This window comes from Dictyobacter alpinus, assembly GCF_003967575.1.
Classification (GTDB): domain Bacteria; phylum Chloroflexota; class Ktedonobacteria; order Ktedonobacterales; family Ktedonobacteraceae; genus Dictyobacter; species Dictyobacter alpinus.
The window spans coordinates 4,786,731-4,902,073 of record NZ_BIFT01000001.1 but is presented as its reverse complement, the minus strand read 5'-3'; the positions used below and the strand labels follow the sequence as shown (position 1 = coordinate 4,902,073).

49 protein-coding genes and 1 pseudogene (2 of these 50 cut by a window edge) are annotated in these 115,343 nt (G+C 55.8%); 33 read left to right on the top strand and 17 right to left on the bottom strand.

The features are described 5' to 3' along the window. The 8 genes and pseudogenes from EL633_RS19170 to EL633_RS19135 all read left to right on the top strand — a co-directional run. Positions 1 to 2,523 carry the 3' portion of a type I polyketide synthase gene (locus EL633_RS19170; RefSeq protein ID WP_126628726.1) on the top strand. 2,157 nt of this gene lie to the left of the window's left edge, so the window shows 2,523 of its 4,680 coding nt (coding positions 2,158-4,680); its start codon lies off the left edge, out of view; the stop codon is at positions 2,521 to 2,523. Between the two features lie 7 nt (positions 2,524 to 2,530). Beyond that, positions 2,531 to 18,259, top strand: a complete 15,729-nt coding sequence (locus EL633_RS19165; RefSeq protein WP_161982257.1) for a non-ribosomal peptide synthase/polyketide synthase — start codon at positions 2,531 to 2,533, stop codon at positions 18,257 to 18,259. A 71-nt stretch (positions 18,260 to 18,330) separates the two neighbouring features. Continuing rightward, positions 18,331 to 28,830, top strand: a complete 10,500-nt coding sequence (locus tag EL633_RS19160; protein WP_126628724.1) for a non-ribosomal peptide synthetase — start codon at positions 18,331 to 18,333, stop codon at positions 28,828 to 28,830. A gap of 23 nt (positions 28,831 to 28,853) precedes the next feature. Further along, positions 28,854 to 44,507: pseudogene (locus EL633_RS19155) on the top strand (non-ribosomal peptide synthase/polyketide synthase); the annotation flags it as partial. Further along, positions 44,481 to 62,306 carry a non-ribosomal peptide synthase/polyketide synthase gene (locus EL633_RS19150; protein WP_371865564.1) on the top strand — a complete coding sequence of 5,942 codons (17,826 nt, stop codon included), beginning with the start codon at positions 44,481 to 44,483 and terminating at the stop codon, positions 62,304 to 62,306. The pseudogene EL633_RS19155 and the gene EL633_RS19150, both read left to right, overlap by 27 nt. A 6-nt stretch (positions 62,307 to 62,312) precedes the next feature. Then, positions 62,313 to 66,395: a non-ribosomal peptide synthetase gene (locus EL633_RS19145; protein ID WP_126628721.1), complete on the top strand. Its 4,083-nt coding sequence runs from the start codon at positions 62,313 to 62,315 to the stop codon at positions 66,393 to 66,395. Positions 66,396 to 66,406: 11 nt separating this feature from the next. Then, a complete protein-coding gene (gene sbnA / locus EL633_RS19140; protein ID WP_161982255.1) occupies positions 66,407 to 67,486 on the top strand; it encodes a 2,3-diaminopropionate biosynthesis protein SbnA in 1,080 nt (359 codons plus the stop codon). An 18-nt stretch (positions 67,487 to 67,504) separates the two neighbouring features. Further along, complete coding sequence (locus EL633_RS19135) at positions 67,505 to 68,515, top strand: TauD/TfdA family dioxygenase (RefSeq protein WP_126628719.1); 1,011 nt, start codon at positions 67,505 to 67,507, stop codon at positions 68,513 to 68,515. A gap of 486 nt (positions 68,516 to 69,001) precedes the next feature. Here the strand turns inward: EL633_RS19135 and EL633_RS19130 are convergent, their stop codons facing one another. From EL633_RS19130 to EL633_RS19110, 5 genes are all read right to left on the bottom strand, one after another. After that, the gene (locus EL633_RS19130) at positions 69,002 to 69,181 is read right to left on the bottom strand and encodes an RtcB family protein (protein ID WP_246039173.1); all 180 of its coding nucleotides are present in this window, start codon (positions 69,179 to 69,181) and stop codon (positions 69,002 to 69,004) included. A gap of 150 nt (positions 69,182 to 69,331) precedes the next feature. Further along, positions 69,332 to 70,714: an RtcB family protein gene (locus EL633_RS19125; protein WP_161982339.1), complete on the bottom strand. Its 1,383-nt coding sequence runs from the start codon at positions 70,712 to 70,714 to the stop codon at positions 69,332 to 69,334. 182 nt (positions 70,715 to 70,896) lie between these two features. After that, the gene (locus tag EL633_RS19120) at positions 70,897 to 71,919 is read right to left on the bottom strand and encodes an RNA ligase (ATP) (protein WP_161982254.1); all 1,023 of its coding nucleotides are present in this window, start codon (positions 71,917 to 71,919) and stop codon (positions 70,897 to 70,899) included. Between the two features lie 141 nt (positions 71,920 to 72,060). After that, on the bottom strand, positions 72,061 to 72,480 hold the full coding sequence (locus EL633_RS19115; RefSeq protein ID WP_161982253.1) for an archease: 420 nt from the start codon (positions 72,478 to 72,480) through the stop codon (positions 72,061 to 72,063). A 584-nt stretch (positions 72,481 to 73,064) separates the two neighbouring features. Continuing rightward, positions 73,065 to 74,471: a pyridoxal-phosphate dependent enzyme gene (locus tag EL633_RS19110; protein WP_246039171.1), complete on the bottom strand. Its 1,407-nt coding sequence runs from the start codon at positions 74,469 to 74,471 to the stop codon at positions 73,065 to 73,067. Positions 74,472 to 74,851: 380 nt separating this feature from the next. On the opposite strand from EL633_RS19110, the gene EL633_RS19105 reads away from it, so the two are divergent. The 8 genes from EL633_RS19105 (at position 74,852) to EL633_RS19070 (ending at position 83,585) form a co-directional block, all read left to right on the top strand. After that, entirely contained in the window at positions 74,852 to 76,465 is a 1,614-nt protein-coding gene (locus EL633_RS19105) for an ABC transporter substrate-binding protein (protein ID WP_126628714.1), read from the top strand. Positions 76,466 to 76,598: 133 nt separating this feature from the next. Next, positions 76,599 to 77,585, top strand: a complete 987-nt coding sequence (locus EL633_RS19100; RefSeq protein ID WP_126628713.1) for an ABC transporter permease — start codon at positions 76,599 to 76,601, stop codon at positions 77,583 to 77,585. Between the two features lie 3 nt (positions 77,586 to 77,588). Further along, a complete protein-coding gene (locus EL633_RS19095; RefSeq protein ID WP_126628712.1) occupies positions 77,589 to 78,599 on the top strand; it encodes an ABC transporter permease in 1,011 nt (336 codons plus the stop codon). Positions 78,600 to 78,607: 8 nt separating this feature from the next. Continuing rightward, a complete protein-coding gene (locus EL633_RS37860) occupies positions 78,608 to 79,771 on the top strand; it encodes an ABC transporter ATP-binding protein (protein ID WP_126628711.1) in 1,164 nt (387 codons plus the stop codon). Then, the gene (locus tag EL633_RS19085) at positions 79,771 to 80,841 is read left to right on the top strand and encodes an ABC transporter ATP-binding protein (protein ID WP_126628710.1); all 1,071 of its coding nucleotides are present in this window, start codon (positions 79,771 to 79,773) and stop codon (positions 80,839 to 80,841) included. The genes EL633_RS37860 and EL633_RS19085 overlap by 1 nt, the downstream gene beginning before the upstream one ends. Before the next feature lie 291 nt (positions 80,842 to 81,132). Next, the gene (locus tag EL633_RS19080) at positions 81,133 to 81,801 is read left to right on the top strand and encodes a type 1 glutamine amidotransferase domain-containing protein (RefSeq protein ID WP_126628709.1); all 669 of its coding nucleotides are present in this window, start codon (positions 81,133 to 81,135) and stop codon (positions 81,799 to 81,801) included. Positions 81,802 to 81,930: 129 nt separating this feature from the next. Then, positions 81,931 to 82,863: a DMT family transporter gene (locus EL633_RS19075; protein ID WP_126628708.1), complete on the top strand. Its 933-nt coding sequence runs from the start codon at positions 81,931 to 81,933 to the stop codon at positions 82,861 to 82,863. 338 nt (positions 82,864 to 83,201) lie between these two features. After that, the gene (locus EL633_RS19070; protein WP_126628707.1) at positions 83,202 to 83,585 is read left to right on the top strand and encodes a hypothetical protein; all 384 of its coding nucleotides are present in this window, start codon (positions 83,202 to 83,204) and stop codon (positions 83,583 to 83,585) included. 266 nt (positions 83,586 to 83,851) lie between these two features. Here EL633_RS19070 and EL633_RS19065 read toward each other — a convergent pair whose 3' ends face one another. Both EL633_RS19065 and EL633_RS19060 read right to left on the bottom strand, forming a co-directional pair. Next, positions 83,852 to 84,400, bottom strand: a complete 549-nt coding sequence (locus EL633_RS19065; RefSeq protein WP_126628706.1) for a dihydrofolate reductase family protein — start codon at positions 84,398 to 84,400, stop codon at positions 83,852 to 83,854. Next, positions 84,393 to 84,572, bottom strand: a complete 180-nt coding sequence (locus tag EL633_RS19060; RefSeq protein ID WP_126628705.1) for a hypothetical protein — start codon at positions 84,570 to 84,572, stop codon at positions 84,393 to 84,395. Before EL633_RS19060 ends, EL633_RS19065 begins: the two co-directional genes overlap by 8 nt. A 46-nt stretch (positions 84,573 to 84,618) precedes the next feature. Here EL633_RS19060 and EL633_RS19055 point away from each other — a divergent pair, with 46 nt between their 5' ends. The 5 genes from EL633_RS19055 (at position 84,619) to EL633_RS19035 (ending at position 89,594) form a co-directional block, all read left to right on the top strand. Then, entirely contained in the window at positions 84,619 to 84,825 is a 207-nt protein-coding gene (locus EL633_RS19055) for a hypothetical protein (RefSeq protein WP_126628704.1), read from the top strand. A 616-nt stretch (positions 84,826 to 85,441) separates the two neighbouring features. Continuing rightward, positions 85,442 to 85,927, top strand: a complete 486-nt coding sequence (locus tag EL633_RS19050) for a DinB family protein (RefSeq protein ID WP_126628703.1) — start codon at positions 85,442 to 85,444, stop codon at positions 85,925 to 85,927. Between the two features lie 290 nt (positions 85,928 to 86,217). Beyond that, on the top strand, positions 86,218 to 87,786 hold the full coding sequence (locus tag EL633_RS19045) for a multicopper oxidase family protein (RefSeq protein ID WP_218027520.1): 1,569 nt from the start codon (positions 86,218 to 86,220) through the stop codon (positions 87,784 to 87,786). Continuing rightward, the gene (locus tag EL633_RS19040) at positions 87,786 to 88,280 is read left to right on the top strand and encodes a hypothetical protein (RefSeq protein ID WP_126628702.1); all 495 of its coding nucleotides are present in this window, start codon (positions 87,786 to 87,788) and stop codon (positions 88,278 to 88,280) included. The genes EL633_RS19045 and EL633_RS19040 overlap by 1 nt, the downstream gene beginning before the upstream one ends. Positions 88,281 to 88,745: 465 nt before the next feature. Then, positions 88,746 to 89,594, top strand: coding sequence for an alpha/beta hydrolase (locus EL633_RS19035; protein WP_218027519.1), 849 nt, complete (start codon positions 88,746 to 88,748; stop codon positions 89,592 to 89,594). 112 nt (positions 89,595 to 89,706) lie between these two features. Here the strand turns inward: EL633_RS19035 and EL633_RS19030 are convergent, their stop codons facing one another. Next, positions 89,707 to 90,714 (bottom strand): SIS domain-containing protein, encoded by a 1,008-nt coding sequence (locus EL633_RS19030; RefSeq protein WP_126628701.1) that lies wholly within the window; start codon positions 90,712 to 90,714, stop codon positions 89,707 to 89,709. A gap of 165 nt (positions 90,715 to 90,879) precedes the next feature. Here EL633_RS19030 and pdxR point away from each other — a divergent pair, with 165 nt between their 5' ends. Next, on the top strand, positions 90,880 to 92,382 hold the full coding sequence (gene pdxR / locus EL633_RS19025; RefSeq protein WP_126628700.1) for a MocR-like pyridoxine biosynthesis transcription factor PdxR: 1,503 nt from the start codon (positions 90,880 to 90,882) through the stop codon (positions 92,380 to 92,382). Between the two features lie 7 nt (positions 92,383 to 92,389). Here the strand turns inward: pdxR and EL633_RS19020 are convergent, their stop codons facing one another. Continuing rightward, on the bottom strand, positions 92,390 to 93,433 hold the full coding sequence (locus EL633_RS19020) for an ATP-binding protein (RefSeq protein ID WP_126628699.1): 1,044 nt from the start codon (positions 93,431 to 93,433) through the stop codon (positions 92,390 to 92,392). A 46-nt stretch (positions 93,434 to 93,479) separates the two neighbouring features. Continuing rightward, positions 93,480 to 94,139 carry a response regulator gene (locus EL633_RS19015; RefSeq protein ID WP_126628698.1) on the bottom strand — a complete coding sequence of 220 codons (660 nt, stop codon included), beginning with the start codon at positions 94,137 to 94,139 and terminating at the stop codon, positions 93,480 to 93,482. A gap of 340 nt (positions 94,140 to 94,479) precedes the next feature. Between EL633_RS19015 and EL633_RS19010 the strand changes: the two genes are divergently transcribed. Beyond that, positions 94,480 to 96,336: an APC family permease gene (locus EL633_RS19010; protein WP_126628697.1), complete on the top strand. Its 1,857-nt coding sequence runs from the start codon at positions 94,480 to 94,482 to the stop codon at positions 96,334 to 96,336. Between the two features lie 297 nt (positions 96,337 to 96,633). Beyond that, a complete protein-coding gene (locus tag EL633_RS19005; protein ID WP_126628696.1) occupies positions 96,634 to 96,939 on the top strand; it encodes a hypothetical protein in 306 nt (101 codons plus the stop codon). Between the two features lie 10 nt (positions 96,940 to 96,949). Here the strand turns inward: EL633_RS19005 and EL633_RS19000 are convergent, their stop codons facing one another. Continuing rightward, complete coding sequence (locus EL633_RS19000) at positions 96,950 to 97,225, bottom strand: hypothetical protein (RefSeq protein WP_126628695.1); 276 nt, start codon at positions 97,223 to 97,225, stop codon at positions 96,950 to 96,952. 291 nt (positions 97,226 to 97,516) lie between these two features. On the opposite strand from EL633_RS19000, the gene EL633_RS18995 reads away from it, so the two are divergent. From EL633_RS18995 to EL633_RS18955, 9 genes are all read left to right on the top strand, one after another. Beyond that, positions 97,517 to 98,197: an HAD family hydrolase gene (locus EL633_RS18995; RefSeq protein WP_126628694.1), complete on the top strand. Its 681-nt coding sequence runs from the start codon at positions 97,517 to 97,519 to the stop codon at positions 98,195 to 98,197. Between the two features lie 227 nt (positions 98,198 to 98,424). After that, positions 98,425 to 98,904: a M67 family metallopeptidase gene (locus tag EL633_RS18990; protein ID WP_126628693.1), complete on the top strand. Its 480-nt coding sequence runs from the start codon at positions 98,425 to 98,427 to the stop codon at positions 98,902 to 98,904. 229 nt (positions 98,905 to 99,133) lie between these two features. After that, positions 99,134 to 100,261, top strand: coding sequence for a zinc ribbon domain-containing protein (locus tag EL633_RS18985; RefSeq protein ID WP_126628692.1), 1,128 nt, complete (start codon positions 99,134 to 99,136; stop codon positions 100,259 to 100,261). Between the two features lie 9 nt (positions 100,262 to 100,270). Next, entirely contained in the window at positions 100,271 to 101,806 is a 1,536-nt protein-coding gene (locus EL633_RS18980) for a spermidine synthase (protein ID WP_126628691.1), read from the top strand. Positions 101,807 to 101,906: 100 nt separating this feature from the next. Next, positions 101,907 to 103,235: an adenylosuccinate synthase gene (locus EL633_RS18975; RefSeq protein ID WP_126628690.1), complete on the top strand. Its 1,329-nt coding sequence runs from the start codon at positions 101,907 to 101,909 to the stop codon at positions 103,233 to 103,235. Positions 103,236 to 103,365: 130 nt separating this feature from the next. Beyond that, positions 103,366 to 103,818 carry a hypothetical protein gene (locus EL633_RS18970; protein WP_126628689.1) on the top strand — a complete coding sequence of 151 codons (453 nt, stop codon included), beginning with the start codon at positions 103,366 to 103,368 and terminating at the stop codon, positions 103,816 to 103,818. 251 nt (positions 103,819 to 104,069) lie between these two features. Continuing rightward, a complete protein-coding gene (locus tag EL633_RS18965; RefSeq protein WP_126628688.1) occupies positions 104,070 to 105,053 on the top strand; it encodes an ABC transporter ATP-binding protein in 984 nt (327 codons plus the stop codon). Then, positions 105,050 to 105,820 carry an ABC-2 family transporter protein gene (locus EL633_RS18960; protein WP_126628687.1) on the top strand — a complete coding sequence of 257 codons (771 nt, stop codon included), beginning with the start codon at positions 105,050 to 105,052 and terminating at the stop codon, positions 105,818 to 105,820. The genes EL633_RS18965 and EL633_RS18960 overlap by 4 nt, the downstream gene beginning before the upstream one ends. A gap of 6 nt (positions 105,821 to 105,826) precedes the next feature. Beyond that, the gene (locus EL633_RS18955; protein WP_126628686.1) at positions 105,827 to 106,609 is read left to right on the top strand and encodes an ABC transporter permease; all 783 of its coding nucleotides are present in this window, start codon (positions 105,827 to 105,829) and stop codon (positions 106,607 to 106,609) included. A 173-nt stretch (positions 106,610 to 106,782) separates the two neighbouring features. Here the strand turns inward: EL633_RS18955 and rsmG are convergent, their stop codons facing one another. The 6 genes from rsmG to EL633_RS18925 form a co-directional block, all read right to left on the bottom strand. Beyond that, positions 106,783 to 107,502 (bottom strand): 16S rRNA (guanine(527)-N(7))-methyltransferase RsmG, encoded by a 720-nt coding sequence (gene rsmG, locus EL633_RS18950; RefSeq protein WP_126628685.1) that lies wholly within the window; start codon positions 107,500 to 107,502, stop codon positions 106,783 to 106,785. A 2-nt stretch (positions 107,503 to 107,504) separates the two neighbouring features. After that, a complete protein-coding gene (locus EL633_RS18945) occupies positions 107,505 to 109,709 on the bottom strand; it encodes a vWA domain-containing protein (protein ID WP_126628684.1) in 2,205 nt (734 codons plus the stop codon). A gap of 12 nt (positions 109,710 to 109,721) precedes the next feature. Continuing rightward, positions 109,722 to 111,125, bottom strand: coding sequence for a sigma 54-interacting transcriptional regulator (locus EL633_RS18940; protein WP_126628683.1), 1,404 nt, complete (start codon positions 111,123 to 111,125; stop codon positions 109,722 to 109,724). A 398-nt stretch (positions 111,126 to 111,523) separates the two neighbouring features. Next, positions 111,524 to 113,695, bottom strand: coding sequence for an APC family permease (locus tag EL633_RS18935; RefSeq protein ID WP_246039170.1), 2,172 nt, complete (start codon positions 113,693 to 113,695; stop codon positions 111,524 to 111,526). Between the two features lie 220 nt (positions 113,696 to 113,915). Further along, a complete protein-coding gene (locus EL633_RS18930) occupies positions 113,916 to 114,452 on the bottom strand; it encodes a putative universal stress family protein (RefSeq protein ID WP_126628682.1) in 537 nt (178 codons plus the stop codon). A 108-nt stretch (positions 114,453 to 114,560) separates the two neighbouring features. Then, positions 114,561 to 115,343: the 3' portion of a universal stress protein gene (locus EL633_RS18925; RefSeq protein WP_126628681.1), read on the bottom strand. Its footprint extends 504 nt past the window's final position; the window shows 783 of its 1,287 coding nt (coding positions 505-1,287); its start codon lies beyond the right edge, outside the window; it ends in the stop codon at positions 114,561 to 114,563.

Here is a 115,343-nt window from a genome sequence, read left to right as displayed (position 1 = left end):
CAGGGGTTAGTGGTGCAGCGCCTGCGGACCTCCCATGCCTTTCATTCGCAGATGATGGACCCGGTGCTGACTGCGTTCAGGACCGAGGTACAAAAGATTCAGCTGCACACACCCAAAATTCCGTTCATTTCTAATCTCACCGGCGCCTTGATGACAGAGGAGGCCGCGACCGATCCACAGTACTGGGTCAGTCATCTGCGGCAGTGTGTGCGCTTCGCTGCAGGCCTGCAGACCATCCTGCAGAGCCAGCAGTGCCTGCTGATTGAAGTGGGACCCGGTAGGAGCCTGGCCGGCCTGGCCAGGGCACAGCTCACACCAGACAGTCCTCACCTGGTCGTCTCCTCTCTGAGGCATGTCCGTGATCAGCAGCACGATCAGGCCGCGCTATTGCAAACATGCGGGAAACTCTGGTGTTCAGGTGTGCGGATAGATTGGGCACGCGTTCAGCATGAACAATATGTGCGCCGTATCTCCCTGCCAACATATCCCTTCGAAAGGAAGCGCTACTGGCACTTCCCACAGAGTGTGCAGGCGGCACAGTCCCCTGAGCTGGTAGGGAGTCGCAAGTCTTCACTCGACGACTGGTTCTATGCGCCTTCCTGGAAGCGTCTCACACTACCGGTTGATCAGCAATCTTCCCTTCCAGCCAATACCTGTCTGCTTGCCTTTCAGGATAGCCTGGGTCTCACGCAAAAGCTGAGCCAGGAGGCCACCGCCAGCGGGATGACTGTCATCATCGTCCAGGCGGGTACAGGCTTCCAGCAGAGCCACGAGAAGCTGTATACAATCGACCCGACACGTAAAGAGTACTACCAGCAGTTGCTACAGACGCTCAAGCAGCAAGGATATCTTCCTCACATCATTTTCCATTGCTGGACGATGACGCCGTTCCAAACGGACCCATCGCGCATGGAACAGGTAGAGCAGGCGCAATATAGTGGCTTTTACAGCCTGCTCTTTCTGAGCCAGGCGCTCGATTCACTGCAAGACCGGCAAATGATCAAATTGATGGTCGTTTCCAACAACCTGGAAGAGGTAATAGGTGGAGAAAGTTATGCCCCTGAGCGGGCAACCGTTCTGGGAACATGCCGCAGCATACCACTAGAGTATGCGCAAATCGAGTGCCAGCATATCGATATACAGCTACCGCAGCCGGGTCTGGGCTGGCAAAGTATTGCTCAATCGCTACTACAAGAGATCTACCATCCGGCAGATAAGCAGACCATCGCGTACAGAGGTGGCTACCGCTGGCTCTCGTGCTTCGAACCAGCGTCTATTCCTGCGGATAGCAATCGCCCTTCAGGGCTGCGCCCACATGGGGTGTATCTGATTACAGGAGGTTTCGGCGCCATCGGTCTGGCGCTGGCTCTCGAAATCGCCCGGCAGACCAGGGGGCACATTATCCTGCTGGGACGCACACCCTTTCCTGCCCGCTCCACCTGGGCGGAGTGGCTGGCGACCCACGATGGAGAGGAAAAGGTCAGCCGGCAGATTCGCCAGTTGCAGGCGCTGGAAGAACTGGGCGCGACCTTGACTGTGGAGAGCGCTGATGTGACCGACCACGCATCGATGCGCACCTTGCTTGCTCGCGTGCAACAACAATACGGCTTGCTTCATGGCGTCATCCACGCCGCCGGTACACTCGATATCGGGATCATGCAGTTCAAGACGGCCCGCGATGCCTCCCGCGTGCTGGCCCCTAAGCTGCAGGGAACGTTGATCCTGGCCGAGCTTCTGCGGGAACAGCGGCTTGATTTCCTGCTGCTCTGCTCTTCGCTCTACTCCCTGTTCGGTGGACTGGGACAGGCCGACTATAGCGCGGCGAACGCCTTTCTGGATCGCTTCGCGCTCTCCTATCAACGTCAGAGCGGCACCCCGACCTATGTCATCAACTGGGACGCATGGCAGGGAGCTGGTATGGCGGAAGAGAGTAGCCGCAGGAACCTGACTAATCAGCAATACAGCCAGTTCCTGATGGAGGGCGCCATCTCTCCTTCAGAGGGGCGCGAGATATTCAGTCGCGTACTGAGCCAGCGCATCATGTCACAAAGCATTATTTCAACGCGAGACTTGCGGCGGGTCTTTGAGCAGATACAGGCGGCTGCCCTGCAGTTCAAACATGGGTACAGCGCGTCATCTGTTCCAGGCACCATGCATAAACGGCCAGATAATCTGCATGTTGCCTATCTTGCCCCGAACAACGCCACCGAGGAGAGCATCGCCGCCATCTGGCACAACATCCTGGGTATCGAACAGATCGGGGTACAAGATAATTTCTTCGATCTCGGGGGCGATTCGATCATGGCCATCAAGATTTTAAAGGCCTGCCTGGATACGTTCAAGATTGAGCTGTCGATCCAGCAATTCTTTGCCTCGCCCACTATCGCCCACCAGGCCAGGCTCGTGCTCTCAAAACAGATGGAGTCACTTGACCATGAACAGCTGGCAGATTTCCTGCAAGAGCTTCAAGATATGTCAGAAGAGGATGTCATGGCCTTATTAGAAGCGTCGGAGGATGAGTAACATACCTATGCAAGACTTTTCTCAACTCTCAGCAGCCAAGCAGAAATTACTCCAGCAACATTTACGGTCGAAATTAGCGCAGCAACAATCAACGCGGCAACAAGAGATACCCCATCGTCGGCCGCAGGGTCCGGTCGCCCTGTCCTTCGCGCAGCAGCGGCTCTGGTTCCTTCAGCAACTAGATGCCAAAGCTACTTCTTATAATCTGCCTGGAGCCTACCAGCTCACCGGTCCGCTATACATAGCCGTCCTATGGCATAGTATACAGGAGATTGTACGTCGTCATGAAACGCTCCGTACACAATTCGTGGCACACGATGGCTCCCCGGAGCAGGTTATCTTGCCAGAGCGCACGCTCCCTCTGCCTCTGATTGATCTGAGCTTGCTGACGGGGAGCCAGCAGCAGCGAGAGGTACAGCGGCTCTCAACACAGGATGCGCAACGCCCCTTCCAACTGGACAAGGGACCCCTCTTCCGAATTCATCTGGTACGGATGCAATCTGATCGGCATGTCTTGCTGTTCCTTTTCCACCATATCATCTTTGATGCTTGGTCGATTGGCCTGTTTATACATGAACTCAATGTGCTGTACGCGGCCTTCATGCATCAACATAGCTCGCCATTAACGGAACTTCCTGTCAGCTATAGCGATTATGCTGTCTGGCAGCGGCAGTGGTTTCAGGGATCGGTACGGGAGCAGCAAACACAATACTGGCTCACACAACTCCAGGGTATGAGTCCCTTGAATCTGCCAACAGACCGGCCCCGACCTTCCATGCTCAGCATGAAAGGTGCGCATTATCGCGCTCGGTTCCCTTACTCCCTGCTGGCCCGGCTCAAAGCGCTCAGTCAGCAAGAAGGCGTCACGTTGTTTATGGCTCTGGTTTCGACATTCCAGATCCTTGCGCACCGCTACACCCATCAAGATGATATCGTCATTGGCACCTCGATCGCCAATCGCTTACGTCCTGGCACTGAACACATAATTGGTTTCCTGGTTAATACCTTGCTGCTGAGAACCGATCTCTCTGGCAATCCCTCGTTTCAAACGGTGCTTAAGCGGGTGCAGCGTGTGATACGCGATGCTCTGACGCATCAGGATATGCCGTTTGAAGAACTTGTGGCCGCCATACAGACGGATAGGTCGTGGAGCACACAGCCACCACTACAGGTCCTGTTCGTCTTTAATAATACGCCGGCGACACAGCTCCAGTTGGGTCAAACCACGGCTCAGCCACTCATGGTTGAAAGCGGGAGCGCCAAATTTGATATCATGGTGGAGATCCAGGAAGTCGCCGATGGCCTGGATATCAGCTTTGAATATAGCACCGATCTCTTCGAAGAGGATACCATCGCCCGCCTCATAGCCCACTGGCGCAACATCATAGCTAGCGCCACCAGCCAGCCCGCGCAACGGATTGGCTATCTCCCATTTTTAAATCCTGAGGAGGAACAGCGCTTGCTGGTGGGATGGAATGCTACAACTACTGACTATCCTCTCGCTACCAGTTTCCTGCATCTATTTGCCGCGCAGGTCGCGCGAACACCTGATAGAGTGGCGCTCGTGTACGGGAATCAGTCTTTGACCTATCAAGAAGTGGATTACCAAACCACTCTTCTAGCCAGACGGCTCCTGGGGGCAGGCGTAACGACAGAGACGCTGGTCGCCCTCTACCTGGAGCGCTCCGCGAACCTCTTAATCACCATCCTCGCTATCTGGAAATGTGGTGGGACCTATCTCCCATTAGATCCGGCCTATCCTCAGGAACGGCTCCTGGCTATTGTTGGGGATGCGCAACCGTGGCTGATTATCACCACTGTGAGCCTGCACGCGACACTTACCCCTGCTCCATCTGTAAAGGTGTACCGCCTTGATGATAGCCCGTACGATGGCGTTGGGGATAAGGAGAGGCCCTGCCTCCCGGTTATCCACCCTCGGCAGCTCGCTTATATTATCTATACCTCTGGCTCTACCGGCCGGCCAAAGGGCGTCATGGTCACCCAGCAAGGGATGCTGAACCATCTGCTCGCCAAGGTTGATGATCTACAGCTCAGCGCGGACGATAGTGTCGCGCAGACCGCCTCGCACTGCTTTGATATCTCGGTCTGGCAATTGCTGGCAGCGTTGCTCACCGGCGGGCAGACGCACATCTTCTCAGATGACTGTAGCCACGATCCAGAGGCGCTCCACCAGCAGACGCAGACATCTGGCATCACGATTCTGGAAGTGGTACCCTCGCTGCTCAGTGTTATCCTGCAAATAGAGACGGAACGCCATACAGCAGCCCTGTCCTCGCTACGCTGGCTAGTCGTGACTGGCGAGGCGCTCCCCGTTTCACTCTGCCAGCATTGGTTTGAACAGTATTCACAGTTACCCCTGGTCAATGCCTATGGACCCACCGAGTGCTCCGATGACGTCACCCATGCGTTTATCTATCGGGGCGAGGAGTCCACGTCCAGTCTGTCGATGCCCATTGGGCGACCGATCGCTAATACACAGATCTATATTCTTGATGAGCACCTGCTCCCCGTCCCGATTGGGCACAGCGGGCAGATCTATGTGGGGGGGGTAGGAGTTGGTCGCGGCTATCTGCATGACGTGGAGAAGACGGCCCGCGCCTTCATTCCCGATCCTTTCACTACTACTGCGGGTAGCTGCCTGTATCATACCGGAGACGTTGGTCGCTACCGTGCTGATGGGAGCATTGAGTTCCTTGGCCGCGTCGATCAACAGATTAAGCTTCGTGGCTATCGCATTGAACTGGGCGAGATTGAAGCTCTTATCGCCCGCGAAGACTCTGTGCGGGAGTGCGTTGTCAATCTCTGGGAGGGAACATCTGGTGATCAGCATTTGATCGCCTACGTGGTGCCTGAGGATGGGGAGGACTTTGAGGTGGAGCTGGTGCGGCAGACGCTGGCTCAGCAGCTGCCAGCCTATATGCTCCCATCGGCGATCCTCCCTCTGCCAGCCTTCCCCCTGACCCCTAATGGCAAGATCGATCGACGCTCCCTGCCCATTCCGTCCTTTACGTCCGCTCAATCGACCCTGCCTGCCCTTCCTCCCTCACCCACGGAAGAGTTGCTGGCCTCCATCTTCGCCGAGGTACTCCAGCTCCCCCATGTCTCGGTCACCGATCAGTTCTTCGCCCTTGGCGGTCATTCCCTGCTCGCCACCCAGGTCATCGCCCGCGTGCGCCAGCGCTTCCACCTCGACCTGCCGGTCCGCGCCCTCTTTGAGGCTCCTGGCGTGCGTGCCCTGGCTCGTCTCATCGAGCAGCAGCGCTCCAGCTCCAGCACCTCCGCGCTCTCACGCCCTCCCCTGCTGCCGGTCGACCGCAACCGCCCGCTCCCCCTCTCCTTTGCCCAGCAGCGGCTCTGGTTCCTGCATCAGTTCGATCCAACCACTCTCGCCTACCACCTGCCGGTCGCCCTGCAGCTCCAGGGGACCCTGCAACTCGCGGCCCTCACCCAGAGCTTCCAGCAACTCCTCGATCGGCATGAGATCCTGCGCACCACCCTGCACAGCCAGGATGGCGAGACCTTCCAGCAGATCGAGCCATCCTCGACGTTCCTGCTGCCGCTGGTGGATCTCACTGGCCTGCCGCTCGCCGAGCAATCCAGCGCTCCCTTGCTACAACAGTTGCTGCGCATCCCCTTTGATCTGCGCCACGGCCCCCTGCTGCGCGGCCTTCTGCTGAGGCTGGCTTCCCAGGAGCATGTGCTGTTGCTGAGCATGGATCACAGCATCTCCGATGGCTGGTCGATGGGCATCCTGCTACGCGAGATCCGTGCCCTCTATCAGGCGGCGTGTGATGGGCAGACACCTGCACTCCCGCCGCTGCCTGTGCAGTACGCCGATTTCGCCCTCTGGCAGCGCCAGTTGCTCAGCGCCGACTACCTGGCACCCCATCTACACTACTGGCAGCAGCAGTTGGGACAGCTGCCCACACTGCAGCTGCCTACTGACTTCCCGCGCCCGGCGCTGCAGACCTTTACGGGGGCCAGGCAGCGAGTGCGCCTCTCCGGCGCTCAACGCGCCCAGCTCGTCGCCCTTAGCCAGCGTAGCGGCAGCACCCTCTTTATGACCCTGCTCAGTCTCTTCGGCCTGCTGCTGGCGCGCTACAGCGGGCAACAGGATCTCCCGATCGGCACTCCGATCGCCAACCGCACGCAGCCAGAGTTGGAGGGCCTGATCGGCTTCTTCGTCAATACGCTGGTGTTGCGCCTCTCGCTGGTGGGCGATCCCAGCTTTGAGCAGCTGGTGGCTCGCGTGCGCGAGCTGACCCTGGATGCCTATGCCCATCAGGAGGTGCCTTTCGAGCAGGTGGTGGAGAGCCTGCAGCTGCCACGTGATCCGGCACGCTCCCCACTCTTCCAGGTGATGTTTGTGCTGCAGAATGCCACTCCGTTAACGCAGGTCTCCGAGTCTTTCGCTGGACTCCAGCCAACGCTGCTCGACGTGCAGCCGGTCGGAGCCAAGTTTGACCTGACCCTGACGGTAGATGAGGAGACCGAGGGCCTCAGCTGCACCTTTGAATATAATCGCGATCTGTTCGCCGCAGCGACGATCCAGCGCCTGGCCCGACACTGGCTGCTGCTGGTCGATGCCGCCCTGGCCCATCCCGAGCAGCCAGTCGGGACCCTGCCACTGCTTACACCGGAGGACAGGCATCTACTACTGGAGGTAGTCAATGCGACCGAGACACCTTATGCTTTCGAGCGCAGCATACAGCAGAGGCTGGCTGAGCAGTTCGCCAGCCGACCCGATCAGATCGCCGTGACCTTTGAGCAGCAGCAGCTCAGCTATGGGGAGCTGGAGCGTCGCTCCAATCAGCTCGCCCACTTCCTGCACGCCCAGGGCATCGGTCCCGATCGCCTCGTCGGCCTGTGTCTGCAGCGCTCCCTGGAACTCGTCATCGCCATCCTCGCCGTCCTCAAGGCCGGTGGCGCCTACGTCCCCCTCGATCCCGACTATCCCACCGAGCGCCTGCGCTTCTTGATCGAGGATACCCACCTCTCCCTCGTGCTGACCCAGTATCCTCTGCTCCCTCTGCTGCCTTCGTCCGACTGCCGACGCCTATGTCTGGATCGTGACTGGATCCTGATCGCCGGGGAGTCCGATGCTCCCCTACCCACCCTCGTCCATCCTGAGCAGCTGGCCTATATGATCTACACCTCCGGCTCCACCGGCCTGCCCAAGGGGGCCATGAATACCCAGCAGGCTCTGCTCAACCGCCTGCTCTGGATGCAGCAACGCTACCAGCTCGATGCCACCGATTGCGTCCTGCAGAAGACCCCCTTTAGCTTCGATGTCTCCGTCTGGGAGTTCTTCTGGCCCTTGCTCGCCGGCGCTCGTCTGCTGCTGGCCGCCCCCGAGGGCCAGCGCGATAGCGCCTATCTGGTCGCGCTGATCCGGCAGCAGGCGGTAAGTCTGTGCCACTTCGTCCCCTCGATGCTCTCGGTCTTCCTGCAGGAGCCTGAGGTCAGCCATTGTCAGAGTCTGCGCGATGTTATCTGTAGCGGGGAGGCCCTCTCCTTCGAGCTGCAGCAGCGCTTCTTCGCGCGTCTGGGAGCCGGGCTGCACAATCTGTACGGACCCACCGAGGCGGCCATCGATGTGACCGCCTGGACCTGTCAGCCTGAGAGCCTGCGGCGCGAGGTCCCCATCGGTCGGCCGATCGCCAACCTGCGCGTCTATGTACTTGACGAGCGACTGCGGCCGCTGCCCATCGGCGTACCGGGCGAGCTCTATCTGGGCGGCATCGGTCTGGCTCGCGGCTACGCCGAGCGTCCGGCCCTGACCGCCGAGCGCTTCGTGCCCGATCCGCTGAGCCAGCAGCCGGGGGCGCGCCTCTACCGGACCGGGGACCGTGTGCGCTGGCTGGAGGACGGCACGCTCAGCTACCTGGGCCGCCTCGATTTCCAGGTCAAGATCCGTGGCCAGCGTATCGAACTCGGCGAGATCGAGCAGCAGTTGGAACGCCATCCGGCGGTGCGCGAGGCCGTGGTCCTGGCACGCGAAGAGCAGCCTGGCCATCCCTATCTTGCCGCCTACCTTGTAATACAACAGGATAATGCCCCCACACAGGAAGAGCTCCTGAAATATTTGCAGGGAAAACTTCCTCACTATATGCTACCTGCCCATTTTCTGCTGCTTGATGAACTTCCCCTGACAACAAATGGGAAGGTCGATCGCAAAGCGCTACCAGCACCACAGAGATCTTTGCGACAGCGACAAACGGACTTTGTCGCACCGCGGACCCCTGAAGAAGAGTTACTGGCCGGCATCTGGAGCACGGTCCTTGACCTTCCTCGCGTAAGCATCTATGACAATTTCTTCTCGCTGGGCGGTGATTCTATCTTAAGTCTGCAAGCGGTTTCAAAAGCCAGAAAAGCTGGCTTGCAGCTACAGGTCAAAGATTTTTTCCAGTATCAAACCATTGCGGAACTCAGCCCGCTCCTGCATATACAGGAGGTCATCGTAGATGCTCCATCCGGGCCGCATACAGGACCAGTACCACTGACGCCTGTTCAACACTGGTTCTTCTCGCAACAGTTGCCCGCACCCGATTATTGGAATCAGGCTATCTTATTGAAGCTATCTCCCACTATATCCTTGACACTGCTTGAACAGGCTCTGTGCGCGGTATTGCAACAGCATGAGATTTTGCATACCCGGTTCCACTATGAGCAGGAAACATGGCAGGCTACTATCCCGGCACAGTTTGGCACCCCGGACATCACTCGCATCGATCTCTCCCATATCCCTGCCAGCGAGCAAGAGGCCATGATCGTACAATTAACGAATCACTATCATGCCAGCCTTAAACTGACCACCGGCCTTTTAAGTCGCATCGTCCTGTTTGAAACAGACCCTGGAAAAGACAGGCAATTATTGATCGTGATCCACCATCTCGTTATTGACGGCGTCTCCTGGCGTATCCTCCTGGAGGATGTGCACAATGCGCTGCAGGGACAGGACAGCAAGAGAGCGGGCACGCAAAATACGTATCAGCAATGGGCAGAGAAGCTCCGGGTCTACGCTCAGTCGGAACGCCTGCTAGCAGAGGTCGCCTACTGGCAAGCCGCACTCGATCATCCAGTGCGGCCGCTGCATCGTGACTTTCCAGATGGAGAAAATCTGGAGGCGTCCGCGCGAACGATCAGTTTTACGCTTTCGCACGCCGCGACAACAGCCCTATTGCAGCAGGTGCCCGCTGCTTATAACATGCGCATCAATGATACCCTACTGGCGGCCCTGGCGCTGGCATTTGATGATTGGCAGCACCTCCCCTTATTTGTCGATGTAGAGGGCCATGGTCGAGAAGAGCTGTTCGCTGACTTTGATCCTTCCCAGGCAATCGGCTGGTTCACCAGTATCTTCCCTCTCTACATAAGCATATCTCATGCGTGGGATCTCGATCGCAGCCTGGTGGATATCAAGGAACAGATACGTGCCATCCCTGATCACGGCATCGGCTATGGATTGCTGCGCTATCTCTGCCAGCAGAGCGGCGTGCGAGATACCCTGGCGCGCTATCCGCAAGCCGAAGTTTCCTTTAATTATCTCGGCCAGTTTGACCAGATAATGCATACTACCGGCTTCTCACTTGCCCAATCAACCATAGGTCTTACACATCAGCCAGCGGGTCCGCGCCCCTACCTCATAGAGATTGTTGGTAGTATCAATGAACAGCAGCTTACGCTCGGTTTCACCTATAGCGCTCACATACATCGTGCGGATACCATTCAAAGGCTGGTCGACACTTTCTATAAACGGCTCACCAACCTGATCGCCTATTGCCAGCAACCAGGAGTGGGAAGGTACACCCCCTCTGATTTCCCGCTCATCACGTTAACACAGGAACAGTTGGATACGCTAGTACAATCGGCCGCAAAAAACCATATCCAGCAGGGGCAGTCCGCACGAGAGTGCATCCAGGATATCTATCCGCTGACCCCAACACAGCATGGTCTCCTCTTTCATTCCCTATATGCACTACATGAAGGTGTCTATGTGCAGCAGACCACCTTCACCATTGATGGCGCCTTGGATATAGAACACCTCCTGGCGGCATGGCAGGAAGTGACACAGCGCCACACCGTCCTGCGCACCGCTTTACGGATCGAGCCTCCCGTTCAAATAGTCTATCGCGCGGCACAAGTGCCGCTGCGCACATTTGACTGGCAGGACCTCGCTGCGGCGGAACAGGATGCGCAATTACAGGCATACCTCAAACAGGATCGCGAGCAAGGCTTTCTGCTGGATCAGCCCCCGTTGCAGCGCCTGGCGATCTTCCACCTGGGGCAGGATAGCACGATGGTCTGCTGGAGCTATCACCACGCCATTTTAGATGGCTGGAGCATCCCGCTGGTCTTCAACGATATCCTGGTCAGCTATCAAGCCAGAGTGCGGAACCAGCCGTGCCAGTGGCAGTCGGTGCGTGCCTATCGCGACTATGTCGCCTGGCTACAGCAGCAATCATCCGAGGCAAGCGAGCACTTCTGGCGCAGTTCACTGCAGGGTATACAATATCCGACCCCCCTGCCCGACAAACAAACGGATCAGAAACGACCAGCAGCAGTCACCTATCTGGAACGAACAGCGCTGCTAACAGCAGATGATACGCAAAAGCTGCAGGCGTTTACTCGTCACTATCACATTACAATACATAGCCTGCTGCAGGGTATCTGGGCATTATTGCTGAGCCGCTATAGTGGGGAAAGCACGGTCCTTTTTGGAACCACGGTAGCGGGGAGACCGGCCGAATTGATCGGGGTCGAAATGATGGTTGGACTCTTTATCAATACACTTCCCCTCGCCATCAGGATACCAGCCCACGAAAACGTCGTCGCCTGGCTCCAGCAGTTGCAGCTTCATAATGCGGAACTGCAGCAGTATGAATATAGCTCGCTGGTACAGATTCAGGCATGGAACGAGGTCGCCCAGGGGCGGCCATTGTTTGAGAGCATACTTGTGGTTGAAAACTATCCCCTCGACAGCATTATCGAGGATACCAGGAACGTCCTCGATATCCACAGCATCCAGACGGACGAACAGACGAACTATCCTCTGGTGTTGATGGTTGTCCCCGGTGAACAGTTGCACATCAAGTTTGTCTATGACAGCACTTTTTTTACGCAGATGACCATTGAGCGGCTGTTGGAAACCATCCATACGCTCATTAAGCGCATCATGAACAAGCCAGAACAAGAGGTTGATACCCTCTTGCAGATCACGCAGAATGAGCAGCAGCAGTTACGGGCGTGGAATGCGACCGAGACGCCCTATGCGTTGGAGTGCAGCATACAGCAGAGGCTGGCCGAGCAGTTCGCCAGCCGACCCGATCAGATCGCCGTGATCTTTGAGCAGCAGCAGCTCAGCTATGGGGAGCTGGAGCGTCGCTCCAATCAGCTCGCCCACTTCCTGCACGCCCAGGGCATCGGTCCCGATCGCCTCGTCGGCCTGTGCCTGCAGCGTTCCCTGGAACTCGTCATCGCTATCCTCGCTATCCTCAAGGCCGGTGGTGCCTACGTTCCCCTCGATCCCGACTATCCCACCGAGCGCCTGCGCTTCTTGATCGAGGATACCCACCTCTCCCTCGTGCTGACCCAGTATCCTCTGCTCCCCATGCTGCCCTCGTCCGACTGCCGACGCCTGTGTCTGGATCGTGACTGGATCCTGATCGCCGGAGAGTCCGACGCTCCCCTGCCCACCCTCGTCCATCCTGAGCAGCTGGCCTATATGATCTACACCTCCGGCTCCACCGGCCTGCCCAAGGGGGCCATGAATACCCAGCGCGCTCTGCTCAACCGCCTGCTCTGGATGCAGCAGCGCTACCAGCTCGATGCCACCGATTGCGTCCTGCAGAAGACCCCTTTTAGCTTCGATGTCTCCGTCTGGGAGTTCTTCTGGCCCTTGCTCGCCGGCGCTCGTCTGCTGCTGGCCGCCCCCGAGGGCCAGCGCGATAGCGCCTATCTGGTCGCGCTGATCCGGCAGCAGGCAGTAAGTCTGTGCCACTTCGTCCCCTCGATGCTCTCGGTCTTCCTGCAGGAGCCTGAGGTCAGCCATTGTCAGAGTCTGCGCGATGTTATCTGTAGCGGGGAGGCCCTCTCCTTCGAGCTGCAGCAGCGCTTCTTCGCGCGTCTGGGGGCCGGGCTGCACAATCTGTACGGACCCACCGAGGCGGCCATCGATGTGACCGCCTGGACCTGTCAGCCTGAGAGCCTGCGGCGCGAGGTCCCCATCGGTCGGCCGATCGCCAACCTGCGCGTCTATGTACTTGACGAGCGACTGCGACCGCTGCCCGTCGGTGTGCCGGGCGAGCTCTATCTGGGCGGCATCGGTCTGGCTCGCGGCTACGCCGAGCGTCCGGCCCTGACTGCCGAGCGCTTCGTGCCCGATCCGCTGAGCCAGCAGCCGGGAGCGCGCCTCTACCGGACCGGGGACCGTGTACGCTGGCTGGAGGACGGCACGCTCAGCTACCTGGGCCGCCTCGATTTCCAGGTCAAGATCCGTGGCCAGCGCATCGAACTCGGCGAGATCGAGCAGCAGTTGGAACGCCATCCGGCGGTGCGCGAGGCCGTGGTCCTGGCACGCGAAGAGCAGCCTGGCCATGCCTATCTCGCCGCCTACGTGGTGCCTGAGGATGGGGAGGACTTTGAGGTGGAGCTGGTGCGGCAGACGCTGGCTCAGCAGCTGCCAGCCTATATGCTCCCATCGGCGATCCTCCCTCTGCCAGCCTTCCCCCTGACTCCCAATGGCAAGATCGATCGACGCTCCCTGCCCATTCCGTCCTTTACGTCCGCTCAATCGACCCTGCCTGCCCTTCCTCCCTCACCCACGGAAGAGTTACTGGCCTCCATCTTCGCCGAGGTACTCCAGCTCCCCCGTGTCTCGGTCACCGATCAGTTCTTCGCCCTTGGCGGTCATTCCCTGCTCGCCACCCAGGTCGTCGCCCGCGTGCGCCAGCGCTTCCACCTCGACCTGCCGGTCCGCGCCCTCTTTGAGGCTCCTGGCGTGCGTGCCCTGGCTCGTCTCATCGAGCAGCAGCACTCCAGCTCCAGCACCTCCGCGCTCTCACGCCCTCCCCTGCTGCCGGTCGACCGCAACCGCCCGCTCCCCCTCTCCTTTGCCCAGCAGCGGCTCTGGTTCCTGCATCAGTTCGATCCAACCACTCTCGCCTACCACCTGCCAGTCGCCCTGCAGCTCCAGGGGACCCTGCAACTCGCGGCCCTCACCCAGAGCTTCCAGCAACTCCTCGATCGGCATGAGATCCTGCGCACCACCCTGCACAGCCAGGATGGCGAGACCTTCCAGCAGATCGAGCCATCCTCGACGTTCCTGCTGCCGCTGGTGGATCTCACTGGCCTGCCGCCCGCCGAGCAATCCAGCGCTCCCTTGCTACAACAGTTGCTGCGCATCCCCTTTGATCTGCGCCACGGCCCCCTGCTGCGCGGCCTTCTGCTGAGGCTGGCTTCCCAGGAGCATGTGCTGTTGCTGAGCATGGATCACAGCATCTCCGATGGCTGGTCGATGGGCATCCTGCTACGCGAGATCCGTGCCCTCTATCAGGCGGCGTGTGATGGGCAGACACCTGCACTCCCGCCGCTGCCTGTGCAGTACGCCGATTTCGCCCTCTGGCAGCGCCAGTTGCTCAGCGCCGACTATCTGGCACCCCATCTGCACTACTGGCAGCAGCAGTTGGGACAGCTACCCACGCTGCAGCTGCCTACTGACTTCCCGCGCCCGGCGCTGCAGACCTTTACGGGCGCCAGGCAGCGAGTGCGCCTCTCCAGCGCTCAACGCGCTCAGCTCGTCGCCCTTAGCCAGCGTAGCGGCAGCACCCTCTTTATGACCCTGCTCAGTCTCTTCGGCCTGCTGCTGGCGCGCTACAGCGGGCAACAGGATCTCCCGATCGGCACTCCGATCGCCAACCGCACGCAGCCAGAGTTGGAGGGCCTGATCGGCTTCTTCGTCAATACGCTGGTGTTGCGCCTCTCGCTGGTGGGCGATCCCAGCTTTGAGCAGCTGGTGGCTCGCGTGCGTGAGCTGACCCTGGATGCCTATGCCCATCAGGAGGTGCCTTTCGAGCAGGTGGTGGAGAGCCTGCAGCTGCCACGTGATCCGGCACGCTCCCCACTCTTCCAGGTGATGTTTGTGCTGCAGAATGCCACTCCGTTAACGCAGGTCTCCGAGTCTTTCGCTGGACTCCAGCCAACGCTGCTCGACGTGCAGCCGGTCGGAGCCAAGTTTGACCTGACCCTGACGGTAGATGAGGAGACCGAGGGCCTCAGCTGCACCTTTGAATATAATCGCGATCTGTTCGCCGCAGCGACGATCCAGCGCCTGGCCCGACACTGGCTGCTGCTGGTCGATGCCGCCCTGGCCCATCCCGAGCAGCCAGTCGGGACCCTGCCACTGCTTACACCGGAGGAGAGACAACAGATCCTGGGGGCACAAACAGCGCATCAGATAAAAACCAATGCGGACAGACACGCCCTTCCTTATTATATTGAGCAGCAGGTGCTCCTCCAGCCCGATGCTATCGGGCTGGTCTTCCAGGACGAGCAGATCACGTATACGGAGCTTAATCAGCGGGCAAATCAGCTGGCACACTTCCTGCACAGCCAGGGGGCAAGGATCGGGATGCCGATCGGGGTCTACCTGGAACGCTCACTCGCACTCCCGCTAGCTATCCTGGCCATCTTGAAGGCCGGCGGCACTTACGTGCCGCTCGATCCCTCATTGCCACCAGAGAGGCTGGCTTTTATGCTCGCGGATACCGCGATGCCCCTCTTGCTCACACAGCAGGCATGGCGGGAACGCATCCCCTCGGAGCTCACACACGTGCTAGTTATAGATGCCTATCAGGAACAGCTAACGGCGCTACCCGAGCACAATCTGCCTACCATCTCCTCTGAGGTGCCCGCCTATATTATCTATACGTCAGGATCAACCGGCACCCCCAAAGGCGTCGTTGTGCAGCACAAACAGGCGGCCAGACTCTTCCAGACAACGGAGCAACAGTTCCACTTTCAGGCCAGCGATACCTGGACCTTATTCCACTCGTACGCCTTTGATTTCTCGGTCTGGGAGATATGGGGGCCGCTACTCTATGGCGGTAAGCTAGTGGTTGTCCCCTACCTGGTGACTCGCGATCCAGACATGTTCCACCACTTGCTGGAGGAGCAGGCCGTTACAATCCTGAATCAGACGCCCTCAGCCTTCCAGCAACTCGTACAATCGAATCAGCGCCTGGGCAGCCCCAGACAGCTCGCGCTGCGCTTTATCATCTTCGGTGGGGAGGCGCTAGATCCACAACGCCTACAACCCTGGATAGACGTGTATGGTCTGGAAAACCCACAGTTGATTAATATGTACGGCATCACTGAGACGACGGTCCACGTCACCTATCATCAGATTACGGCCCGCGACGTCGCCGGAGAGGCAGGCAGCACGATTGGATCGGCCCTAGTTGATCTACAGCTCTATGTACTCGATAGGTATCTACAATGCGTCCCGTTCGGGGTCGCGGGCGAACTTTACGTGGGAGGTGAGGGTGTCAGCGCGGGCTACTTGCAGCGTCCAGCGCTGACGGCCGAGCGCTTCATCCCACATCCATACAGTCAGATAGGTGGCGCCCGCCTCTATCGCACGGGCGATCTTGCCTGCCTGCATATCGATGGTACGTTCCAATACCTCGGCCGTATCGATGAGCAGGTCAAGATACGCGGATTCCGCATCGAGCTGGGAGAGATAGAAGCTCAGTTAGTTCGCCACCCGCACATTCAGGACGCCATCGTGCTGGCCCGAGGAGAGATGGGAGAGGAGCGCAACCTCATCGCTTATATCGTTCCTCAGCAGCAAGCCAGCCTCTCTATCCAGGTGCTGCGCGCATTCCTCCAGACAGCATTGCCAGACTACATGCTTCCATCCGCCTTCGTGCAGGTGGAGAGCTTCCCCTTAACAAGAAATGGCAAGGTCGATCGGCAGGCGCTCTTCCTCATTGAGGATCAATCTCACGTTGGCGAAAGAGAGGTGGAGGGCGAGCAGCTGCATAATCCCCTGGAGGCTCTGGTGGCTGATACCTGGCGCGAAATCTTAGGTGTGCCGGTCTCTTCGGCGCGGGATAACTTCTTTGCCATTGGAGGCCAATCGCTGCTGGCGACCCGCGTCATCGCACAGCTGCGCAAAGTGGTACAGAGCGACCTCCCTCTGCACCTCATCTTTGAATATCCTACCGTTGAAGGACTCGCCCAGCAGATCGAACAAAGAATTGCCGGCGCGCCAATCGCGCAGACACCCCCTCTGGTACCACTGGCCCAGGGTCAGACAGCGCCGCTCTCCTTTGCGCAGCAGCGGCTCTGGTTTCTGGATCAGCTTGAGTCCGGTAGCTCCGCCTACACCATTCCTATCGCGGTCGAGCTACAGGGAAGGCTTCATCTGCGCGCCCTCGAACAGAGTATCGCCACCATCATTGAGCGCCACGAGAGCCTGCGCACACACATCGTGGTGGAAAACGATCAGCCGATCCAGGTCATCCAGCAGCCCGGCACCTTCCAGCTACCGATCATTGACCTGAGCACGCTGGATAGAGAGGCGCAAACACGCATCACGCGGACGCTGCTCCGGCAGAACGCGGATCGCTCTTTCAATCTCACCACAGGTCCACTTTTCGCGACCACACTGATCAGGCTTGAGCCGACACGCTATCTATTCTTATGGAGCATGCACCATATCATCGCTGATGGCTGGTCCCTCGACGTGCTGGTACGAGAGCTAAGCGCGCTCTATAACCATGTAGCCACGCAGGTGCCTTTTTCCTTAGCCAGCCTGCCAATCCAATATCGTGATTACGCGATCTGGCAACGCCAATGGCTGCGGGGGACATTGCTAGCCCAACACCTGGACTACTGGCGCGAGCAGCTCAAAGGCGTGCGACCCCTGGAGATCACCACCGACTATCCACGACCACCACGCCCGACGCAGCATGGAGCGCACTACATCTTTACGCTACCCGCGCAACTCAAGGACGCCATACACAGGGCCGGTCAGCAAGAGGGCACCACGCTCTTTATGACCCTGCTGGCCGCCTTCCAGATCTTTTTGTATCGCTATACGGGACAGGCTGATGTGGTCGTGGGAACGGATATAGCGAACCGCACACATGTCGAAACCGAAGGTCTGATCGGCTTCTTCGTCAATCTATTGCCCTTGCGCACAAATCTCAGTGGAAATCCTTCGTTTCAGCATGTTCTGCAACGTGTGCGCGACGTAGTGCTAGGCGCATACAAACACTACGACACGCCATTTGAGATGCTCGTTGAGCACCTCAGGCCCGAGCATGAACCCAATCGCCTACCAATCGTGCAGATCTTGCTGGTGCTCCAGAACCAGCCACAAAGCGAGCCGCAGATGGTCGATTTGACGCTCCAGGTGCTACAACACGAGATTACTAGCGCGAAATTTGAAATCGCTCTCTTTTTACAGGAGGGGAAAGACGGGTTAGAGGGTATCGTTGTCTATAACACAGATCTCTTTAAAGAAGAGACCATAGCTACCATGATGCAGCAATTTGTCACCCTGCTCGACAGCGCCACTCAGCACAGCGATACGCCAATCAATCTTCTCACCAGGCATAATCAGCTGGAGCTTAGTCGTGAAGCGCAACAGCGCAAAGAACGCCTGAGCACAGGCCTGCGCAAATTAAAACGAGGAAAAGCAACCACCTAATGTTCAATGTATGTGCCGATCCCTCTCTGCATATCACTGCTTAACGATAGAAATCAGGAGTACAGGTATCCATGCAAAAGACAGATTTAAAGGGCTTTCAACTTTCCCTGCAACAGACACGCCTCTGGACGCATCAAGGCCAAGATCTGGTTTATTATACGCGTAGCGCTGTTAGCATCGATGGTCAGCTCAATACAGCCCTGTTCTTACAAGCCCTGCAGCAAATCGTCGCACAGCATGAAATACTGCGCACAACCTTCTATATATCACCAGGCATGGAAGTGCCGATGCAGGTCATCCAGCCTGATTACCAGGTGTGCTGCCCGATCATACAACTTGCACCACACGAGACGCTGCATAGAGACGCGCTCATACAACACTATGTCGCGGATATCCAGCAGCCGGGGATCGACCTGGCCAGGGGTCCCCTATTTCAAGCGCAACTCTTGCGTATCACTCCGCAGGAGCATATCCTCCTCCTCAGCATCCCGACGTTGTGCGGAGATACCTTCACGCATAAACAGATCGTGACAGATATACTGCGCATGTATGCGCATATACAGCATGGGGAGAAGCTGGAGGAAGAGCCACTCCAATACGTTGATGTCTCTAACTGGCAAAACGAGCTGCTTCAGGAGGACGATGCCACCGAACAACAAGCTTACTGGGACAGGTTCGACCTTGCGCAGATCGCCAGCGCGCCAGTACCATTCAGTCAGCATTACCAGGGGACAGACACGCAGGCTTTCTCCCCACAGAGCATCAGCATTCCCGTTGATACGACCGTTACCCGGCAGCTCCTAGCTCTGGCGGAGCGCTACGCGGTTACCGGTGAAGTCGTCCTCCTCACTTGCTGGCAGACGTTACTCTGGCGCTTGACAAACGCTTCCCCGTACCTGCACGGTATTGCGTGCAGTGGACGCGACTATGAAGAGCTACAAACAGCGGTGGGGGCATACGCGCGCCTGGTTCCGTTCGGTATCGAATTGAGTGGGCAGCACTCCGTAGATCAGAGTCTGATGCTCGTAAAGGCCGCACTGCAAGAGGCAAGGGATGCGCAATTCTATTTTAACGCGCCTACAGAGCAGACAGGCTTTCCAGTGCAATTTGAGTTCGATGACTGGTCCAGCGTCAATGCGTCCAGGGATCTCCAGGCCACCTTATTGCACCAGGCCAGCCTGAGCGAACCATTTCTATTAAAACTCAATAGTATCCAGACCGAAGCTGCGCTCTACCTGACTTTACACTTTGATGCCACCAGCATCTCGGCCGGGCATGCCAGCGAGATCGGCCATGTATTTAGCAGGCTGCTCGAACAGGTCAGCGCCGGAGCCTCCATTAAGTCTGGACAGCTCGCGCTTGTGACAGAGAACGAGGCCGCCAGACTCCAACAGCTCTTTACAGGCCCCCAGTCCCCCATGCAGACACATAACCTGATTCAGCACTTTGAGGCCTACGCGGCCCGACATCCAGACCAGACAGCGCTGGTCTGTGGACCCGAAAAGCTCAGTTACCGGCAATTAAATGAGCGCGCCAACCAGTTAGCGCACCGCCTCATCGCCAGCGGGATCACCGCCAATAGTCTGGTGGCGCTCTACCTGGAGCGTTCAATCTCTATGCTGGTGGGTATGTTAGCGACGCTAAAAGCGGGGGGAGCGTATGTACCATTGGATGCGGAGCAACCGGCCAGCCGTATCGCGTGGCAGCTACAGGATACAGCCGCGTCCGTCATTCTCACCCAATCAGGTGTGTTGCAGGAACGACTCACAGGCGCTCCGGGCGCCCTCATCATGCTTGACGACCCACGAGAAGGCCTGGAACAGGAGGCCACGACGAATCCCGGTATCGTGAATGATCTGCAGGACCTGGCTTACATCATCTATACTTCTGGTTCAACCGGCAGGCCGAAAGGTGTTATGCTGCGCCACGCAGGAGTAAACAACTATATTCAGAGTCTCAGTCAATTCATAGCCAGCGAGCCAGGACTGCACTTTGCCAGTGTCTCTACCCTGGCGGCCGACCTGGGCAATACCGTGATCTTCTGTTCCCTGGCCTCCGGTGGCTGTCTGCACCTCATCACCTATGAGACCTTTACCTCAAGCGCGGCGTTTGGCAACTATATGAGCCAGCAGCGCATCGATGTCTTGAAGATCGTGCCTTCTCATCTCTCATCGCTGCTGTCCACGGCTGAGAGCCGACAGATCTTACCACAGCGCCACCTGGTATTGGGTGGTGAGGTCTTTCCCCGCTCGCTGCTGCAACGTCTGCAGGCATTGGATTATAGCGGAACGATTACCAATCACTACGGGCCAACGGAGACCACCATTGGCGCCCTCACCTATCGCGTTGATAGCTCCGCGCTCGCCGGGCATAGCACAGTTCCAGTTGGTTGCCCCATCACCAATACTGAGGTATATCTCCTCGATCAATCCGCCCAGATCGTACCATTGGGCATTGCCGGCGAACTGTACATAGGTGGCGCCGGGGTGGCGGCCGGCTACCTGAACCAGCCAGCACTCACTGACGAACGTTTTATCCCCCATCCCTTTAAAGATGGCGCTCGCCTCTATCGCACAGGAGATCTGGTGCGCGCCGATGAGAATGGCATTATTGAGTACCTCGGTCGCATCGATAATCAGGTCAAGATCCGGGGGTACCGGGTCGAGATAGGAGAGATTGAAGCGGCCTTACGCCAACTGCCAGAGGTGCATGAATGCGTTGTGCTGGCTCAGGAGGATCAGAGACTGGTGGCCTACGTAGTCCCCAGGAAACAAACGCATACACCCTCGACGCAGCTGTTGCGTCAGGCCCTTGAGCAACAGCTGCCGGCCTACATGCTACCAGCGACTTTTGTCTACCTGCGCTCATTGCCGCTGACCGCCAATGGCAAGCTTGATCGCCACAAGCTAGCGGACCTGCAGATCGCGGAAGAACAAAAGACGGCCTATGTAGCGCCCTCCACTCTGGTAGAGGAACTGCTGGTAAGTATATGGGAGAGCCTGCTCAACGTTCAACACATCGGCGTCAACGATCATTTCGTCGATCTTGGCGGCCATTCGCTGCTGGCGACCCAGATCGTCTCGCGCATACGCACCATTCTGCAGGTTGAGATACCATTGCGGGTAATCTTCGAGCAGCCGACCATCGCGAGCATCGCACGCTACATCGCGCAGACAAGCCAGTCCTCACATCCACAAACTATCCAGTTGCGGGATCGGCAGCAGCCACCGGTGCTATCCTTTGGTCAGCAGCGCCTCTGGTTCCTCAATCAATTGCAGCCCAAGAGTACGGCCTATACCCTGTCTAAAGCGATTCGCCTGCAGGGAGACCTCAATATACAGGTCCTGGAGCAGAGCTTTGCCGCGCTGATCGCTCGTCACGAAACATTGCGGACCTGCTTCCAGGTCCAGGATACACAACCGGTACAGATCATCACCGAACCGGGTCAGCCCGCGATGAGCTACCTCGATATCAGCACCGAGGCATCGGAGCAGCGTGAGGTGAGCATTCAGGCCATACTTCAGCAAGAGCAGCAGCGGCCCTTCGATCTTGCGCAGGGTCCACTACTACGCATAATGCTCATTCGCGTTGCTGAACAGGAACATGTGCTATGTCTGAACATGCATCATAGCATCTCGGATGGCTGGTCAAATACGATTCTCGTACAAGAGATGGCGACGCTCTACAACGCCTTCCATCAACAGACGGTCGCTGAACTGGCGAAGCTGCCGATTCAATATGCCGATTTCGCCGTCTGGCAACGCCAGGTCCTCGCTCAGAGCGAGTTCTATCAGGAGCAGATGCGCTACTGGGTACAGCAATTGCAGCATCTAGAGCCACTACAGCTCCCAACCGATCGCCCACGCCCAGCGACCCAGACCTTCTGTGGGGATCAACGGCAGATAAAGATCTCCAGCCAGCTCCGTGAACGGCTCAACCAGTTGTGTCAGCAGGAAGGGGTGACACAGTTTATGGCCCTGCTGGCCGCCTTCCAGGTGTTGCTGGCCCACTATAGCGGGCAGAGCGATATCGCGGTCGGCACACCGATCGCTAATCGCACGCGTACGGAGATCGAAGGCCTGATCGGCTTCTTCGCCAATACACTGGTGATTCGCACGGACCTTAGCGGCGCGATGACATTCAAGCAATTGCTCAAACAGGTGAGCGAAAAAGCTCTGCAGGCTTATGCGCACCAGGATCTTCCCTTTGAGAAACTGGTGGAAGAACTCCATCCCGAGCGCGATCTCAGTCGCTTCCCGCTATTCCAGGTGGCCTTCTCACTGCAGAAAGCACTGGACGCCGAAAGCTATACACTGCAGCAGCTACAGATCAGCCCTGTTGAGATCGAGAATAGCACGATGGCGAAGTTTGATCTGACACTCGTCGTAACGGATACAGAACAGACCCTCGACTGCCTACTTGAATATAATACCGATCTTTTTGATACCACGACGATTGAGCGCATGCTCGACCATTGGTTACTCGTCCTGGAAGCATTGACCACCGATGTAGAGCAGCCAATCAAGGAGATAAGCCTGCTCAGTGTACAGGAAAAGAGTCTGGTACTTGAGCAGTGGAATACAACTGAGACAGATTACAGCGGCTATGGGGACTCTCTACAGCAGTTGATTGAGCAGCAGTGCACGCACGACCCGGACCGCATCGCCGTGACCTTTGAGCAACAGCAGCTCAGCTATGGGGAGCTGGAGCGTCGCTCCAATCAGCTCGCCCACTTCCTGCACGCCCAGGGCATCGGTCCCGATCGCCTCGTCGGCCTGTGTCTGCAGCGTTCCCTGGAACTCGTCATCGCCATCATCGCCATCCTCAAGGCCGGTGGCGCCTACGTCCCCCTCGATCCCGACTATCCCACCGAGCGCCTGCGCTTCTTGATCGAGGATACCCACCTCTCCTTCGTGCTGACCCAGCATCCTCTGCTCCCCCTGCTGCCTTCGTCCGACTGCCGACGCCTGTGTCTGGATCGTGATTGGATCCTGATCGCCGGGGAGTCCGACGCTCCCCTACCCACCCTCGTCCATCCTGAGCAGCTGGCCTATATGATCTACACCTCCGGCTCCACCGGCCTGCCCAAGGGGGCCATGAATACCCAGCAGGCTCTGCTCAACCGCCTGCTCTGGATGCAGCAGCGCTACCAACTCGATGCCACCGATTGCGTCCTGCAGAAGACCCCTTTTAGCTTCGATGTCTCCGTCTGGGAGTTCTTCTGGCCCTTGCTCGCCGGCGCTCGTCTGCTGCTGGCCGCCCCCGAGGGCCAGCGCGATAGCGCCTACCTGGTCGCGCTGATCCGGCAGCAGGCAGTAAGTCTGTGCCACTTTGTCCCCTCGATGCTCTCGGTCTTCCTGCAGGAGCCTGAGGTCAGCCATTGTCAGAGTCTGCGCGATGTTATCTGCAGCGGGGAGGCCCTCTCCTTCGAGCTGCAGCAGCGCTTCTTCGCGCGTCTGGGAGCCGGGCTGCACAATCTGTACGGACCCACCGAGGCGGCCATCGATGTGACCGCCTGGACCTGTCAGCCTGAGAGCCTGCGGCGCGAGGTCCCCATCGGTCGGCCGATCGCCAACCTGCGCGTCTATGTGCTTGACGAGCGACTGCGACCGCTGCCCATCGGCGTACCGGGCGAGCTCTATCTGGGCGGCATCGGTCTGGCTCGCGGCTACGCCGAGCGTCCGGCCCTGACCGCCGAGCGCTTCGTGCCTGATCCGCTGAGCCAGCAGCCGGGGGCGCGCCTCTACCGGACCGGGGACCGTGTGCGCTGGCTGGAGGATGGCACGCTCAGCTACCTGGGCCGCCTCGATTTCCAGGTCAAGATCCGTGGCCAGCGCATCGAACTCGGCGAGATCGAAACGATCCTCAGCCACCACTCCGCCATCCGCGATGCCGTCGTTACCACGCAACCCGACAGCCAGCACAATCCACAGCTGATCGCCTATCTGGTCCCTGATAGAGAGGCAGCTCATCCACTCTTCTATCTTTTACACCTGCAAAACGCGGGCCTGATTAGCGCCCGCCAACAATATGAACTCCCCAATGGGATGACTATTGTGAGCCAGAATAAAAACGAGACCGAGTTTCTGTATCGCGAAATCTTTGAGGACAATACCTACGCCAGCAATGGCATTCAGCTGCCAGCCAATAGCTGCGTCTTTGATATTGGCGCCAATATCGGTCTGTTCAGCCTCTTTATCGGCCAACAATGTCCCGACGCCAGGATCTACGCCTTTGAACCCATTCCCCCTTTACACCAGATCGCGCAGTTGAACGCGGATATCTATCGGCTCCAGGCGACCATCTTTGAACAGGGCCTGGCCGACGCAAAGATGTCGGTGCCGCTCACCTACTATCCCCATATCTCGATTATGTCGGGTCAGTACGCCGATGTGGACGAAGAGCGGGCCGTGGTGGCTTCATTCCTGCGGCAGTTACCCGAGACAGGCGGATTAACACCGCAGGAGCTAGACGAACTCATTAGCGAACGGCTCACCAGCGAAACCATTCAATGCACCATGACAACGCTCTCAGATGTCATCGCACAACAACAGATTGCACAGATCGATCTGCTCAAAATTGACGTTGAAAAGGGCGAATTGGCCGTATTGAAGGGTATCCAGAACGAAGATTGGCCGAAGATCCAGCAGATCGTGATGGAGGTCCATGATCTTGAAGGACGCCTGCAGGCATGCACCCAGCTCCTGCAAGCACAGGGCTATCAGCTCGCTATTGAAAAGGAGCGTTACCTGACCGCGACCGATCTCTATACCATCTATGCCCGCCGCTCACCCACAATAGCGGCACACCTGGAGGCGGAGCATGGACATACATGGGGCTGGAGCAGCGCGCAGGCATTGCAGCGCGAGATCCGCAGCTACCTGAATGGAAAATTGCCTGCGGCACTCCATCCCACACGATGGGTCTGGTTGGAAGAGTTGCCACTTACCCATAATGGGAAGCTGGATCGTAAGGCATTGCCAGCGCCGTCCACGATGGCACGGGAAAAAGGGAGCCAGACCGTGCCACGTACGCCGCTGGAAGAGACGCTTGTGCAGCTCTACAGCAAGCTGCTGAACGTCTCGCAGGTCGATATTCACGACCATTTCTTTGACCTTGGCGGCCATTCCCTACTGGCCACACAGCTCATATCCCGGCTACGTACACTCTTACAGATCGAGTTGCCGCTACATATCCTGTTTGAGCACCCGACGATTGTGGAACTGGCCCAGCACATTGAACTGGCGCAACTTCAGCAGAGAGGGACGCATCTACCTCCACTGGCTCCAACCAGCCGCGATCAGGTGCTGCCACTCTCGTTCGCGCAACAGAGACTCTGGTTCCTGCACCAGTTAGAACCCAATAACACCATTTATACGATCCCTATCGCCCTCCACTTGAAAGGCAAGCTGCAGGTCAAGGCACTGATCCAGAGCCTGAGCTACAGTATTGCGCGCCAGGAGAGCCTGCGCACGACCTTTCCAACGCATGATGGCGCGCCACAGCAATTGATCGGACCGGCGGTATCTGCCAACCTGCCGCTGATCGATCTTAGCGCCCTCACGCCACAAACGCGAGAAGAGACGCTCCACTCGCTCATTCAGCAGCAAGAGGCGCAACCATTCCAGCTACTGACGGGGCCGCTGTTCAGAAGCACCTTACTCTATCTGGGGCCGCAAGAACATGTCTTTGTGCTCACCATGCATCATATCATCACCGATGGTTGGTCGATGAATATCCTGGCCCACGAGATCAGCACGATCTACCAGGCACTCAGCGCGCAACGACCCGTTCCCCTGGCCAACCTGCCTGTTCAGTACGCTGATTTCGCGCTCTGGCAACAGCAATGGCTACAGGGGGACGAACTCAAACGGCAGCTGGCCTATTGGAGGCAGCAGCTTCAGGACAGCGAGACATTGGAATTGCCCACCGACCATCCTCGCCCACCTTACCAGACCTACAGAGGGGCGCGCGAGCGATTTAGCATAGATGCAGGGCTACGCGACGCGCTGCAATCGCTCGGACGGCAAGAGGAGGTCACACTCTTCATGGTCCTGCTAAGCACCTTCCAAATTCTGCTCGCCAGGTATAGCCGGCAGATCGATATAGTCGTCGGCATAGATACGGCCAATCGTGATCGGCAGGAGATCGAAAATATCATCGGCTGCTTTATCAACACCCTGGTGCTGCGTACCGATCTGAGCGGGAATCCCAACTTCAAAGAGATCCTCAGGCGCGTGCGCCGGGTTACACTGGATGCCTACTCCTATCAGGACCTGCCATTTGAAAAGCTTGTTGAGGAGTTGCAGCCCACACGCGACCTCAGCCGTTCGCCACTCTTTCAAGTCTTCTTCACCTACCAGGTGACCAACCAGATAGCAAGCCTCCAGACGGCAACTTCGCAGGAACTCCATTTCAGTCCCATTACCATAGATAGGATGGTGGCCAGATTCGATCTTTCGCTGGCCGTCACAGACGATGGACAGGAACTTGACTGCGAGATTGAGTATAACGTGGATCTTTTTGAAGCGGCCACTATTCGACGTCTCCTGCATCACTGGCAGACGCTGCTATACAATGTGGTTAAAACACCAGAGGCAAGGATGGCGGACCTTGAACTATTGTCAGAGGAAGAGGCGCAGGCGGTTCGCAGGCAGGCCACAGCAGGCCAGGCCCGCTATCAGACAGAGTTGCTGCTGCCAGAACTGATCGCGGCACAGGCCCGGCAGACGCCAGAGAGGATCACCTTTGTTTTTCAAGGGCACGCTATTACCTATGGTGTGCTGCATCAACGCGCGCATAGATTGGCCAACTACCTGGCCGCACAAGGCGTCGGGACCGAAACACTGGTGGGTATCTACCTTGAGCGATCACTGGACATGGCCATCTCCATGCTGGCCATATTCTATGCAGGTGGAGCATATATTCCGCTTGATACAAGCTATCCAGCGGCGCGCATCGCCACCATTCTCAACGATGCCTGTCCAGCCCTCATCCTCACCAACACTACGTTACAGCGTCAGCTACCTGAAGAGTGTACCACGCACATCATCAAACTGGATCAGCTTAGCACGCAGGAACTGACAGGCATGGCGGAACGTCGGGCGGTTCGCTATCATCCAGATCAACTGGCGTACGTCATTTTCACCTCGGGATCAACCGGGCGTCCCAAGGGAGCCATGATTACACACAGGGGAATGCTCAATCATCTCTATGCCAAGATCGAGACCCTGGGGATCGAACAGTCTGAGCGCATAGCGCAGACGGCATCGCATTGTTTTGATATCTCAGTCTGGCAATTCTGGGCGGCACTACTCACAGGCGGACAGACCCATATTCTGGGCAACGCAATCACCCATGAACCCATCCGGCTGCTTGAGCACGTCCACCATTTGGGCATCTCTCTGTTAGAGGTGGTACCATCGCTGCTGCGCATCTGGCTTGACGAGATCGATTACACCGGTGCCGTTTCCACCACGCAGCTCACCGCCTTGCGCTACCTCATTATTACAGGGGAGTCCGCGTCACCACAGCTCGGCCGGCGCTGGCTACAGCATTCACGGCACATCCCGTTGATCAATGCCTATGGCCCCACCGAATGCTCGGACGATGTCACGCACGCTATCATCACGCAGGCGAACACGTTAGAAAAGAGAAGCATTCCCATCGGCTATCCCATCGCCAACCTGGCCATTTACCTGCTCGATGACCACCTGAAACTCGTTCCACCAGGCGTCATCGGCCAGATATATGTCGGAGGTGTCGGTGTGGGGCGGGGATACCTGCAGCACCCTGAGCAGACGGCGGCCGCCTTCCTGCCAGATCCCTATGCCCAGCAACCAGGGAGCCGTCTCTATCGGACCGGCGATCTTGGACGCACCTTACCCGATGGGCAGATCGAGTTCCTCGGTCGCGTAGATCACCAGGTTAAATTGCGCGGCTTCCGCATTGAATTGGGCGAAATTGAAGAGGTCCTGCTCACCCATCCGGATGTGCGCGCTGCCCTGGTCACAATCTGGGAAGAGTCGTCCAGGAGCCAACAGCTTGTAGCCTATGTTGTCAGCGACAAAGCCGCCGAGGGCGAGGGCCTGGAAGAGTTACTACAAGCGTACCTGCGCGCCAGGCTGCCGGGCTATATGCTCCCAGGCGCCTTCCTGCTACTCGACGAACTACCATTGACTCCCAATGGCAAGATCGATCGCAAAGCGCTCCCCCATCCACAGGAGAAGAACAGCCAGCGGCAAAGGCGCATGCCACAGACTGCCGCGGAAACAGTGTTGGCGGCCATCTGGATGCACAGCCTGGGCGCCGAACAGGTCGCCGTCAACGATAACTTTTTTGAAGCCGGCGGCCACTCGCTGCTGGCGACACAGATTATCTCACGCATCCAGACCATTTTTCAGCTAGAGTTCCCCCTCAATCTTTTCTTTACCTGCACCACTATTGAGGAGCAGGTGCAGGCAATAGCCGAGATAGCTGGTGGACGCGAAACGATCGAGGAAATAGCCCAGATTTATCAAGAGATCGAAGCCCTCTCAGAAGAAGAGTTGGCACAGCTTCCCACTGAATAAGAACGAAGGATAGATGCATGGTGATGAAAAAATCTCAACAACAATCAGACTCATTGATAGCGAGAAAGCAGGCCCTGTTTGAGGCTCGCTTGAAAGAGCGGGGACTCAAAGGGGAGCGACAGAGCACCATCTCCCTGCGCCAAAAGGGAGATAGCATCCCACTTTCCTTCGCGCAACAGCGTCTCTGGTTTCTCCATCAGCTTGAACCCGATTCGTCCGTCTACAATATTCCGCAAATGATGCAATTGCAGGGAGAGCTGGACGTTCATCTGCTAGAAAAGAGCCTGACCACGGTCATCGGCAGGCATGAGAGCCTGCGCACAACCTTTCCCATGCAGGACAATCAGCCAGTACAGCAGATCGCGCCGGATCCCACCATTCAATTCCCCCTGGTCGATCTTACGCGCTTGCAGGCTCTCGATCACGAGGCGGAAGCCCTCAAGATAGCGCAACAGGAGTTCCAACAGCCGTTTGACCTCGCCGCCGGACCATTGCTCAGAGTGATGGTTGTGCGCTCTACACAGCGGGAACACTATTTATTCATAACCATGCACCATATTATCTCGGATGCCTGGTCCGGCGACCTGCTTATCCAGGAGCTAGTACAATTATATGTCGCATATAGAGAAGAGAGGCCCGCGCAACTTCCCGCCTTACCTGTCCAATACGCTGATTTCGCCATCTGGCAACGGGAGTGGCTACAGGGACCGCTTCTGGATCAACAACTCCAATATTGGAGGCGGAAGCTGCACAATGTGCAGCCGCTTGACCTCCCCTTTGATCATCCCCGCTCATCCATGCCAACTTTTGAAGGACGGCAGCACCATATCACGCTCTCGATTGCGCTACAAGACAGGCTTAAGGCGCTGGCACAGAGAGAAGATGTCACCTTGTTTATGTTGCTTTTGGCCGCGTTCCAGATGCTCCTAGCCTACTATAGCGGCCAGACCGATATCAGCGTGGGGACCCCGATCAGCCAGCGCAAGCAGGCTGAACTTGAGAGCTTGATCGGCTTTTTTGTCAATACTGTGGTGATTCGCAGCGACCTGGCGGATAATCCAACCTTTCTCGCACTGCTCAAACAGGTGCGAGAGGTCGCGCTGGAGGCGTATACTCACCAAGATGTCCCCTTCGAGAAGATGGTTGAGGCGATCCATCCGGAGCGCGGCTTGAGCAATTCTCCGCTCTTCCAGTGCATGTTTGTGCTACAACACGCGCAAGCGATACCTGAGCTAGACACGGGGATACAGATGCACCCGCTGCCGCTGGAGAGCACGACCGCCAAATTTGACCTCGTCTTGATCGTGACCGAGAGTGCTCAGGGACTGCGCTGCACTTTTGAGTATAGCACCAGCCTCTTTGAAGCCTCCACCATTCAACGCATGTTTGGTCATTGGCAGAATCTGCTAGAAACAATTCTGCACACGCCATACATACGCTTACAAGAACTCAATCTCTTGACCACTGGTGAGCTACAGCAGCAACTGGTGAGCTGGAATGCCACACAGAGCGAGTATCCAGTGGCGAACGGACTGCACCACCTCTTTGAAGCGCAGGCACGACGTATTCCTGACGCGGCTGCACTCACATTTGAAGATAGTATCCTGACATATGCCGCGCTAGATCAGCAGGCCAATCGGTTAGCACATATCCTGCGCGCGTACGGCGTGGGGCCAGATCAGGCGGTGGGGATCTGCCTGGAACGCACCCTGGCGATGCCCATGGCCCTGCTGGCCATCTTAAAAGCTGGTGGAGCCTATCTCCCTCTCGATCCAACCTATCCTCAGGAGCGGCTCCAAATCATGCTTGCCGACGCGCAGCCGCCCGTTGTGATTACCCAGCAATCCTTACGCGAGCATTGTCCCCAACATCCACACTGCCAGCTACTTGTGTTGGAGGAGATCTACACACAGCAGACACGTTTCCCGACCACACCACCGGAGGTAGCCTTCAACCCAGAACAGCTGCTCTATATCATCTACACCTCTGGCTCCACGGGCATCCCCAAGGGAATCTCAATGCCACACCGCCCGCTGGTGAACCTCATGCACTGGCAACAGGCGCACTCGTTCGCGCACCAGGGAAGCAGGACCCTCCAATTCACCACCTTGAGCTTTGATGCCGCCTGCCAGGAGATTTTTGCTACCTGGTCGACCGGAGGCATCCTTACCATCACTTCGCATGAGGTGCGTATCAACCCGCAGGTCCTGTTACAGACACTGCGCGAAGCCGCGATCGAACGCTTATTTGTCCCCTTTGTGGCGCTGCAACAGCTGGCGCAGGTCGCGCAAAGCGAACGGCAGCTCCCAGATCATCTACAAGAGGTAATTACCGCTGGCGAACAGCTCCAGGTTAGCGGGGCCGTGGAGCTGTTCTTCTCCGCGCTGGCGGACTGTACGCTGATCAATCAGTATGGACCCGCAGAATGCCATGTCGTCACTTCGTTCACTCTGGATCACGATGTGTCGTCCTGGTCAGCGCTACCCTCGATCGGCACGCCGGTCTCCAATACGCAAATGTATATTCTCAATCCAGCCCTGCAGCCAGTTCCGGTCGGAGTCGCCGGAGAAGTTTATATCGGCGGCAAACACGTGGCTCGTGGCTACCTGGCCCGACCCGGACAGAGCGCCGAACGCTTCATTCCCGATCCGTTCAGCCGCGAGCCGGGGGCACGGCTCTATAAGACGGGCGATCTCGCCCGCTATCAAAGCACCGGTCTGATCGATTTTATCGGGCGTGCCGATACACAGGTAAAGATACGTGGCTATCGCATTGAACTCTTTGAGATCGAGGAGGCTTTACGCAGCCATCCGTCTATCCACGAGGCCATCGTCAGCGTCCTCGAAGTGGATCCATCGGACAAACGCCTGGTCGCTTATGTCCTACCGGCAGCAGCAGAGCAGATGCCAGCGGCGCAGGAGCTGCGGCAATACCTCCAGGAACGCCTGCCTGATTATATGGTGCCCGCGTTCTTTAGCCAGCTGGATGCGCTACCATTAACACCCAGCGGCAAGATCGATCGGAGAAGCTTGCCCGAGCTAAATATCGCGCAATTGCTAGAGGAGCAGGAAGATGCCGGCACGCCACGCACGCCTATTGAGGAGTTGATCGCGACCGTCTGGTGCGAGGTATTGGGCCGTCAAACGATCGGGATCCACGAAAATTTCTTCGCCATCGGTGGACATTCCTTGCTGGCAACCCAGGTTATGTCGCGCCTGCAACGCCTGGTACGGCCCGCACTACCACTACGCCTCTTCTTTGAGACGGCGACCATTGAAAAACTGGCCCGGGCGATTGAGCAGCTGATGCGAGAGGAGCAGGAAAACGAACGGCCATCCCTGAGTCCCGCAGCGCGTCGGCCGCAGATTCCGCTCTCCTTTGCCCAACAACGACTCTGGTTCATCGAGCAGCTAGAGCCTGGCAGCGTCCACTATCACCTTCCCACCGCCTTACTCCTGGAAGGAATGCTAGAGATCGCCATGTTGGAGCGGGCATTGCGAACGGTTATCTCCCGACACGAAAGTCTACGTACTGTGTTCCATGCCAGCGCAGGACACGCATTCCAGTTTATTCAGGCCGCCGACCCAACGCTGATCATTCCAGTCATCGATCTCAGTAAACTGGGCGACGAAGCAAGCGGCAATATCGCGCATGGGCTGGCGAAGGAAGAGGCGCGGCAGCCATTCGATCTGGTACAGGGACCCTTGATGCGCGTCAAGTTGCTGCGACTAAGCATAGACAGGCACGTCCTGCTCCTCACCATCCACCATATCGTGGCGGATGGCTGGTCAATGCAGATCTTGATCCATGAGATAAGCCAGCTCTACAACGCGCTTAACAAAGATGAACCCTCACCATTAACCGAACTTCCCATACAATATGCCGACTTCGCAATCTGGCAGCAGAGTTGGTTGCAGGGAGATCTTCTGACCCGCGAACTTCACTATTGGCGGCAAAATCTGGCTGGCGTAAGCACACTGAACCTGCCCACGGATTATGCGAGGCCGGCTCTACAAACCTTCCATGGGGCGCGTCTCTACGCCTACCTTACGAGCGATCTCACCTCCAGCCTGAAAAAGCTGAGCCAGCGGGAAGGCGTGACGCTATTCATGCTGCTGCTAGCGGCCTTTCAGGTCTTGCTGGCCCGCTATAGCGGACAGGACGATATCGCGGTCGGCACACCGATCGCGGGGCGCACCCACACCGAGCTTGAACAGTTGATCGGCTTCTTTGTCAATACCCTGGTCATGAGGAGTGACCTTGCTGGAGCTTCCGATTTTCGTCAGCTGCTCGCGCGCGTGCGTGAGACGACGCTACAGGCATACGCCCATCAGGATGTGCCCTTTGAGAAACTGGTGGAAGCGCTACAGCCCGAGCGCGACCTGAGCCGCTCACCACTCTTCCAGGCCATGTTCGCACTCCACAATATACCAGCCGCCAATGCCACCATCGACGGCCTGGAAGTATCCTACTTTAAGCAGGAGGCGACGATCGCCAGGTATGACCTTACCCTGGAAATCATGGATACACCACCGGGACTTGTCTGCGCGTTTGAGTACAATAGCGATCTCTTCGCGGCCGAGACGATCGCGGGCATGCTGGAACACTGGCAGATCTTGCTGGAGGGCATCGTGGCCCGGCCCTCTTCTCCCCTGAGCGCACTCCCTCTGCTCACTCCACGCGAGCTGCAGCTGCTCCTGCACACCTGGAACGACTCCGCCGTTCCTTCCTCCTCCCAACTCTCGCTGCCCCAGGCCTTCTCGCTGCAGGCGGCTCACTACCCCGATCGCGTCGCGCTCTCCTTCCAGGATCAGTTGCTCACCTTCTCCGAACTCGATCACCGCGCTGACCTGCTCGCCTCCTTCCTACAGCGCCACGGCATCGGTCCCGAGCACTGCATCCCCCTCTGCCTGCAGCGCTCACCCGATCTCCTGCTAGCCCTGCTCGCCGTCCTCAAAACCGGCGCGGCTTACCTGCCCCTCGATCCTTCCTATCCCGCACAGCGTCTGCGCACCATCCTCGATGAGGTCCGGCCTCTGCTCCTGCTGACCCAGCAGGACCTGTTGCCCCTCGTCGGCGATCACGCCAGCCTGCCACTGTGCCTCGATCAGCTCTGGCCTCGCCTACTGGACCCGCAGGCCGACCTCTTGCCCCTCACGTCCACTGTGGCCTTCCATCCTGACCAGCTCGCCTATGTCATCTACACCTCCGGTTCCACCGGGCGACCCAAAGGCGTCATGGTCACACAGCACAACCTGCTCAATTTCCTGGCCGCGATGCTCCCTCGTCTGCAGTTGCAGGAGCAGGATCGCTGGCTGGCCATCACCAGCATCTCTTTTGATATCGCCGCCCTGGAGATCTTCCTGCCCCTGCTCTGCGGAACTCAGATCTCCCTGGCACCACGCCACTTCAGTTCCGATGGCGCCGCCCTGGCCCGGCACCTGGACGAAGAGGCCATCACCATCATGCAGGCTACCCCCACCACCTGGCAGCTCCTGCTCACCGCCGGCTGGCGGCCGCATGCAGACCTGCAGGTGCTCTGCGGCGGTGAAGCCTTTCCCCCGGCGCTGGCCTCCCAGCTACATCCGGCGCGCACCCTGTGGAACCTGTACGGACCAACCGAGACCACCATCTGGTCGGCCGCCGCCCGGCTGGCGGCACTGGAGCGGACCTCCCCAGTCCCGCTGGGTGCTCCACTCGACAACACCACCCTCTATGTGCTCGATCGCGTCGGTCAGCTCGTGCCACCGGGTGTCCCCGGCGAGCTGTTCATCGGTGGCCAGGGCGTGGCCCGTGGCTATTTCCGGCAGGCGGGACTGACCGCCGAGCGCTTCCTGCCCGATCCCTTCAGCGCGACACCGGGGGAGCGCCTCTACCGCACCGGCGATGTGGTACGCTACCGAGCCAACGGACGGCTAGAATACCTGGGGCGCGGCGATCAGCAGATCAAGCTGCGCGGCCTGCGCATCGAGATCGGCGAGATCGAGGCGGCACTGGTCCAGCATCCGACCGTGCGCGAGGCCGTCGTCTCCCTGTGGCGGGTCAGCGAGGCGGACCAGCGCCTGGTCGCCTACGTCATCGCTCAGCCCAACAGCACGATCGCGACGCAGCAGTTACGAGACCATCTGCGCCAGATGCTGCCCAACTACATGGTGCCAGCATATATTCTCGTCATGGAACAATTCCCGCTCACGCCTAATGGCAAGATCGATCGACTCGGCTTACCAACACCGGAGGAGCAACAGTCAGAGGTGCTATCCGGACGCGCACGACCACTCTCGCCTATTGAAGAGGTGATCGCGGGCTTCTATCATGAACTCCTGGCGCTCAAACAGCCGGAACCACAGAGCCACTTTTTCGCGGCGGGTGGACATTCGTTGCTCGCCACCCAGCTGCAGGCTCGTATCCGCGCCATCGCGGGCGTGGAGGTGCCGCTGCGTGCGATCTTTGAGCGGCCAACCATCGAGGGCATCGCCCGCGCTATTCAGGACAAGCTCCGTGAGCAACCGACACCATCACAACCCTCGCTGTGTGAAGTTGCTCGCACACAACCACTCCCCCTATCATTTGCTCAGCAGCGCCTCTGGTTTCTCGATCAGCTTGAACCGGCCAGCACAGCCTACACGATGCCAGCGACACTGCGTCTGAGCGGCCCGCTCCATGCACGGGCATTCGAACACAGCATCAAGCAGATCGTGCAGCGGCATGAGATCTTGCGGACAACGTTTCAAACGCGCGATACCATACCGGTACAGGTCATCGGGGATGCCGATGACTACCACCTGCCGATCGTGGATCTGCGCGGACTCCTAGAAGAAACGCGAGAAGCGGAGATCCACAGGCTGGCCATCCAGGAGACGGAAACAGGGTTTGATCTCTCCACGGGACCGCTCTTGCGCACCACCCTGCTGCGTGCTGGTGTGGATGAGCATATTTTCCTGCTCACAACCCATCATATCATCGCGGACGCCTGGTCCACGAACATCTTTATGCGCGAGCTGAGCTACTACTATCATGTCGACCTCACCCAGCAACCAACCACGCTGCCGGAGCTGCCCATTCAGTACGCAGACTACGCTGCCTGGCAGCACAACTGGTTCGGCAGCGAGCAGCTACAGACGCAGCTCGGCTACTGGAAAGAGCAGTTACGGAATATAGAGCCGCTTAATCTACCCACTGACCATTCCCGGCCCGCGATCCAGACGTTCCATGGATCCCATCAACATATCACCATCGCCCCTCCATTGCTGCAGGCACTCCAAACGTTGAGCCAGCAAGAAAACGCCACCCTATTCATGACGCTGGTCACAGCCTTCCAGATCCTGCTCGCACGCTACAGCGGCCAGAGCGATATCAGCGTTGGAACGGATATTGCCAATAGGACGCAGCTTGAACTTGAAGGTCTGATCGGCTTCTTCGCCAACACCCTGGTTCTGCGCACTAACCTTACTGACAACCCCACCTTTACGCAGGCACTGGTACGCGTGCGCCACAACGCCTTGCAAGCCTATGCGAACCAGGATATTCCGTTTGAGCGCATCGTCGAAGAGCTTCAGCCTGAGCGAGATCTCAGCCGGCCCCCGCTCTTCCAGGTACTGGTAAGCTCTCAACCAGCGACGCTGCCGACCGAGGAGACCACCACCCTTGAAGGTGTGCGCATACAGACGATTCCACTACTCCACCATAGCGCGAAGTTTGATCTCACGTTTTCCTGGGAAGAGACGGCCACGGGTCTCCACTGCGACCTTGAGTATAATACCGACCTGTTCGAGTTCGCGAGCATCGCACGCCTGCTGGAACACTGGCGAACCCTGCTGGAGCAGGTTGTCAGCCAGCCTGAAAGCAGGATTCAATCCCTGCCCCTGCTTAGCGAACGCGAGCGGAATAGTATGCTCAACGAATGGAATAGCACACAGGCGGACTATCCTCTGCAGGCGCCATTCCATCGACTGTTTGAACAGCAGGCCAGCCAGACACCCGATCGCATCGCTGTCGTCTATCAACAGGAATATGTGACGTACGCGGAATTAAACCGCCGGGCGCAGCAGCTGGCGCGCCAGCTGCTCCAGCGCGGCATACAGCCAGAGCAACTGGTCGGACTCTACCTGGAACGCTCGGTAGAGATGCTGATCGGCATGCTCGCGATCTTTAAAGCCGGAGCCGCCTATGTTCCACTCGATCCAGCCTATCCCCAACAGCGTATCGCGACAATTGTGGAGGATGCGGAACCGGCCATTATCCTGACCACCTCTACTCTGCGCCCAACCATGCCCGGCACGATCAATGCAATCTGCCTGGACGAGAATGATAGAGACGAGAGCGATGATCCTCCCATTAGCCAGCAGCAGAGTGCGCATCAACTGGCCTACACGATCTATACCTCCGGCTCCACTGGCCGTCCTAAGGGAGCGATGGTCACCCACCAGGGGATGCTCAATCACCTCTTCGCCAAGATTAAAGATCTGCGGCTGACCGAAAATGATTTCATCGCGCAGACCGCCTCCCATTGTTTCGATATCTCGGTCTGGCAATTCTGCGCGTCGCTCATGCTGGGAGGGCAGGTCGACATCATCCCTAACCAGGTGATGCTTGAGCCTCAACACCTGCTGCAAGAGATACGCGCCAGACAGATCAGTATTCTGGAAGTGGTACCATCATTTCTCTCGCTATTGCTTGATGAAGTAGAGCAACTGGAAGAGGATCGACTGGCGGGGAAGAGCCTGCGCTGGTTGATAGTTACAGGTGAAGCGGTTAGCCCCGCTCTGACGCGCCGATGGCTGCAGCGGTATCCAGACATCCCTTTGCTCAACGCCTATGGACCCACAGAATGTTCAGATGATGTCACCCATGCCCGTATTACAGAGCCGCCAGCCGCGCAAGAGGTGCGTGTGCCGCTCGGCTATCCGATAGTAAACACCCGGATCTATATTCTAGACAGCCGCTTCGCTCCGGTCCCGATCAGCGTTAGCGGGCGCATCTATGTCGGAGGCAAGGGGGTCGGTCGCGGGTATCTCCGGCGGCCCGAACAGACGGCGGCGGTCTTCCTCCCCGATCCATTTGGCCAGGAGGCGGGCGCGCGGTTATACGACACAGGCGATCTCGGCCGCTATCGAGCCGATGGCAGCATTGAATTTCTCGGTCGCGTTGACGAGCAGGTCAAAGTACGTGGCTACCGCATCGAATTAGGCGAGATCGAAGCCGTCCTGCAGCAGCATCCAGCTGTCCACAGCGCGCGCGTCATCGACAGGGAGGTCCGAGCAGGCGATAAAAGGCTAGTGGCGTATATCATTGCCGAAGAGGATATGAACGGGTCGCTCGACATAGCCGAGCTGAAGCGCCACCTGAGAAACAGGCTCCCCGAGTATATGGTGCCGCTGCATTTTGTCGCCTTAAGCAGCCTGCCACTGTTGCCAAATGGGAAAGTGGATCGTAGCGCGCTCCCCAGTCCCGAAGAAAACGCCACGGACGCCGAACAGGTACAGCGAGGGCTGACACCGATTGAGGAGATGGTCAGCGGGATCTACGCGCAGGTGCTGGGACTCGAAAGCGTTGGCGGCGACGATAACTTTTTCGCGCTCGGTGGTTATTCTCTGCTGGCAACGCAGATCATCTCCAGGATTCGACCGGCCATCCAAAGGGAGATCCCCTTGAGCGCCCTCTTCGAGCATCCCGGCGTCTCCGATCTGGCAGGCTACATTGAAAGAAGCCTGCAGCAGACAGCACGCAAAGACATGCCTGCGCTGGTCGCGGTCTCCAGAGAGGAGCCGCTGCCCCTGTCATTCGCGCAGAAGCGCCTCTGGTTTCTGGATCAGCTGGAACCGGACAGCACGGCATACATCCTGGCGCACGCTGTTCAGCTGCGAGGCCCGCTCAACGTTGAGGCGCTACAGTGGAGCCTGAATGAGCTGGTGCGCCGCCATGAAAGTTTGCGCACCAGCATTCAAGGTACCCCGGAAGAGCCGCTGCAGCATATCCAGCCCGCCAGTGGCTGTCCACTGCCCGTCTGCGATCTGAGCGGACTACCCCAGGAAGAGCGGCAGGAGACGATCGAGACCTTGCTACGCGCGGAGATACAGCAAAAGTTTGTGCTCAGCGCGGGTCCGCTGCTGCGCGTGCGCCTGCTACGCATAGGGAGAGAGACGCACATCCTCCTCATCAGCATGCATCACATTATCTCTGATGGCTGGTCAATGAGCATCTTCGTCAGTGAGTTTACCAGCATCTATAACAGCTATGTGCATGGGGAAGCACATGCACTGCCGGCGCTTCCACTGCAATACGCCGATTTCGCCACCTGGCAGCAAAAATGGCTACGGGACGGAACGCTGGACGAGCAGCTCGCTTACTGGCTGAAGCAGCTAGAAGCCATGGAGCCGCTCGACTTCCCTACAGATCATCCACGTCCCCTCGTCCAGACCTTCCGAGGTGCGCACCTGGAACAGCTACTGGAACCAGCGCTGCGCCAGCAGCTCCAGCAACTCAGCCAGAGGGAGGGTGTCACCCTGTTTATGACCCTGATCGCCGCCTTTCAGGTCCTGCTCGCCCGCTACAGTGGACAAGAGGATATCACTATCGGGACACCGATCGCCAATCGCACACAAACGCAGGTCGAGGGGATCATTGGCTTTTTCGTCAACAATCTCGTCCTGCGCACAAGTCTGGCTGGCAATCCAACCTTCCGCCAGCTCCTGCAGCGGACGAGGGAGGTCGCACTGGGAGCGTACACGCACCAGGATGTGCCTTTCGAGAAGCTGGTTGACGCCCTGCAGCTCCGACGTGATCTGAGCCGTTCGCCGATCTTTCAGGTGATGTTCGCGCTGCAAGACATGCCGACGCGGGCCGATAGCCTTGACGGGCTAGAGGCCGAGACAATCTCATTCGAATCGGCCATCTCGAAATTCGATTTTACGCTCTTCGTCACCAATACAGATCAGGGTCTGCATTGCGCGCTTGAATACAATATCGATCTCTTTGAACTAGAAACAATGCGGCGGCTGCTAAAACAATGGCACTATTTGCTTGAAGGCATCTGCCATTCAGCCGAGCAACATATTAACGACCTGTCGTTGCTCACGCCAGCCGAACGACTCCTGCTGCTGGAGACATGGCCCGCAGCGACCCGGAAGCCTCAGATTGAACAGGGCGTTCAGGCACTGGTCGCGGCAGTGGTAGCCCAATATCCCGAGCGCATCGCCCTGGTAGCGCATGATGAGCAGATCACCTATCGCGAGCTGGACCGCCGCGCAAGCCAGGTCGCATGGCGCCTGCAAAATCTGGGGGTAGGACCCGATAGCATCGTGGCGGTCTGCTCCAATCGCTCGCTAGAGATGGTGATCGGACTGCTGGGGATCATCAAAGCGAATGGAGCCTATCTGCCACTGGACCCTGAGTATCCGCCAGAACGCAAGATCTTTATGCTTGAGGATGCGCAACGACCGGTTCTGCTGGCCGATCAGCAGGAGAGGAAGCTATTGCAGGCTCACAGTCGCGCAACCCTGCTTTTGGATCATTCCTGGACAGAGTTCAGCACGCAACCGACGACCACGGTTCCCATTCAAACAACGATACGAAATCTGGCTTATGTCATCTATACCTCTGGCTCTACCGGTCGTCCAAAGGGCGTCGCCATTGAGCATAGGGGGCTAGCCAATCTGATTGCCTGGCATCGGCAGGCATTCGCGATCAGAGAGGAGGATCGCGCGACCCATCTGGCCGGATCAGGCTTTGACGCGGCCGTGTGGGAACTCTGGCCCTATCTGGCCAGTGGTTCCTGCATCTGCCTGGTAGATGATGAGACGCGCCCTTCACCGGCGCAGCTCCAACACTATCTCCAGCAGCAGAACATCACGATAAGCTTTATCCCAACGCCCCTCCTCGAACATATGCTTAACGAGGTCTGGCCCACGCACATGTCGCTGCGCACAATCCTGACCGGCGGAGATCGGCTACGCAGCTATCCTACGCCCGACATGCCCTTTAAGCTCATCAATAACTACGGGCCAACGGAGAATAGCGTGGTCACCACATCGGGCAGCGTCGCGGCAATCGGAACATCTGAACGTGTACCGGATCTGGGCCGGGCCATCACAAATTGCACCACCTATGTCCTCGATCAACATCTGCGCCCAGTGCCGCTGGGCGCCATCGGCGAGCTATACATTGGAGGGGCAAGCGTGGCGCGTGGCTACAGCGGGCAACCGGCGCTAACCGCTGAGCGCTTCCTCCCTGATCCATTCAGTACTGAAAGTGGGAGCCGGTTATATCGGAGTGGCGATCTGGTACGCTATCGTGCCGATGGCAGGCTGGACTTTATCGGGCGCGGCGACTTCCAGATCAAGATACGCGGCTTTCGCATTGAGATGGGCGAGGTCGAGGCCGTTCTTGCCCGAAATCCAGAGATACGCGCATGTGTCGTCGTACTGCACGAAAAGGAGCAGCGCAAATATCTGGTCGCGTACGTGGTTCCCGCCACACCCACACTGGATATAGCAGGCGTACGCGCGCACCTACAACAGTATCTGCCAGCCTATATGATTCCCACGCTCATCATGCCAATCGAGGCGATCCCAGTCACCACCGGTGGCAAAATTGATCGGAAGGCATTACCAGAGCCGATGTGGGAGATCGTCGATCAATTGGAGGCGGATGAAACGCCTGTGACGGATGTCGGGAAGACGCTCAGGAGCATCTGGTCCGACATCCTCCATGTTAAAGAGGTTGGTCTTCACGACAATTTCTTCCACCTGGGGGGCGACTCGATCCTGAGTATTCAGATCATCGCACGCGCCAGACAACAGGGCCTGCAGCTTACCTTGAAGCAGCTCTTTCAATATCAAACGATCGCGGAGTTGAGCCAGGTCGTTGAGAGCGCGCCAGTAGCCTCAGTGGACGAGGGACCTGCTCATGGACCGGTCGAACTCACACCAATTCAGCACTGGTTCTTCGCGCACCACTTCGAGCATCCCGCGCACTGGAATCAGGAGCGTCTCCTGGAGATACCGTCCGACATCACGGCCGAACTGTTGGAGCAGGCATGGGGCAGGCTATTAGAGCACCACGATGCCCTGCGGGCTAGCTATACCCATAGCGAACAGGGATGGCGACAGCACATCCCAGAGGGTTCACAGGATATCCACAGTTCCTTTGCACACATTCAACTGGCCGCGCTGACGCCCGCAGAAAGGGAGCTAGCCATCACAGAGCAGGCGACCCTGGCTCAGGCAAGCCTGGACCTTGAGCGAGGTCCCCTGCTACGCATCCTCTTCTTTGACTATCAGCAGATGCAGCACGACAACCACCTGCTCATCATCATTCATCACCTGGTCATCGACGGCGTCTCCTGGCGCATCCTGCTGGAGGATCTACAGACCATCTGCCAGCAGATCCAGAGCGGGCAAGCCATACAGCTGCCCGCGAAGTCCTCCTCGCTAAAAGCCTGGGCGGAGCGCCTGGTTAGTTATGCGCAAGCGCCACAGTTGCTGGCTGAATGCGCTTACTGGCTGCAGCACCGGCAGCCGATCCTCCCATTGCCAACGGATTTCGCGGTCGCCGTGGCCGCCAATGATTATGCGTCGCTACGTACCGTCACAGCGGCCCTCACCGCGCAGGAGACCAGGACCCTGCTTGAAGACGTACCACCGGTCTATCACACCCATATTCAGGAGATACTCCTGACCGCGCTGGCCCAGACGTTGCGGCACTGGACAGGAAGGTATAGACACCTGATTGAGACAGAGGGACATGGTCGCGAAGAGCTTTTCTCCGATATCGACATCTCCCGTACCGTGGGCTGGTTCACCTCCCTATTCCCGGTCACATTAGATCTCACCGGGACCACAGGAAACAAGGATGCGATCACGGCCATTAAAGAGGGCTATCGCTCCATCCCGCAGCACGGCATCGGCTATGGCATACTGCGCTACCTCAGCCAGGATGAGAACACACGACAGCTTCAGCAGCAGCCACAGGCGGAGTTGCTCTTTAACTATCTCGGCCAGTTTGGCACCAGAAACGCGGAAGCAGAGCAGCCATCCACCATGACCAGCCTGGCGACAGGCGCCTTGAACCATCCACAGGAGAGACGCACACATCTGCTAGAGATAAACGCCCAGATCAATGATGACACGTTTACGATTGCCTGGGAATATAGCGCCAATACCTATCAGAAGACAACGATAGAAGAACTCGCCAATACCTATATCGAGGCGTTGCGAGCATTGATCACGCACTGTCAATCTCCAGAGGCAGGCGGCTACACACCATCTGATTTTCAGGAGGTACAGCTCACATCAGAACAGCTCGAACAAATCTTTGAAGAAATTGACCTGGGTGAATAGTAAAAAGATAAAGAGGATAAGATCTTGAATAAAAAACAGATAGAAAACATTTTTTCACTCTCGCCGGCTCAGCAAGGGATGTTATATGAAACTATCTATGCCGCCCATTCGGGCATCCATATCGAACAATCGATCTATAGCATCACTGGTCAATTACATATTGCGGCCTTCGAGCAGGCATGGCAACGAGTCATAGATCGCCATACCATGCTGCGCACCAGTTTTGTGTGGAAAAATCAGGCGGAACCGCTACAGGTAACGCAACGCCAGGTCGCCTTTACGCTGGACCAGCACGATTGGCGCGACCGCACGCAGACGGAACAGGAGGCCGCCCTGCAGACCTACCTCCAAGAAGACCGTCAGAGGGGATTTGTGTTGTCCCAGGCTCCTTTGATGCGGATCGCGCTCTTTCGCACAGGGGAGGAGCAGTATCAGGTAGTCTGGACCTCGCATCATATCTTAATGGACGGCTGGTGCTATGCATTCATCCAGCAAGAAATCTTTACCTGCTACCAGGCCATATGCGCCGGTCAGCCCATTCAGCTCCCCCCGGTGCGCCAGTATAAAGACTATATCGCCTGGTTGAAACAACAGGATAATGCGTCCGCCGAGCGATACTGGCGTCAGACGCTCCAGGGCTTCACTGCCCCAACTCCGCTGGGAAAGAGCGGCGCTCACTCCGTGACGGAGATCCCGGAGGAACCATCCGGCACCGTCACCCTGAGGCTACCAACCGCCATCTCCAGCAGGATACAGCAACAGGCGCGGCAGCACCATATCACCATCAATACGCTGCTACAGGGGATGTGGGCGCTGCTACTCAACCGCTACAGTGGCAGCGAGGATATCGTCTTTGGCATCACCGTGGCTGGCCGTCCAAGCACGCTGGCAGGCGTCGAGTCGATGGTCGGACTGTGCATCAATACCTTGCCGCTACGCATAAAGATGGCGGAGACCAGCATGCTCTGGCCCTGGCTGGAACGCATCCAGCAGGAGAATCTGGAACTGCACAACTATGAGTATAGCCCGGCTGGCCAGGTCCATCTATGGAGCGAGCTGCCCGGCCAGCTCCCCCTCTACGAGAGCTTGCTGGTGGTGGAGAACTATCCAATGGAGATCGAGCAGGTAGCGCAAGCAGATGCGCAGCTGACGATCACCAACACACAAGCCAGGGGTGCACAGACCAGCTACGCGCTGACCTTCCTGGTCACAGTCGGCGAGACGATGGAGATCACCTGCATCTATAATACGACCCGCTTCACAGGACAGGGCGCGACACAGATCGTTCAGCACATGCAGCGCGTCCTGGAGCTCATCGCCAGCCAGCCCGAGCAGAGCATCCAGGCGCTCCATCAGCTGATTGCAGAACAAGAGATCCCAACCGTCCAGGCTCCAGCAAGCACAACTGAATCGACGCAAGCGTACCAGGCGCCGCAGAGTCCTATTGAGCAGCTCGTCGCAGGCGTGTGGAGCGAGGTCCTCGGCAAAGGCGGCATCGGCATCCACGAAGATTTCTTCGCGCTCGGCGGCCACTCGCTCATCGCCACACAACTACTTGCCCGTTTACGCACGCTGCTGCAATTGGAGCTACCACTGAGGCTCCTTTTTGAGCATCCTACGATCAGCACGCAAGCCCGCGCCATCGAGCAAGAGCTGCGGCGCAAAGCCAGCGGCCTGCAGGAACCCCCGATTGTAGCAGTGGATCGTCAGCAGCCACTGCCGCTCTCCTTCGCGCAGCAGCGCCTCTGGTTCCTCGACCAGCTGGAACCGGGCAGTATCACCTATAACACCCCCATCACCGTACGCCTGCGTGGTCCACTCCAGGTGGCGCTCCTGGAAAAGAGTCTGGCTAGAGTCATCCAGCGGCACGAGAGCCTGCGCACCATCTTCCCGCAGGCCAATGGACAGCCACTCCAGCTCATCCTGGAGCAGATTCCGGCCCGGCTCCGGCTAGTAGACATGGTCAATCTGCCGGAAGAGCTGGTCGAGCAGGAAGTCCAGCAACAGAGCCTGCTTGAAGCTCAGCAGTCATTTAACCTGGCGACAGGACCCCTCTTGCGCATGACACTGCTACGGATCGGTCCGCACGAGCATATCTTCTTACTCACCATTCACCACATCATTACCGATGGCTGGTCCATGGATATCTTCGTCCAGGAAGTGGGGCAGCTTTATAATGCCTTACAGAGCAATCAACCCTCACCCCTGGCCGATCTGCCCATTCAATATGCCGATTTCGCTCTCTGGCAACAGCAATGGTTCAAAGGCAAGATACTCGATCAGCAACTACACTACTGGGAAGAGCAGCTGCGCGGGGTGGAGCCGCTGGAGCTACCGGTTGATCATGCTCGACCAGCCATCCAGAACTATCATGGGGCCTACCAGGAACGCTGGCTGCCACTCACTTTATACAGGCAGCTGCAAGACCTCAGCCAGCGCCATAACGTCACCCTCTACATGACCCTGCTGGCGGCCTTCCAGGTCTTGCTGGCCCGCTACAGCAACCAGGTGGATATCGCTGTTGGCACCCCGATTGCCAATCGTACCCGGCCAGAGATAGAAGCCCTGATCGGCTTTTTTATCAATATCCTGGTCATGCGCGGCGACCTCTCTCATAATCCTACCTTCACACAGCTTCTGCAGCAGGTACGCGCAACGGCACTGGGCGCCTACGCCCACCAGGATATCCCCTTCGAGAAACTGGTCGAAGAGCTACAACCGGAACGCAGCATCAATCGCTCACCATTATTTCAGGTCGCGTTCGTTCTACAGAACACACCGCATGCCACAGAGACTATCGCAGAACTGCAAATAGATTTCCTGGAATCACCACATACCACGGCCAGGGTCGATCTCACCTTAGAGCTGACGGAGACCGCGCAAGGCATCCACTGTCTGGCGATCTACAACACCGATCTTTTTGAGGCCAACACCATTCAACGCCTGCTGGAGCATTGGCATATGTTACTTGCAGGCATCGTCACGCAGCCGGAGCAACAGGTTTTCTCGCTGCCACTGCTTGGTACGGCCGAGCGGGAGCTCCTCCTGCATACCTGGAATGCCACGCAGGACAGCGCGGCGGCCCACCCTATCCATCTGCAGACCCTGTTTGAGCAACAGGTGCAGCGGAGACCAGATCAGGTCGCGCTACAATTGCAGGAGGGCCATCTGACCTATGCTGAACTTGATCGACGCGCCAATCAACTGGCACACCATCTTCGTGAGCGCGGCGTCAAAGCGGAAGTCCTGGTAGGCCTGTGTGTTGAGCGCTCCTTCGAGATGCTCATCGGTATGCTGGGCATCCTTAAAGCGGGGGGCGCCTATGTACCGCTCGATCCGACCTATCCAGAAGAGCGCCTGGCATATATGCTGGAAGATGCCCGCATCGAGATCTTGCTAACACAGCATCATCTCACCAGCCAGCTGGCGGGTACCCTGTATACGCGCCAGACCATCCATCTGGATCGCGACTGGCAGGCGATCGCCCAATACCCAATGACCATACCCCACTGGGAAGCCACGGCGCAGCAGACGGCCTACCAGATCTATACCTCCGGCTCGACTGGCAGACCCAAGGGAACACAAGTCACGCATCAAGGGATCAACAACCTAGTCCAGGCCCAGAGGACCACTTTTAGTGTGGGGGAAGAGAGCCGCGTACTACAGTTTGCCTCCTTCAGCTTTGATGCCTCGGTCTTCGAGATCTCTATGGCCCTGTTGACCGGGGGCGTGCTCTGCCTGGATGAGCCACGTAACCTGCTGCCGGGACCAGAACTGCTCGCGACCCTCAAGAAGTACGCCATCACGATCGTTACGCTTCCCCCATCGTCCCTCGCCAACCTGCCATATGAATCCCTGCCGAAGCTGAGCAATATGGTGGTAGCAGGCGAGGCCTGCGCGCCCGAACTGATACAAAGATGGGGCCGTGGACGACGCTTCTTCAATGCCTATGGCCCGACCGAGGCCACCATCTGGTCAAGCGTCTCGCTGTATCAATCCGAGTACATCCACAAATTAGACATCGGCAAACCGATTAGCAACACGCGACTCTACATTTTGGACCGCTACATGCGCCCGCTGCCGATCGGGGTGCCCGGCGATCTCTATATCAGCGGCATTGGCCTGGCACGCGGTTACTGGCGGCAGCCGGGGCTGACCGCCGAACGCTTCCTGCCCGATCCTTTCAGCACTGAAGGTGGAGCCAGACTGTACCAGACCGGTGATCGGGCGCGTTATCTCGCCGATGGCAAGATTGATTTCCTGGGCCGCAACGATCACCAAGTCAAACTACGTGGCCACCGTATCGAATTAGGCGAGATTGAAAGCTCTCTGCGAGAACTGGCGGATATTGAGCAGAGTATCGCCCTGATCCGTGAAGATGTGCCAGGAGATCCACGCCTGGTCACGTACGTTACCATCTCCGAGTCATCAAGGTTGAGCAATGCCGATATCCATGCCCATCTGCGAAGCAGGCTTCCCGATTATATGACGCCGGCATTTATCGTGTCACTCCCTCACTTCCCCTTGCTTCCAAACGGGAAGATCGATCGCAAAGCTTTGCCCAATCCACATCAGGTATACACACAGGCGGACGAAGCAGAACCCCAGACCTGCACCTGGATCGAAGAACTGCTCCTCCCCATCTGGTGCAAAGTATTAGATCTTGAGTCGGCAGGTATCCACGAGAATTTCTTTGAGCAAGGCGGCCATTCCCTGCTATCAACGCAGTTAATGGCACAGATGCAGGCTGTCTTCCAGGTAGAGATTCCCCAATACAGCCTCTTTGAAAGTCCCACCATCGCGGGGCTGGCCCGGCATATTGAAGATGCGCTCAAGCAGGGGCAGAGACAGGAGATTCCACCAATCATCACACATCCACGGCCAGAAGTGCTGCCACTGTCCTTCGCCCAACAGCGGCTCTGGTTTATGGATCAACTAGAGCAAGGTGATAGCACAACATACAACATCCCACTGGTGATGAAGCTCACCGGGACGTTGAAGCTGGAACTCTTCACCAGGACCCTGCAGATACTGGCGCAACGCCATGAAACGCTGCGCACCACCTTTCGCGAACAAGACAACGGTCAGCCAGCGCAGGTTATTCATCCACAGCCACATCACCATCTCCATCTGCTCGATCTACAGCACTTGCCTGAGGAGGAGCGGGAGCGGGAGGCGCACCGTTTACTACACCAGGAGGGACAGCAGCCCTTCAATCTTATCACTGGCCCCTTGATGCGCAGCTACCTCTTGCGTCTGACAGACCAGGAGCATATCTTCCTACTCACCATGCATCACATTGTCACGGATGCCGTCTCGATGGGCATTTTCACGGATGAGTTTAGCGCTATCTACAATCAACTCCTGGCGGGCGCGCCAGTCGCTCTCCCAGAGTTACCGATTCAATATGCTGATTTTGCCCTCTGGCAACAGCAGTGGCTACAGCAACAGGTAATAGACGAACAGATGCACTACTGGTCCCAGCATCTCAAAGGACTCGTCCCCCTGGAGCTGCCAACCGACCATGCGCGCCCGACGATACAGACCTACCAGGGCGAGCATCAACATATGCGCCTGCCAGCACGCTTGCGTAATGAGCTGACAGAGATCAGTAGGCGCGAGAACTGCACTCTGTTCATGACACTCTTAGCCGCCTTCCAGGTCCTGCTCGCCCGCTACAGCGGACAGAGCGATATCGCCATCGGAACGCCCTTTGCCAATCGTACACGTACCGAAGTTGATGGCTTGATCGGTTTCTTCGTCAACACGCTCGTCATGCGCAGCGACCTCTCCGGTGATCCCACGTTCGAAGAGCTTTTGCTACGCGTGCGTGAAGTCGCACTGGGAGCATATACACACCAGGATGTACCCTTTGTTAAATTAGTGGAAGAGCTGCAACCCGAGCGAGATCCCAGTCGTTCGCCGCTTTTCCAGGTACTCCTCAATGTGCAACATGCCCCCCAGGCAGCCAGCGTGCCCGGACTGGTGGGACTGAATATCGAGCAATTGGAGCAAGAGTATGCCATCGCCAAGTACGACCTCTCACTGATCCTGGTCGATGAAGACTCTGGTCTGGATTGCGAGATTCAGTATAGCACCAACCTGTTTGAGGACAGCACGATCCGACGCCTGCTGCATCACTGGCACATCCTGTTACAGAATATTGTCGCGCACCCGGAACGTAGAATCTCAGAATTAAGCATCCTCTCCCCGGCTGAACAGACACAGATTCTGGAGTACTGGAACGACACACAACAGGACGTGTCCGATATTCACGGGTTCCACGAGTTATTTGAAGCGCAAGCCAGGGCGCATCCGCAGCGGCTGGCGCTGCTGTGCGGCGATGAAAAGTTCACCTATCAACAACTAGACCAGCAGGCCAATCAGCTGGCCCACGCCCTGCTAGATGAGAAGCTCGCGCCCGAAAGCATAGTTGGCATCTGTCTACCACGCTCACCAGAACTGCTGATCACCATTCTGGCCATCTTAAAGTCTGGCGCGGCCTACGTAGCGCTCGATCCCAGCTTACCAACTCCCCGGCTTCACTATATCGTCGAGCAGACGCAGCCGCGCCTGCTGATCACCGGGAATGAGGCATACAGCCCGCCGGTATCCACAACGCTCCCGATCCTGTGCTGGGAACAGCGCTGGTGGGACAGCTGTCCGGTCACCAGGCCGCAGGTGCGCATCTCGCCTGATCAGCTGGCATACGTCGTCTATACCTCCGGTTCGACCGGCAGACCCAAAGGTATTCAAGCCAATCACCGTGGCATCATCAACTATCTGGCATTCCTGGGGTCCGCTTACAAGCTCGGGACCTGGACGATCGCGCTACAACTGGCATCCTACGCCTTTGATGCATCGATCCGCGATACCTTCGGCCCTCTCAGCTACGGGGGGCGGCTCGTCATGGCTCCACACACAGGAGGCCTCGAACCCAGGCAGATGCTGAACCTGATCGAAAGCTATCACATTAACGCGCTCCCCAGCATCGTGCCATCCGTACTGCGCTTGCTGCTGGAGGTGGCGGAACAACAGGCAAGACCACTGCCCGATATAGAACTGGTATTGATGAGCGGCGAAGCTGTGTACGCCACCGATATTCAACGAGCCAGCGCGATCTTCTCCCCACATGTACGTCTGGTCAATCAGTATGGCCCGACCGAGACCACCATGACGGCCACCTATCACCAGTTTAGCATCCAGGAGACGGTACAGGGAACCATTACAGTGGGACAGCCAATCGCCAACATGCAGGTCTATATTCTGGACAGGTACCTGCAACCGGTGCCGGCCAAAGTGTATGGGGACGTCTATATCAGTGGTCCTGGACTGGCACGTGGATATCTGCACCAGCCAACGACTACAGCTGAAAGCTTCATACCCCATCCTTACAGCAAAGAAGAGGGTACGCGCCTCTATCGCACCGGCGACAGGGCACGCTATCTGCTCGATGGCAACATCGAACTGGCGGGACGAGAAGATCACCAGGTCAAGATACGCGGTATACGCGTCGAGCTGGGCGAGATTGAAACGGTGATCGCGCAGCATCCGGCCATTCGGAGCTGCGCCGTGGTGGCGCAAAGCGATGAGCACCACGACACATCATTGATCGCGTATATAGTCGGCCAGCAAGAGCAGCCGCTTACCCAGGTAGAGTTACGCGCCTATCTACAAGAGATGCTGCCAGCCTTTATGCAGCCAGGCCACATCGTCACCCTGAAGAACCTTCCGCTTACCCCCAATGGGAAGATCGATCGACGCGCGCTACCTGCGCCTGATCAGGAGCAACACAACCACGATTGGGAATCCGCTACCGAAGCCGAGCAGGGACGGTCTGACATTACGCCGCCCCAGGGCTGGATCGAAGAGATCATCGCCGGTGTATGGTGCGAGATCCTGGGGACGCAATATCCGGATCGCGAGGATAATTTCTTTGAGGTCGGCGGTCATTCGCTACGGGCGATGCAGCTCATCGCCCGTCTACGCCAGGCCCTGCAGATTGACCTCTCCCTGGGAAGCCTCTTTGAAGATCCAACAATTATGGGCCTGGCGCTCAGCGCAGCTGAGGAGATGCGCGCCGATGATTCTGATGAGATGGCTCCTCCTATTAAAGCCGTCTCTCGACAACACCATCCTCCGCTCTCCTTTGCCCAGCAACGTCTGTGGTTCCTCGATCAACTAGATCCAGAGAGCACCGCTTATACGATGGCATTGGCGCTCAAACTCCAGGGGGCGTTAGAGCTGACCGCACTGCAAAAAGCATGTAACGAAATGGTACATAGGCATGAGAGCCTGCGCACCACCTTCACCGTCATTGAGCAGCAACCGGTACAGGTCATAGCCGACACGCAGACATTGAGCGTGCCGCTGATCAATCTAGAGGAGATGCAGTCTGGCGAGCACGAGCTACTGGTCCAGACGATCATGCGGCAAGAGGTTCAGCAACCATTCACGCTGGCACAGGGACCACTGGTGCGCATCACCTTGCTACGCCTGCATCAGCGCGAGCACATACTCTTGCTCAGCATGCACCACATTATCTCCGATGCATGGTCGATGGGTATCCTCCTTAGAGAGATCAGCCAGCTCTATAATGCCTTCGCGGCTGGCGAACCATCACCGCTCCCTCCATTAAAGATACACTACGCGGACTATGCGGTATGGCAGCAAAGCCAGCGGCAACAACAGATCCTGGCGGCCCAGATGGCCTACTGGAAGCGGCAGTTACACGCGCTCCCTGTGCTCAATCTGCCACTGGACTATCCACGACCCGCGCTGCAGAGCACTAATGGAGCGCATCAACATATCCTCTTAAGCCCGGCTTTACAGGAGAAGCTGAAAGAACTCAGTCGGCGTGAAGGGGCAACCCTCTTTATGACGCTGCTCACCGCCTTTAAAGTCCTGCTGGCCCGCTACTGCCAGCAGACTGATATCGCGATTGGCACCGACATCGCGGGACGGACGCGGACCGAGATTGAACAGGTAATCGGCTTCTTTGTCAATACGCTGGTACTGCGCACCGATCTGGCGGGAAATCAGACCTTCCAGGCGGCGCTTCAGCGTGTGCGCAAGATCGCCATTGAGGCCTACGCCTATCAGGATGTTCCGTTTGAGAAACTGGTTGAAGAGCTGCAACCAGAACGGGACCTTAGCCGTTCACCTTTGTTCCAGGTGGCCTTCAGCCTGCAGCAGCCTGCCCCACACACACAGCCGCTCCGTGGCTTGCGGGTAGACGTCCTGAATCAGGAGAACACCACCACCAAATTTGATCTGGCCCTGGCCGCCATGGAGACGGAAGCTGGTCTCTACTGTGAGATTGAATACAACACCGATCTTTTCAAGGCGGCAACCATTACACGCCTGCTCGGGCACTGGCAAACACTGCTCGCCGCCGTCGTGGCCCATCCTGAGCACACCCTGCAAGAACTGCCTCTCCTGACGAGCGAGGAACGCCAACAACTGTTACTCGATTGGAACAGGACCAGCACCGCGCCCGACGGCGCTGATAACCTGGTGCAGCTGTTTCAGGCGCGCCTGCGCCAGTCTCCTGACCGCATCGCGCTGGTCGAGCAGGACGCGCACATCACCTATGCCGAGCTTGCCCAGCGCGCCGAAAGCCTGGCGGCCCGCCTCCAACAGAAGGGGATTGGGCCAGAAGGCCTGGTCTGCCTCTATATGGAGCGCTCGATCACCATGGTCATCGCCATGCTGGCCGTTTTCCAGGCTGGTGGCGCGTATATCCCACTCGACCCGGCGTATCCAGGGGAGCGCATTATCTCTATCCTCAGCGAGGCACAGCCCGGCGTCATCCTGACCGCCGGACACCTGAAAGCGCAGATAGCACAAGCGGCGCAGGAGACGCTCACGGCAGTGATCGCGATCGACGAAGAAGACACACAGCCAGATTCCTGGCGGCAACCAGCATACAATCCACAGCAACTGGCCTACATCATCTACACCTCCGGCTCCACGGGTCGTCCAAAGGGGGTGATGGTCACGCAGGCTGGCATGCTCAACCATCTACAAGCCAAGATCGCTGACCTCGACCTGCGGGAAAATGATTACATGGCGCAGACCGCCTCGTACAGCTTTGATATCTCGGTCTGGCAATGCTGGGCGTCGCTTCTGGTGGGAGGGCAGGTCCATATCTTCAGTGATGAACAGGCGCAGGATCCGCAGATGTTACGCCGGCATAGCATTGAACATGGCATTACGGTACTCGAAATAGTACCATCGCTGCTAGCCATGCTTTTGGACGATAGTCAGGACGCGCCAGCGCTGCGCTGGCTCCTCGTAACCGGAGAAGCGCTCGCGCCCGATCTCTGCCGGCGCTGGTTTGCCTGCAATGCGCTTACGCCATTGGTGAACGCATATGGTCCGACCGAATGTTCCGATGACGTCACCCATGCCATCTTGCGCCACGCGCCGGAAGCGGATGAAAGCACCATCACGATTGGTACCCCTATCGCCAACACCCAGATCTATATCCTCGATGAGCGGTTGCAGCCATTGCCCATCGGGGTACCAGGACAGCTCTTTGTGGGGGGAAGTGGAGTGGGGCGAGGCTATCTCAGGGCGGCGGAACGTACAGCCAGCGCATTTATCCCCAATCCATTTAGCGCGCAACCGGGCGGACGCCTCTATAGTACAGGAGATCTCGCGCGTTTTCGACCTGATGGACAGATTGAATTTCTTGGACGCCTGGATCAGCAAGTAAAGATTCGCGGCTTCAGGATCGAACTGGGGGAGATCGAAGCGGTCATCATGCAGCATCCCGAGGTAAAGTCAGCCCTGGCGCTGGAAAGAGAGGATAGCCAGCAGCGTAAAAGCCTGGTCGCCTACATCGTCAAGCAGGACGATGTGCCGCTGACCAGCAGTGACCTGCGAAGCTATTTGCAAATGTTGCTGCCAGCGTATATGCTGCCTTCATCGCTGGTCATCTTGCCCGCTTTTCCGCTTACCGCCAATGGGAAAATTGATCGCCAGGCGCTCGCCACGTACGAGTGGGATAGCACTGATCAGACATCTCCCTCGACAACCTATCAACATCTCACGCCCCTGGAAGAGGTCATCACAGGCATCTACCAGGAGGTTCTGGGACGCGGGGAGATCGGCAAAGATGAAAACTTCTTTGAGATCGGTGGCCATTCACTGCTGGCGACCCAGATCGTCGCACGCCTACGGCACATCCTGGATGCCGAGATCCCTCTGCGCAGCATCTTTGAAGCGCCAACCATTGCCAGCATCTCCCGGCGCGTGCAGCAGACACGCTTCGAGGAAGGGCACGCTACCTTCCCGCCATTGCTTCCGGAAAAGAGAGAAGAGGCGATCCCGCTATCCTTCGCGCAAAGGCGGCTCTGGTTCCTTGATCAACTGGAGCCTGGAGGCACCAGCTACAATATTCCAGCTGCGGTTCTGCTGCAGGGCGAGTTCAACGTTCAAGCCATGCGGCAAAGCCTTTACACTATCATCCAACGGCACGAGAGCCTGCGTACAACCTTCCAGATGTACGCAGGAGAGCCGATTCAGGTTATAGTACAGGCAAACGACTATCAGCTCACGGTTCACGACCTGGAGGCGATCCCCCAGCAGCACCACGATGCTATCGTGCGACACCTGGCCGCGCAAGAAGCGAACCAGCCCTTCGACCTGGCGCGAGGACCACTCTTCAGGAGCCGGCTATTGCGCTTAAGCGCACGCAAACATGTCTTGCTATTTACCATGCACCACAGTATTTCAGATGGCTGGTCGATGGAGATCTTCCTGCGCGAAATCTACCAACTCTATCCCGCGCTGATAGCAGGCGCGGAGGTAGCGCTACCAGAGCTTCCGGTCCAGTACGCGGACTTCGCTCTCTGGCAGCAACGATGGCTGCAAGGAGAGGTGCTGGAGGCACAGGTTCGCTATTGGAAGCAGCAGCTCCAGGATCTTGCGGTCCTTGATCTGCCTACGGACTATCCGCGTCCAGCTATCCAGACGTTTCGCGGATCACGGCAGGGGGCGCTCCTGGAACCATCCCTCCTCGATCAATTAAAAGCCCTGGGCCAACGTGAAGGAACAACGCTATTCATGACCTTGCTGACGGCCTTCCAGGTCTTGCTGGCCCGCTATAGTGGACAGGACGATATCGCGGTCGGCACACCGATCGCGGGGCGCACCCACACCGAGCTCGAACAGTTGATCGGCTTCTTTGTCAATACCCTGGTCATGAGGAGTGACCTTGCTGGAGATCCCGCTTTCCGTCAGCTGCTCGCGCGTGTGCGTGAGACAACGCTGCAGGCATACGCCCATCAGGATGTGCCCTTTGAGAAACTGGTGGAGGCGCTACAGCCCGAGCGCGACCTGAGCCGCTCACCGCTCTTCCAGGTCATGTTTATGCTGGAAACCACACGACCAACGGCCAGCGATTCACTGCCGCAGGGTACGATAGATCTTAACATCGATATGTTGGAGCAAGAATACACCAGCGCGAAATTCGATCTGACGTTGATAACAACCGAGACGCAAGAGGGGCTGCTGTGCGAGGTCGAGTACAATAGCGATCTCTTCGCGGCCGAGACGATCGCGGGCATGCTGGAACACTGGCAGGTCTTGCTGGAGGGCATCGTGGCCCGGCCCTCTTCTCCCCTGAGCGCACTCCCTCTGCTCACTCCACGCGAGCTGCAGTTGCTCCTGCACACCTGGAACGACTCCGCCGTTCCTTCCTCCTCCCAACTCTCGCTGCCCCAGGCCTTATCGCTGCAGGCGGCTCACTACCCCGATCGCGTCGCGCTCTCCTTCCAGGATCAGTTGCTCACCTTCTCCGAACTCGATCACCGCGCTGACCTGCTCGCCTCCTTCTTGCAGCGCCACGGCATCGGTCCCGAGCACTGCATCCCCCTCTGCCTGCAGCGCTCACCCGATCTCCTGCTGGCCCTGCTCGCCGTCCTCAAAACCGGCGCGGCTTACCTGCCCCTCGATCCTTCCTATCCCGCACAGCGTCTGCGCACCATCCTCGATGAGGTCCGGCCTCTGCTCCTGCTGACCCAGCAGGACCTGTTGCCCCTCGTCGGCGATCACGCCAGCCTGCCACTGTGCCTCGATCAGCTCTGGCCTCAACTGCTGGACCCGCAGGCCGACCTCTTGCCCCTCACGTCCACTGTGGCCTTCCATCCTGACCAGCTCGCCTATGTCATCTACACCTCCGGTTCCACCGGGCGACCCAAAGGCGTCATGGTCACACAGCACAACCTGCTCAATTTCCTGGCCGCAATGCTTCCTCGTCTGCAGTTGCAGGAGCAGGATCGCTGGCTGGCCATCACCAGCATCTCTTTTGATATCGCCGCCCTGGAGATCTTCCTGCCCCTGCTCTGCGGAACCCAGATCTCCCTGGCCCCTCGCCACTTCAGTTCCGATGGCGCCGCCCTGGCCCGGCACCTGGACGAAGAGGCCATCACCATCATGCAGGCTACCCCCACCACCTGGCAGCTCCTGCTCACCACCGACTGGCGACCGCATGCGGACCTGCAGGTGCTCTGCGGCGGTGAAGCCTTTCCCCCGGCGCTGGCCTCCCAGTTGCGTCCGGCGCGCACCCTGTGGAACCTGTACGGACCAACCGAGACCACCATCTGGTCGGCCGCCGCCCGGCTGGCGGCGCTGGAGCGGACCTCGCCGGTCCCGCTGGGTGCTCCACTCGACAACACCACCCTCTATGTGCTCGATCGCGCCGGTCAGCTCGTGCCACCGGGTGTTCCCGGCGAGCTGTTCATCGGTGGCCAGGGCGTGGCCCGTGGCTATTTCCGGCAGGCGGGACTGACCGCCGAGCGCTTCCTGCCCGATCCCTTCAGCGCGACACCGGGGGAGCGCCTCTACCGCACCGGCGATGTGGTACGCTACCGAGCCAACGGACGGCTAGAATACCTGGGGCGCGGCGATCAGCAGATCAAGCTACGCGGCCTGCGCATCGAGATCGGAGAGATTGAGGCGGCACTGGTCCAGCATCCAACCGTGCGCGAGGCCGTCGTCTCCCTGTGGCGAGTCAGCGAGACGGACCAGCGCCTGGTCGCCTACGTCATCGCTCAGCCCAACAGCACGATCGCGACGCAGCAGTTACGAGACCACCTGCGCCAAACGCTGCCCGAGTATATGGTTCCGGCCTACTTTGTACAGCTGGAACAGCTCCCACTTACGGCGAATGGGAAAGTGGATCGAAGGGTGCTCCCTGCTCCCGACCAGCAGCCTGATCTCGGCAGCCAACCGGTGGAGGCAACCTATACACAGCTCGAAGAGATTATCGCCAGTCAGTATAGCCAACTGCTCAATCTTACGCAGGTCAACCACCAGAGCAACTTTTTTGAAGCAGGCGGCCACTCACTGCTGGCGACCCGGCTGATGACACGGCTGCAAGAAATACTGGAGGTTGAGATTCCGCTACGCTTGCTCTTCGAGGCGCCAACGGTGGAACAGTTAGCACAACAGATCACACAGAGGATTCAGGGGGCACCGGCTGGCGCACGCGTCCCATTAACACCGGTAGCCCACGGTCAGGATGTTCCACTCTCCTTTGCCCAGCAGCGCATCTGGTTCCTCGATCAGCTCAAACCAGGTAATAGCGCATACAATCTCTCGGGCGCGGTACGCATCAAGGGCAGGCTGCAACGCCTGGCATTGCAGCATAGCCTGACAGAGATCCAGCGGCGTCACGAGATCGTACGTACAACATTCCCGACCGTCAATGAAAAACCTGTACAACGCATTCACGCGGCCAGCCCACAATACTGTACTTTGATTAACCTCAGCCACCTGCCACAAGACGAGAGCCTGGTGATCGCCCAAAGACTGGCACAGCAGGAGGCGCTACAGCCATTTGATCTCGCGCAGGGTCCACTGCTGCGTGCAACCCTGCTCTGCTTACAAGAAGAGGAGTATATCCTCCTGCTTACCATGCACCACATTATCTCAGATGGCTGGTCGATGGATATATTAGAGCAGGAACTCATCAGGCATTACCAGGCATTTGCACAGGGTCGCACATCATCGACTCCTGACCTTCCCCTGCAATACGCGGATTTCGCCATCTGGCAGCAGCAATGGTTGGAGGGAGAGGTAATGGAGAAACAGCTGGCCTACTGGAAGACGCAGCTTCAAGGCGTCTCTCCCTTACAGCTACCCACGGATCGTCCAAGACCAACGGTGCAGACCTATCGGGGCGCACAGTATCAGGTAGACATACCAGCGCAGCTGTATTCCCGACTCGACAGGCTCTGCAAGACGGAGGGCATCACGCTCTTCATGGCGCTGCTGGCAACCTTCCAGATCCTGCTCACCAGATATACAGGGCAAACAGACATCACTGTTGGGACACCTATTGCCAACCGGCGCGAACGCGATCTCGAAGAGCTGATCGGCTTCTTCAGCAATACGCTGGTCTTGCGCGGCGACCTGGCGGGTAATCCAACGTGCAGGCAGATCCTGCAGCGCGTCCGCAAAGTATGCCTGGAGGCATATAGCAACCAGGATACACCATTTGAGAAGTTGGTTGAGGTACTACAACCTGAGCGCGACCTGACTATGTCGCCGTTATTCCAGGTTATGTTTACCCTGGAGCAAGATAACCTGTTGCGTGAAAAGCTGGTAGATGTAGAGATCAGCGGCCTGCCGGTGGCCGAGACACATGCGCAATTTGATCTCACCTTACAGATACAGGCACAACCACAAAGCGCTTCGTGCCAGATGATATACAACACCGATCTCTTCAACGATGGCTTCATCGCACGCATGGTAGCGCACTGGTTGCGTATCCTTGAAGCCCTGGTAACGGATGACAGCCAATGCATTCAGGATATCTCTCTCCTGGAAGAGAGAGAGCAGGCTCTGCTCATCCATGATTGGAACAACACAGCGACCCATTATGGGGCAGCGGAGCAGTCTCTGCAGCAGTTGATTGAGCAGCAGTGTACGCGCGACCCGGATCGCATCGCCGTGATCTTTGAGCAGCAGCAGCTCAGCTATGGGGAACTGGAGCGCCGCTCCAATCAGCTCGCCCACTTCCTGCGCGCCCAGGGCATCGGTCCCGACCGCCTCGTCGGTCTGTGCCTGCAGCGTTCCCTGGAACTCGTCATCGCCATCATCGCCGTCCTCAAGGCCGGTGGCGCCTACGTCCCCCTCGATCCCGACTATCCCACCGAGCGCCTGCGCTTCTTGATCGAGGATACCCATCTCTCCCTTGTGCTGACCCAGCATCCTCTGCTCCCCCTGCTGCCTTCGTCCGACTGCCGACGCCTGTGCCTGGATCGTGACTGGATCCTGGTCGACGGGGAGTCCGACACTCCCCTACCCACCCTCGTCCATCCTGAGCAGCTGGCCTATATGATCTACACCTCCGGCTCCACCGGCCTGCCCAAGGGGGCTATGAATACCCAGCAGGCTCTGCTCAACCGCCTGCTCTGGATGCAGCAACGCTACCAGCTCGATGCCACCGATTGCGTCCTGCAGAAGACCCCCTTTAGCTTCGATGTCTCCGTCTGGGAGTTCTTCTGGCCCTTGCTCGCCGGCGCTCGTCTGTTGCTGGCCGCCCCCGAGGGCCAGCGCGATAGCGCCTATCTGGTCGCGCTGATCCGGCAGCAGGCAGTAAGTCTGTGCCACTTCGTCCCCTCGATGCTCTCGGTCTTCCTGCAGGAGCCTGAGGTCAGCCATTGTCAGAGTCTGCGCGATGTTATCTGCAGCGGGGAGGCCCTCTCCTTCGAGCTGCAGCAGCGCTTCTTCGCGCGTCTGGGAGCCGGGCTGCACAATCTGTACGGACCCACCGAGGCGGCCATCGATGTGACCGCCTGGACCTGTCAGCCTGAGAGCCTGCGGCGCGAGGTCCCCATTGGTCGACCGATCGCCAACCTGCGCGTCTATGTACTTGACGAGCGACTGCGACCGCTGCCCATCGGCGTACCGGGCGAGCTCTATCTGGGTGGCATCGGTCTGGCTCGCGGCTACGCCGAGCGTCCGGCCCTGACCGCCGAGCGCTTCGTGCCTGATCCGCTGAGCCAGCAGCCGGGGGCGCGCCTCTACCGGACCGGGGACCGTGTGCGCTGGCTGGAGGATGGCACGCTCAGCTACCTGGGCCGCCTCGATTTCCAGGTCAAGATCCGTGGCCAGCGCATCGAACTCGGCGAGATCGAGCAGCAGTTGGAACGCCATCCGGCGGTGCGCGATGCCGTCGTTACCACGCAGCCCGACAGCCAGCACAATCCGCAGTTGATCGCCTATCTGGTCCCGGAACGTGACATGGAGCCTATCGATACGCTCAGAAGGCTTGGCGAGATACAAACGTATCTCCAGGCCAGCTTGCCGCTTGCCATGCAGCCCGCGCGCTGGATGTGGCTTTCAGAGCTGCCGCTGACCTCCAACGGCAAACTTGACCGCAAGGCACTGCCCGCGCCAGTCAGCGCCGAGTGGGAACAGAGAAAGGTAGGCACGCCACGTACTCCTATCGAAGAGACGCTCGCCAACATCTACTGCAGCCTGCTCCAGATCCCGACGGTTGGTATTGAGGATAACTTCTTCGCGCTGGGCGGCCATTCGCTGCTGGCCACCCAGCTCGTTTCGCGCATACGCGTACTCTTCCAGATTGAACTCCCCCTGAGCGATATCTTTAAATATCCACACATCTCGGCGCTAGCCTCACATATAGAGGCGACGCAACGGCATAAGCAGGGCATAAGCACGCCTCCACTCGTGCCACAGCCTCGCCAGGACGCCATGCCGTTATCCTTCGCGCAACAGCGTCTCTGGTTCCTGCACCTGCTGGAACCAAAGAGTCCCGCCTACAATATCCCGACCGCGTTACGTCTGCGTGGTCCCCTACATGTACAGGCGCTGCTGCGGAGCCTGAAGAGCATCATTGAGCGTCATGAGATCTTGCGCACCACCTTCGGCATGCAGAATGGCAACCCGTATCAGCAGGTTGCGCCGACCATGTATCCTCATCTCGTTAGCGTTGATCTAAGCGGGTCTCCACGGCACGAACAGGAGATACTGGTACAACAACTGGCCCAACAGGAAGCGAATCGACCATTTAACCTGGCACAGGGTCCATTACTCAGAACAACACTGCTGCATCTCGGGGCGGATAAGCACATATTCCTGCTAACCATGCACCACATTATCGCTGATGCATGGTCAATGGGCATTCTCTCGCAGGAGATCAGCCAGTTGTATCAGGGCTTCGCGGCAGGGCGGCCAGCGGCACTACCCGATCTTCCGATACAGTACGCTGACTTTGCCCGATGGCAGCGCCAGTGGTTGCAAGGAGACGTTTTAGAGCAGCAACTACGCTACTGGGAGATACAGCTCCATGGCGTACAACCCATTGAACTCCCCCTTGATCATCCACGCCCGGACAAGCAGAGTTATCGAGGAGCGCGATACACATTCACCCTGTCGCAGCAGTTGACACGCGATCTCGTGGAACTCACACGTCAGGAGGGCGCAACCCTGTTCATGACGCTGATCACGGCCTTCCAGATATTGCTTCAACGCATCACCCGGCAAACGGATATCGCGATTGGAACAGATATCGCCAATCGCAACCAGATGGAGGTCGAGGGTCTGATCGGTTTCTTTGTAAATCTCCTGATCATCCGCAGCCAGGTAGAAAGCTATCAGTCGTTCCGCACCCTGCTACGGCAGACACACGAGATTGTCCTGGAAGCCTATACCTACCAGGATACGCCATTTGAAATGCTGGTCGAGAGGCTGCAGCCAGAGCGAAGCGCCAATCGCATGCCCCTGGCTCAGGTCCTATTCGTGCTCCAAAACACACCGCAGGCGCAGGAGAACGGCAAAGGGGAGCTTGAGATCAGCGAAATTGAAACGGCCAGCGCCACCACCAAATTTGAGCTCGCCCTCTTTATGCACGAGGAAGGAGAAGGACTCACGGGCACCATCAACTATAGTACGGACAGCTTCAAGCCCGCGACAATTGAAAGGCTGATGCACTATTTTGAAGTGCTGCTGCAAAGCATCGTGCACGCACCCGATGTGCCGCTGGGTCAGTTGGAGATATACACCGAGCAAGAGAAAGAGCGCGGTCAGCGGGGAATACGTCAGAAGCTCCGTCAGAGCAAAGGCCAACGTCTAGAACTACCATCACAGCAAGGAGAATAACAGCATATGTCTTCAACAGGCTTACAGGGCGCCCATCTGTCGTTACAACAAACGCGCTTACAAGCACTGATCCATGAACAGCCGTATTATCGTGTTCAATGTGCGCTCGCGCTCACAGGAACCATCCAGCCAACTATATTACAGCAAGCGCTGCAAGACGTCGTACAGCGCAACGAGATCCTGCGTACCACCTTCACGACCGTAGCGGGAATGGATATCCCCCTGCAGATCATCCAAGCGTCGGGCCGTTTCGATTGTCCGTTACAGGTCCTGCCACAAGACAGTGCAGCCCGGCATGAACAGTTGATCGAGCAATACTTTCAGCAGTTATGGGATGAACCATTCCAGAGAGAGAACGGCCCGCTCATACGGGCTAACCTCCTGCAGCAATCTTCCGAACGGCATGTGCTATTGCTGAGCTTAGATGCCCTCTGCGCCGATAGCGCCACACTCAGAATCTTCATGGAAGAGGTGCTAGCGCACTATGAGATGGCAGCGCAGGGGCGAAGCGACGAACCCCAGCAGGAAGAGCAACTGCAATATGTGGACATATCGGCCTGGCAAGACGAGCAACGCGCATCCGAAGAGGGTCAGGCACAAGCACGCTTCTGGTCTACCACCGATACCGATATTGCTACCGCCAGGAGAATGCCGTTGCCTCTCATCCTAGACTCTTGTGATCCCAGTGCCGGATTACGACAATTTGCACCGCAACAGCACCATACGCCACTCACGCTCAAAGCAGAGGATCTGACCCGCATTCAACATATCATCCAGCGACAGCGTGCTTCCAGCGAAACATTTATGCTTACTTGCTGGCAGCTACTCCTCGCGCGCCTGACGAATCAGTACGCCAGCCGGGTAGGAGTCACCTGCAATGGCAGGATGTATGAAGAATTAGCTACAGCCATAGGTCCGTATACACGTCTACTGCCCCTGTACACCGCATTCACAGAGGAGATGACCTTTGAACAGCTGTTAGCGCAGGTAGACTACACGCATCAGGAAGTCTACGCCAACCAACTCTACTTTGACTGGCCCTCTTCAGAGCTAGAGCGGCAGGACATGCCATACATGCCAATCAGCTATGAGTTCGTCGATTGGAACATGAGAAATAGCCCTTCATCTATGCGTTGCACGATCCAACACAGCCGCACAGTCATCGAACCCTTCGCCCTCAAACTAACGGTCATAGAAAGCGAGCAGTTGCTGCAACTGCAGTTCTCCTACAATGCATACCACTACACAGCTGAAACGATCGATGCATTGCGCAGCTGCCTTGAGGTATTGCTGCAGGGCATTCTCGCGTCACCGCAGAAGACATGCCAGGCATTTCCACTGCTAACCGAGAGCGCGCAACAGGGGATCATCCAGATGGGGACCGGGGTGCGCTGCCCCCTACCAGCCCTGACATTAGCTCAACAATTTGAGCAGCAGGCACGCCTGTATCCATCCGCCATCGCGGTTCGCTGTGGAGACGAAACCCGCACGTATGAGCAGCTCAACAGCGAGGCTAATCAGGTCGCTCGACTCTTACGCCAGCTAGGGATCGGACCCAATATTGCCGTCGGCATCTATATGGAGCGCTCAGTGACAGCACTGGTCGGCTTACTGGCCATATTAAAGGCTGGCGGCGTGTATGTGCCACTGGATACCGAGCATCCCATGGAGCGCCTCGCCTATCAACTGCAGCAGCTCGATGCCAGGATACTCTTAACGCAGCAAAAATTCTCGGACCACCTGACCGCGATAGGATGCGACATGCTCGCGCTCGACACCGATCCCCGCATCGCACAGGCGGAGCACGCCAATCTTGACAACATCACCGGATTAGAAGATCTGGCCTATATTATCTATACCTCTGGCTCTACAGGGGTGCCTAAAGGCATCATGGTACGCCATCGAGGAGTGGTCAATTATACACAGGCGATGAGCAGTGTCATTGCTGACACAGCCGGAAGGCACTTCGCCACCGTCTCCACGTTAGCGGCTGACCTTGGCAACACAGCTATCTTTTGCTCGCTCGCCTCCGGAGGTTGTCTGCATATACTCCCATACGAAATCATCACCTCGGCGAACGCCTTCGCGAAGTACAACGCTCATCATCCCATTGATATACTTAAAATTGTACCCGGCCATCTTTCAGCATTACTCGCATCGCCCGAGGTGGGTCAGGGATGCCTGCCGCGCCGCTATCTCGTGCTGGGCGGAGAGCTACTCCCTCCGGCGCTCATGAAGCAGCTGGAACAGGTGGGCTACCAGGGTACCATCATCAATCACTATGGGCCGACCGAAGCCACGATCGGCTGCATCATAAACATCGTGAGCCATGAAGCGGTCAGACAGATGGCTGATAGCACCCAGAGAAGTATCCCCATCGGGCAACCCATCGCGAACACAGAGGCCTATATCCTGAATTCAGCCCTGCAGATACAGCCCCGAGGGGTGATCGGAGAACTCTACCTGGGGGGCGCAGGCCTGGCGGCCGGCTATCTCCAGCAGCCGGAACAGACCGCCAGTTGCTTCCTGGCGCATCCATTCAAACAGGGGTCCAACACCTACCTCTACAAATCAGGTGATCTCGCCAGATGGATCGAGAATGATCAGATAGAATACATTGGCCGCGCCGATACGCAGATAAAGATACGAGGCTTCCGCGTCGAGATCAGCGAGATCGAGTCTGTGCTACTCCGGCATGAAAAGGTGCGCGATTGCGCGATTATCTGGCGCAATCGCGCGGGCAGAGGGGCGGAGTTGGTAGCCTATCTCACCCTCCACAAAGGCTCATTGCCCACCGCGGAAGAGATACAGCACTTTCTCGCCCGCTACCTCCCAGTCTATATGCTGCCCACCGCCTTCATCATCCTGCGATCCCTGCCACTCACAGGAAATGGTAAGCTAGATCGAACATTTCTCGCCGCAGCACAAGAGACCGAGATCCAGCAGCGATTTGGTGGCAGCGAACTCACCCAGGAGCACACCAGGCAGGCGCAGGTGCCAGCGCGAGACGAAATTGAATTGCAGCTCTGGCAGATTTGGGAAGACATGCTAGCACGAGCGCCCACCAGCATCTCCGATAATTTTTTCGACCTTGGCGGCCATTCTATCCTTGCCGTCAAGCTGATCTCGCGTATCTACAAACAATTTGGACGTGAACTCGATTTAACGGCCCTGTTTCAACATCCCACCCTGGCTGAGCTCGCGATGATCGTACGGCAGCAAACAGACGCCTATAACCAGAGGTCCATCCTGGTGCCACTCAATACCCAGGGCGCGCTTCCACCTTTCTTCTGCATCCATCCAGCAGGTGGTAACGTGCTGTGCTATCGGGACCTAGCGCATCATCTGGGTCCAGAGCAACCCTTCTTCGCGCTCCAGGCACCCTTCTTCGCCAATGACGATGACTACAGCCAGCTACCAACGTTGGCGACACACTACCTTACAGCCATCCAGACGGTGCACCCACACGGCCCCTATCGCCTTGGCGGCTGGTCGTTAGGAGGAGTCATCGCCTTTGAGATCGCGCACCAGTTACAGCAAAAAGGAGAGGAGGTAGCCGTCCTCGCGCTCATTGATAGCTCAGCCCCAGATACACAGCCGCAGCCTGAACAGATAGCGGCCAGACCAGATACAAGTGACGCGGGACTGGTCAAAGAAATTCTGCAAACCCAGCCCGCCATCAACCGGGAGGAGCAGGAACGACTGGCGGCGCTTCCAGATGAAGAGCAGTTGCTCTTCATCTGTGAAAGGCTCCAGCAATTGCAGATCATTCCAGCAGATGTGGATCTCGCCCTCTACCGGAAATTCGCGATCATCAATCTATTATTGAAATACGCGGCCAACACATATCGAGCCACCCCAATCGCCCAGAAAATCATCCTTTTCCGCGCCGAAGATGATCTTGCCAGCATACAAAACGTGGCGACACTTACACACGAACAGATGACCCAGGGATGGGAAAAGCTCACCGAAGAAGAGATCTCTGTCCATCTTGTTGCTGGCACCCACATGGATCTCGTTTACGAACCCGCTGTACAGCAATTGAGTTCAATTTTACGCACCTATCTAACCACCCTTATTCTCCAATAAAGGAAAGACCAATGGACATTCAACAGCTTAGCCGGCTGTCATCCCATGAGTTATGTCAACTTATTCATAAAATTGGGCATACACCGATACAACCATTGGACTGTGTAGTAGAGCGGCACGCACATCGCATTCATCTCAAGCTAGAAGGAGAGAATCCTACTGGCTCGATGAAGGATCGTACGGGCTACTCGTTGATAATGGATATAGAAAATCGAGGTTTAATACAGCCAGGGCAAACAGTCATTGAATCGACATCGGGCAATCTCGGTGTCGCACTCGCCTTTCTCTGTAAAGCGAAAGGCTATCAATTTGTGGCGGTTATTGATCCGAAAACCACACAGGAAAATAGCACCAAAATGCAGATGCTTGGCGCGACCCTTGAAAAAGTGCAGACGCCGGATCAAAATGGCGGCTATCTCTTAACGCGTTTAGCCAGGGTACAGCAGTATTGCCAGCAGGCCGACTATGTCTGGACCAACCAGTATCAAAATCCCGCTAACATGCGCATCCACTATATGCAGACAGGACCTGAAATCTACGAACAGATGAAGGGGAAGGTCGACGTCATTTTTGTCCCGGTCTCAACCGGAGGCTCTCTGGCTGGCATAGCCAGCTTCTTCCGTGAGGTCAGTCCCAGCACAAAAATAATTGGCGTGGATGCGCACGGATCTGTCATCTTTGGCACACCTGCCGGAACACGCAAGCTCACTGGTATCGGCTCATCACAGCCCTCAAGTTTTATCCATAAAGGGCTCTATAATGACTATATCCAGGTTACCGATGAAGAAGCATTTGCAATGTGCCGTATCCTGCAAACATATACCAATATCATAGTAGGGGGATCAAGTGGGGCGGTTATCGCCGCCTGCATGCGCTACCTCACCACCGTTCCAGATAGCGGCAATATCGTTTGTATATGCGCCGATCGCGGCAGCAATTACGAATCAACCATTTTCAATGATGAATGGATACAAGAACACCATTTTCATCTCCCATCAGATAACTTCTACCATTTTTCAGATACGCTCTCTCCTCCAATTATCACGACACGCTATGACCATCGCTTCATGTCAGAAGCTCAAATTTCTTAATACAAGGAGAAAAACAGCATGACACAGACAACCATCGATCGCGGCGACGTTTTAGAGCTTTTACAGGAACAGTCATTGCCAAAAATCTTTCAGGCCAAAAAAAATGAGCTCAATCTGACCGTGTGGACCCGGGAGAACCGTGCTTATCTTGAAGACATCATTGTGAAGAATGGAGCCATTCTTTTCCGTGGTTTTGCCATGCATCAGCCAGCGGATTTGGAAGAGCTTGTCAGTAGCCTCACGCCTGGGATGCTCAATTATATCGAGGGCTCATCTCCACGTACGCGATTGACAGATAAAGTGTATACGTCAACTGAATATCCACCAGAGTTTGAGATCTCAATGCACAATGAGCTCTCCTACGCTCATAAATGGCCGAGCCGCCTCTTCTTTTTCTGTATGACCACGCCCCAGACTGGTGGTGAAACACCTCTGGTAGATAGCCGCAAGATTTATCAGACGCTGGACAAAGCCATCCTGGAAACCTTTATCACCAAAGGGGTCAAATACATTCGCAACTTACACGGTGGTAGAGGGGTAGGACTCTCCTGGCAAACTGTCTTTGAGACCGACGACAGGGCACAGGTCGAGCTATATTGCGAGGAAGGAGACATCGAATATCAATGGACCAGAAAAGGAGGCTTACGAACCAGTCAACTGAGACCGGCTGCAATCAAACATCCCGTTACCAAAGAACCCCTCTGGTTTAATCAGGTGGATCAGTGGCATCCAACCAATCTACCAGAAGCAACACGACACTCGATGCTCGAGATTATGAGCGAAAAAGATCTCTCAATCAATGCCACCTATGGCGATGGCACACCTTTAGAGGTGCAGGCGCTTGATCATATCCGCAACACAACACGTCAAGCCACCACCAAGTTTCCCTGGCAGAAAGGAGATGTCCTGCTTGTCGACAACACCCTTGTGGCGCATGGGCGTTCCGCCTTCAGCGGCCCCCGCAAAATTGTCCTGGCGATGGGTGGTACCGTTAGCTTAAGCGAAGTTGAGGTGATTAAAACGCTATAAGCAACGTAAGCTATCCAGAATGTGCCATAACGGTGTCAGGACCTTTGTTATGAAGTGAGGAAGCTTTTAGCAATGCAACATTGAATTTGTGTCACATGTGGCACTCAGTTCGCCACCAGCGACGAAAAGTCGGATTCGTGTCCAATCTGCCTGCATCAGCGTCAGTACGTAGGACCGCAAGAACAACAGTAGACGACCCTGGGAGAGACGCGCAGTGGCTAATATAGCAGTACCATCAAGCAGCGAGCAAGGAAACGTGCTGTGAAACTGCATCACCTAGCTGGACGAAGAGGCATACGAGTCATTGAAGGATCTCGGCCATCGCCATCTCCCACCCACATTACTATTCAGCCATGATCGAATGGAGGTAACGAACACGTGCACTTCACGCTTCGCTACCTTAACTCCCGTCAATTTTGCTGGCTAACTGAGTTTCCCAATGGTATCTAAAATCTAGGATGTCTCATGTCTGTCGCAGATGATGATTTACCCTTTGACAACCACGATCAGCTTCAAACGTACAATGATGCTCGCCAGAACTGCGTTATGCACGACGTTGACAACCTGCTGGGCATCTTTGTAGGTTTGCAGCGCCTCTTCTGAATGAATATGAAGACATCTTTTGCGAACGATGGCACGCTTATGAAGTGGAAAGACTATTTGCATCCTTGCCTCCATTGAAGATATCACAGATGATGAGGCCAAACTGACTCACTATCCCAGGTGAAGCAATACCTATCGTAGACCAATTCAAACAACGTTGATCAGGAGTAGGTGATACCCCTGATCATCTAGATTATAGAATAGAAAAAAACTTTAGCCTTTTACAACAATCAGTGGCCTCAAACGTACGACGAGGCTGGCTAAGCCGGCGTTGTGGACGACATTGACCACCTGCTGGGCATCCTTATAGGCTTGTGGTGCCTCTTCGGCCAGCAAGTTTTTGCTGTGTACACGCACGGTGACGCCTTTCTTCTCCAGCATTTCGAGCAGTTGCTTACTCCCTACGGCCTTCTTGGCAGCGGTGCGGCTCATGCGGCGTCCGGCGCCGTGGCAGCAGGAACCAAAGCTCTGTTCCATGGAACCTGGTGCGCCAACCAGCATAAAGGAGTAGCGTCCCATATCGCCTGGAATGAGGACGGGCTGCCCGATGGCTTGATATTTTTCAGGGAGCGCTGGATGGCCGGCGGGAAAGGCACGGGTGGCTCCCTTGCGATGCACGCAAACCCGCTTCATTTCGCCGTCGATTTCGTATTCTTCCATCTTGGCGATGTTATGGCAGACATCATAGACCAATGGCAGGTCTTTCGGTCGGGCTTTACGACCAAAGACGCTGGCGAAGGACTGGCGTACGCCATGCATGAGCAACTGGCGATTGGCCCAGGCGAAGTTGGCGGCACATTTCATCGCTCCCAGGTAGGCTTGCCCTTCTTCTGAGTCTAAGGGTAAACAAGCCAATTGCCGGTCCACCAGATGAAAGCCGAAGTCCTCTTGCTTTGCCTCAGCAAGCTTAATGTAGTCTTCTGCCACTTGATGTCCCATTCCCCTTGAGCCGCAGTGCAGAGTCGCGACAATCTGACCTTTGCGACCAATGCCCATGGCGTCCGCAGCTTCTTGATTGTAGATATGATCGACCATCTGGATCTCACAGAAATGATTGCCGGATCCCAGACTTCCGAGTTGTTTGCGACCACGTTGGATCGCGTGCTTACTCACCGCGCTGGGATCAGCACCTTCCAGGCAGCCCTGCTCTTCGGTCATATCTATATCTTCAGCAAAACCATAGCCTTCATCAACAGCCCAGCGTGCGCCCTGGACCATCACGTCGTGCATTTCCTGTTCCGTGAGCTGGCGCATGCCATCCGTACCCACACCGGAAGGCAAATTATCAAACAAACGATCAGCCAGTTCGGCGACTTTACCTTTGACCTGATCATAGTGCAAGTCGGTGGCAAGCAGACGAACGCCACAATTGATGTCGAAGCCGATGCCACCCGGAGAGACGACCCCTGTTTCGGCGTCGGTGGCGGCCACACCACCCACGGGGAAGCCATAGCCCCAGTGGATGTCGGGCATGCCAAGCGAGTGTCCGACGATGCCGGGCAGGCTGGCCACGTTGGCGACCTGCTGCAACGCGTTGTCGCTCAAGATGGTCTGGATCAGTTCGTCGTCGGCGTAGACCATGCCGGGAACACGCATGGCGTCGTTATAGCGCTGGGGGATCAGCCAGCGGTTGTCGTCAATTCGCTCTAATGGGATATTCGTACCCAATCTGTTTTTTCTCCTCAATGTATATAGGAAAACGTATTGCTGGTGCGCTGGCTCCGCTCTTCCCTCTTCTGATTCTGACTGAGTAGAACTGGCGCACTAGCAGCGATTATTTATTGATCGGTGTAATCTGTTTTGGAACCAAACAGGTAGCTGTCACTGACATATTTCAAGATGACGCGGCCAGTTTTTGGATGGTTGCGTTCTACTTGCGGCCGCACTACGAGCCCTTCGCGAATATGGGCGTCGTCTGTCAGTAGTAAGGTTTTACCTTCGCTATAGCTTTTCACGGTGGCCAGATCAAAAGGGATCGTGGCTACGACTGGTACTGTTTCGATGCCATGACTCTGGCAGAGAGACACAAAATCGGGCCAGTTGTAGTAATGACCATCGACGAGCAGGTCGAAGGCGCGGAAACCCAGGCTGCCAGCTTTATGCCCATAGTGGAAGGACTGGATCTTGCTCCCGTAGACCTCACCGAACAGGATGACTTGCCGATAGCTTTTTCCTAGCTCTTCGAGCAGCTTGCGTACTGACTCCAGGACCAGTGGGGACCAGTAGATGTTGCTGGCAAAGGCGTCGTTGGCCGGTCGTTTGCGCCGGACCATTTTCGAGCCGGCCATGAGTTCGCCTTCGATGAGACCGATGCGACACTGGGTGCCGTGGATTTTCTCGGTCAGGTAGACGGTCTCACCATGCTCAAAAATGCCTGGATAGTTGCGCATGTTCTCGATCTCCGTGTAGGCCACGAAGAGCGGATGCTGCTGCTCGGCGTCCCCTGGACCCGGTCGGACCGGTGGCTCATATTTGCGGGCACCATAGTATTCGGCCACGTTCAGGCCCGGTTCCCAACTCTCATCATCCGGCCGTACAGCCAGACCAAAGGATGGCTCACCCCGCAGCTTGGCGCAACGAATGCGCTGCTTTGATAAGTATTTCGTGACCCCAAACTTCTCACTGGTCTCAAGTGGCAGGACCGTATCAATAGGAAAATAGACAATCTTGTTTCCTTCCTGATACTCGCCTTTCTTCACCACTAGTTGCCAACCCAGAACCTGGGCTAACTCCAGGGCGTCGGCATTGCTGTGTGGGGTAAGCTTCTCAATGAATGTAACCGGCACGATTAAACTGCTCATAGCATTCCCTCGCTTTTTACAGTATTTGTAGATGTCTTTCCCAAAAAGGGTAGACGAATAGAAGAGCATGAACGCATAATGAAGATCGGCATGAAAGTGATGTGAAACTGAAACGCGCACAGTTAGTTGTTTGACTGGTAGCTAGATGTCAAAGATGATCCGAGCCTGATAGCCTTCGGCGGTCTGGGTGATGGCGGCTTCATGCCAGGTGACGGCCTTGATGGCGCTACTCAGATCATGCCGCTGACGGTCATATACTTCGCCGTCTGCTCGGCCTCGGACTTGCGTTTCGCTGATCACTTCAAGCGTGAAGGTGCGAAAAAGGAGATATTCAGTATCGAAGAGAAAGATCAACTCGTTGAGCCAGCTAATAAGCAAAGAGACGGGATCATGTCCCTCAACGCTAATCTGGCGGGTGGTGGTCACACGTACTTGTTCGGGCGCAACCATCAGGCTCTCCATGCCTTCGGCGGCATGCACAAAAAGCTCTTCAAGAGTAGACCCGTAGGCGTGTATCCCTATGTCCGCGGTATGTTCGAATACTTCATAAGGCTTTCGCATCTCACAATGCTGAATGGGCATTATACGATCGCTGCAATGTATTGCGTAGACCTGCAAATCCTGCACGTCCAGACGCGTTTCTACTTGCTTGCATAATTACCCTTCCTTTCCTTAACTAAAGTATTGATACCACTATTTCAGAATACGCAATTATTTGCGATTTGTCAATACATAAATGCCCCAATTTCGCACAATTTATCGATTCAAGCAAAAAAAATCATTTCCCCCACCTCAAAACCAACGTAACAATAAAAACCAGCAGTAGCGGCAGCCCTGGTGGCTGCGCACCTCCCTTTACGAGCGGAGCCAGTAAGCACCACGAGTTCACCTACCCACCAGCCTCCCTTGACGAAAACGTTCGCCCACGTACCCCTTGGATCATATGTATGGCGTAGAAGAAGGGGTGGGTGGGCAAAGGTTTTCGTGGGGCGAGACGTGGTGGTACGTGAGCGCATGGTGCGGGCGGCTTTGCTCGTACAAGGACGTTTGCAGCCGCGAGGGCTGCCGTTACTGCTGGTTTTGAGGTGGGGAGAAAGAGGGTGCCAGAGAAACTCTGGCACCCTCTTGCTGGAGTTTGGTGGGATTTAGGCGTGGGATTGGTGGGCCCAGAATTCGAGGAGGTCGCTTTTGGTGACGATTCCTTCGAGCAGGTCGCCGCGCATGATGGCAACGGCTGAGGTGCAGTCATCAAAGACATGGTAGGCGTCTTTGGTGGGGGTGCTGGCGTTCAGCACCGGGAAGGGATTGCCCTGGATCTCGCCGACGGCACAGGTATCCAAAGGCTCGCCACTGGCCAGACGGCGCAGCAGGAGGTCTTCGGTCAGGCTGCCGATCATGTGACCGTCTTCCATGACTGGTGTCTGGCTGATACCATAACGGCGCAGCAGTTCTACGGCGTCGGCAACGGAATCGCCGGGGGCGACGCTGACGACGAGTGGCATACTGCGGGTGTGGGTACGACGATACATCAATACATCGGATAACGTGGGCTGGTCGCTTTCAGCCTGGACAAGCAGGTCGTTCTCACGCATCCAGGTCTCGTTGTACTGTTTGCTGAGGTAGCCACGGCCGGTGTCCGGCAACAAGATCACTACCACGTCATTGGCGGTCAGGCGTTTCGCATAGGTCAGACCTGCACCCAGGGCGGTACCGCCCGAGCCACCGGTCAGAATACCCTCTTCACGGGCCAGGCGCTGCGCCCAGTGGAATGAGGCGCGATCATCGATCCGGATCACATCATCGACTACCTCAGGATTATAGTTGCGCGGGAACATATCCATGCCGATACCCTCAACCTTATAGGGCTTAGGGCTATCGCCGGAATAGACCGATCCCGGAGGATCCGCGCCGATAATCTGGATCTGCGGATTGACCTCTTTTAAATAACGGGCCGTACCAGAAATAGTGCCACCGGTACCAATACCAGCCACAAAGGCCGTGACTTTACCGGCCGTAGCGCGCCAGATCTCAGGACCAGTTGAAGCATAGTGCGTAGCCGGATTAGCCGGGTTAGAATATTGATCAGGACAACAGGCCCCTGGAATCTCATCGGCGAGTCGGTAGGCGACATTTTTGTAGTAATCGGGTGAGTCGTGGGTAGCACTACTCGGACAGATCACCACCTCCGCTCCATAGGCGCGCAGCAAGCTACGCTTCTCTTCACTCGCCTTGTCCGTCATCACAAAAATACAATGGTAGCCCTTGATCGCCGCAGCAATCGCCAGACCATGTCCTGTATTACCACTGGTAGGCTCAACAATGGTGCCACCGGGCCGCAGCAGGCCCTGTTGCTCACAGTACGCAATCAGATTGGGTCCAATGCGATCCTTGACACTACCGCCAGGATTCATCATTTCCATTTTCACCAGGACAAGCGGGGGCACGTCACTGGCGATCCGATTAAGGCGTACGAGAGGGGTGTTCCCGATCGCTTCAAGTATAGTTGGGAAATACTGCATATCTCCCATCGCAGGTTCTGTTGTTTCTTTCACTGATAATTGCCTCTTTGAGGTTGAATTCCTGATGCATATGTAACTGACCACACCAACCAGGCAGTTCGGTCCGGCGCAGCCTTTTCCCATACAGCTATCGTGCTATCCGATAGTATCTCGGGATAACCCATCAGGTGCTAATGCATTGTGCATACAAATCTAGCTCATAGTATAGCACATGTGCCTTTCGGCGTCCCGAATGATCCTTTTTTCAGCAGCAATATAGTAGGAATTCAATGACTCTTTCTCTACCATATAATCGTGCTAGTAATTGGATTATATCTATATAACTATAACATTTATCATCTGAAGCAGGAGGGTCTTGAGCAGTGGAATTCAGGGTAGTTAAAAATCGATTGGGAGGGAAGTTTAGTAGAAGCATGTTGCTTCTTACGCTGATACTTATCTTCTCTTCCTTATTAGGCGCTTGTGGTGGAACGGGTACCACAGCAAAAAAAGCTGATGCATTGTGGGTAGGGGAAGTCGGGGATGAGTATATTAATAACTTCAATCCCTATGGAGCAGCATCGGGTGGCCCCCCAAGCGATATGATCTATGAATCATTACTATTTACCAATCTGGCCAATGGCACGATGAACCCCTGGCTGGCCACAAAATACCAATTCAGCGATAACAATAAACAGCTCGTGTTTACGCTGCATGATAATGTAAAATGGAACGATGGCAAGCCATTTACCGCACAAGATGTAAAATTCACCTTCGATTCCATGCAGAAATATCCTGGTATGGATGTCAGCGCGATCTGGAAATATCTATCCAGTGTTGAAGCGACCAACGATCAGACCGTGACCCTGAAGTTCAAAAGCGCATATACACCAATGCTCTGGTATCTGGGTCGCTTACAGATTCTGCCCGCCCATATCTGGTCAACGGTGGGAGATCCAACCAAATATGTGGATAAAAATCCTGTGGGAACCGGCCCTTTCAAGCTGAAGACATTTACGCCCCAACTGGTGAAGCTGGCAAAAAATAGCAGCTACTGGCAGGCGGGCAAACCGGCCTTTGGTGAGATTGATTATCCAATCTACAAATCAAATGATACGCTGGTGCTGCAACTTATCAGCAATAAACTGGATACAGCTCAGGTTTTTGTGCCGAATCTGGAACGCAACTATGTGCAGAAAGATAAGGAGAACCATCATTTCTGGCTAGCACCGAATGCCACGTTGATGTTCTATCCCAATAACGCTAAAAAGCCTTTCAATCAGGTTGCGGTACGCCAGGCGATCAGTCAGGCACTTGATCGCTCCAAGATGTCACAAATCGCTGAAAACGGCTACATGCAGGTCGCGCATCCAACGGCATTGATCTTGCCGGCCGCCAAGGATTTCCTGGATCCCAATTATGCCAATCTGACCTTCAAATCTGATGCGCAACAAGCCAAACATACCCTGGAGGGTGCAGGCTATACCCTGGGTAAAGATGGAGTCTATGTGGGCAAAGATGGCACGCGCCTCGCGTTTAAGATTGATGTGCCCAACTCGTATAGCGATGAAATATTACTCTGCCAGGTTGCCTCGCAAAACCTTAAAGCAGCGGGCATAGATGCCAGCGTCAACACGCTTTCCTACACTGACTGGTACAACAACAAGCAGAATGGACAGTATGATATCACCATCGACTCCGATGGTGGTGGTCTCACGCCGTTCTACTACTATAATCGTACCTTGAATAGCCAGCGTAGCGCGCCGCTTGGTAAATCAGCACAATCAAATTTCACACGCTGGGAAGATCCCCACACTGATAGCTTGCTGAACCAATATGCCGCCACCAGTGATTCAGCGATCCAAAAACAAACGATGCAGGGCATTGAGAAAATCTTTGTGGAGCAGGCCCCGACCATTCCATTGCTGGATGCGCCAGTATGGTTTGAGTATAACTCATCGCGCTTCACAGGCTGGCCCTCAAAAGAGAATCCATATGTCACGGCAGCCTCGCCCTTACAGATTATCCTTAACGTCAAACCTCGCTAAATAGCGTAGGGATTGTTAGAGAGCAAAACATCCTGGTGTCTGCTTCATTCAGATGCCAGGATGCTTTAGCCCTCCATACTTCATCCTTTGCTGGTTCATCCTCTGCTGTTAACTTTTTGAAGGAGCAAAGCAAATGCGCTACTTACTACGGCGGATTAGTTTTTACATCGTCACCGCCTGGGTCTCACTGACCATTAACTTCTTCCTGCCGCGCATGGTACCCGGGGATCCGGCACAGGCGATTATGGCGCGCTTGCGCGACAAAAATCCGAGTCCAGAAATGCTGCAGGCACTAGAAGTACAATTTGGGATCTCGCACGATCCACTCTGGCTGCAATATTTTCAGTATATTGGCAATCTCTTCCATGGCAATCTCGGCGTTTCAACCAACTATTTTCCTACGCCTGTCGCGACGATTATCGCGCAACGCATGCCCTGGACGCTGCTGCTGGGCCTGATTACCCTGGTGATCAGCTTTATCCTTGGTACCCTGCTCGGCGTGTTGAACGCCTGGAAGCGCGGCACAAACTTTGATACGATTATCACACCGATGATGATGATGCTCTCTGGCGTCCCTTATTTCTGGCTGGCCTTTGTCTGCCTGTATGTTCTGGGCTTCACCTATAATCTCTTTCCCTTGAATGGCGGCTACGATGAGGGGGTAGTACCCGGATTGGACCTGGATTTTATCCTGAGCGCGCTCTCACACGCTATTTTGCCGGCGCTGACCATTATTGTCTCCTCGCTGGCCGGTTGGATGCTCACTATGCGTAACGCGATGATTACGACGCTGTCAGAGGATTATATCCTGATGGCACGAGCCAAAGGCATAAGCCGGGGCAGGATCATGATCCGTTATGCGGCCCGCAATGCCATCTTGCCCAGTATTACCAGCTTTGCGCTCTCACTGGGCTTTATCGTTTCCGGCCAGCTATTGACCGAGACCGTCTTCTCCTATCCCGGCATCGGTTACGCCTTCATCCAGGCCATTGGCAATAAAGACTATGCACTGATGCAAGGCGTGTTCTTGATTCTTTCGCTGGCAGTACTGGCCGCCAACCTGCTTGCCGACCTGATGTATGCGGTATTTGATCCTAGAGTACGAATGGAGGGAAAATAAATCATGGCCTCAACACCTCCTTTTAGCGCCAGCCCACTACCTGATAATAGCGACGAACAGCTTATCGCCCTGACTGAGCACAACAAAAAGCCAGGACGGCCACGTGCTAACCTTCTGACGCGCTTCTGGCGCCTCCTGCTGCTCAATCCGAAGATGTTGACGGGCTGTATCATTGTTGGCCTGTTCGTACTCCTGGCAATCTTTGGTCCCTTGATCGCTCGCTATGATCCAACGGCACTCACCCTGGATATATTGCTGCCACCTTCGCCCGATCACTGGCTAGGAACCACGCAGTCGGGGCAGGACGTATTTGCGCAGTTGATGATTGGGACGCGCTCTTCGATCCTATGGGGATTCATAGCCGGAATCATTGTGACCTTTATCTATATCGTGGTCGGACTGGTTGCCGGTTACTTTGGCGGCCTGATCGACGATATCCTGACGTTTATTACCAACGTCTTCCTGGTGCTGCCGGGCTTCCCCCTGGCGCTCCTGCTGGCTGCCTATATTCCCTACAAAGGACCACTGACGGTCGCGATTGTGATCGCGTTGACTGGCTGGCCCGGCCATGCGCGCGTTATTCGGGCGCAGGCGCTCTCCATGCGCCGCCGCGATTTTATTGAGGCATCACAGGCCAGTGGTATCAGTACGGCAAAGATTATCTTTGAAGAGATGTTGCCCAATATGCTGGCGATTATCGCAGCCGGTTTTGTTAGTACGATGCTTTCGGTGGTGCTGGCAGCCGCGGGCCTGGAATTCCTGGGACTGGGCGATATTCGCAGTGTTAGCTGGGGCAGTATGTTTTACTGGGCGCAGAATGGACAGGCTTTAGTTCAGGGGGCCTGGTGGTGGTTTGTGCCGCCGGGCGTCTGTGTGGCGCTGCTCGGTGCTGGCCTGACTTTTATTAATATCGGGATTGATGAGGTCGCTGACCCACGCCTGCGTAAACAACGCAAGAGTCGCAGCGATCCACAGGTACCCGTGATGGCAGTTGCAAGTGAAGAGAAGGAATAGGGATCATCATGGCACAAGATAGAGGTGATACAACACTATTGCTCGATGTCCAGCGGCTTGGCGTTGAATATGCAGCCGAGAATGGGACCGTCAAGGCTGTTAATGACGTCAGTTTTACGTTGCGCCGAGGTGAGATCCTTGGTCTGGCAGGCGAGAGCGGTAGCGGCAAGTCCACGCTGGCTTATGCGGTGGCGCGGCTATTACGTCCACCAGCGGCTATCACGCAGGGGCAGGCCCTGTATTATCCGCGCGTCGATCTGGATGTAGCCAGATACACGCAGAAACATAAACGCCAGCAGGTACAGGAGATACTGCCGGAGGCCGGCATGGCGCTCGATGTTTTGCACGCCTCGGACAGGCAGTTGCAATATCTGCGCTGGAATGAGATTGCCGTGGTCTTTCAAAGTGCCATGAACGCCTTAAATCCTGTCATGACGATCGGCGATCAGATCCTGGATGTGTTGCATACGCATCGGCCCGGCATGGACAAGCAGGCCCGGCAGGCTCGTGTCGATGAGCTGTTACGCCTGGTCGGCATTTCTACCGATCGGCAGCATAGTTATTCCCATGAGCTCAGTGGAGGCATGCGCCAGCGCGCCATTATCGCGATTGCGCTGGCCCTCAATCCTGAGCTGATCATCCTGGACGAGCCCACGACGGCATTGGATGTGGTGGTACAGCGCGAGATTCTCACCGAGCTACTACGGCTGCGCAAACAACTAAACTTCGCCGTCATTTTCATTACACACGATCTATCCCTGCTCCTAGAGGTAGCCGACTCCATCGCCATCATGTATGCGGGCCGCATCGTCGAGACAGGCTCACGGCGCGACATCTATCGCCATCCGCGCCATCCTTATAGCTATGGTCTCTTGAATGCATTCCCTTCGTTAGTCGGACCCAAACGCAAGATGTATAGTATTCCAGGCTCGCCCCCCGACCTGCGCAATATTCCATCGGGATGTGCCTTCAGGACACGCTGTCCCCTGGCTTTTAGCACCTGTGCGCAACATCTTCCGGTTCTGCTCCCATACCAGGAAGAAGAGCAGGCGACCGTGACAGCAACCGTAGCCTGCCACCTCTATAATCCAGCTTACAGGGAACAGGCACCCGCACTCAAGGAGATCGAGCAAGCGTACGCAAGCGCAGAAAAACAAAGGAGGAGGTCCTGATGACGACCACTAATGCCGCTATAGAGGCAATTGTAGAGGCACGACATATACAGAAATACTTTGCGAGTCGACAGGCAAATGTATTAAGCAAACCAACCTTTATACATGCAGTCGAAGATGTCTCGCTATCACTTTATCCTGGTAAAGCTACCGCGCTCGTCGGTGAAAGTGGGAGTGGAAAATCAACGATCGCGCGCCTGCTCGCGCGTATGTATGATCCGACGCAAGGTGAGCTAAAGTTCCGTGGGCAAGATATCAATCTCAAAAAGCGCAGTACCCGTGTGTTGCGCGAATATCGGCGCCACGTCCAGCTCATCTTTCAGGACCCATTCTCCTCACTGAATCCTGTGCATACGATTCGTCATCACTTGGCAGGACCCCTGCGGGTCTATCGCCATGTCCGTTCAGAGGCCGAAGAAGAAGAATTGCTGCTCGCTCTCTTACGGCGCGTCAACCTGGAGCCGGCGGAACAATTTATTGATAAATATCCGCATCAGCTCAGCGGGGGTCAACGCCAGCGCATCGCCATCGCCCGCGCGCTAGCCGTACAACCGGAGGTACTCCTCGCCGATGAGCCTGTCTCGATGCTGGATGTCTCGATTCGGCTCGATATCCTCAATCTATTGCTGAGCCTTAAGGAAGAAGAAAAGATGGCCCTGCTCTTCATCACCCATGATATCGCTAGCGCGCGCTACTTTGCCGAGGAGACCCTGGTGATGTATGCCGGACAGTTGGTGGAGGGTGGACCGAGCGACGAAGTGATCCAGCAACCCAAACATCCCTATACACAACTGCTCATCTCTGCGGCCCCCAATCCTGCCCGCAGCAATCCCGATGACGACGAAGAACCTGAGCCGATTGAGCTTCCCGCCCGTGGCGAGATACCCAGCCTGATCAATCCGCCCACAGGATGCCGCTTTCATACACGCTGTCCACATGTCATGCCCGTCTGCAAAGAACGCTTCCCCGCCAGGACCGATCTGGGCAATGGCCACTGGACCAACTGCTTCCTGTATAGCGAGAGCGAGACAACAGAGCCAGCCACGACGGCGGGCCAACAATCTCAATAAAGGAAACACTTTGGTGGCGACGCAAGATGCGGTGTTTGTTTACACCGCATCTTGCGTCGCGTGCGGGCCGCTCCAGAGACGGTTCCAGCCCGGTAGATAGCCAGAAAGCTACGGTACCATTCTAAATTTGCCATAAATATATTTATACCTGACTATAGAAATTCTATTTGTATTATAGCTGGCCACGTTTTACAATGACAAGGAACAGGAAGCAAGCGCCTATCCAAGGATAGGATATTGCAACCTGGCACAAAAAAAATTCTCTCATTTATGAAAAAGGAGTCGTAATATATGAGCACAGCAAAACGCGTCTTAATCGTCGTCACAAGCCACGATCGTATCGATGCCGACCATCCAACTGGTCTATGGTTCGAGGAATTTGCTACCCCCTACCAGGAGTTTATCAAGCAGGGATTTGAGGTGGTGGTTGCCAGCCCACGCGGCGGCAATATTCCGATAGATCCAACCAGCGAGCCTTCCGCTGAGGAAGCGCAGAAGGCATCTCAGGCGCGTGAGGTTTTACGCAACACATTGCCAATCAGCGAGATCGCAAGTTCAGCTGGCTTTGATGCCATCTTCCTACCAGGCGGCCATGGCACCATGTTCGACCTGCCAGACAATACCAAATTACAGCAACTCCTGAGCGAATTCGCCGGAGAAAACAAAGTGGTCGCCGCCGTCTGCCATGGTCCTGCCGGCTTCGTCAATGCACGCCTGGCCAATGGCACCCCACTCGTGGCAGGCAAAACCATTACCGCCTTCACCGATGACGAAGAGCGCGAAGTCAAATTAGACCATGCAGTCCCATTCCTACTGGAGAGCCGCCTGCGCGAACTGGGTGGACAGCTGATCGTGAAGCCAAACTGGGCCGATCATGTCGAGCGCGACGGAAATCTGATCACCGGCCAGAATCCACAGTCCAGTGCCAGTGTAGCCAAAGCTGTCATCGCGGCACTATAACATAAAGGGAAGGTCATCCTTTCCATATAGAGGAGTCAGGGGTATAATAGATATCCCTGACTCCTCTATTGCTATGACAAAAGATTTTTTCCACGAGTATTTCTCATTCACCTGTAAAAAGGAAAAGGCATGATCCAACGATTCCGCTGGCTTTCGGATGGCGTTCTATTAAGTATTGCTGCAATCTGGGGCATGACATTTGTGCTGGTCCAGGACGCTATTGCGACCTTGCCCCCCTTCTCATTCCTGGCTATCCGCTTTAGCGTGGCCGTCCTGCTGTTATTACCGTTCTTGCGCAGCCAACCACATACGAGCAACACGTCAGCAGAATATCGATCTGCAAGAATGTGGATTGGTGGCATCGTGATTGGTAGCTTCCTCTTTATGGGCTATGCGCTGCAGACATTTAGTCTGCTCTACACCACATCCGGCAAATCAGGCTTCCTGACCGGACTCTCGGTCACACTGGTCCCGCTGCTCTCCTGGCTCGTCCTGCGCAGCCGACCAACGCGGACCGCGCTGATCGGCGTGGGATGCGCTACTGTAGGACTCTATCTATTGGCCTTTGTCGATATCCGCAGCATCAATCCAGGTGATATACTGGCATTTCTCTGTGCCATCGGCTTTGGTCTACAGATCGTGTATACCGGCAAGTTCTCCACTGGTACCTCGGCCAGCCAGATCGCCATCCTACAACTGGCGACCGTCGCCATCCTGAGCACGATTGCGGCCCTGTTTTTTGAGCCCTGGCAACACATAATCCAGAGTGGAATGATGCTCCAACCAAATATCATCATCGCGCTGGTCGTCACCGCCGTCTTCGCCACCGCCATCGCTTATCTGGCCCAGACCCATATCCAGAAATACACCACCCCGACACGCGTTGCCCTGATCTTTGCCAGCGAACCCGTCTTCGCCGCCCTCGCCGACTATCTCTGGCACGGCATCGCCCTCGGACCACGCGCCCTCATCGGCTGCCTCCTCATCCTCGGCGGCACCCTGCTCACCGAACTCCCGCTAGCAAAGCTCACCCTGCGGCAACATAACAAGGATTCAAGATAATCGTGAAGCTAAGAAAAAACCTGACAAGGAAATTGACGACAGCAAATAAGCGGAGTATAATGCCCTGTGGTAGAATGGAAAATAAGCCGTTCTCCAGGTGATGCATCTTCTATTGAGAAGGAGTGGCACAGGTGCCAGAAATGCTGGCGGCCGTGGATCTGATTCACAGGATGCTTTGTGCATAGCTCTTTCTATTTCCATGAACATATGCATGTCATCGCGGTGCATGAACGCATTGTTGGGAGACCATGATACCACTTCGGTATGTAATGCGCGAAAAATGCACTGAAACGCTTCAAATGTCATCACAACTGGAAAGAAAATGAAAGGTGGAACACATGGAATCGATTGAAGGTCAGGAAGAAATGGTGGAAGCCATACAGCCGGTTGAGGCACATAAAGACGAAGAGTTGACGATTTTGCAGATTATGCCGGCGCTACCAGGCTGGGGTGCAGTCTGGGGCAATACCCAGGAGCCCGCGATGAGCGAGCCGGGTTTCTTTACCGAGCAGGTAGTCTGCTGGGCCCTGGTAGAAGCCAGTGATGGGCGCCGCTTTGTGACGGCAATGGCTCCGGATCTGGAAACCAGTGAGCTCAAGCTCATGCTTGATATGGGCAACTTCCTGGGATATTCAAGCCCGACCTATGCGCTTAACTGGATGCAGCGCGCCTCCGACAAGCGTACAGAACAAGAAGCAAAGAAGAACACACCTCTCTCATGAGAGTTAGTGAACAGGAGCGGCATTCCTTTTAGAGGAATGCCGCTTTTGTCTACCCGCAGCTATCACGTCCTCCTCGGTACTTTAGGATGTGGTGTATACAGCGCGGATTCGTGCTTTGTGCGCCACATTATTTATAATGTAGCCAGGTATTCAGCCAGTTTCTTCAAAGTATCGATCGCCCCCTGCTCTCCACCATATTGGAGCGTCGTTTCGAGGTCCTCAAGGAAGAGGTAGCTGGAGGTATCGGTTACCTCTTTCGTATTGCGCTATTTGCTCTCAGGCTGATAGGTAAGCAGGACAACACCTGAGCTAAATTGTGTACAGGCTGTTAGTTTGAGGACCTGAATGTCGTTGGCCTCGTTGAAGAGGTGCTTACCACTGCCTACAACAATGGGATAAACCAGGAGGCGATATTCATCGATTACATTCAAGGGAACCAATGAGCGTATCAGCTCAACGCTGCCGAAGATCAAGATATCAGATCCCTCTTCCTGCTTGAGACTGGATATTGTTTGCCCGAGATCATCCTTGATCAGGCTGGCATTCCATTCGGCTTCGGTAAGCGTTGTTGATGGGACATACTTGGGTAAGCTATTCATGCGCTCACCATAGGCTCCAGTCTGCGCGGTCATGTGAGGCCACGCGGCCGCAAACCCCTGGTATGTGATTCTCCCCAGCAACAGCGCATCAGCAGAGAAAAGCTCATCAAACTTATACTTCATCTGCTCATCGCTATTGAACTGAAAGGACCAGTTTTGTGGATCGGCAACCACACCATCAAGGGTCATCTGCAGGGAAGCAACAACTTTACGCATCAGGTTGTCGTGAAAGCCCTATACTGTGTGCTTTTTCAGCCGGTAGGAACGTTTGCGCAGGCTCACTACGATAGTGGCCAAGCAGAGTGGACGCGATGCGAATGTTGTGTTGCTCTTTTTCATGCTCAAATAGCTGCAACAGGCGGGCAATGAAGTGCTGATAGCCAGTCAACGATTTTGCCTCATCCCATTACGGAGGTCCAGGGTTCCTAGTCGGTGTGGATGGCGACGAGTGGGCGCAACAGCAGGTCGACGGGAGCGAAGCGCAGGTTGTCTTGCGGACCGGTTCCGCAGGTGAAGGTGGCGACATCCAGGGCTTGCAGGGCGGGTGTAGTTCATTTTTTTTGCAAAGGCAGGCGTCCCATGATTCCAACCACGTAGCTGCGACCCTCAGCGGTCGCTTGCCACCCGCCGCAGCGTGGTGACCTTGTATCCGGACGGTTCGGCTCCCCATCGTCATCATCTCGCCCAGAGAGGGACCTCTGCGATTACGCTCAAGCGGAGGTTCCATTTGGGCACCGCGTGTGGGAACGAGCCAGGCAGAAGGAAATGGATCGCGAGGATACAGGGCCACCACGCTACGGCGGGTGGCAAACGGCCGCTGAGGGCCGTAACTACGGGGACGTGGTCGTGGTGAAGGGGAGGAATCGCTGAGGGATGGTCTTTCTTCTCATGGTTGCGGTGCAAAAAAATGAATGACACCCTTGCAGGGCCGTGCTCTTGACAGGTTCAGCCTTATTTATGTATGCTTACAAACGCATTAATATTTTCGGAGGTTTTGACATTTATGCCAGTGTGCCGTTAACTCCATCCTGTTTCACTGCTTGAGCATGAAACGGACACCATTATGCTTGTTCCCCATCCTACAATGTATCTGCGCGAAAAATGAGCGAGATATAGAGGATGGTTATGCAAGTTATGCGGTGGTGCCTGGAGTTATGGAGAAGCAAAGCACACGGCGCTCTCCATCTCCTCTTTCGGCCCCCATCGTTTCCTCGAAACATTCATTATAAAAAACAGATCCGAGAAGGAGATCCTAAAATGATGACAGGTCTTTCCGAATTTTTTCAGTATAACCTCTGGGCGAACTTGCGCCTGCTCGACGCATGTGCTGAACTGTCCGACGCGCAACTGGATGCAACCATGCCAGGAACATTTGGCAGTGTACGCGAGACCCTCATGCACCTGTTTTCGTCCGAAGAGGGCTATACCTACTCTTTTACGAAAACACGTCCCACTTCCCCACTGAAAGAGGTCAGCACATTTGTGGGCTTCGCCGAACTGCGGCGACGGGCCGAGGCATCCGGAACAATGCTGATCCAGGCTGTGGAACAAAGAGACCTGAGTGAGACCTTCTATCTTGATGGTGGCACTTATGAGTGTCAGGCCTACATTGTAGCGCTCCAGGCCATCAACCACGGTATCGATCATCGTTCACAGATCGCGACGATCCTCAGCCAGCAAGGCATCGAGCTCCCTGATCTCGATGCCTGGGGTTATAACGACTCCCTACGCGCAAACGCGTAAGGCCCGGATACGTTTCGGTTAAGCGCAGGTTTTGCATGGTCTTACGTGTACTGGTAGCAGGTGCAAGACCTGCCGCTACGGTGTGTTATTCGTCGACGAATGCATGGCCGAGATGTCCTGGCCCTTGCGTGCAGCCTCGGCATTGAGTTATATCTTCACATGCTCTTTTGCTAACCGAATGGTTGACATCACAGAAAAAATGGTCTATGCTAAGAGTGTCAACCATTCGGTTAGCATTCCGGGACGGTCGAAACGTCAAGCGGCTGCTCCCCTAGAAAAGAGTACATATTATGCAGAAGATGACCAGACGACAGGTCCTCAAATGGGGAGGAGTAGGGGCGGCAGGACTGGCACTCCCTCTTGGGGTGCTCCAAATCCCACTCGCACGCATTCGCAGCATTGAGTCAATGACCAGTCCTGCGACCCGCCCTTTTCAGCGCCCTTTGCCGATTCCACCTGTACTTGCGCCGGTGCGCAGCGATGGTGAAGCGGATTACTATGAGATAACCCAGAAACCTGGAGTTGCTCATCTCCTCCCTGGTCTTACGACGCCTATCTGGGGCTACAATGGTATCTTTCCCGGGCCAACCATCGAGGCCAGAAGCGGACGCAAGACGATTATCCGTCAGATGAATGATCTTCCGGTGCCCGTCTCGACACATTTACATGGAGGTCATACGCCTCCATCGAGTGATGGGCATCCAATGGATTTCCTGCTCCCGGTAGATCCTTCTCCCTTTCAAGCAAGCCTCACCGACGGCCAGATGAAGCAATTTATGTCGCCATCGGGCCTGGGCCGCTCACTGCACATGCACATGCAGCAGAGCAAGGAGTATGTCTACCCCAATACCCAGCGTGCAACCACACTATGGTATCATGACCATCGGATGGACTTTACAGGCGCGCAAGTCTATCGAGGCTTAGCCGGATTTTATCTGATCCGGGACAAGATTGAGGATGAACTTCCATTGCCAAAGGGCGACCACGAGATCCCGCTCATGCTCACTGATCGAAGCTTCAACGCCGATGGGTCATTCTTTTATCCCTCCCTCGATCCAACTTTGAAGACCACGCCGGGTGTCCTGGGCAAATATTACAATGGCATGATCGGCGACACCCTGCTCGTCAATGGAGCCGTACAGCCATTCCTGGAAGTGTCGGCGACGAAATACCGTTTTCGCTTGCTCAATGCCTCAAATGCGCGCGTGTACCAGTTGGAGCTCAGCTCCCGTCAGTCCTTTGTGCAGATTGGCAGCGACGGAGGATTGCTTCCGGCCCCAGCGGCGCGTCAGACCATTCGCATCTCACCTGCTGAGCGCTTTGATGTGATTGTTGACTTTTCTCAGTACCCGGTCGGCTCACAGATCGTACTGAAAAATCTGTTGGGTGAGGGGCAGACAACAGACATCATGCGCTTTGATGTGGTTCGCCGGGCCAAAGATGACAGCCTGATTCCTAAAACGCTTGCACCCTTTGAAGCACTCAATCCGGCCAACGCCTCGGTCACACGCACGTTTCAATTCTTCTATGGGTTAGGAATGTGGACCATTAACGGGCAATACTTCGATCCTAATCGGACCGATGCAACGCCTCGCCTGGGAGCAACAGAGATCTGGGAGTTCACCAGCGATGGCAACCATCCAATCCATTTGCACCTCGTCAATTTCCAGGTGCTGAGCCGCGACGGACGCGCTCCAGATCCTGAAGATACAGGATACAAAGATACGATCTTCCTCAAGGCCGGGGAAAAAGCTCGTGTCATTGCGCGCTTTGAGGACTATCGAGGATTGTATGTGTTTCATTGCCACAATGCAGAACATGAAGATATGCGCATGATGGGTCAATTCGAGGTGATGTAATGGAACAAGACACATTTGAACAACATCCCAACACGACTACGTTGCCAGTCAGGCAGTCTGGGGCAATGGGCGGCACGACACCCATGTTTTTTGCACGCCATACGCAGAGATGGCGCTCAAGCGCGGCTGGGATGTGCATACTCTCCGAACTCATCCATCTCTGGCTCTTACCAGGACAGTATGAGATCTTCATCGGCTATGGCATCATCTTCCTGTTAATCACAATGGTTCAGGGCTTCATAGGAGTACATCTCTTTTTTGAGCCACGCCGTCGCCTCCTGACCTTCGGCCTGTGGGTCAACGCGTTCATTGTCGTCCTCTACGGTTTTACACACAGCATTGGTGTCCCCGTGGGGTTAGCCTTTCTGCCTTTACCTATCGATGGCTGGGGAGTCGTGGCGGCAATAACCTCGCTCCTGATCGCTGTCGTGCTCTGGTTTCTCCGTCGCAAGATGCCTCGCATCAAACGCGCACGGAGAAAGAAGAATATCTAACTCACTTTCCATGATTGTGTACCTTAATCTGGGCCGCCTCCTCGCTACTTCGTTCAGTGGCTCAAACATAATCCAGCCCGTCCGTTCCAGGCGATAATCCTTAAAACCGTCTTAAACAACGAAACGGGAGATACAAGAGAGGGCGGGCGTATCTCCCGTTTCACTACTGGCGAGATCATCCTCACGATCTCACGGGAAAACCAAAACTGTGTGAGCAGCACATTGAGTGCTGTACAGCACGTCGATACCTCGCGATTGGGAGACATTGCTAAGGGCATCAGGAGGTTAAATATTCATGGATAATCTTGCGCTTCTTTCCTCGTTCTGTTGATAATAGCAAATGTTAAGTCAATTACTTTTTCTGGAAAAAATCATCCTTTTGATTGATGGATTATATATAAAATTTCGGTATATTTTCTTTCGAGATAAATGTCCTTTCTGAAGAGATATCACGGAGGAACTGTATTGGATACTGATCTTACTTCAACGCGCCGTGCTTTTTGCAAACACATTGGAGCCGCTGCCGCAGGCACCTTTTTTGTTGGGACTCGCACTTTTTCTGCCCATGCGGCCAATCATCAAGGAAGCCAGTCGGGGCATGCTCTGGGAACTGGCATGAATGTCTTGCTGGTCCATGGAGCGTGGGTGGACGCATCAAGTTGGATTGCCGTGATTCAGCTACTGCAGGCCCAGGGCTATAACGTGCTCGCCGTTCAAAATCCACTCACATCGTTTGACGATGATGTGAATGTAACGCGTCAGGCACTCGCCTCGCTCTCCGGCCCGACGGTCATGGCGGGGCATTCGTATGGTGGTGCCGTTATTACCAATGCCGGTATTGGTGCCACGAACCTTCGCAGCCTGGTTTATATCGCAGCGGTAGGCCCTGCGGAAGGAGAGAGTGTCATGGGCATTGCCGAGCAATACCCTACACCTCCTATTGCAGCACATGTTGTGCCATCCTACCGTAATGGATATAATTGGGTTGATCCACCTTTTTTCCCCCCAGACTTTGTGCAAGATATTGATATCGCAAAAGCGCAGGCGCTGGCTGTGGTCCAGAAACCAATCACACCAGAATGCTTTATGGCGAAATCAGGGCCACCCGCCTGGAAAACTGTACCATCCTGGTATCTGGTTTCGGAGGATGATCGGGTAATTAATCCTGACTCTGAGCGCTTCATGGCGAAGAGAATGGGTGCCACAACGCGTCAGATTCCCTCAAGCCATGCATCTCCAGTTTCACATCCGCAAGATGTGTTCGAGATAATTGTTGCGGCATCGCAAGTCGCGCCAGTTGCTGGAAGAGGGTGAAACACCCATAATTCCTTTAGATGCTGTTAGATGCTGTAAGGTGAATTTGTATGCAAAGTACACGATTTCACCTTACAGCAAAACCCTTTTTTGTGTGTCACCCACTCGGGTGCTAGAGGGTGTAGGCGGCCATTACGGAGGTCCAGGGTTCCTGGTCGGTGTGGATGGCGTCGGGATTGGTGTGACGGATGCGCGCGATCTCGGCGGTGAGCCGCTGGAGCGGGATGATGGCGACGAGTGGGCGCAGCAGTAGATCCACAGGAGCAAAGCGCAAGTTGTCTTGCGATTCGGTTCCACAGGTGAAGGTGGCAACATCCAGGGCTTGCAGGGCCGTGCGCAGGGTGCTGGTCCGGCCAGCATCGTCGTGGGTGGGCGTGATCAGTACGGCGCCCATACCGGCACGTATAGCGGCGGGCGGACCGTGCAGGGCGTTCTCGGTCTCCATACCTTCGGCCCACAGATAGGTTCCTTCTTTGAGCTTCAAAGCGGCCTCACTCGCGGTAATGGCGTCCAGACCAAAGCCCGCCATCAGGATCGGCTCACGGCCGGCCAGTTGCTCGGCAACAGCTACGGGAGCGGGCTCCTTCAGCGTGGCTTCCATAGCGGCCGGCACTTCCTGGAGCCCTGCTAAAAATTGGTGTCCTTGCTCTCCCAATGTATTACCAACCAGACGGGCCAGCACGGCCAGGGCACTGGTGTAGGAGACGGTGTGTGTGCTCGATTGCTCACCGGGACAGGTACGCAGGACCAGGTCGGCCTCGGGCTCGGGCGCGTCGATGCTGGTAATTGCGACCGTGTAAGCTCCAATTTCTCGGGCACGGCGCAGGGCGGCTCCAGGAAAACGCTTGGTGCCACGATGGCTGACCACGACGACCTGATGCTCACGCGTTAAAGGGGCCAGCAGGACCAGATCATGGGCGCTCAGGGCCAGCGGCTGGATACGGCCCGCGCTCAAAGTATACAGCCAATGGGCCGCCACCCGACAGGCATGGAGCGAAGTACCAATACCCGCAAATAGAATCGGTCGGCTCACATCTAGAGCTGGAACCTCCAACTGAGCCGGAATCCGGCCAAGCGCCTCCGGCTGCGAAGCAATCTGCTGATCAAGCATAAAATCCATCGAAAGCAACTCCTTCTCATACTATGACGAAAACATGGTTTCGAGCTTCCTGTTCATCTGGTTGCATGGGTCATGATAGGATAGAATTGGTCTTGTAGGAAGATCCATTTTCCCTTATAATGGCCATACCACTTCAGGAACAGAGAAGGATGGAGGCGTACATCGATGGATGAGCAGGTATTGCGGGCTTCGCTCCTCGCGCCGATGCTGGATGCGAGCTCCGGGGTCGCGTTATATAGGCAGTTGTATGAGGAGATGCGGCAGGCGATTCTGGCGGGTTCGTTGCCGGCGGGCGTGAAGTTGCCTTCGACACGCACGCTGGCACAGACACTGGGGGTTTCACGGGCCACGGTGGTCCTGGCCTTTGATCAACTATTAGCGGAGGGCTATATCTATGGCAAGGTGGGGAGCGGCACCTATGTTGAGCGGGTGTTGCCGGATGAGCTGTTGCGCCTGCAGGACAGGCGCAAAGGTGGCCAGCAGACAGGCGAAATACTACCACCAGCGCAGCCGCTATCTGAGCGTGGCAAGATGATTGCCGCTTCGACGGTAGCACCGTTACAGAAGTGGGAGCAAGTAGTACAGCACCAGGCTTTTCGCCATGGCATACCGGCGCTGCATGAGTTTCCGTTCAAGCTCTGGTCACAACTGGCGGCCAAAAGATGGAAACATATCCAACCCTCGGACTTCGGCTATAGCGATCCGGCAGGCTATCGGCCGCTGCGCCAGGAAATTGCTCGCTACTTGCAGGTGGCCCGTGGTGTGCGCTGTACAGAGGAGCAGATCATCATTATGGCCGGCTCACAACAGGCTCTGCACCTGGCCGCACAGCTCCTGATAGATCCAGGGGATGATGTGTGGATTGAGGATCCGTGCTATATGGGGGCACGCGGAGCCCTGGTAAGTAGTGGCGCGCAGCTGGTGCCGGTCCCGATTGATGATGAGGGACTGGCGGTGACGCAGGGCATCGCCATCAGTCCACGGGCACGCATGGCCTATGTGACCCCCTCACACCAGTTTCCGATCGGAACGGTGATGAGCCTATCGCGTCGACTGGCCCTCTTGCGCTGGGCCGATCAGGCCGGGAGCTGGATCCTGGAAGATGATTATGATAGTGAATATCGCTATGCCGGCCATCCCCTGGCATCCTTACAGGGACTGGACCAGGCGGGCCGCGTTATCTATATTGGCACGTTCAGCAAAGTGCTTTTTCCTGCCCTGCGCCTCGGCTACCTGGTATCCCCACCGGAGCTTATCGATGCCTTCCGGGCCGCCCGCTCCGCCGCTGACCGCCACGCGCATATGCTGGATCAGATGGTGACCACCGACTTTATGGCCCAGGAACACTTTGCGCGCCATGTACGCCGCATGCGCTCACTCTATGAGGAACGCCAGCTGATCCTGCTTGAGGCCGCTCGACAGCAGCTTGGGGATAACGTATGCATCAAGTCAGCCACAGCAGGCATGAACGTACTCGCGCACCTGCCCGCACGACTTCGGGATACAGAAGTCGCCCAACAGGCAGCCCAAAACGGGGTCGCAGTCACCCCGATCTCAAAATACTACATCCAACATCCACCGCTTAACGGCCTGCTGCTGGGCTATGCCGCCTATAACCAGCAGGAGATCCAGCAAGGAATGCAAAATCTTGCACGTACCCTCCAATAGCCTTAACTCAGTTAACGGGGAGCTGGATATCGATGGTGGTGCCTTGCCGGGGATGGCTATCGATGTGCAGGGTGCCAGCCATCTTTTTGACGCGTTCACGCATGGAGAGCACGCCGAGGTGTCCTGGAAAGGGTTGCTCGGGATTGAAGCCATGGCCGTCATCGCGGATTTGCAGGTGCAGGGCGCCAGTATGTTGTTCCAGGGTGAGGGTGACCTGGCTGGCTCGGGCATGTTTGACAATGTTATGCAGGGCTTCCTGAGCAATACGATAGAGGTTTTGTTTGTTTTCCAGGGAGAGCTCGGGCTCGGCTTCGGCACAGAAATCGACCTGCAAGCGGTGCCGGCTCCGTAGGACCGCGACCTGCTTGGAGAGCGCCGCCACCAATCCTTCGGTCGCTAAAGATTCGGGGCGCAACTCAAAGATAAGCGCACGCATCTCTGCCAGTCCGGCTTCGGTAAGTCCGATCACGTAGTCCAGGGAGGAACGAGCCTGCGCGGGATCAGTATCCAGATCTTCCTGAGCGGTATGGGCTCCGAGGCTGATGCCATAAAGGACCTGAGAGACAGAGTCGTGGAGCTCGCGGGCCAGATGCTGGCGCTCCTGTAGTGAAGCCAGTTCCTGCGCTTGCTCGTACAGATGGCGCAGCTCACTTTCACGCTGTTGTGCCTCCTCGGCCCGCAGACGCAGCTCGGCAGCCAGCTTGCTGGTGAGGATAGCGGCCAGCATAAAAACGATCAGCGTAACAATATCAGCCAGTTGCACCACCGCCAGATTATATGAGGGCGCAAAAAAGAAGAAGTCCAGGGTCAGCAGGGAGAGTACCGTCGCCAGGCTGGCCGCATAGAGCCCACGCTTACCAGCCAGCAGCAGTACGGCCAGTAAGTAGAGCAGTGAGACGGTCGGAATGGTGTGGTAGAGATTGGTCGGGACCAGGATAGCGGTAATCAAAGCAATAGCCGCCAGGGAGAAGAGGCTATCAAGAGCATAGTAGCGCCAGCGTAGATGGAGATGTGCTCCAGGCTGCAAACGTGGTAGAACCTGTTTGAGCATATGACGTTCCCTTCATTGCAAGCTATCCGGACCTCCGCTGTCCGGGTTAGATGGACTGACCAGATTTCTTCGCGGCATCCAGGGGCACGAGTCCGAGGCTAATGGCGCAGAGCACGGCCTGGGTACGACTTTGCACACCGAGCTTGGATAAGATATGGCGCACGTGAACCTTGGTGGTGACTTCAGCGATATCCAGGTGCTGGGCAATCTCCTTATTTGAGGCGCCCCGGGCGAGCAAGCGCAGAACCTCTGTCTCACGCTCAGTCAGGGCCGCGGTAGGAGTTGGCGATTGGATATGCTGGACCAGAGTCGCCGAGGCCTGGGGAGAGAGCTGGATCTGTCCAGCGGCGGCGGCCTTGATAGCTTTACGTAGCTCAAAGGCCTGCGTATCCTTGAGAAGATAACCGATCGCGCCCGCGCGAATCGCATCCACGACCGTAGCTCGTTCCAGGACACTGGTAAGGGCGATCACCTCAATATCTGGATAGAGTTTGCGTAACTCACAGGTCGCAGCGATACCATCCATGACCGGCATCAACACATCCATCAACACCACATCGGGATGGACATGACCGGCCAGGCGTATAACTTCATTCCCATCGGCCGCCTCCCCAACAATCGTAATCTCGGGGTCACGTCCCAGGAACATACGTAATCCTTCGCGTACAACACTGTGATCATCGGCAATCAGCACGCGGATCGTCATCGAGCACTCCCTCCAGATATCAAGTCCATCACAAAATCTATTGCTATACTTTTGAGCGAATACTTAAGCACACATCCCCTTGTAATACGCAGTGGCAGCGATTAAGCGGCATACTCCTAAAGGAGTAGATGAAGTATATTCTGATGGACGATGTATCCAGACCATTCTAAGCCTATGCTATGAAAATGCAGATCCAAACGGCCCATATGAGCAGTTTGTCTTTCTCAGTTTATCATACGTTGGTATACGCTGCCATAGAAAAAAAATCGACCATGTTGAAGCCGGTTGGGACGCTGCATTGATACATTTTACTGATGTTTCATAGGAGGCAGGAAGAGGTATGGCACAGGCTACATCCTCACAGACAAGCGACCATGGCAAGGCATCGCTAGGACCATTACTCTGCTGGGCGGTGGTTTTCGCTGATATCGGCTCTTCGATTTACTATGTGCCAGGCATTCTGTATAGCAGCGTGGGCCAACTGGCAGGCTTTTTTGTGCTCTTGACCATGATTGTCTTTGTGTTATTAACGCTCAAGTATGCTGAAGTCAGCTCACGCTTTCCGGAAGGCGGAGGCGTGGTCTCGGTGGCCGCTCAGGGTATCCATGGCTGGGCAGGAGCACTCGGCGGTATGTTTATCCTGGTCAGCTACTTTCTTACCGCAGCCATCAGCTGCCAATCGGCCATCCAATATCTCTCCGTCGTCTTCCCTGGCCTGCTCCCCTATACTCTGTATATCGCGATCGGGGTTCTTGTACTGCTGGGAGTACTGAACTGGATCGGTATCAGTGAGAGCGCCAAGGTCAGCATGGTCGCCGCGCTGGTGGCCTTTGGTAGCTCCCTCGCGGTCCTGGTGGTGGTATTTATTCATGTACCGCTACCGCAGATAGGCGCGCTGTTCCGCGATGCCTTCAGCACATCCAACCTGACGCCAACCTCGATCCTGATTGGCTTCGCAGGCTCGTTCCTGGCATTCTCAGGACTTGAGAGTATCTCGCAGCTAGCGCCGGTCATGAAGGCCCCCCGCAAGAAGGTCATCAGCCTGGCCCTCTTGCTGGTCGTCTTAAGCATCGGCCTGACCAGTCCATTGCTCACGGCACTCTCAACATTACTACAGCCCAACGCAGCCGGGGACGAAGTACTGTCAACCCAGCTCATCTCGCTGCTTGGCGGCCACTGGGGCAGCAGCATCATCCAGCAAGAGGTGGCCATTAGCGCCAGCTTGATCCTGATCTTTGCCGGCAATACCGCCATCATCGGAGCCTACCATGTCTTTATGGCCCTGGCCCGCATGGACTTTTTGCCAACCATCGTCTTGAAGCGCAACCGTATCCGCAACTCGCCCCACTACTCGATCGCACTCGCCACCGGAATTCCCATCGCGGTCCTGCTGGTCGTGCGTGGTCAGATCAACACACTGGGCGATATGTACGCCTTTGGCCTGCTGGCCGCCTTCTCGCTCACCTGTCTGGGACTGGATGTCATTCGCACCCGCGAGAGACGGGCCAGGAAATTGCCAACGGCGGTCAAACCACCCAAGCCCAAGAGCGCGCTGGCCACGCTCGGAGAACATCTCGACTTCTGGGCCGGCATCTTCACCACCCTCACAGTACTGCTGGCCTGGGTTGTCAGCATCATCTCCAAGCCACAGGGCACCATCTTTGGTGGGAGCGTCGTCCTGCTGGGAATGAGTATCGCCATCGTCAACTCGATTCGTCAGGGACGCGCCATTGTGCTGCCCAGACCATTGGAAAATCGCATGCCCAACGCCATCCTGGCCGTGCTGGTCGGCAACGAACACAACAACGAGCGCGTCATTGAGAGCGCACTCAAAGAGGCCGCCGATGATGGAGAACCAGGGCGCTCATTGATCTTCCTTTACCTGAGTAAACAAAAAGTAAACCGTGTCCCCTCTCCCTTTGAGATCGTCGATCCATATCTGGAAGATGGACAGGCCAAGGACACGTTCCGTCTAGCGCAACGTCTGGCAGGACACAAAGGGGTCACCAGCCATTTCATGTACCAGTTGGCAACCAAAGATGTACTGGAACAGGTCTGGAAGTTTGCGCAGCCACGCGACGTGGTGTTACCCGCAGACTTGCTAGCCCAGGTCGAGGATATCAATCCCGATCGTATGCGCTACGAGCTTACCCCTCATGGGAAAGTCATCCATCTTGTGAAGAACTGGTCGGCATAAAATGATGAAAGAAGCTGTATTGCACTGTCGCAGTGCGGGTGCTACAAGAAAAGGAGGAGAAAAATAAGCAAACCAGTCTTCCTTCTTCCTTTTGTACACGGTATCGATAGCGAGGCCTGCTCACAGGCCTTCGCCTTTGCGCAGGAGTCAAAGGCCGACCTGCTATTGGTCGCGCTACTGCCTCCTGCGAAATCAGGAAAACGGCAAAAAGTCAGACCCGAAGCGATTGCGCAGGTCTATGATTTTTTTGAGCTTATGAAGCATAAAGCGCAAAGATACCAGGTCAATGTTACCTGTATGCAGCTATTAACACACGATATCACGCAGAGCATTCACCTGATGGCCCAGGAAATGCTCTGCGCGGGAGTGCTGCTGTTTGTGCGCGAGGGCCGTGGAGTGCTCCTGGAGACCGAGGAGATCAAACACCTGATGGCTCGCCAGCAACTCTCGATGTATATCATTCGCCTTGAACCATGCAAGAACCATGTCGCGCAAGCTCTCTCGACCATGGCCAGCTGGTTGGGAGAACTCTTCAAAGAACCACTCCTCTTCCCCATCCATGACCTCCACGAGGCACGCGAGGATGGAAGAGGAAAAGGGTAAAAGGGGATTATTATTCCGGTTCGACATCAACGGTAAAGCCTTTAGATTTCAGGCCAGCGGCCAGGCCGAAGAGGCGGGCATCGCCATTGACGGTCCAGAGGAGTTCGGGCTGTCTGCCCTTGCTAACGTTTTGTTCCCATTCACATTCATAGGTCCCCTGCCATTGCCGATGCTGAACCCGGCCCTGATATTGCCAGGAATTGGTCATCGGGCGGCGGTGATTGAAACCAAAGCCCGAACCATCCACGCTAGCAAAATCTTTACTCCTGAAGATCACCTTCATCACTCACTTGCTCCTTATGATCACGCACTGATGGCGCTGGTATGCTCATTATATTGCAGCTGATCGGAGAACTGCCACTATACTATACACCTCAATCGATATGATAGTATAGTGGTTGTGTCTCAGTTCGCTGGGACCGCCAGTTGTCAGCGCGGCCTCCCAAAACGAAACAAAAAGAAAAAAAAGAACGTATCATTACAGATGGAGGCAACGTGAAGAATATAGAGGTCCTACTCTGATAAAGGCCAATGGACCAGATTATTTTAAGCTACTAGATAAAGAGAGAAAGAACACATGCCAGAACTAGCATTTTGGATCGATGTTGATAATACATTGCTCGACAACGATGGAATCAAGGATAAACAGAATGAGTTTCTGCAGGCCGAACTGGGGCCAGATTTGACGAAGCTTTATTGGGAGATCTATGAGGAGGTACGCGCGGAACGGAGCGTGGTAGATATTCCATTGGCCTTACAGCGCCTGCGCGAACGCGTGCCAGTCGAAAAGCTGGATGAGCAGACGTATCAACACGTTGTTTCGATGTTCCATAATTATCCATTTGCCCAGGCCCTATATCCACATTCACTTGAGACCCTGCGCTATTTAACGACATTGGGTACCGTCGTCATCGTATCAGATGGTGATCTTCTTTATCAGGCCGAGAAAATTTTCAATAGCAATATATCTGATGTGGTTGAGGGTCGCGTCATGCTCTTCGTCCATAAACAAGAGCATCTCGACGAGATCCGCCAGCGCTATCCAGCCGACCACTGGGTCGTCATCGATGATAAGCCACAGATCCTATTTGATATCAAGCAAGCGATGGGCGACGAGGTCACAACCGTCTTCGTACGCCAGGGCAAATATGCCCGCGAAAGCTTCCCGGACAACTATATACCCGATATCGACGTCGAACATATCGGCGACCTGCAAAAGTTCGCCGCCAAAAACTTCTGGTCCCGCTCACACGCGTAACGGCAGGGCTTGTCCCTGCTACCGCTTCACGTATGATATACTCCTCAAACACGTTTTCTTGATGCTGGCGTCCAACTTATGGCCCGGACTTAGTCATACGTCTTACCGGTAGCAGGGACAAGCCCTGCCGCTACCGCTGAGAGTGTTGGGACGGCGATATTGCTTGCCGTGGTATAGTTGTGGTGAGATGCTTTTTTTGTGTCTAGATTCATGCTTGAGGTGCGTTAATGGAACAGCAAGCTATTCCTTATCTGGCGTTGGAGAAGGGGGCGCAGGAGGCGCTGCTGGATGATGTGTCGCAACGGGCAGAGATTGAGGCGTGTGGGGTGTTGCTGGGGCAGATGGATATGGATGGCAACTGGCTGGTGGAGCAGGCTCAGCCTCTACAGAATACGGCGGGCTCACCAGTGTATTTTGAGTTTGAGCCGGGGGAGTTGCTGGAAACCGAGTTGCTCCATTCCGGCTCGGTAATCGGCGTGTACCATAGTCATCCAACAGGATTCCCCAGGGCGAGTCAGACGGATCGCGATAATATGCAACGCGTCAACCTGGAGCAGCAGATTCCCTGGGTCTGGCTGATTATCAGTGGTCCATTTGATGCGGGCTTTTTGCAACGCGCACAAGGTTCACTGGCGGCCGCCCCCTTGATTGCATACCACCACTTTGAGGGCGTGGGCCTGAAGAATATTCCTATCCACCTGGCCTGACCTTCCACGCCAGTGATAGCATAGTCTTGCTACAGGTCATGAGAGATATGGTTACGTAGATAGCCACCCCTCTGCAAATACGCTATAATAAAAACTGTTAAATCGGCTTATGAGGACATTCAAGCGACTTACAAAGGCAAGTGAACTACCACTGAGCTAAAGACTCAAAGGAGGCGTGCTTCCTGCCTGTACTTACAAGCGGGGGTTTCCGCACGGTCGAAAAAAATATATGAAATGTTCCAGGTGTGGAAATGAGTTACGCGTCGGAGAAGGTTTTTGTGGATATTGTGGGCGGCCCTCTGGCCCTCTGGTCAATATGCCATCAGATGCTCAGTTGTCATTTCCTCCGCACAGGCAGTTTAATCCACAAGCTGCCGCACCCATACCTTCAACACCAGATCCAATGTATGAGCAGATGAGTCCTGTACCGCAAGCTTCCCCGTCTGGCGGCATCTATCATGAGGAGACTGAGGCTTTTGTGCTTCCCGCCAGGCAGAGTCAGAGACTGCCCCAACCGCCATCCGCGCTAGCGACCCATGGACAGTGGTCACAGCCCGGTCTCAATCCGCCAATGGGCTATCAGCCTCCACCCCAGATTCCATTTCAGCCAGTGCCACAAACACCATATCAGGCACAGACCGGCTTACGCATCTCCCCATATAAAATGCTGGTGATCTCGATCTGCGTGCTGGTCGTGATTATCGGGATACTCGGTGTGGCGGCAATCAATGCCAGTAGCAAATCAGGCAAGCAGACAAACACAACACAGAAGCCTGCTCACTCGTATACATCTATTGAGGCTACCTCTACACCAGTTGTGGTAAACACACCGACGTCAGTTGTGGTAAGCACACCAACACCCGTGGCCGTCAGTACAGTAGTTCCGGAGGCCGGCTTTCTCTGGTGTGGAAGCGAGTGCGCCAGCAGCGGGTTTATCGATGAATATCCGGTGGGCTGGCAACTGACCGCCCTACCAATTAGTACTGGTATGCAGTTTATCAATCCACAACAAGGGGACCAGGTAGCGACTTTTAAAAGTCAGAACGGGGCCACGGCGGCCGCAGACCAGTTGTTGGCAGCCGAGATTCAGACCGTCTATGCCAGTCAACCAGGCTATCAAGCACCGCAAGCGGTTCAGGCCGCGACCATCGGGGGCGAAACCTGGGCCACGGCAGGCGTGGCCTATATGGGTGCCAACCAGGCGAAAGAACATGTCACCGTCTGCGTCACGGTACATCAAGGGAAAACCTTTATCCTGGAATTTCAGGCACCTGAAAGTCAATTTGCACAAGTGAGTACAGCGTACTACAATATCATGATTGGTAAGTTCCAATTTATACAAACAGGAACACCATAATCGGAGGAAATGTTGAAATACTTTCTGAGCGGACTGGTGTTCGTCGGTGGCATGACAAGCTTAGCTCTTGAGATGTGCGCATCACGTCTCTTAGGGGCCTATTTTGGTACCTCGCTTTTCATCTGGGGGAACCTGATTGGCCTGATCTTGCTTTATCTGATGGTGGGTTACTTCTTGGGAGGACGCATCGCGGACCGCTATCCACACACCCAGGTGCTGTGTATGATTACGGCGGTGGCAGCTATTTCCATTATTATTATTCCCTTCGTATGTCAAAGCATCCTTACCTGGTCTGTCACTGGACTCGAACAAGTTTCCGTCGGCATATTTTTAGGCTCGCTGATTGGCACCATGCTTCTATTTGCCATACCAGTTATCCTACTTGGACTCGTCTCGCCGTTCGCGGTCCGACTGGTCACCAATGACGTCAAGAAGAGTGGCCGCGTCAGTGGTTCACTGTATGCTATTTCGACCATTGGCAGCATTCTTGGTGCCTTCCTGCCGGTCCTGTGGTTGATTCCAACCTTTGGGGTACGGCGCACGATCCTTATTTTCGGAGTTGTACTGCTGGCGGCCTCGTTGTGGGGCCTGCTGCCGAAGCGCCAGAGATTCTCTCTGTTCCTGCCTGCGCCGGCGCTGGTCATCCTGCTCATAGGCGCCCTGCTCATCCAGATGGGACCCCTCAAGGAGATTCCCAACTTGATTCACGAACAGGAATCCTACTATAACTATATTCAAGTCACCCAGCAACCTGATGGCACACGCCAGTTGATCCTTAACGAGGGGCAGGCCATCCACTCAGTCTATAATCCGAAGAGCCAGGCTCTCCTGACCGGTTGGTACTGGGACTATTTTCTGGCGGCCCCCTATTTTAATCAGGGCTTTAAGCCTGACCAATTGAAGCGTGTGGGTATTATTGGACTCGCCGGCGGCACCGTTGCGCGCCAGTTTTCGCAGGTCTATAATAATGTACAGATCGATGGCGCGGAAATTGATCCAGCGATCGTGAATATTGGTCGGCAATATTTCAATATGAATGAGCCCAACCTGCATATCTATGCCCAGGATGGACGTACCTTTCTGGCGGCCAGTCAGCATAAATATGATGTGGTCGCGATCGATGCTTTCCAACAACCATATATTCCGTTTCAATTTACCACCCGTGAATTCTTTCAACAGGTGCACGACCACCTCTCACCCACTGGTGTCGTGGCCCTCAATACCGGGCATACCAGCCATGACTATCGGCTGGTGCAGGCATTTGTCAATACACTAAGCACTGTCTTCCCAAGCGTCTATGTTTTCAACGTACCAGGTACAATAAACACTGAGATTATGGCAACGATGCAACCAACATCCATTGATACATTCCGGGCGAATCTCTCCCAGTTCTCAGCGACGACTACCCTGGGACAACTCGCAACCGAAGTCCTCCCTGTAGCCACGCGAGGTCGCGTTGACGGAGGTATAGTTTTTACCGATGACAAAGCGCCCATCGAGCAAATTACGGATCAATTGTTGCTGAACTACATATTGCAACCATAGCGACACATTGACAGCGACAGTGAAAATTTGTTGTAATGGCAACAGGATTAGCCAGCAGGCATGAGTAGACGAACCTAGAAAGCTGAGAGGAAATACGATCATGGCGGTAGTAGCAGTTATAGGTGCCCAGTGGGGAGACGAAGGCAAAGGCAAGATTGTTGATGAACTGGCGATGCGCGCGGACTATGTCGTGCGTTACCAGGGTGGCAGCAATGCGGGCCATCGTGTAGTACACGACGGCGGCGAATTTTCCTTCCATCTTGTCCCATCCGGTATTCTTTTTCCCAACACCATCTGCATTATTGGCAATGGTGTCGTCGTAGATCCAAAGGGGCTACTCGACGAAATGGAGCTCTTAAAGCAGCAGGGTGTAGATGTCTCGCGACTCTATATCAGTGAACGGGCCCATGTCGTAATGCCCTATCATTTTGTGTTGGATCGACTCGAAGAAGAGTCTCGCACAGGCGAGAAGCTGGAAGGTACGCCCCGTGGGATCGCCCCCGCCTACGTCGATAAACATGCGCGCACGGGTATACGCATGTCCGAACTGTTGGATGTCGATGCTTTCCGCGCCAAGCTCTCGATGATCCTGCAACAGAAGAACCGCATGATCACGCAGATCTATGGCCAGCCCGCACTCTCCCTGGAGGAGATCCATGGGGAGTATTTCAAGTATGGGCAGCAGTTGTATACGCGTGTCGTTGATACACAGAAGATGCTGCATGATGCGCTGGTAGAACACAAAACCATCCTGCTCGAAGGAGCCCAGGGGGCCCTGCTAGACATCGACTTTGGTACCTATCCATACGTCACCTCTTCGTCTACCATGGCCGCCAATGCCGCCGTTGGCGCGGGCCTTCCTCCCCGCTGCATTGATCGTGTGGTTGGTATCTACAAAGCCTATATTACCCGCATCGGTAGTGGTCCTATGCCCACGGAGATCTTCGATGGTACCGCCGAGATCCTGCGTGAAAAAGGCCATGAGTTTAAGGGCCAGAATGGCCGTGAGCGCCGCTGTGGCTGGTTCGACGGGGTAGCCGGTCGCTTCATCGCCCAGATCAACGGACTCGATGCCGCCGTCATCACCAAACTTGATGTACTGGATAGCCTGCCCAGCATCAAGATCTGTACCGCCTACAACCTGCGTGGCCAGACCATCCATAATCTGCCCGCGTCACCCAACGATCTGGCCGCCTGCGAACCCATCTACGAAGAAGTACCCGGCTGGCAGACCAGTACCACCGGCATCAACACCTATGAAGAACTGCCGGAGGCCGCCAAAAGCTATCTGAAACGGCTCGAAGAGATCATCGAGACCCCCATCGTCATGGTCTCCGTCAGCCCGCAGCGCGGCAAAACCATCCAGATCCAGGACATCCTGGCCGAAGCAGACCACGACAGTCGCTATCCCAGAAACGCCATAAAATAATAGTAGCCCAACATCATCAAGCAGATGTGTAAAGAGCCAGCAAAGATATTCCTGCTGGCTCTCTCCTTTTTAAGCTGAGGTTCAGAAGCCAACGGCCCCATAACAAAAGTAGCCAGAAAGTGAGTAGAACATGGGAGTATCCTATAACGCCTTTCCGGCTGAGATGTGCAATGATCCAAAGGGACGACTCTGGCTCTGGGAGTGTGAAGGCATCAAAATACCAGAGGATATAGGCCCCAGTCGTAATCCTACATCCGACGAAATCCTACTGGTTTTGGGGCAGTTCACAGAATATATCATCAATCAATTTCAAGGTCGTGAGCAATGGGATATTGAAATCATTGAGAAAGCTCATCCTCAGGCGTATGCACAAGCCATTCTTTGGATCACACATGAGGTCAGGGGCGAACCTATTATGGCTGACCAACCCTGTGATTTATACTTTTACAGGGGGGAGCCCCATCTCATGGTGCGCATTGTGCAATCTATCGCGGCAATCTGTGGTCCCTTCATACTTTTCTGTCATTCTGGCGGGGCCATCCTCATTATGCCCGAGCGCACTATTGCTGGACCCAACTGGTGAGACCACACCACTCAAGTATAAACCTCAAGTGCGGATGGAGCTTTGCTCACATAATCAGGATATTTACACTTTATTCATCGCACCTTCACCCTATAATGGGGCGATAAGATCGCTAGTAACCCTCAATTCTTGCGTCAGTGTAATACAGTAGTATTGTGTCCAGAAAGAGCAGGGCCGGCTCGGGCAACACTTTGATAGCATGCATGCACAGAACTAATAGGAATGATTCATTTATGAGAAAGGATTTTTCGATGGTTTCTGTGATTGATGTCAAGGATCTGAGGATGGTTTATCGCGCTCCGCTGCGGGAAGAGGGCTTGCGCGCGGCGCTGGTCTCGGTGTTTCATCGTACGTATCGTGAGATTTATGCGGTGCAGGAGGTCTCGTTTGGGGTAGAGTCCGGTGAGGTGGTGGGCTTTATTGGTCCCAATGGTGCCGGCAAAACGACGACGCTGAAGATGTTGAGTGGGATCCTGCATCCAACCAGTGGTGGGGTCAGGGCGCTTGGCTATATCCCCTGGCGACGTGAATCAGCTTTTTTAAGGCAGATCGCCTTGATCCGTGGTAGCCAGCCGCTCAGTGGTCCGGGTGAGCTGACGGTACTGGATTCGCTGCGCTTCCAGCAGTTGATCTATGAGGTATCAGATCCAGACTTCAAGAAGAATCTGGCGCTGCTGGTCGAGATGCTGGATCTTGAGCGTCTCCTACAACGACAGCTTCGCGCCCTGAGCCTGGGTGAACGTATGCGCTGTGGGCTGGCCCTGGCCTTGATCTATCAACCACGCATCCTGTTTCTGGATGAACCAACATTGGGATTAGATGTAACCGCGATCAATATGATGCGCCGCTTTATCGCAACGTATAGCCGTGAGACGGGGGCAACAATCCTGCTGACAAGCCATTATATGGCCGATGTAGAGACGCTGTGCAAGCGCATCCTGCTGATCGATAAGGGTAGATTACAGTATGACGGTGAATTGGAGGAGCTAGCAGCCACATTATCATCCTATAAACTGCTCAAAGTCGCCATCGCCGATGAGGTTGATCCCGATTGGAGTGGCTATGGTGAGGTGGTGGAGGTTGAGGAACATAAGGTCGCCTTGCGTGTACAACGGGAGCAGGTTGCCGCAGTCACGGCGCGGCTGCTGGCCGAGTGCGCGGTTAGCGATCTGGCCATCGAAAATCCACCCTTGGAGCGTGTCATGGATCAAGTCTATCGGGAGGGGATCGCATGAGCCGCACACTACACTTGCTCTTCATCTCAACCCGGCGCGAGATCATGCAATGGCTGGGATGGCGCGCCTTTCTGCTGACCCTGATCATCAATCAGATGGTATCGCCCCTGATTGGACTCGCCATCTGGTCGGTTGCACTACCCGGCAATCACCAGATCTCAAGCTATTATGTGGCGCTACTGGCCGTTCAATTGATGACGGTCTCCTATGAAAACCATACATTCGCTAACGGCATCTACGACGGAACGTTCAGCCAGCAGCTGCTCAAGCCGCAACCGGTCATACTAGGGCCGCTGGGCACAAATATCGCGCTCAGAAGCCTGCATCTGCTGTTCGGACTCCCCCTATTGATCGGTGTCGGGATTGCCACGGGAACCAATTGGGATCCACGCATGATCCTGCTGGCGCTACCGGCGCTGATCCTGGCAGCCATCTTACGCTTTCTCTTCACGTACCTGCTGGCACTTTCAGCCTTCTGGAGCGAGCAGGCGCACGCCATCGTCAGCTTTGGTGAAACCCTGATCTTCCTGCTGGGAGGTTCAGCGGCCCCAATCGCGCTCTTTCCCGCCAACCTGCGCAACCTGGGAGAAATATCCCCTATGTACGCCCTGCTGGGCTTTCCCGCCGAAATCATGAGTTCCGGGCTCAACCAGAGCCAGATCCTGAGCGGCTACGGCTGGCTAATCCTGTGGATCCTCGTATTCATGCTGGCCCTCCAACTCACCTGGCGGGCCGGCCTACGCCGTTATACAGCAATAGGAGGTTAAGAGAAGATGAGACTCATCAGAATCCTGGCGGCTAGCTTCTCACTCTCATTGAGACGAGAACTCACCTTTCGCGCCAACCTGGTCTTCCAATTATTATTAACGATCGTAAATATCGCCTCCAGCTTCCTGGTCCTGAATGCAGTCTACACCCAGACCCGGACCCTGGGAGGCTGGCGCCTTGGAGAGTCCATTATCCTACTCGGCACCTTCCAGATGGTTAGCGGTATATACTCAACCTTTGTAGAACCAAATTTGAGCTGGTTTACAGGCCAGGTCCGAGCCGGCAAACTGGATAGCGTGCTGGTCCAGCCCATAGCGAGCCTGTTCATGGTCAGCCTGGGAAAATGCGCGCCGCTGGCACTTTCCCAGGTTATGCTGGGCCTGCTCGCCATAGGCATCGGCTGGCATAATCTAGGTACAACGCCTACCTGGTGGGGAATACTCGGCTGGCTGATCTTGCTAAGCGTCGGACTAATCATAGCCTGGTCGGCCCGCATCCTGCTCGCCTGTCTCAGCCTCTGGACACCATCCATGGACCTCGACGTACTCTATTCCGCCCTCTGGCAATTCGGACGTTATCCCGTGGATGTCTATCGCCAGCCCTTAAGCTTCTTTCTGACCTACGTACTTCCCTTCGCCTTTCTCGCCACCTTCCCCGCTGGTATGCTCACCGGACGGAGCGGTCCGCGCCTCCTACTCATAGGCATTATCGTCAGCGCGCTGGCCATTCTCTTCGTCCACCTGGCCTGGCAGATAAGCCTGCGCCGCTACACCAGCGCCACCTCATAAGGGCAGGTCTTGCCCCTGAAGCCTGTTCACGTATGAAATGTCCATCAAACACGTATTTGTGCGAAGGTGAGCCTATCCAGGCGTGTGCGGGGTATTGTTTGTGCATGGTCGTACGTGGACTGGAGCAGGGGCAAGCCCTGCCGCTACTGCTTTGTTATGCGTTTATTGCTTTTTTAGCCGAGGGGATTTTTGGTGAGGACGGCCCAGGCGCGGGGGTATTGGGGGGGGCAGGGCTTTTGTTGTTCCCAGTGCAGGAGTCGGCGGCCGTCGTTGAGGCCTGGGAGGGTGACCGGGGTGTCGGCTTTGAGGCGTAGGCCGAGCTGGCTGGCGGCGCGTTTGCCTTGCGTGAATTCGTCGGTCATGTCGCCTTTTTTGGGTAGCAGGATGGTGCCACCGACCTTGCAGAAGGGAGCGCTGCACTCAAGCAGGCCGGCGAGGGCGGTCACGGCACGGGCGGTGACGAGGTCATAGGCTCCACGGTAGGCGCTTTTATGAGCGATCTCTTCGGCACGACCATGGATGATCTCGACGTTTTTGAGTTGGAGCACATCAACCATGTGCTGTAAAAAGAGTGTTTTCTTGCCAGTCGCCTCGATCAGCGTCACATGCCAATCGGGACGCGCAATCTTGAGGGGCAGGCCCGGAAAACCGGGTCCGGTGCCGATGTCGAGCAGGCGTACATTTTGGGGCCGAGCATAGACTTGCAGCAGGGAAAGGGAATCCAGAAAGTGCTTGAGCATCACTTCCTCGGGATCCTTGATGGCGGTCAGATTAAAACGAGCATTCCATTCCAGTAGCTCTTGACGATAACGCACGAAGGCCTCTCCCACTTGGGGGGAGAGACCCAGTTGCGCCAGTCCGGCCTGGAAGACAGGTGAGACTTCTTCAGACATAATTACGATACTAACTTCCGCTTACTATTCAGGTAATCAACCAGGAGATATTCCCCCAGGTTGTCTTTGTCCGTGTAAAAGGTACGGCCACGATTGAGCTCGGCCAGCTGGTTAACAAAGGCGAGCATGTAGCTATCATCATAGAGCATGAAGGTGTTGATGGTAATACCTTCACGGGTACAGCGCTGGGCCTCCAACAGGGTCTGCTGTTCAGCCAAAGGACTCGGGTAGGAGAATTGCCAGCCGTATTCTTCCTCGTGCCAGACGGTGGGACCACCATCGGTGATCATGATGATCTGCTTGTTGGTGCCGCGCTGCCTGGCGAGCAACTGCCGGGACAACATCAGACCATGGGCCATGTTGGTGCCACGATCGTTGTCGTAACGACTCAGATCCATCAGTTCGTTGGATTTGTATTCACGAGCCATGAATGAGAAGCCAACGATGTACAGGTTATCACGTGGGAACTGCGAACGGATCAGGCTCTCCAGTGCTACCGCGACCTTTTTGGCCGCCTGTTGACAGCCATTATACACCATACTCAGACTCATATCGATCATCAGGACCGTTGAGGACTGTGTGGTGAACTCGGTACGGTAGACCTCGAAGTCTTCCTTTTGCAGCTGCACAGGAGTTCCGACGCCGTTGCGATGAATACCATTCATCAAGGTCTGTTCCAGGTCGAGCAGGAAGGCATCACCGAATTGGTAGGGTTTACTCTCATCGGTACGCTCGCCACCCACACCACGGAAGGCACTAACATGGCGCCCGAAGCCGTCACGTTTCATCTTATTAAAGATATCCAGCAACGCCTTCTGGCCAATCTTGCGGATGCCACGGGCCGTTAATTCCCAGCGGCTCCCCTTTTTCTGAATATAGCCCGCCTCCTCAAGGGTCTTCATCAGTTCCTTGAGTTGTTCGACCGACTGATACTCATCATCGCCCAGTAGATCCTTGACCTTCTCACTATCGATGGCTTCGAGATTCTCAAGGCGGCGCGCCTCCTGAAACTGCTCCTCAAGGCCATCCATCTGTTGTAGACGACCCATCATGCGCATAGCTTCATTCAGTGGCAGCGTCTCATCACCACGGAAACGGAAACGGGTACGCATCTGCTCGGAAGGCGCGATCGCCTCCAGATTCTGCGCCAGCTCCATCAGATCCACGCGGATCCGATCATCGCCCATCATCTGCTCCATCAGATCCTGGAGCTCCTGGCGCTGATCGGGCGAAAGATTATCCATGATGCCCTGCATGGCCGCCGACTGCATCTGCATCTGCTCGATCAGATCATCCAGCGAATTCACGCCCGGAAAATACTGACCATGCTTCTGCATAAACGAGTCGAAATCAGGCTCAAGGCCCTCGCGACGCTCGCGCAGCATCTTATTGAGGTCCCGAATCATCTCACGCATATTCGCAACATCCTCAGGACTCATATTCTGCAACGACTGCTGCATGCCCTGAAAATATTGCTGCATCATCTGCTGCTGCAAACTCTGCACCAGCTCATTGAATTTGTCGCGTGCCTCTTGATCCATAAAATCATAGTCAGAGAGGCCCTTGATCTGGCCCGGAACATCCTGTGGCAGGCCATCCAGAAAATCTTGCTTACGCTTGGCAATCATTTCCAGCATGCGCTGCTTCTGCTCAGGCGTCAGGCCATCCGCATCACCGCCCTGGCCCTGTTGTTGACCAGATTGGCCTTGCTGGCCTTCTTGACCCTGTTGACCAGATTGGCCTTGCTGGCCCTGAGGCTGTTGGCCTTCCTGACCCTGCTGACCCTGAGGCTGTTGGCCAGATTGGCCTTGCTGGTCCTGAGGCTGCTGGCCTGATTGATTTTCGTCGGATGATGGTTGTTTGCCATCGAGACGTTGCTGGATGCCATTGCGCTCCATCTGCTTGATCTCTTCAAGCTTCTCACGCAGGTCATCCATGACGCCCGAGGCCATGTTATAACGATTGAGCTGCTCTTTGCGACTATTGCGCATGCGCTCCATCATTTCGCGCAGGCCCATGGCACGCTTCCCATCCTGGCCCTTGATGCCGTCCTGCATCAAGCGCTTGAGCGCCTGCTGCAGGTTGCCATCTTCCATATAATCATCGGCCAATGCGTTGAGGATATCATCCGCATCTACGCCGTCGATCTTCTGCGTGCCATCCCAGCGTGTGTAGCCAAAGCGATTACGATTAAAACGGTTGAACATGGTACGCATCCTTTAGCGCCGATAGCGAGTCTTACCACCTACTTCATCCTTATTGAGACGACGGTTAAGATGGAGCCCTTCGAGGATAAACTCGATGGTTGAGGCGATCAGTGCGGGATTACCACGGCCATTGAGCTTGTCGATCGCTTTACTCAAGCCACCAACCTTGGAGAGCTGCGTGACATACTCCATTGAGGGCATATCATTGCCGACCTGGACATTGAGGCCACGCTCAAAGCCCGCGACCAGCTGCTCAAATTCCTTGGGCTCAAAGTACTCACCAAAGACGCTCATGATCGCGCCATTGATCAACTTGCGCACCACGCGCTCCTCTTTGACATCACCAACGGCATCCAATTCGATCTTACCGCTGGTCGAAGCAATGATGGCATCCAGATCGCTGACACGTGGCACAACCTGACGCTCTTTGAGGCGCAGGGCACGGCGACTGGCATTACTGAGCACGTTCTCATAGTTGGCGACCGAGACACGCACACTGACACCGGAGCGCTGACTGATATCGTTGCTACGGCGGGCCAGATGCGTAATTTCCGCCACGATCTCCTTCATAAACTGAGGAACCGTAACATCCAGGCCATCGGTCAGCATCTTACTGCTCTCTTCCTCCATGATCGTAATCTCATGATCGATCGTCAGAGGATAGTGTGTACGAATCTCAGAACCCACGCGATCCTTCAAAGGAGTAATGATACGACCGCGATTGGTATAGTCCTCAGGGTTGGCACTGGCCACCACATAGACATCCAAAGGCAAGCGAATCTTATATCCACGGATCTGCACGTCACGCTCTTCCATAATATTGAGCAGACCAACCTGGATACGTTCCGCCAGATCCGGCAACTCATTAATACAAAAGATACCACGATTCGTACGAGGAATCATACCATAGTGAATGGTCAGTTCATCCGAAAGATAACGGCCTTCGGCCACACGAACCGGATCAACCTCACCCACCAGATCAGAGATCGTAATATCGGGGGTTGCCAATTTTTCACCATAGCGGCGATCCCGAGGAATCCACTCAATCTCTGTACGATCTCCAAATTCAGCAATTTTATCGCGACCGGCCTTACTAATAGGCTCAAACGGATCATCATTAATTTCACTGCCCGCGATCGCAGGCACATATTCATCTAAAAGATTGACCAGACTACGCGCGATACGCGTCTTAGCCTGTCCCCGCTCCCCCAGGAAAATGATATCTTGTCCTGAGAGGATCGCGTTTTCTATTTGAGGAATCACGGTATCCTCGTAGCCAATGATCCCTGGGAATAGCTCTTCTCCGTCACGAATCTTCTGGATCAAGTTTTTCCGCATTTCTTCTTTTACCGAAAGAACCTGATATCCAGTATCACGCAATTCTCCAAGAGTGCGCGGTCGAGTTGTGATGGTCATTCAGTTTACTGCTACCTTTCTTGGGGGGTTGGCTCGTGAGATGCATGTCTTGGATTGAGGGCGAGTAACCGATCCGGCATGATCCAACGGGACCAAAAACATGTGGAACCATACTTGATTCTACAGCCTGCATACCAAAAACGCAAGGGTTAGATGTGCCATGCACACTTTTTTTGCACTATTGTGCGCCGCCTGACGGCGGCGGGAAAGAATAAAAAGAGATTTTGGGGACACCCCAAACCCCGGCATGGGGACTGCCGTCCCCCTGCACCCCCTGCTATGCATTCGGGCGTGGATAATAAGAAACTTTGGGGACATTCCACCCTCCCCGCATGGGGACTGCCGTCTCCCGGCACCCCCTTCGGCCGGTGGGAACGCCCACCGGCCGAAGAGGGTGTTTATGGCGTTGGGAGGGGTTCGGGCATGTCTTGCATGCGGGATGGGAGGTGTTGGGGGACGCTGGTGACGATGATGCCGGGCCGGAAGAGGAGGGCGGCTTTGAGGCTGAGGGCGGTCTGGTTGTGCAGGATGTGCTCCCAGAGATGGCCGACGATAAATTCGGGTAGCAGGACGGTAAGCGTGTAGTCCGAGTAGAGTTCGTGGACGGTGTCGATGTAGGTGAGCAGGGGCCGCGTGAGTGAGCGGTATGGGGATTCGATGATGATGAGCTCGGTCTTTTCATCGACTCCGATGTTGGGTCGCCATTGCTTCCAGGCGGCTCGGACGCGTTGCTCGTCATCGCTGTCCATAGCGACGTGGACGGCGATCACGTTGTCGGTGATCGAGCGGGCATAGGAGAGGCTCTGGATGGAGACACGGTCCATACCAGCAATCGGAACGATGAAGAGGTGCTTGATGTCAGCTGGTCGGGCCGGGATGTTGGTGGTGCGTTCCCGCTCGACGCGCTTATAGTGGGCGTGGATGCCCATGAACATCAGGACTAATAAAGGAATCAGGATCACAACGATCCAGGCACCTGAAACAAATTTGGTGGAGGCAATGATGATGGCAACCAGGGCCGTGGTGAGGGCGCCGGTTCCGTTGATGATGGCACTGCGTAACCAGGATTTCTGCTCGGTACGTAAGCGCCACCAGTGGAGCACCATGCCGCTCTGCGAGAGCGTAAAGGATAGGAAGACGCCGACCGCGTAGAGGTCGATCAGGTGGTCAACGCTGCCGTCAAAGACGAGGAGCAGGATACTGGCCATGATGGCCAGGCTGACGATGCCGATCGAGAAGGCCAGGCGGTCGCCACGGAAAGCGAACTGGTGCGGCAAGAAGTTGTCACGCGCCAGTAGCGAGGCCAGACGCGGAAAGTCGGCATAGCTGGTATTAGCGGCCAGGGTCAGGATCAACAGGATGCCAAGCTGGAAGAGCGGAAAAAAGAAGGCCAGCGGTCCACTAAAGATGTGCGCCGCTAACTGGGCAATCACGGTCTGGGTACCGGATGGATCGGGCGCGATACCGTTGGTCAGGGTCAGGATCGTAATACCGCCAAACAACAAGCCAAGGATCGAAGCCATCCAGAACAGGGTCGTGCGGGCATTTTTGGCCTCGGGCTTCTTGAAGGCCGGCACGCCATTAGAGATGGCCTCAACACCGGTCATGGCCGAACAACCGGAGGCAAAGGCACGCAAGATCAGGAAGACCGAGATACCTTCAGTCGCGTGGACAGCCTGGTTGTTGATGGTATGGAACGAGGCAACCAGCGGCTGATGATGCAGGACAAAGGCTTCAAAGAGTCCGACCGCAATCATAAAGAAGGCGCTCACAATAAAGAAGTAGGTCGGGATAGCAAAGATCGAGCCAGATTCACGCACACCACGCAGGTTGACTACCGTAATGATAATGACCAGGCCAACATCCAGAAAGGCCTCCAGATGCGGCGCATTCAAGAAGTGGAAGAAGGGAATCGAGGACAGGTTCTGCACACCTGACGCCACAGAAACCGAGACGGTCAGCACATAATCAATTAAAAGAGCCGCCGCCGCGATCAGTCCTGCGTTGGTGCCAAGATTATCTTTGGCCACAATATATGAACCACCACCACCAGGATAGGCCGGAATGGTCTGGCTGTAAGAGACGGCCACGATGGCCAGCAAGACAATAATGGCGATACTGATGGGTAGGATCATATGCAGGGAGCTCAGACCCGCAAAGATCAGGATACCCATACAGGCTTCGGTGGCATAGGCCACGGACGAGATGGCGTCCGAGGAGAGCACTGCCAGAGCCTTGACTTTGGTCAGGCGTTCATGTTCGGCCTGCGAAGTCGCCAGTGGCGCACCAATTAAGGCACGCTTGGTATAAAACCAGATGCGGCTACCACCATGAGGTGGGGCCAGCATAGCATCCGTCGCCTTCAACAATCCAGGGCTAACGCTCTCCAAAGCTTTTCTACTGGGACGAATGGTACGAATACGTTCATGACTGGGATATTTGCTGCCCTTAATAACCTCGGTACGAGCAATGCGCGCAGGATCATCGCCATCGATGAAACCTTTGGACATTTGTGCTGATTGATTACCATTTTCTTCAGGGATGAGAATCTGTGAATCCCTTTGATCCATTGCTTTTGCTCTCCTATAATGCCAGAAGCGCGAGTGGACCTGCCACCCGCAGATAAATATCGATGCTCATTGATATTTCTTGTTCAGCTCGTCCTGACATAACTGATGCATTATATGGCATGGATTCTCAAGAAGGTCTAAAGAAAATACACAAATCCCTAAAAAAACACGCAAAGATTCCCTGTCAGGGATACACATCCCTATCAGGGTGATTTTAGCCTTAGACGTGCGAAAGATGCTCGTTGACCTGGATCGCAGCCACTTTTTGTGGACTACGTATACGCTTCACCCAGCAGCCCAGGCGGGCCGTGATGGCATGCCAGAAGCGTGGGCCGGCGCTCATCTGCACAAATAATAATGGGATACGGCTGGTGACCAGGAGCTGTTTCAGCTCACGCTCGTCCAGCAGGACCGTTTTATGGTTGCGCTGAAATAGTAAAAGCGCATCACAATCCATCTCACCGGCCATGGCCATCATGCTCTTAACCACGTCGGTGCTATAGAGCTCGATACACTCGATCGGCACCTGAAAACGTCTGGCCTTATGCTGTATCAGCGCCAGGAAATCCTGTGATTGTTCAATAAAACCCAGGCGTACATGCTTACCCGAGCCTGAGCACGAGCCCGAAGCGGTAATAGGGAGCGTCAGCCAGGAAATCACCACCAGGATCGCCCGTTCCTGTTGCGCCATGGCGAGAGCAAAATCGATCGCATTGCCATCAATACCATGGGTAAAGGGAAGTAACAAACGTCTCATCGAGAGCGTCCCCCACTCTAGTTCACAGTTTGTCTTGTTACTACAAAATCAATAGTCACTACTTCTACAAGAACATTTCGTTGCTACAACTCCATTCCATGCGAGCGTTTATTTATCTTTTTCGCTAACTATAGCCTGTCGCTTTAAAGGTACAAGATGGATATCAGCGTCCGGTGTTAGCCGGAGGATGCGGTTCGTGACCGAGCCATAGAGCAGCACTTCCAGGCGTGTATGGGCAGGCTGGCCGAGCACGATCTGGGTGACGTGGCGCTGCTTGACCAGATCGGCCAGGGTGCCGGCGATATCACTACTACTGCGCTGGATAACTTCCGCGCCCAGGTCCTCGGCCAGCAGGGCATGCTCATCAAGCTTCTTGCGCATCTCTTCCTCGCGTAGCCGGACATCCGCGCCGTATTTCAGGTAAGCGATACAGCGGCGCAGGAACGCGGGATAGCCGGTTAGCTGGATCGAGACCGCGATAAAATCGGCGTGTAAACCGTGGGCCAGGCGCCAGGCATCGCGGATAATCACGCGACTCTGCGGACGATGATCAAAGCCGACCAGCACACACTCACTGGTGGGCCACTGCGACTTGATATCGTGCTCGGTCATATACTGCTGAAGCTGCGACTCCGCCTTATTCGCTGTCTGACGCAGCGCCAGTTCACGCAAGGCCGTCAGGTTACCCTCACGGAAAAAATTATTGAGCGCCGGCTCAATGCGTTCCGGCGGATAAATATTACCATGCTTCATACGCTGGCGCAAAGCATAGGGCGCGATATCGATCAGCTCAACCTCATCAGCCTGATCCAGAATACGATCCGGCAAGGTCTCACGCACCTGGACACCGGTAATGCTCGCCACCAGATCATTCAGGCTCTCAAGATGCTG

Excerpts from the sequence above, each read along its gene's own strand:
- EL633_RS19100 (WP_126628713.1), top strand. The coding sequence starts at position 76,599 with ATGCGCTACTTACTACGGCGGATTAGTTTTTACATCGTCACCGCCTGG.
- EL633_RS18940 (WP_126628683.1), bottom strand. The coding sequence starts at position 111,125 with ATGACCATCACAACTCGACCGCGCACTCTTGGAGAATTGCGTGATACT.
- EL633_RS18975 (WP_126628690.1), top strand. The coding sequence starts at position 101,907 with ATGGCGGTAGTAGCAGTTATAGGTGCCCAGTGGGGAGACGAAGGCAAA.
- EL633_RS18955 (WP_126628686.1), top strand. The coding sequence starts at position 105,827 with ATGAGACTCATCAGAATCCTGGCGGCTAGCTTCTCACTCTCATTGAGA.
- EL633_RS19145 (WP_126628721.1), top strand. The coding sequence starts at position 62,313 with ATGTCTTCAACAGGCTTACAGGGCGCCCATCTGTCGTTACAACAAACG.
- EL633_RS19115 (WP_161982253.1), bottom strand. The coding sequence starts at position 72,480 with ATGCGAAAGCCTTATGAAGTATTCGAACATACCGCGGACATAGGGATA.
- EL633_RS19080 (WP_126628709.1), top strand. The coding sequence starts at position 81,133 with ATGAGCACAGCAAAACGCGTCTTAATCGTCGTCACAAGCCACGATCGT.
- EL633_RS18935 (WP_246039170.1), bottom strand. The coding sequence starts at position 113,695 with ATGGATCAAAGGGATTCACAGATTCTCATCCCTGAAGAAAATGGTAAT.
- EL633_RS19125 (WP_161982339.1), bottom strand. The coding sequence starts at position 70,714 with ATGCGTGTTCCCGGCATGGTCTACGCCGACGACGAACTGATCCAGACC.
- EL633_RS19095 (WP_126628712.1), top strand. The coding sequence starts at position 77,589 with ATGGCCTCAACACCTCCTTTTAGCGCCAGCCCACTACCTGATAATAGC.
- EL633_RS19040 (WP_126628702.1), top strand. The coding sequence starts at position 87,786 with ATGGAACAAGACACATTTGAACAACATCCCAACACGACTACGTTGCCA.
- EL633_RS19050 (WP_126628703.1), top strand. The coding sequence starts at position 85,442 with ATGATGACAGGTCTTTCCGAATTTTTTCAGTATAACCTCTGGGCGAAC.
- EL633_RS19020 (WP_126628699.1), bottom strand. The coding sequence starts at position 93,433 with ATGCTCAAACAGGTTCTACCACGTTTGCAGCCTGGAGCACATCTCCAT.
- EL633_RS18970 (WP_126628689.1), top strand. The coding sequence starts at position 103,366 with ATGGGAGTATCCTATAACGCCTTTCCGGCTGAGATGTGCAATGATCCA.
- EL633_RS18985 (WP_126628692.1), top strand. The coding sequence starts at position 99,134 with ATGAAATGTTCCAGGTGTGGAAATGAGTTACGCGTCGGAGAAGGTTTT.
- EL633_RS19045 (WP_218027520.1), top strand. The coding sequence starts at position 86,218 with ATGCAGAAGATGACCAGACGACAGGTCCTCAAATGGGGAGGAGTAGGG.
- sbnA (WP_161982255.1), top strand. The coding sequence starts at position 66,407 with ATGGACATTCAACAGCTTAGCCGGCTGTCATCCCATGAGTTATGTCAA.
- EL633_RS19165 (WP_161982257.1), top strand. The coding sequence starts at position 2,531 with ATGCAAGACTTTTCTCAACTCTCAGCAGCCAAGCAGAAATTACTCCAG.
- EL633_RS19105 (WP_126628714.1), top strand. The coding sequence starts at position 74,852 with ATGTTGCTTCTTACGCTGATACTTATCTTCTCTTCCTTATTAGGCGCT.
- EL633_RS19005 (WP_126628696.1), top strand. The coding sequence starts at position 96,634 with ATGCAGCTATTAACACACGATATCACGCAGAGCATTCACCTGATGGCC.
- EL633_RS19070 (WP_126628707.1), top strand. The coding sequence starts at position 83,202 with ATGGAATCGATTGAAGGTCAGGAAGAAATGGTGGAAGCCATACAGCCG.
- EL633_RS18980 (WP_126628691.1), top strand. The coding sequence starts at position 100,271 with ATGTTGAAATACTTTCTGAGCGGACTGGTGTTCGTCGGTGGCATGACA.
- EL633_RS18945 (WP_126628684.1), bottom strand. The coding sequence starts at position 109,709 with ATGTTCAACCGTTTTAATCGTAATCGCTTTGGCTACACACGCTGGGAT.
- EL633_RS37860 (WP_126628711.1), top strand. The coding sequence starts at position 78,608 with ATGGCACAAGATAGAGGTGATACAACACTATTGCTCGATGTCCAGCGG.
- EL633_RS19015 (WP_126628698.1), bottom strand. The coding sequence starts at position 94,139 with ATGACGATCCGCGTGCTGATTGCCGATGATCACAGTGTTGTACGCGAA.
- EL633_RS18960 (WP_126628687.1), top strand. The coding sequence starts at position 105,050 with ATGAGCCGCACACTACACTTGCTCTTCATCTCAACCCGGCGCGAGATC.
- EL633_RS18965 (WP_126628688.1), top strand. The coding sequence starts at position 104,070 with ATGGTTTCTGTGATTGATGTCAAGGATCTGAGGATGGTTTATCGCGCT.
- EL633_RS18990 (WP_126628693.1), top strand. The coding sequence starts at position 98,425 with ATGGAACAGCAAGCTATTCCTTATCTGGCGTTGGAGAAGGGGGCGCAG.
- EL633_RS19065 (WP_126628706.1), bottom strand. The coding sequence starts at position 84,400 with ATGCGTAAAGTTGTTGCTTCCCTGCAGATGACCCTTGATGGTGTGGTT.
- EL633_RS19085 (WP_126628710.1), top strand. The coding sequence starts at position 79,771 with ATGACGACCACTAATGCCGCTATAGAGGCAATTGTAGAGGCACGACAT.
- pdxR (WP_126628700.1), top strand. The coding sequence starts at position 90,880 with ATGGATGAGCAGGTATTGCGGGCTTCGCTCCTCGCGCCGATGCTGGAT.
- EL633_RS18995 (WP_126628694.1), top strand. The coding sequence starts at position 97,517 with ATGCCAGAACTAGCATTTTGGATCGATGTTGATAATACATTGCTCGAC.
- EL633_RS19075 (WP_126628708.1), top strand. The coding sequence starts at position 81,931 with ATGATCCAACGATTCCGCTGGCTTTCGGATGGCGTTCTATTAAGTATT.
- EL633_RS19010 (WP_126628697.1), top strand. The coding sequence starts at position 94,480 with ATGGCACAGGCTACATCCTCACAGACAAGCGACCATGGCAAGGCATCG.
- EL633_RS19030 (WP_126628701.1), bottom strand. The coding sequence starts at position 90,714 with ATGGATTTTATGCTTGATCAGCAGATTGCTTCGCAGCCGGAGGCGCTT.
- EL633_RS19130 (WP_246039173.1), bottom strand. The coding sequence starts at position 69,181 with ATGCAAATAGTCTTTCCACTTCATAAGCGTGCCATCGTTCGCAAAAGA.
- EL633_RS19135 (WP_126628719.1), top strand. The coding sequence starts at position 67,505 with ATGACACAGACAACCATCGATCGCGGCGACGTTTTAGAGCTTTTACAG.
- EL633_RS19160 (WP_126628724.1), top strand. The coding sequence starts at position 18,331 with ATGCAAAAGACAGATTTAAAGGGCTTTCAACTTTCCCTGCAACAGACA.
- rsmG (WP_126628685.1), bottom strand. The coding sequence starts at position 107,502 with ATGTCTGAAGAAGTCTCACCTGTCTTCCAGGCCGGACTGGCGCAACTG.
- EL633_RS19120 (WP_161982254.1), bottom strand. The coding sequence starts at position 71,919 with ATGAGCAGTTTAATCGTGCCGGTTACATTCATTGAGAAGCTTACCCCA.
- EL633_RS18930 (WP_126628682.1), bottom strand. The coding sequence starts at position 114,452 with ATGAGACGTTTGTTACTTCCCTTTACCCATGGTATTGATGGCAATGCG.